Source organism: Pseudoduganella sp. HUAS MS19, assembly GCF_053615455.1.
On record NZ_CM132133.1, the window covers coordinates 4,766,386 to 4,878,866 of the forward strand.

Sequence of the window (112,481 nt, forward strand, 5' to 3'; positions counted from 1 at the left end):
CGTTCAGCACGCGGGTGACCGACGAGCACAGGGTGGTCAGCAGGTCTTCGGTGCCGTACACCACCCGTTCTTCTTTTGTAATCATTCTTCAGATGCTCCGGATTAAATCTAATGGATAACTTGAAGAATAACTGATTCCACCCCAAAAGCAAAAATGGTTATATGCAGCATTTCAACATATGGTCTCATTCTTGCAATGAAGTTGCCGCCGCAGCGCGCGGCGGCACGCTTGCTTACCGGGCCAGGTTGGTGCGCGCGCCCGCAGTCGCGATAGCCTTGGCTTTCACATCCACCCCGGCAATCGGCGTATAGGCATAGCCGGTCGGGCCGTAGGACTGGGTGCTGCCCCAGTTGGTCGCGTTCACCGCTCCGCTAGGCGTATCCCAGGTGATGCCGCTGCCCACATGGTTATTGCGCAGCTCCCAGTAACCGATACGGCTGCTGTCGCGCGAGGTGACCGGGTTCTTTACATTCTCGAAGTAATTCGCTTCGATCAGCGAAACGCCATCCATGCGCACATTGATGCCGGATGTTTTCACGTCATTGAAGTAATTGTTGAAGATGTGCGTCATGCCGAAGCGTTGCAGCGGCAGGCGCGCCTTGACATGCTCGAAGCGGTTGTTGTGGTAGGTGGTACGGGCATTCGCATTGGCGGTGTCGCTGTCGCTATATCCGTTCAGCGCCACCTTCTGGTAGTTGTAGACGTGGTTGTACGAAACCGTGATGTGGTGCGCGCCCTTCTTCATGTCGATCCCACCATCGAATGACGCATCGCCGGCGCCAGGGCAGGAAGTCAGCGAAGCGAAGATAGTATTGTGGTCGATCCAGATATTGCTTGGCTGGCCCGACGACATGCCCTCGATCGAAATCGAATCGGCCGCTTCCCCGCCCTGCAGCAGGCCGATCATCATGTTCTGCACGATCACGTTGTGCGCATTGCCGGCAATATGGATGCCGAAATTGGCGCTCGAATCGCTGGCGCCGATAAGGGTGATGTTGCTCTTGTTCTTGATCTCGAGCGTCTGCGCCGGCTTTTGCCACTGCGCGCACACGTTGGTAATGGTGTTGTAATCGAACTTGCCGGTGTACCTCAGAACCAGGCCGGAGTTATCGGTGTAGGCATTGATCTTCGCCTGGGCCTCGGCCAGCGTGGCCACATTGACCGGCGTCTTACTCCCGCCACCAGTAGTGGCCGCGCCATACCCGACCGGCGCGGCCACCGCAGACGCCGCTGCCGCGACTGCGGCCGCCAGGAACACCACCTTGAGCTGTTTAACTTTCATGCGCTTGCCTCCTGTGCTTTCTGGTTTAAGGAGAGCACAGGATGCATTTATTCCAACAGCGCGTCAATTGGCCGGACCAAAATACAACATTCGGACTTACCAAATAATTTTGGACTGACCAATCAATACTTCGCCTTGCAGGTCCGGAACTGGTTGTCCACAAAGTAGGAGTTGGTGAGGGTCTTCCGGGACTTGTTGACCACAAGGTTGATGAATTCATCGCCGCATCGCGGCGCCAGCGGCACAAACTTCTTCTCCTTCGGGGAGTAGACATAGACAAGCGAAATCTCGTACGTCCCCATGCCATCGTCGGTGTGGGAAATGGAGAAGTCCTTATAACCGTCGAAGTTGTAATCCTCGACCTTGACGCGCAATTTCTTCTCCGTTTCAACCGCAATCGTTTCAGCCACCTGCACTCCCGGGCCTTCAATATTGAGCTCGACCTCCTGGACCTTTACCGTCAATACGGCCTGCACTCCCTTGGTGGGCGCGAACTCAGTCCGGCCGGGATCGGCCGCTTGGGCACAAGCATTTGCCGCCCCGCTGGCCGCGGCGATTGCCAACATAGTGGCGATAAACTTCATCATTCCCTGCATATCAAGTCCTTGAAAAATTCACTGTGATAGCCGACTTCGGTGCCGGCAGGGTAATCTGACGCGTTACGTCGACCGATACATCTTCAGTCAGGTAGCGCATCAGGTAAGCAGAATAGGCCTGACGCTCGTAATAGCCATTGCCGCCGCCGTTGACCAGGCGATTGACCTGCCCGACGACCGCAGTTGTAAACGCCGCATCGCACGCGCGGTTGATATTGGTGTGCCCTCCGAAATGCTTACTGACCCAGTAATAGCCCCCGGAGTCGCAGGCCGAATGCGGATCTTCCCCGATGAAGTCCGGATCAAAGCGCGGGCTCCACGTGATCTGGGTTCCGCCATCGTTTGGATTGGCGAGGTAATGCCGGGAAGTCGCGGTAATTCGTGGCGAGGCGGGCGTAAGGCGCTCGACATAAGCACCCGTATGGTTCGGCAACGCGCGGAACTCTCCATACTCCTTGTAATTGCCGGCCCAGGTAAGCTGCATGATCCCGCGCCCATAGAAGGCCGTGTAGTACTGGGTCGCCGGATTGGCAGTCGAAGTCTGACCGTAATACCACTCGTGCATCAGGCGGCACATATTGCCCCCGCTCCGCCATTGCGCGGTCTCCAGCGTGACCTGCGCGAGGAAAATTGCCAGGCGCTTACGACTGAAGCCAATATAGCGGCGAACGCAAACGTTCAACGGAATCCGGTGCGTAGCCAGGCGGTTCGTCGCAGCCTGCCGCGTCAGGGTATAAGTCGCTCCCGCAGTCGTGATCGCGGTACGCGGATTGCCACTGCCCGTGTAGAACATGTGCTTCGGCAAGGTCAACGCCATCTCGGCCTCACTAAGCCAGCTGCACTGGCGCATGTGCGCGATGAATTCCTGCGGGTGGAAATGCCAGTGCGCACCACGCAACGGCACCGGCAAGTCGGCTGCGGGAACAGTCAGCGCGCTGACATGCTGCTGGAATGTGGCCCAGTCTTCGGCGGAAAGACCGACGTCCGGATCGGTTTGCAGCCATCCCCAGCGCGCGGCGATGGTGTCGCGATTCCACTCGCTTGGAAATTTGCAGACGGTACGTGACAGTGCTTTTCGTACGGCCGGCAACGACATCTGGCGGATCAGTTCATCGCGCGTCAAGCGTCCATCGGCATTCGCCGCGTCCTCGATGCGCGCTACCAGCAGCGAGGAATTGCTTTGGCTGTTATCGTCAACGTCATCATCGATGAACTTCCAGCCGCGCCAATGGGGGAAATCGGCATCGCTAAACTTGAAGACGTTCTCCGCATTGAGATTTACCCAGCCACTGCCGCCGGGATAATTGACCTGGCGCCAGTGCGGCGTAGTCGCCGGTGTCAGCGCATCGGGACCGATTGTCCGGCCAAATCGCAGCAGGTCGTACACCGCACTGATCGTCGGCCGCGCCCCCGTTGCAGGAAAAGCCTCCCTGATGGCTGTGGCGCGTATCAGCAATTCATATTCGGCATCGGCTACCCTGATCTCGGCAGCTCCAACAGTCGCGCCATTCGGCTGGTATGTCGTAAAGGTGGCGTCGCCGGGATGATTGCCATCGCCTTCGCCAAAGCGGATACCAACGATCAGGGGATCCGTCGACGTGTGTGCCGCAGCTGCAGTTGGCGTAGTTAGATTGGCCGCTGGCTCGTTCTGAAAGAATCCCGTCCCCGCCGGAAGGTAGTAATAGATCTCGCCGTAGACCGCATCGCGCCGTCCATTCGCCGTGACTGCCAGGTCGCCGGTGATTCGCCCGGCAAGCTTGCGCAAGGCGTCATCGTCGCACAGGATTTCCACATGTACGTGATCGGCCGCGCCATACACCCTGCCCGCCGCGCCAATTTCGTCCTTGCGCGAAATACGCCTTTGCGCTGGCGTCGCAGTTCCATCGGCCACGCGCCCACAGGCTGCACTGAGTGAAGAAAGATGGGCGATGAGCGAGTAAAACGTCACGTCCGTCGCATTGGCCCCCTCGCCTATGTCGGTGGTGTGGCGGATGATGACCATGCCGTTGTCGGTCCACGCCGGCGCTTCTCCATAGGGATTGTAATTCTGCGCATGGGCAGCGTCCGTGCTGGCTGCAGCCGGCCGGCGCGCGAACACAATCTCGCCGTCGGCAATGGCGCGCACTGGCAGCACTGGCGTCGCAGTCGGCACATGCACATGTGTTCCACCGTGCCATCCGAGGTTCAGGCTGACCGGGAAACTGCCTTCCGGGACCGACGTCCCGGGACAATTTGTTGCCGCCACGGGCAACGCGCTCTCAACATATGTGCGATCCGCGACTCCTGCAGCGCGGGCGGGTAAGAATGGAGGACTGATCAGCATCGTGCGCGGCAATCTCTATTGCGAGAATGAATGGTTATTCTTCTCGCAACTTTACCGCAAACAACTATTCGCGCGCACACTATTGAACCCGAGCCTCAAGAGAGCCACTCCCGTTCAACTTTTAATAATCAAGTTTTCCATCTAATAAATCAGTTGCCATTTGGAAATCCTTCAAGTTAGACTCCGGCCTCCTTAAGTCCTAAACCTTTGTAAGCATGAAAAAGTTTGTATTCGCAATCACCACCCTCCTCGCAACCATGGGCGCGGCCCAGGCCCAAACTCAAACCACCGAGCCTCCGTTGCGCTTCCTGGTAGGTACCGGGGTGAGCCACGGCGGTGACACCCTCGTCACCGCCGAATATGAAAGCGGCTGGTCGCGCGACGTCAAGGCCGGCGGCCTGGTCTATTTCACCTTCGGTGCAAACTACCGCCTGGATGAAGAGTTCTCGATTCAGGGCACCCTCAACTATCACGTTGACGACGCCAGCGCCAGAAACGGCAAACTCAAGTTCGAGCGTTTCCCGGTTGAAGTGCTGGGCTACTACCACATGAACGAAAACTGGCGCCTCGGTGGCGGCCTGCGTTACATCAAGAGCGCCAAGCTGAGCAGCGACGGCGATGCTCCAGACGTAGGCGGCAAGTCCGACAGCACCCTGAGCGGCGTGGTGGAAGTCGAATACTTCTTCATCCCGCGAGTCGGCATGAAAATGCGCTATGTAAAGGAAAAATTCAAGGCCCCGGGCAAGCGCGATGTGAAAGCCGACCACTTCGGCATCTCCGGCAATTTCTACTTCTGATAACCAGAAGCTGGGCTTTCCTCCGGAAGAAAACGCCGGCCCTGGTGGCCGGCGTTTTCATTTCCGCCCGCCTGCGCGCATGGCCCGGCCCGGAAACAAAGAATTCCCAGCCGAACCAATGCGGGCCTTTCTTTGGGATTAAAAGCTCTGCGGACCTGGCAACCGGTTATCGCGTATTAAGGCAGGATGCAACTGGACGCTGTACCGGTATCGAGACATTGTCCCCTTCGCTAATGTCGACGATTTTGGTCGCACATGAATTTCCATGGAGTTCGAGTTTTGCTGCATATGTGCGACCATTTTGAGGAACGAATTGAACCATGCTAGAACAGCTGCTCAAACAAACTGTCGTACCGCACCCGCCAGCTCCGCCGACGGCCCAGTGCTGAGCTACGTAGACAGCTTTGTCCGACGGCACTGTAGCCTGCGCTTCACGACCGCTCATCCAGGACATCGTGCCCACTTTCCCGGAGTGCTCGCCAGGCTGACACTTATCATTATCGAACCAATAAGCGCCAATTCCTTCAATTCCCTGAGCTGGCCCGAATTTTAGCAATGCGTGCGGAATATTGTCGGGAATAGGCTTGGCTGACGTTGCACAACCAGTTACCAACGCCAATGCAAACATGGGCAACCACAATTTCATCTTCTCTATCCTCAGAATGTTTCGAAAATTTCTAAAATCACAAAACTCGAGTATAAGTGCTCGCGCCCCCCCCTGGACAGGCCTCGGCATTAACGAAGAATGAGGTGCGGGGATGAGATTGCTAGTTTGGTGCATCAATTTGCAACATTCTGGTCGTTTGCTCGCCGAATTGGCCCACTCAAATTGACCCGTCTTCCATTGCCTAGTGAACGCTGCATGAGCCGCCATATCCCAAGGACGGATACGTCCGGATGGCTTGATACCCCAGGACGAGTGCTTTTCTGAGTAATTTAAACCTCGGCAACTTAGCGGTGCAGTGTGGCACTTAGCTCGGTCACGTAGTCACGCTTGACGATGCAAACGTCACGAAGACTGAGTAACGGTGATTATTTTGGTGGCGTAGCTGGGCTTGGATAACGAAACCCAGCCCTCATCTACCAACGTGGTCACTCCCTGATTGGGCATCTGGGCTGCTAGGGAGGACAGGCCCAAGCGACGGATCAAGGGATAATGGCGGTGCAAGGCGCGAGTGTTTGGCAAAATGCGAACGGAATTTTGCCGCGAGGGTCCCTTATTGCAATGCAATGTTCGGGCCTACCGGAGTTGCTCCAAACCCGGAAAAGTATGAACAATGTAAAAAGGAAGCAATTGATGAGGCTTTCGCCTGCAATGAAAAATGCTTCAAAGATCATCCGTGTAACTGACACTAGATTGGAAATACCATGACTGAAAATCGCAATGGAAAGGTCAGCCTACAATTGGATTTTGACTTTGAGGCTGAGAGCGTTCTTGTATCCCACCTCGAAGGCGAAAACCCGGTCGAAAGTCGGAAGAATCCGCTGCTAACTCTTGGCTTTGCTGAACTAAAGGGCGATTCGGCAGACCCGAAGTTGTTCGAGAAGATCATCTTTGGGACTTGCATTCACTTGCTTCACCCTGAAAATCACCAAGGAATCACCGCCTCTGAGTGGGACGATTTTTTGGCAGGGCTCCGCGAAGAGGCTGAACTCGGGGATGCCGAAGCAGCGCTCCGATATGCCACTGCGCTAGCGCAATACGCTTTAATTTCGAGGGACGAACATTTGCTCGATGAGGCCGAAATTTTTTATGCGACTGCCGCAAAAAAGAATTCGTCCCGCGCCAAAGCGTATCTGTCAGGTCCTTGGCAATTCACTAAAGATTTTTACCGCGAAAAAATTAGAACAGAGGGTATCTAAGGACTCGCTCCGGCACGGGTTCGATTTTTGAATTAGGCACTCACAAGCTGGCGCGCCGCTTTCATTGTACGGTCGCAGGAGTGAACAAATTTAACCTCGGGTAATGCATCCTTGGCTCGCTCAAGGCTTCAAACCACAACGGCATTGCTGTAGCCCTGCTGCCGCAACGTGGCCCTGGACATGCCATCCTCCATCCAGCCCCCTCAACGACGCCCTCCACGGCCCACTAAGCGCAAATAAACGGCCCCTGAAAAGCAAAAACCCAACCGGGTTAGGGCTGGGTTCTTGGCATACTACGGAATTCTGGCTCCCCGACCTGGACTCGAACCAGGGACCTGCGGATTAACAGTCCGTCGCTCTACCGACTGAGCTATCAGGGATCATTCTCTGACCGCGTTGCGATCAGAGAGCAGCATATTAAAGTACCTTGGCGATGGCGTCAACCACCACATCAATATTCTTCGAATTCAGCGCTGCGACGCAGATACGGCCGGTGTCCACAGCGTAGATCGACTGTTCGCGCAGCTTGCCAACCTGCTCCTTGGTCAGGCCGGAGTACGAGAACATGCCGACCTGCTCACGCACGAAGTCGAAGTCGTGGCCGGGAGCCTTGACCTTCAGCTTCTGCACGAAGGCTTCGCGCATTTCCTTGATGCGCACGCGCATACCGGCCAGTTCGTCTTCCCACATCTGGCGCAGTTCAGGGGTCGCCAGGGCGGTTGCCACGACCTTGCCGCCGTGGACCGGTGGATTGGAATAGTTGGTGCGCACCACGCGCTTCAGTTGCGACAACAGGCGTGCCGCCTCTTCGGCGGAGGAAGCCACCACGCTCAGGGCGCCCACGCGCTCGCCGTACAGCGAGAAGGACTTGGAGAAGGAGTTCGACACCAGCAGCGCCACACCGGTAGCGGCGAAGCGGCGCACCACGGCGCCGTCTTCCGCGATGCCGGCACCGAAGCCCTGGTATGCCATGTCCAGGAACGGCACCAGGCCGCCTGCGACGACAGCGGCAATCACCTCATCCCACTGGGACTGGGTCAGGTCGGCGCCGGTCGGATTGTGGCAGCAAGCGTGCAGCACGACGATGGAACCGCGCGGCATGGCCTTCAGCGCAGCCAGCATGGCGGCGAAATTCACGCCATGGGTGGTCTCGTCGTAGTAGGCGTAGTTGTTGACCTTGAAACCGGCGCTCTCGAACAGGGCGCGGTGGTTTTCCCAGCTTGGGTTGCTGATGTAAACCTCGGATTCCGGCGAGAAGCGCTTCAGGAAGTCGGCGCCGATTTTCAGCGCGCCGGTGCCGCCCAGTGCCTGGACGGTCACTGCACGTTTCTCTTGAATTACGGCGCTGTCGGCACCAAATACCAGCTCTTGTACAGCCTTGTCGTAAGCTGCCAGGCCTTCAATCGGCAGGTAGGTGCGCGGGGCGTGCTGTTCGATCAGGATTGCTTCCGCTTTTTCTACGCACTTCAGCAGCGGCACTTTGCCATTGTCGTCATAATAGACGCCTACGCCCAGGTTGATTTTCGCTGGGTTAGTGTCTGCATTGAAGGCTTCGGTGATGCCGAGGATCGGGTCGCGCGGGGCCATCTCGATGGCGCTGAAAACGGAAGAGTTCGTCATGGTCAGATTGGTAACGTTTTGGGGCGGGCAGATGCAAGAACAAGCCGGCACCCGAACAAAATCCGGTCGGGGCCGCCGACAATCGCATATTCTATCAAAGGTCTGCATTAATGTCTGATTCCCAAAATACGGGTGCCCCGGCACCGGAAGTGATCACTTTCCCGGATTCGCTTTACCGGCTGCACCAGCCCTTCCCTCCCGCCGGCGACCAGCCGACTGCCATTGATGGCTTGTGTGAAGGGATTGAAGACGGTTTGTCGTTCCAGACCCTGCTCGGTGTGACGGGGTCCGGCAAGACCTACACCATGGCCAATGTGATCGCGCGCATGGGCCGTCCGGCCATCGTTTTCGCACCGAACAAGACTCTGGCGGCGCAGCTGTATTCCGAATTCCGTGAGTTCTTCCCGGAGAACGCGGTCGAGTACTTTGTGTCGTACTACGATTACTATCAACCGGAAGCCTACGTGCCACAGCGCGACCTGTTCATTGAAAAGGACTCGTCGATCAATGAGCACATCGAACAGATGCGCCTGTCCTGTACCAAGTCGCTGATGGAGCGGCGCGACGTGGTGATCGTGGCTACCGTGTCGGCCATTTATGGTATCGGTAATCCGAACGAATACCATCAGATGATCCTGACGCTGCGTGCCAAAGACCGTGTGTCGCAGCGCGATATCATCGCGCGCCTGATCCAGATGCAGTACACGCGCAATGAAATGGACTTCGGCCGCGGCACCTTCCGCGTGCGCGGCGACACCATCGACATCTTCCCCGCCGAACACGCCGACCTGGCAGTGCGCCTTGAGATGTTCGATGACGAACTGGAGACGATCCAGCTCTTCGACCCGCTGACCGGCAAGGTCAAACAGAAGATCCCGCGTTTCACCGTCTATCCTGGTTCGCACTACGTGACGCCGCGCGCCACCGTGCTGCGCGCGATCGAGACCATCAAGGAGGAACTGCGAGAGCGCCTGGAGTTCTTCCGCCGCGAGAACAAGCTGATTGAAGAGCAGCGCCTGGAACAGCGTACGCGCTTTGACCTTGAGATGATGTCGGAAGTGGGATTCACCAAGGGCATCGAGAACTATTCGCGCCATCTGTCCGGCGCCAAACCGGGCGACCCGCCGCCCACACTGGTTGACTACCTGCCGCGCGACGCGCTGATGTTCCTGGACGAGTCGCACGTGCTGATCGGCCAGCTTTCGGCCATGTACAACGGCGACCGCTCGCGCAAGACAAACCTGGTGGATTACGGCTTCCGCCTCCCTTCGGCACTGGATAACCGCCCGCTGAAGTTTGAGGAATTCGAGTCGAAGATGCGGCAGACGGTTTTCGTCTCCGCTACCCCCGCCGAATACGAGAAAAAGAACGCCGGCGCCGTGGTCGAACAGGTGGTGCGCCCAACCGGCCTGGTCGACCCGCAAGTCATTGTGCGCCCTGCCCGCACCCAGGTCGATGACCTGCTGGGCGAGATCAATGACCGCATCGAAAAGAATGAACGCGTGCTGGTCACTACGCTGACCAAGCGCATGGCGGAACAGCTCACCGAATACCTGGGCGACCATGGCATCAAAGTGCGCTACCTGCATAGCGATGTCGATACCGTGGAACGCGTGGAAATCCTGCGCGACCTGAGGATCGGCACGTTTGATGTGCTGGTGGGGATTAACCTGCTGCGCGAGGGCCTGGACTTGCCGGAGGTGTCACTGGTGGCGATCCTGGATGCGGACAAGGAAGGCTTCCTGCGTTCGGAGCGTTCGCTGATCCAGACCATTGGCCGTGCGGCACGTAACCTGAACGGGGTGGCGCTGCTTTACGCTGACAATATCACCGATTCGATGAAGCGGGCGATCGATGAAACCGAGCGTCGCCGGGCCAAGCAGATCGCCTATAACGAGAAGATGGGCATTGTGCCGCGTGGTGTGAAGAAGATCATCAAGGATATGATCGATGGCGTCTACAGCGCCGCGGCGCGCGAACAGCTTGAGGTGGCCGAAGAGGCGGCGAAGTATGAGGCGATGAGCGAGAAGCAGATCAGCAAGGAGATCAAGCGGCTCGAGAAGCTTATGCTCGAGCATGCGAAGAACCTGGAGTTCGAAAAGGCGGCGCAGGTGCGGGATCAGTTGCACCATCTCAAAGAGCAGCTGTTTGGGGCGCCGGGGGCTGATGCGCTTTAAAACCGGTAAACCAGGGGCTGACCCGCTGGGTCAGACCCTGTCTGCGCAGCGGCCTGGGGTTTCGCTTCTGCGCCGTTGACCTTCATCGAAAATCAAAGGCTTTGAACCCAAGCCCGCGGCTGCGAAACCGTTGGGGGTCTGACCCTGCGGGTCAGACACCGGTTTGCCGGTTTCAGGAAGGCTGCTTAACGATACGCAAATATGGCTTCGGCGCCTTCCACCCGCCCGGGAACAGATTCTTCGCATCATCATCGCTGACCGAGCCAGCGATAATCACATCCTCACCATCCTTCCAGTTTACCGGCGTGGCCACCTTGTGCTTGGCAGTCAGCTGCATCGAATCCAGCACGCGCAGGATCTCGTCGAAGTTACGCCCGGTCGTCATCGGATAAGTCAGCATCAGCTTGATCTTCTTGTCCGGGCCAACGATGAACACCGAACGCACGGTGGCATTGGTGGCAGCGGTGCGGCCGTCCGAAGTGCCAGGCTCTTCTGCCGGCAGCATGTTGTACAGCTTTGCCACTTGCAGGTCCGTATCGCCAATCATCGGATAATTCACCTTGGCGCCCTGGGTTTCTTCAATGTCGCTAGCCCACTTGCTGTGGTTTTCGACCGGGTCGATCGACAAGCCGATGATCTTGGTATTCCGCTTGGTGAACTCCGGCTCGATCTTGGCCATGTAGCCCAGTTCAGTGGTGCAGACCGGCGTGAAATCTTTTGGATGCGAGAACAGGACGGCCCACTGGTCGCCAATCCACTCATGGAAATCGATTGGGCCTTTGGTAGTCTGGGCTTTGAAGTTTGGTGCGGTATCGTTGATGCGCAGGGACATGACAGCTCCTTTAATGATTGGCATGGCGGGATCATTATCCTGCCATGCCGTCATTATCGAAGCAACATGTTTTAGTCCAGGAGTTTTCCTATCGCGGAGATGCCATCTCCGATCAGATCGATGACATCTATTCCCGCCGATACGCCTTCGGCGATACTCGAAACCTGGCTACCGCCCGCCTGCGAGCTTGGCGGGGCTGGCTGCGCAAGGCGCCTGCGGGCCTCTTCCATTCGGGCGTGCTCCGCGTTACGTTGCGCAATCTGCTCAGGTGAAAGCCTTGCCTCGGCCGGCAAGTCAACGCCGCAGTACAGACAGCGCGCAACGCTGCGATTCAGCACGCCGCGGTTGCAACCGACGCAGCGGAATTGCGGCTCGACGTCGTTCATGCCGCCCGGTCCTGCGCAAGTACAGAACCCACCAGGTCACCTTGCGACACCAGCGACGAGCGGCCCTGGGCATCCAGTGCAAACAGGCCGCGGCCATTGCTGTAGACGATGGTGCCGTTCGGTGTGATATCGAACGAACTCACATTGCTGGCCACCACGGACTCGCCTCCGCTCCGCATGCGGCGCATCAACTGCCACGACGAGGGCACCAGCGAAGGAACGCCGCCAATGCTGGCTTCCCGGCGCAACGCACGTTCGGCATCGATGCGCTTGCCCTGCAGGACGATATCCTTCATGTCGGCCTGCATCGGCATGCCGCTCGCACCCGTCAGCGGCTTGCGCGAGTACATCAGCGAGAAGAAATTCAGGTAATGGAATACTGCGCGCAACAATCGGAATGGGAAGAACAGCGTGTCGAGCGCCACATTCCCGGCGTTGTACTGCGGCGGTTCATAAGGGCGGCGAATGAAGAACAGCGCACCATCCGGCGCCACGCGCGGCGACAGGAAATCGTAGCGCGGATCTTCCAGCACAGGAGTAATGCGGCCGGTCGCAGTATTCAATTCCTGCAGCGTCACATGTCCCGTCGCAGCCCAGCCACCATGCTGGTCACGCCCAATGGCTGCCGACTGGTAGATCACCGTGGACTCATCGCCCGGCACCGGCGTAGGCGCGGAATCGATCGTGTCGCCGCCAGTCAGTTCACGCAGGCCATCGCCATTGCTGCGCATGGTCGCGATATGGCTGACGCCACCGAGCGCTCGCAAGGTGCAAACGATGGTCTCGCCGGAAGGCGACAGGCACAGGTCATCTAACTGCAATTGCTGGCGGTGCAGCAATCGTTCTTCATGCCCGCTGGCGATATCGTAGGAAAACAGCCCGCCCATGCCGTGATCGGCCTGGAAGTACAGCAGCTTGCCAGCGCCGGTGAAGAGCGCCGACGAGATCAGGAATGGATCGCTGTGCCGGTCGAAATCCCGGTAGTTGCCCTGCGCAGCGACACCAAAGGCAGTGTCCTTTTTCCACGCATTCTTTTCGCGGCTGCGCTCCGCGCGGTCCATCGCCTGCTGCGCATAAGGACTGGCGATCTCCTGCACTGCGCCGTAACCGCCCTGCACGAACAGCTTGCCGTTGGAGACCCAGCCGATTTGCACCGGCGGCGCATCGCCGTCCATGGCTTGCGCTGGCGCCGGGCCTTGCGTACCGGCCGGTTGTACGTACTGGTTGGTCGACTTGTAGAACAGCATAACCAACAGCACAACGATTCCCAATATGATCAGGACGTGCATGCATCACCTTCATTGTGGAGCCGCAGGGGCGGCAAACTCGGATGATTATATTGCCATTGCCTGCCAGAAAAAGTCACGAAAATTCACAATGAGGCATCCCGCATCAAGGCCGCTCGCCGACTCAAACAAGACCGGATAGCGCCGACGCCCTTGCGTAAGAAGCCCGGCTACAGCACTTTGGCAGCCGATACTGCATGCTTGCAAGGCAAGCCCGTACCGGCAATGGCCGCCACCAATGCCTTGCGCTCTTCGGGCAGCAGCTCGGTCTGGCCGCTGATGCGTCCATCGCGAACGACGAAGCGTTTTCCGCCGCGCAGATGGTCGTCGGCATAGCTTACGTGGAAGTCGATTCCCGGGCAGCGGCTGGACCAAGCCTTGAGCACCGCCGTGGGGCATTTGTTGGCAATGAACGAGGCGGCGACACTGCCATCGCAAGTCTGCACCAGGCCGCCTTCGGCGTTACCCTCGGTCCCCCAGTGCTTCCGTTGCCACGGCTCTCGCGTGGCGAACCCATATGCGGCCAGGTTGCCCGCCGCCCGGTCGGCCAGCGATTTATACTCCGGCCAGCATTCCATCGTGCGGAAAGCCTCGAGCAAGTCCTCCCTGCTTTGCAGCGGAAAGTGCAGCCCCAGGCCGTTTGCCGCCTGCTTGAACATCCACTGCCGGGCCACTTTCTGCCAATCACCGTGGAGCGCCTCGTACCCGGTTTCAACCAGATTATTCCATTCCAGGTCAAGGCCTGGCGGCATCGCAATGGCGGAATTGAAATCTACTGGCAGGCCCGGCGTGCCGAACAGCCCCTGATCGGCAGCCGCCTCGATCCTGAAATAGTTGAAGTTGCCCGACATTAGAGCGTCTTGACGAAATCGCGGATGCCGGCCAGCAGCATTTCGATCGCCATCGCGGCCAGGATCAGCCCCATCAAACGCTCGAAGGCGGTCATTACCTGCGAGCCAAGCGCTTTTTGCAAGCGTTCAGCGCCAAGGAATACCACCAGCCAGACCACCACGACGGCTGCCAGCGCTGCCACGTGCACGAGCACTTCGCCGGTGCTCTCGCGCGAAAACAGCAGCACGGTTGCCAGCGCCGAAGGCCCGGCCAGGGCAGGAATCGCCAGCGGCACAATAAACGGTTCGCCGCCCTCCTGCTTGCCCAGCACCCCGTCCGGATGCGGGAACACCATGCGGATCGCGATCAGCATCAGGATCACGCTGCCGGCAATGCGCAGCGAAGCTTCCGACAGGCTCAGGGCCTTGAGGAAGTGGCTGCCGAAGAACATGAACACCAGCAGCACGACGAAGGCGATCAGGCACTCGCGCACCACGATTTTCGGGCGGCGCTTGGGCGGCACCGTTGCCAGCGCCGATGCAAAAATAGGAACGTTGCCGAACGGGTCGGTCACCAGCATCAGCAGGATGAAGGTCTGGAAGAAGTCTTGGGTCATGAGCGGGAGTTTACACCACTGGCTTGCGGCGGCGAAGTGGCCGCCGAAGCGCCCTTGCCCAGCTTGCGGTCGCACGCCTCGACACTGGCCACGTCCGGCCACAGCTCGGGCAAGATGCGCTCGCCCAGCTCCTGGCGTAGCCTGAGGTAGGTCTGGCGATCGTTGGCGCGGCAGGCAAACGAGGCAAACTTGTTCCGCCCGCGCAGGTCTTGCGGTTGCCGCTGCAACAGGTCCTCAAAGCCGCTTTTCACCATACGCCATTCCGGCAGACCGCGCTGCTCGCGGAACTGGATCGCATGGCTGCCGTTGCCGTCTTCGCGCCAGTACAGCCGGGCATACATGGCGCCGCCTTCCACCGCCTTGCTGAAGAACACGGCGCGCCGCGCAAACTGGTCGAACTGCACCGCGCTGCCGCCCGCGCGCGGGCTGTAAGCCCGCGACATGGCGAAATGGATCTGCAGGTCGTGCGGGAACACCTGCACTGCGTCGAGGTAGGCGGTGGCAGCGCTGCGGCGCGATCCGGCGCCTTCGAGCTGCAGGCTGATAGTCAGGCTATGCCACAAGGGGCAGGCATTGGCCTGCCCCTTCACATGCTGCAGGCGCGCGATGCCGCGGCCCAGTTGCTCCTGGTAGAACTGCATCGCTTCTTTCGGCAAATGGCCGACGGCGCCAAGGCGCAGTTGCGCAGCGTAGGCGCGCCAGTAGATCGCTTCCACCAGCGCCTGCGCCAGGGCATCGGGTGCTTGCTGGCGCCATTGCTCCAGCGCGATGCGGTCGGCTTCCCAGGTTTGCGTGGTGCGGAAATGGCTGTCGAACTGCGCTTCGAAACCGGCCGGATCGGCAGTGCACGACTCGCGCAGGCTGCGCTCGATGGCGTCGAATTTGCGCTCGGCCCAGTGCTTCTGCAGCACGGCCGGCCTGGCGGCCGGGGCGCCGCCCGGCTCCGGAGGAGATACTGCCAGCATCAATGAGAATAACATCGAAGGAAACATCGACAATCCCGGCCATGGCAAAATGATGCCAGGAATTGTATAGTCATTTCCAATAGGAAATATCTCGAATTTCCACGCCTTGCAAATTTTTTCTCACTTTGTGGCGGATTCAGTACACTCGCTTCTTTTCCGTTCAACTTGAAAGAAGATGATGATGCGACTGATTTCCTCCTGCCTTATCGGCGCCAGCCTTACCCTGGCACTGGCGGCCTGCGACCGCAGCAAGGCGCCGGCGCCCACGCAGGCTGCGGCTGCGGCCACTCCCCTGCAAAAGATCGATACCGTTGTCGGCACCGGCAAAGAGGCGGTCGCCGGCGCTAACGTCGTGGTCAACTACACTGGCTGGATCTACGAACCGAACGCGCCGCAGCAGCACGGTGCACAGTTCGACTCTTCCATCGGACGCAGCCCGTTCAGTTTCCCGCTTGGCGCCGGACAGGTGATCCCGGGCTGGGACCAGGGCGTGCAGGGCATGAAGGTGGGCGGCAAGCGCACCCTGATCGTGCCTGCCAGCCTGGGCTATGGCAGCAATGGCATCGGTCCGATCCCGCCTAACTCCACCCTGATCTTCGACGTCGAACTGCTGGAAGTACGTTGAAAAAAAAAAGCGGAAGGACTTTCGCCCTTCCGCCTCTTTCCTGAAGCCGGCGCCAATTACGCGCCAGTCTCGCCTTTCTTGATCCAGGCCGCCAGCTGGTGCGGACGCAGGCCGTCGTAGTCTTCGAACGGCTGGTGGATCCATGGGTTATGCGGCAGTTCTTCCATCTGGTAATCCGGCTTGAATGCGGAGCAGCCCTTGGTCCAGATCACGGCCGATTTCACCTCGGTCACGCCCTCGAAGTTGTCCTTCAGGTGCTTCATCACCTTGGTCAGGGTCACGCCGGAATCTGCCAGGTCGTCAACCAGCAGGATCTTGCCCGACAGCGGGCCCTTGGTCATGGTCATGTACTTGGCGATATCCAGGTCGCCGCGCACGGTGCCGGCTTCTTCGCGGTAGGAGCTGGTCGACAGGATCGCCAGCGGCACGTCGAAGATGCGCGAGAACACGTCGCCCGGACGCACGCCGCCGCGCGCCAGGCACAGCACCATGTCGAACTTCCAGCCCGATTCATGGACCTTCAGCGCCAGGCGCTCGATCAGGCGGTGGTACTCGTCCCAGCTAACCCACAGGTGCTTTTGGTCGGATACAGGAGTGGTCATGCTCTTATTCTTTCTTACTTAGGCAAATGGATGGCGCAGGACGATGGTCTCTTCGCGGTCAGGGCCGGTGGAAACCATGTCGATCGGCACGCCGACCAGTTCTTCGATGCGCTTGATATAGGCACGTGCGGTGGCCGGCAGCGCGTCCATCGACTTGGCGCCGACGGTGCTTTCGGTCCAGCCCGGCATTTCTTCGTAAATAGGCTGGCACAGGGCCGCGTCTTCGGCGCCGACCGGGAAGATGTCGACCTGCTTGCCGTTGATGGTGTAGCCGGTGCAGATCTTCAGGGTTTCCAGGCCGTCCAGCACGTCCAGCTTGGTCAGGCACATGCCCGACACGCCGTTGATCTGCACCGAGCGGCGCAGCAGCGCTGCGTCGAACCAGCCGCAACGGCGGGCGCGGCCGGTCACGGTGCCGAACTCGTGGCCCACGGAGGACAGGTGGTGGCCAACGCCGGCATCGGTCGGCAGTTCGGATGGGAACGGGCCGGAACCAACGCGGGTGGTGTAGGCCTTGGTGATGCCCAGGATGTAGTGCAGCATGCCAGGACCGACGCCGGCACCGGCAGCAGCGTTACCTGCCACGCAGTTCGACGAGGTGACGAACGGGTAGGTGCCGTGATCGACGTCCAGCAGCGAACCTTGCGCACCTTCGAACAGCAGCGAGCCGCCGGCCTTGTGGGTCGCGTACAGCGCGGACGATACGTCGGTCACCATCGGGCGCAGGCGCGGCACGTAGGCCAGCGCGTCGTCCAGGGTCTTCTGGTAGTCGATCTTCGGCGCTTTGAGGTAGTTTTCCAGGACGTAGTTGTGATAGTCCAGGTTCTCTTTCAGCTTTTCTGCAAAGCGTTCTGCGTTGAGCAGGTCGGCCACGCGGATGGCGCGGCGCGCGACTTTGTCTTCGTATGCAGGGCCGATGCCTTTGCCGGTGGTGCCGATCTTGGCGGCGCCGCGGGCGGCTTCACGGGCTGCATCCAGCGCGGTGTGGTAAGGCAGGATGACCGGGCAAGCCTCGGAGATCTTCAGGCGGGAAGCCACTTCCACGCCGGCAGCTTCCAGCTTGTCGATTTCGCGCAGCACGTCAGGCACGGACAGCACCACGCCGTTGCCGATGTAGCAGGCCACGCCTGGGCGCATGATGCCCGAAGGGATGAGCTGCAGGGCGGTCTTGACGCCGCCGATCACGAGGGTGTGGCCCGCGTTGTGGCCGCCTTGGAAGCGCACCACGCCCTGGGCGTGTTCAGTCAACCAGTCGACGATCTTGCCTTTGCCTTCATCGCCCCACTGGGTGCCGATAACAACAACGTTCTTTGCAGTTTTGTTTGACATCACAATTAACCTAAGTTTTTGAGAATCCAGTTACTACCACTTTCGTCGAGCACCAGCGCGCGATCGCACTCGAACTCGTCCTGTTCATCGTTGTGACCCGGCAGGGACTGGATCACAACTTCGCCGGCCTTGCGCAGCTCGGCGATTTTTTCCTTCAGTTCCGGTGCATTGCCCCAGGGCGCGCGGATCGAGTGCTTGCGCTCCGCGGTGGGCAGCAGGCGCGCCAGCTCGCGCAGGTCCAGTGAAAAGCCGGTTGCCGGGCGCGCGCGGCCGAATGCCTCGCCCACGTGGTCGTAGCGTCCGCCGCGTGCGACCGCGTTCGGCAGGCCCGGCACGTACAGCGCGAACATGGCGCCGCTCTCGTACTGGTAGCCGCGCAGGTCGGCCAGGTCGATCGCCACTTCAGCGCGGCCGATGGCCGATGCCGCCAGCGCCGCCAGTTCGGCCAGCGCATGGGTGATGCCAGGCAGTGCGGGCAGCACTTCACGGGCACGCTTCAGCACTTCGACGTCGCCGTACAGGTTCGGCAACGCCAGCAGGGCGGCGCGCGTCGTTTCGTTGTAGCGGGCAGTCTGCTGCTGCAGGCCAGGCACGTCCTTGCCGCGCAAGAGGGCCACGATGGCGTCGTAATCCCTGGTCGCGGCCGGATCCTGTGCCAGGATCGCGCGCAGCACGCCGACGTGGGTCAGGTCCAGGCGAAGGTCGGTAAAGCCGGCCAGGGTCAGGGAGCCAAGCGCCAGTTCCTGGATTTCAGCATCCGCCTCCAGGCCGGCATGGCCGTAAATCTCGGCGCCGATCTGGTACGGCTCGCGGGTTGAATGCAGGCCGGACGGGCGGGTGTGCAGGACCGAGCCGGCATAGCACAGGCGCGTCACCGTGGCGCGGTTCAGCAGGTGGGCGTCGATGCGCGCCACCTGCGTCGTCATGTCGGCGCGCAGGCCCAGCATGCGGCCGGAGATCTGGTCCACCAGTTTGAAAGTGCGCAAGTCCGTGTCGGTGCCGGCGCCGGTCAACAGCGACTCGACGTACTCCAGCATCGGCGGCATCACAAGCTCGTAACCGTACAGCCGGAAGTTATCCAGCATCATGCGGCGCAGCTCCTCGATCTTGCGTGCTTCGGAAGGCAAGACGTCGGCAATATATTCAGGCAAAAGCCAATTCGGCATGGTTGGTGCTATTGAATTAAAAACAATGCAGGCGCAACGACGCCATCCACAAAAGCGGATGACCAAACCGCGTATTTTACGCGAAATTGTTGCGGTGCAGGTAAAAAATGGGGACGGACCCCAATTAATGGAGAAGTACCCCATTAATTGGGGTCCGTCCCCATTTTTTCGTCCCCCTTTTTCTTGCCGCCGGCGCTTACTTGCCCGCGCCTGCGCTCTTGAAGTATTTGAAGAAGTCGGACTGCGGATCGACCAGCATCACGTCAGCCTTGGTCTTGAAGGAAGCGCGGTAGGCCTCCAGCGAGCGGTAGAACTTGTAGAACTCCGGATTGCGGCCAAATGCCTCGGCATAGATCTGGGACGCCTTGGCATCGCCTTCGCCCTTGATCTTCTCCGCTTCGCGGTAAGCCTCGGCCAGAATCACGGTACGCTGCTTGTCCGCGTCGGCACGCACCTGTTCCGATTCGGCGGCGCCGGTGGAGCGGGCTTCATTGGCCACCCGGGCGCGTTCTGCCTTCATGCGCTCGTACACGGAATTGTTGATCTGCTCGACGTAATCCACACGTTTCAGGCGTACGTCGACGATCTCCACGCCGATCTGCTTGGCCTCGTCCACCACCTTGCTGCGGATCGACTCCATCACCTTGCCGCGCTGGCCGGAGATCACTTCGCGCACGGTGCGCTTGGTGATCTCGTCGTTCAGGGCCGCTTTCACGATCTGCTGCATGCGGTCGCCCGCCCTGCCCTCATCGCCGCCAAAGGAGACGAAGTACAGGCGCGGATCGGTCACCCGCCATTTGACGAAGGCATCCACCAGGATGTTCATCTTTTCGGCGGTGATGAAGCGGTCAGCCTCTTTCGGGTCCAGGGTCTGGATGCGCTTGTCCAGGTACACCACGTTCTGGAATGGCGGCGGCAGCTTGAAGTGCAGGCCAGGTTCGGCAATCACCTGCTTCACTTCACCCAGTGCGAACACGATGGCGTACTTGCGCTGGTCCACCACGAACACCGTGGACGACAGCAGCATCAGGGCGATGAAGCCCGTAATCAGGATAGTTGCAAAGCGATTCATTAACGGCCCTCCCGGTCACGGGACGATTCACGCGAACGGCTGTCACGGCGGTTCGGGTCGGGTGTCGGTTCCGGCGGCAGCAGCACAGCGGCCGGCGGCGGTGGCGTGACGCTGGCGGCGCGGCCTTCGGTGGCTGCCACCTGGGCGATCAGCTTGTCCAGCGGCAGGTACAGCAGGTTGCTGCCGGCCTTGGAGTCGACCATCACCTTGCTGGTGTTGGAGAAGATCTGCTGCATGGTGTCCAGGTACATGCGGTCGCGCGTCACGGCCGGCGCCTTCTGGTACTCGGTCAGCACGGACTTGAAGCGGTCCGCGTTACCGGTGGCGTTCTGCACCGTCATGGCGCGGTACGCCTCGGCTTCCTGGATCAGGCGGAATGCCGCGCCGCGCGCTTTCGGCACGATGTCGTTGGCATAAGCCTGGCCTTCGTTCTTCTGGCGCTCGCGGTCCTGCCCCGCTTTCACGGCGTCGTCAAAGGCCGCCTGCACCTGCTCCGGCGGCTGCACGCCCTGCATCGTCACGTTGGTCACTTGCGCGCCCGAGTTGTAACGGTCCAGGATGGACTGCATCAGTTGCTGGGTATCGGTGGCGACTTTCTCGCGGCCTTCATACAGCACGAAGTCCATCTTGCTGCGGCCGACGATTTCGCGGATGGCCGTCTCGGCCACCTGGCGCACGGTGTCTTCCGCATCGCGGTTGGCATACAGCCACTTCACCGGGTCGCTCAGCTTGTACTGCACGGCAAACTGGATGTCGATGATGTTCTCGTCTTCGGTCAGCATCAGCGCCTCGGCAGCAACCTTGACCCTCGCATTGCCCTTATAGCCCACCTCCACGGTGCGCACCTGGGACACATTGACGATTTCATTGCCCTGGAACGGATACGGCCAGCGCCAGTTGAAACCGGCCGGCGTGGTGTGGCTGAATTTGCCGAACGTGGTGACGACGCCGGTCTGGCCTTCCTGCACGATGAATGCGCCGGATGCGAGCCACACCAGGGCCGCCACCGAAGCGACTGCGCCAACGGTGAAGCCGGCGCCCTTCATGTCGCCGCCGCCGTTGCCGCCGCCGCCCGAATTGGTGCCGCGGTTTTTGCCGCCGCCAAACAGGCCGTTCAGGCGCTGGTTGAAATCACGCCAGAGTTGATCGAGGTCCGGTGGTCCATCGCCGGGCTTTTTGCCTTCCTGGGCAATATAGCTGCCGAGTCTTTTCTTGAGAGAGGAAAAAGGCATATTTTTCTTTTAGTGAGATCCTACTTGGGTAAAGGTGAGAATACTGTCAGGCGCCACCTCTTCTTTGGGGTTGGCGAGCGCCTCCTGCTCATCCCGTGCTGCCTCACAGATTGCATCGCGCAGCAGGTTCAGGCCTTCGCCCGTACGTGCGCTGATGAATACGCGGGAAATCTTATCATACTCATTACGTTCTACCGCCGGCTCCAGGCCTGCCGCATCGATCTTGTTCCACACCAGGATCTGCGGAATATGGTCGGCGCCGATTTCGCGCAGTACCAGGTTGACCTGCTCGATCTGCTCCATGCGCACCGGCGACGAACCATCGACCACATGCAGCAGCAGGTCGGCATGGATGGTCTCTTCCAGCGTGGCGCGGAAGGCCGCCACCAGCTGGTGCGGCAGTTCGCGCACGAAGCCGACAGTGTCGGACACCACCACATTGCCGATTTCCTCGCCCATGTAGACGCGGCGCGAAGTGGTATCGAGCGTGGCAAACAACTGGTCCGCCACATAGACACCGGCCTTGGTCATGGTGTTGAACAGGGTCGATTTGCCGGCATTGGTATAGCCAACCAGGGACACCGAGAAAGTATGGTTGCGGCCACGGGCGCGGCGCTGGGTCTCGTGCTGCTTGCGCAGCTTGGCCAGGCGGGCCCGCAGCATCTTCACCCTTTCGCCGATCAGGCGGCGGTCGGTCTCGAGCTGGGTTTCGCCGGGGCCGCGCAGGCCGATACCGCCCTTCTGGCGTTCCAGGTGGGTCCAGCCGCGCACCAGGCGCGTGGCCAGGTGCTGCAACTGGGCCAGCTCGACCTGCAGCTTGCCCTCGTGGCTTTGCGCGCGCTGCGCAAAGATGTCGAGGATCAGGCTGGTGCGGTCAAGCACCCTGACGTTCAGGCGTTTTTCCAGATTGCGCTGCTGGGCTGGGGACAGCGCATGATTGAAGATCACGATCTCGAGCTTGTGGTCCTGCACTGCATGACCGATTTCGTCGGCCTTGCCGCTGCCGACGAAATACGCGGCATCCGGCGAAGACCGTTTGCCGGTAATGGTGGTGACCGGCTCTGCGCCCGCGGAGCGGGCCAGCAGCATCAACTCCTCGATACTGGCAGCAAAGTCGCCCTGACCGAAATCTACCCCGACTAAAGCTGCACGCATACGAAGTGTCTTACTCCGCTGCCTCGGAGGAGTTATCCATGTTCAGGTTGACGGCGCGGGCAGGCACCACGGTGGAAATGGCGTGCTTGTAAACCATCTGGGTCACGGTGTTACGCAGCAGGACCACGTATTGGTCGAAAGACTCGATATGGCCCTGCAGCTTGATGCCGTTGACCAGGTAGATCGAGACTGGAACGTGCTCTTTGCGCAGCGCGTTCAGGAATGGGTCTTGTAACAATTGCCCTTTATTGCTCATAACAGCTCCGTTTTATGTTGTTGTGTACGAATTGGAGACGCTGCGCCTGTTTTTCAAGTGCTGGGGATGCTGCTCCAAAGACACTGTACCTTGTTTTTTTAAATCTTGCAGCGGGATAAACCTTAAGGTCGACTGAAAATGGGGACGTACCCCATTTATTTACCTTCGCGTTTATCAAAAGGATTCTTGCCATTACGCAACTCGATGCGCAGCGGCGTGCCGACCAGCTTGAAGCTATCACGGAAATGCTTCTCCAGATAGCGCTTGTACGGCTCGGACACCGCATCCAGCGAATTGCCGTGAATGACGATGATCGGCGGATTCTGGCCGCCCTGGTGCGCATAGCGCATCTTCGGACGCACGCCCGCCTTGCGCTTCGGTTCCTGCTTCTCGATCGCTTCCTGCAAGGCGCGGGTCAGCTTCGGCGTCGGCAGGTCGGCCGTGGCGGCCGCATAAGCGCCGTTCACGGACTTCATCAGCGGGCCGATGCCGGTACCGCGCAGGGCCGAGATGAAGTGGGTATTGGCAAAGGACAGGAAGTCCAGCTTGCGGTCCATGTCCATCTTCACCTGGTCGCGGTCGTCCGACTGCAGGCCGTCCCACTTGTTGACCGCCACCACCAGGGCGCGGCCCGATTCCAGGATAAAGCCCGCGATATGGGCGTCCTGCTCGGAGATGTCCTGCTGCGCATCGAGCATCAGGATCACCACATTGGCTTCCGAGATCGACTGCAGCGTCTTCACCACCGAGAACTTCTCGATCGCCTCGAACACCTTGCCGCGGCGGCGGATACCTGCCGTGTCGATCAGGGTGTACTGCCTGCCATCGCGCTCGAACGGAATTTCGATCGAATCGCGGGTGGTGCCCGGCATGTCGAAAGCGATCACGCGCTCTTCGCCCACCAGGGTGTTGATCAGGGTCGACTTGCCCACGTTCGGACGGCCCACCAGGGCAATCTTCACGCCGCGCTCCTGCGGCAGCAGTTCTTCCTCGTCGGCCGGACGCGAAGCGAAGGCCTTGTCCAGCGCCTCGGCCACCAGGTCGTGCACGCCGTCGCCATGAGCGCCGGAAATCGCATACGGATCGCCCAGGCCCAGCTCATAGAAGTCCGACACGGCAGCGGTGTAACGCATGCCTTCGGCCTTGTTCACAACAAGCAGCACCGGACGGCCGGATTTGCGCAGGAAATCGGTAATCGTCTTGTCGTGCGGGGTCATGCCCTGGCGGCCATCGACCAGGAACACCACCACGTCGGCCTCCGCCACAGCCTGCTTGGTCTGCAGGGCCATCTGGAACATGATGCCTTCCTTGGCGACCGGCTCGAAACCGCCGGTATCGATGACCAGGAATGGGCGATTGCCCACGCGGCCCTCGCCATAGTGACGATCGCGCGTCAGGCCAGGAAGATCCGCCACCAGCGCATCGCGCGAGCGGGTCAGTCGATTGAATAAGGTCGATTTCCCGACGTTCGGGCGACCAACAAGTGCAATTACCGGCTTCATATTATTTTTATTCGACCGCGATAGCGGCCACAGTCCCATTCTGGGTTTGGAAAATCACATTCGGACCGGCCAACAGCGGCGCCGCCTTGATGGCGCTGCCGTCGGTACTGATCCGGCCTAATACCGTGCCATCTTCCCGCGACAGGAAGTGCACATAACCTTCGAGGTCGCCCACGGCCACGAAACGGCCATAGGAAACCGGAGCCGACAAGCGGCGGTAAGCCAGCTTCTCGTTCTTCCACGCCGACGCCCCGCCTTCGCGGGCAAAGGCTTGTACGGCGCCCTTCTCGTCCGACACGAACACGAAGCGCTGGTCGACGCCCACGCCCACGTCCGACGATGCCGGCTTGGTCCAGCGGGCCACGCCGGTGTTCAGGTCCAGGCAGCCCACCTTGCCCTGGTAGCTCACAGCGCACAGGTCCTGTTCGTATACGCTTGGCGTGCCGCTGATGTCGGACACGCGTTCCAGTTCGGTGGCGCCGCGCGGTTCGGACAGCGGTACCTCGAAGCGCGGCACGCCGTTCGACAGTGCCAGCGCCAGGATGCGGCCCGCAGGCTGCGCCGCGTACACGTTGCTGTTGGCGATCACCAGGCCCGGCATATTGCGCAGGGTCAGCGGCGGCGTCACGCGCTGGATGAACCAGCGTTTCTTGCCGTCGGCCGCGTCATAGGCGGTCACCTTGTTGTCCACGGTGCGCACGATCACGACGTCGTTGCCCACTGCCGGCGCCGACAGGATCTCGCTCGATGCCTGAACCTTCCACAGCGCCTTGCCGCTGCCGTCGAAGGCCATCAGTTGGCCCTTGACCGCGCCCACGGCCACCAGCTTGCCGTCCGGGCTGACGCCCACGCCGGCCGTCAGGTCGGCGCCGGTCTTGCTGCGCCACTGCACCTTGCCGCTGGCAGCATCCAGGCGTTCGATCACGCCGTCGGAATCGGCCACGAACACGCTGTTAACTGCCAGCGCAGGCGTAAAGACGTTGGCGCCGGCCTTGCTGGTGCTGTGCTTCCAGACGATGCGCGCCGGCACGCCGGATTTGATTTCTTCCAGCTTGGCAGGGGCGAACTTGTCTTCCTTCTTGAAAGGATTCAGGCTGCCGCAACCGCTGGCCAGTGCCAGTACGCCCAGTGCAATTACAGTACGGGTCGCGAGCATGGCTTAAGCCTTCACTTCCGGCACGGTGCCGCCGATGGATTCGAGCTTGAGCTGGATCAGCTGGCGGCCAGGATGGTTCTTGTCGGCTGCTTCCAATGCGGCCTTGTAGGCGGTACGGGCTTCTTCCAGCTTGTTTTGCGCGGCCAGGATATCGCCCTTGCGGTCTTCCACGGAGGACTTGAACTGCGGCAGCGCAGCCACGGCCAGCGCTTTCAGCGCGGCGTCGTAGGCTTTCTCGTCCAGCAGCACGCCGGCCAGGCGGATCGACGCGAGGTTCTTATGCTCGTCATTGCCGTGCGCAACCACCCACTCCAGCTGGGCCTTGGCGGACTTCAGGTCATTGGCCTCGAAGAAGGACTTGGCAGCGCTCAGGGCGGCCAGCGATGCGTAAGCCGTGCGGCCGAATTTGCTTTCGATATCGCCAGCCACGCGCGCCACCTTGGCATTGTCCTTGGCGTTGACGGCGGTCTGCAGCTCATCGAACAGCACGGAGGCTTGCGCTGCCTGGTTGCGCTGGTAGTAGTTCCAGCCGTTCCAGCCCGAATAGGCGGCCAGGGCGGCGATCACCACCCAGGTGGTCAGGTTGCCGTACTTTGCCCACCACGCTTTGAGGGTAGCAAGCTGTTCTTGTTCTTCGAGATCGTATGCCATGTTTCAGTCTGCCTGTTTCTTTATTGATTAATGGTGGTGGTGATGGTCGTGGTCACAATCGTCTCCGCATGTGATCTGGTCCACGACGTAATCGACAACGCCTTCAAACGCGACGGTCTGTTGCTGGCCCTCGCCTTCTGCAGCGCGCATTGCCTTGACGACGGCAGTGTTGTTGGCCACTTCGTCTTCGCCGATGATGACTGCGAAGGTTGCGCCGGAGCCATCGGCTTTTTTCATCTGCGACTTGAAGCTGCCCGCGCCGCTGACGCCGCCGCAATGCAGGATCACGTCCAGGCCGGCGTCGCGCAGGCGTTCGCCGATGATGAAGGCCTGCATGCGCGCCGCCTCGCCCTGGTGCACCAGGTAGACGTCGCACTGGCGTGGCGCCGCGGTATCGCCGGCGCCCTTCATCAGTTCGATCAGGCGCTCGATGCCCATGGCAAAACCGACCGCCGGGGTTGGCTTGCCGCCGAACATTTCGATCAGCGGGTCATAGCGGCCGCCCGCGCACACGGTGCCCTGCGCGCCCAGTTCGTCGGTCACCCATTCGAACACGGTGCGGTTGTAGTAGTCGATGCCGCGCACCAGGCGGGTATTGACGGTGTACTGGATCGCGTTGGCGTCCAGGATCTTCTTCACGCCTTCGAAGTGGGCCAGCGATTCTTCGCCCAGGTAGTCCAGCAGCTTCGGTGCGCTGTTGACGATGCCCTGCAGGTCAGGGTTCTTGGTATCCAGGATGCGCAGCGGGTTGGTGTGCAGGCGGCGCTTGGCGTCGGCATCGAGGTGCTCTTCGTGCTGCTCCAGGTAGGCGATCAGGTCGACGCGGTGGCGTGCACGCTCCTCGGCGTCGCCGATGGAGTTGATTTCGAGGCGGATGTTTTCCAGGCCCAGGTCATCCCACAGGCGGCGGCACATCACGATCATTTCAGCGTCCACGTCCGGGCCCGCGAAGCCCACGGCTTCCGCGCCGAACTGGTGGAACTGGCGGTAGCGGCCGCGCTGCGGGCGCTCGTGGCGGAACATCGGGCCCTTGTACCACAGGCGTTTCGGGCCCTCGTACACCAGGTTGTGTTCCAGCACGGCGCGCACCACGCCTGCGGTGCCTTCCGGGCGCAGGGTCAGCTTGTCGCCGTTCATGGAGTCTTCAAAGGAATACATTTCCTTCTCGACGATGTCGGTCACGGCGCCGATGGCGCGCGAGAACAGGCGCGTTTCTTCCACGATCGGGGTGCGGATCTGCTGGAAGCCGTAGCTCTGCACTACGGACTGCGCGGTGTTCTCGAAGATTTCCCACAAGTGGGCGTCAGCCGGCAGGAGATCGTTCATCCCCTTGATGGCTGTGATTTTGTCTGCTTTGTTGGACATGTTCTTTAAGCTGCTTTGCTATAGTTTTTCTGTACGTAGTCGAGCACGATCGCCTGGAATTCCGCGACGATGTTATCGCCGCGCAGGGTCGCGACTTTCTGGCCGTCGACGAAGACCGGCGCGGCCGGCGATTCGCCGGTGCCCGGCAGGCTGATGCCGATGTTCGCATGCTTCGATTCGCCCGGGCCGTTGACGATGCAGCCCATGACGGCCACGTTCATCGCCTCCACGCCGGGGAAGGTCTTTTTCCATTCCGGCATCTGCTCGCGCAGGTAGCTCTGGATATCGTCCGCCAGTTCTTGGAACACGGTGGACGTGGTGCGGCCGCAGCCCGGGCAGGCAATCACCATCGGGGTGAATTTGCGCAGGCCCATGGTCTGCAGGATCTCCTGGCCCACCACCACTTCTTTCGTGCGGTCGCCGCCCGGTTCCGGGGTCAGCGAAATGCGGATGGTGTCGCCAATGCCTTCCTGCAGCAGCACCGACAGCGCCGCGGTCGACGCCACGATGCCCTTGCTGCCCATGCCCGCTTCGGTCAGGCCCAGGTGCAGCGGATAGTCGCAGCGCTTGGCCAGTTCGCGGTACACCGCGATCAGGTCCTGCACGCCGGACACCTTGCACGACAGGATGATCTTGTCGCGCGCCAGGCCCAGCTCTTCGGCGCGCACCGCGTTTTCAATCGCGGAGGTGATCAGCGCCTCATACATCACGGCTTGCGCGCTCCATGGATTTTCGCGGGCTGCATTTTCATCCATGATGCGCGCCAGCAGCGCCTGGTCCAGCGAGCCCCAGTTGACGCCGATGCGCACCGGTTTGCCGTATCTGGCGGCCACTTCGATCATCTGCGCGAACTGCGTATCGCGCTTGGCGCCCTTGCCCACATTGCCCGGGTTGATGCGGTACTTCGACAGCGCGGCGGCGCAATCCGGATACTCGGTCAGCAGGGTGTGCCCGTTGTAGTGGAAGTCGCCCACCAGCGGCACGTCGATGCCCATCTTGTCCAGCTGGTCGCGGATGTAAGGCACGGCGGCCGCCGCTTCGGGACGGTCCACCGTCAGGCGCACCAGTTCGGAACCGGCACGCGCCAAGTCCTTGATCTGGATCGCCGTCGCCACCGCGTCGGCGGTGTCGGTATTGGTCATCGACTGCACCACCACCGGCGCGTCGCCACCGACCCAGATCTTGCGCTCGCCGTGCTGCACCAGCACGCGGCGGCTGGCGCGGCGCGCCAGTGGTCCGGAAGGGATCGGGTTGTTCGAAGAAGACATGCTTGGCTACTCTTATTACTTGATGTTCACTAGGGCGTACGACTTGCCCGGACCTTGCGTCAGCTCCAGCTTGCCGCCTGCCAGGTTGGCGCTGACGGCGCTTGGCTTGCCGACGATCAGAACGTCATCCGCACGCACATTAAAGGTTTCTGTGCTGCCTGCCCTCACCATGCGGCGGATCAGGTTCGGCTGGCCGGCCCGGCGGATTTCGATCCACGAATCTTCCTTCACTGCTAGTACCAGCTTGCCGCCGACGGCGCCTACCGCAGGAGCTGTACCGGCAAGCGTTGCCGGTACAGCCGGCGCGGTTGCGAGCGGCGCGGTGCCCTGTGGCGGGGTTGCCGCCGGAGCGCTCGCCGGCGGCTTGACTGGAATCAGGCCTGGCGAAGCAGGAGCGGTCGTCACCGGCGCGGCGGCAGGAGCTGCGCCTGGCGCGGCAATGCCGCCGCTCGTCGTCGTCATGCCCGGTGCGGCTGCCGGAACAGTGCCCGGCACGGCAGCTGGCGCCACGCCCGGCGCCTGCGCCGGCACGCCGACACCTGCCACGGCATCCGGCGCAGTAGTGCTGCCCGGTTGCGGCGGGACGGAAATCAGCGGCACGCTCTGCGTCTGCATGGGCGCCTCCGCCGGCTGCACGCCCGGCTGCGTTACCACCACCGGCACGGGCTGTTCGGCCGGGGTGGCCGGCGCGTCGATTCCGCCACGGGTCGCCAGCGTCAGCGGCGACAGGATCCCCATCTGCCAAGCGGCAGCCAGGCCAATCAATGCCAGCACGCCCACGCCGGCCACAATGGCGCCCAGCGGCTTGCCGCTATTGCGTTCATTGAGCGAAGGGAAACGCGATTCCTGGAACGACGCCTGCACCCTGGTCGGGCGCACGGTCGCATCGGCATGGCCGACGGCACCCTCCACTTCCACCATTGCCACCAGCGGCGCCGGATCGAGGCGCACCGCCTTGGCGTAGGCGCGGATAAAACCACGCGTCACCGCGCGGTTCGGCAATGCATCGTAATCGCCCTGTTCGATCGCCATCACCTGGCGCGGCGCCAGTTTCAACTGGTCGGCCACCTGCTCCACCGACAGGCCCATGGCCTCGCGTGCCGCTGCCAGTGCTGCGCCGGGCGTGGAAGCATGCTGCTGGCTGTTCGGCTTGTCCTGCTCAGAATCCATTGGTTCCCCGTTCTCACTCATCAAACGCCCCACGTTGATACGCAGCATACTCCGGCGACTGGGGGTGATGACGCCGCAACTGGGTCGCGAAGCCCTGTTCCAGTGCCTGGTCGCCCATTTTGCGCTGCACCCTGATCGCCAGCCACAGCACGTCGGGCGACAAGGTGTCCAGCTTCGCAACCTTGTTCAGTTGCGTGATAAAGAAGCTGGCGCGCGGATAGTCGCGCCGCGCATAGTACACCTTGGCCAGCCCGATATTCATTTCCGGCACATCCGGCGCAAGCTTCAGGGCCTGCAGCAGGTATTTTTCCGCCAGGTCGATATCCGTGATCTTCAGCGCGCAATTGCCCGCATTGTTCATGGCACTTGCCGGCGAGCGGTAATTGCGGCTGGCCAGCGCGGTATCGAAGTGCTTGAACGATTCCTTGATGCGCTCGTTCTGGCACAGGAAGGACCCGTAATTATTGTTCAGGTCGGGATCGTTTGGCGCCATTTTCAGCGCCTGCAGGAAGTTGTCGTTCGCCAGTTCCTTTTCGCCCATCCGCATATAAATGATGGCGCGCAGGCTGTAGCCATTGGCGCTCTGCGGATCGGCGGCAATCGCCTTCTTCACTTCATCGAGCGCAATCGGGTAGTTACCCTGCTCGAAATAGCCGATCGCGAGCTGCATGCGGATCTCCGCGCGTTTTTGCGCGGCAGTCTGGTCGGAAACGGTCTTCAGGTCTTCTCTGCCGCTGGGGCCTGGCCCCGAAGTCGCGCAGCCCGCCAATACCCCGGCCAGCGCGACCGCGGCCAGGCACTTGAAGCGGCGCTGGGCGAAATCGGTCATCAGGAACGAATCTCCACAATCTTGCCGAAATCGGCGCCGTACTTCTTCTGGTATTCGGTCATCTTCTCCATCCGTTCAGCCACGCGGGTGCGATCTTTCACTTCGCCCGCCAACTGCCCGCAAGCTGCGTCGATATCATCGCCGCGCGTCTTGCGGATGGTGGTTACGATGCCCGCATTCATCAGAATTTCAGCGAAGGCCTTGATGCGCGGATTCTTGGAGCGCAGCAGGCCCGATTCCGGGAAGGGGTTGAAAGGAATCAGGTTGAACTTGCAATTGACACCGAACTGCGGATGGTTCACCAGCGCGATCAGCTCGCGCGCATGTTCATCCGTGTCGTTGTAGTTATCGAGCATGCAGTACTCGAATGTGATGAAGTCACGCGGTGCGAACTCCAGGTAGCGCTTGCACGCCGCCAGCAGTTCCTGCAGCGGGTACTTCTTGTTCAGCGGAACCAGCTCGTCGCGCAGCTTGTCGTTGGAGGCATGCAGCGATACCGCCAGCGCCACCGGCACGTCCTGCGACAGCTTGTCGATCATCGGCACCACGCCCGAGGTGGACAGGGTCACGCGGCGGCGCGACAGGCCGTAAGCGTTATCGTCCAGCATCAGCTTGAGCGCGGTGGCGGTCGGCCCGTAGTTCAGCAGCGGCTCGCCCATGCCCATCATCACCACATTGGTGATCTGGCGCTCGCCTTTCGGGCCCGGCTCGATGCCTTTGGTCTGGCGCAGCGCGAATTCGGCCATCCACAGCTGGCCGATGATTTCGCCCACGGTCAGGTTGCGGTTGAAGCCCTGCTTGCCGGTCGAACAGAAGCGGCAGTTCACGGCGCAGCCGGCCTGGGTCGAGATGCACAGCGTGCCGCGGTTTTCCTCCGGGATGAACACGGTTTCCACGGCATTGCCATTGCCCACGTCCACCAGCCATTTGCGGGTGCCGTCGGCGGAAGTATGGTCGCTGATGACGGCCGGCGCCACGATGTGGGCGCGCGTCTTCAGCTTCTCGCGCAAGGACTTGGCGAGATCGGTCATGCTGTCAAAATCGGATGCACCAAACTGGTGGATCCAGCGCTGCAACTGCTTGGCACGGAAAGGCTTCTCCCCCAGCTCGGCGCAGTAGGCGACTAGTTGCTCAGGATCGAAATCCAGCAGGTTGGTGAGGGACGTTTCCATGCTTTTTACTCAATTTCCAAAAACGGCTTTGCCCCGGACCGAAGACCCGGGGCAAGGCGCAATACTACTTTACTACATTACAACCGCTAAAAATTAACGGGAGTAGACGTTCAGGGCTGGGAAGAAGTAGGCGATTTCCACGGCAGCGGTTTCAGCGGCGTCGGAGCCGTGCACAGCGTTGGCGTCGATGGAGTCAGCGAAATCAGCACGGATGGTGCCTTTTTCTGCCTTCTTCGGATCGGTAGCGCCCATCAGGTCGCGGTTTTTCAGGATTGCGCCTTCGCCTTCCAGCACCTGGATCATCACAGGACCGGAAACCATGAAGTCAACCAGGTCCTTGAAGAAAGGACGCTCGCGGTGCACAGCGTAGAAGCCTTCGGCTTCAGCGCGCGACAGCTGGGTCATGCGGGCAGCGATCACTTTCAGGCCTGCGCCTTCGAAACGGCTGTAGATCTGGCCGATCACGTTCTTGGCTACTGCGTCAGGTTTGATGATCGACAGGGTGCGTTCGATTGCCATTATGAAAAACTCCAATAAAAAGAAAGGTTTAAAACAAGAAATTAGATTCTCGATCAACCCTAGATTTTAACATAGTTCATTCCCTATGCCTAAGGAAACACTCCTAAGGCGCTTATAAGGGCTTCCCCTAAGCGTTTTTAAGCATTTCCTAAGGCAGAAAGCCCCCATCCCGGCGGCGACATGCTATGCTTTTTAGTAAAGGAGGCATTTAAATATGCAAAACGTACATCATTTCGGTAGCACTGTCGCCACCGACAACGCGCTGATCCGCAACCGGGTGCTGCGCAATACTTATTGGCTGCTGGCACTGTCGATGATCCCGACCGTGCTGGGCGCCGTCGTCGGCGTGACTTTCGGCATCCCGTTCCCGCGTGGTTTCATGGGCGCCATCCTGTTCATGGCAATCGCCTTTGGCTTCTTCTGGGCCATTGAGAAGAACAAGCATTCCGGCGTGGGCGTCGCCCTGCTGCTGGGCTTCACCTTCTTCATGGGCCTGATGATGACCCCGCTGCTCACCCGCACGCTGGGCTTCTCGAATGGCGGCACGCTGATCATGACCGCGTTCGGCGGCACGGCATCCATCTTCGCCGCGCTGGCCAGCTATGCCACCGTGACCAAGCGTGACTTCTCGATGATGGGCAAATGGCTGTTTGCCGGCGTGATCGTGCTGCTGCTGGCTTCGATCGCCAACATCTTCCTGGGGATGAGCGCGCTGTCGATCGTGATCTCGGTACTGGTGATTGCCGTGTTCTCGGCCTACATCCTGTTCGACGTGCAGCGCATCGTCAACGGCGGCGAAACCAATTACGTTTCCGCCACCCTGGCCCTGTACCTGGACGTGTACAACATCTTCACCAGCCTGCTGAGCCTGCTGGGCCTGGGCGGCGACCGCGAATAAACGCTGCGCCAACCAATCAAAAAAAGCCGGCTCGCGCCGGCTTTTTTTTGTCCACCATGGGGTCAGGAACGAAAGTGGACATTACCGTAAAGAAATGTCCACTTTCGTTCCTGACCCCAAGGTGGACATTTATTCGAGGTCGAAGACCGCCATCGATTCGACGTGGGAGGTGTGCGGGAACATGTTCATCACGCCGGCCTGCGACATGCGGTAGCCGGCACGGTGCACCAGCACGCCCGCATCGCGCGCCAGCGTCGACGGCGAGCAGGAAACGTAGACGAGGCGCTTTGGCAGCATCTCCGGATGACTTTCCTTCAGCTCGGCCAGCGCCAGCGACAGCGCCATGGCGCCGTCGCGCGGCGGGTCGATCAGCATGCGGTCGAACTTGCCGAGGGCGATCAGGTCGTCCTTGGTGATTTCGAACAGGTTGCGGCATTGGAACGTGGTGTGGCCGTCGACCCCGTTCACCTTGGCGTTGGACAGCGCGCGCTCGGTCAGCGCGGTCGAGCCTTCAATGCCCACCACTTCCCGCGCCTGGGTTGCCAGCGGCAGGGTGAAGTTGCCGAGGCCGCAGAACAGGTCGGCTACGCGCTCTTCCTTTTGCACCTCGAGCAGGCGCAGCGCTTTGTGCACCAGCACGCGGTTGATGTGGTGATTCACCTGGGTGAAGTCGGTCGGCTTGAACGGCATCTTGATGCCGAACTCCGGCAGCGTGTAATACAGCTCTTTGCCTGCCGGGTAAAAAGGATATGCCGTGTCCGGACCCTTGGGCTGCAGCCACCATTGGATCTTGTACTGGTCGGCGAAGGCCTTGAGCTTGTCTTCGTCACCCTCGCCCAGCGGCACCATATTGCGCATCACCAGCACGGTGTTGTCTTCGCCGACGGCCAGCTCGATCTGCGGTACCTTGTCGAAAATGGTCAAGGAGTGGATCAGGGCGCGCAGCGGCATCATCATGTCCGAGACGTGCTTCGGCAGGATCTGGCAGCTCTGGATATCGGCCACGAACACCGATTTCTTTTCGTGGAAGCCGACCAGCACCGTACCCTTCTTCGCCACGTAACGCGAGGACAGGCGTGCGCGGTAGCGGTAGCCCCAGGTCGGGCCATACATCGGGCGCATCATGGTGTCCGATTTGACCTTGGACAGGTGCCACAGGTTGTCTTCCAGGACACGCTGCTTGATTGCCACCTGGGCCGACGCCTCCAGGTGCTGCATCGAACAGCCGCCGCAAATGTCGAAGTGTTCGCACTTCGGCTCGACGCGCATCGACGATTCTTTGTGCAGCGCCGTCATGCGGCCCTGCTCCCAGTTCTTCTTCTTGCGCAGCAGCTCGAAGCTGACTTTTTCACCCGGCAGCGCGCCTTCGATGAAGACCACCTTGCCCGGCGAGCCGTCCTCGTTCTCGATGTGGCCAACGCCACGGGCATCCATGTCCAGGGATTTGATTTCGACGATGTTGTCTTGCATAGCGATTAAGGTTGCAGCCGGCGCGTTGCGCGCCCAAAGCCCGCTATGATAGCAAAAACCGCTAACCCGGTGTCAGAACCGCGGGGCCTGACAGCCGAAACGCTGCCGCCGCCGGCAGAACGTTTTTAAAGCAGCGAATCGCGCACCACGCCGCGTGCCGCCATCGCGCGTTTCAGCTTGACCAGCGCCTCCTGCTGGATCTGCCGTACCCGCTCGCGGGTCACGCCCATTTCCTCGGCCAGGGTTTCCAGCGTGGCCGGATCGTCGTTATCCAGCCCGAATCGCCGCATGATGACAATACGCTGCTTGTCCGGCAGCTTGGTCAGCCAGTCCCGCACCAGCACCGTCATCTCATGGTGCTCGGCCCGCGCGTCGGGCGAATCCTCGGAATCGCCCGGCAGCATGTCCATCAGCGAAGACTGCGGGTCGTTATCCAGCGGCGCGTCGAGCGAGGTGGCATGCTCGGACAAGGCCAGGATATCCTGCACCTCCTCCACCGGCCGCCCCACCAGGTCGGCGATATCCTCCGCCGTGGCATCCTTGCCGTTGTGGTGCTGCGCCTCGAGATGGTATTTCCCCCGCAGGATCTGGTTCAGCTCACGCACCATGTGTACCGGCAGGCGCACCGTGCGCGCCTGGTTCATGATGGCACGTTCGATGCTCTGGCGGATCCACCAGGTGGCATAAGTGGAGAAACGGAAGCCGCGCTCCGGCTCGAACTTGTCGATGGCGCGCATCAGGCCGATATTACCCTCCTCGATCATGTCGAGCAGGACCACGCCGCGGTTGATGTAGTGTTTGGCGATCGATACCACCAGCCGCAGGTTATGCTCGATCATGGTCTGGCGGGCGGAGAAATCGCCTTGCTTGGCCAGTGTCGCGAAATGCACTTCCTGCTGCGCCGTCAGCAGGGGACGGGTACCGATCTGGTTCAGGTAGTGCTGGGTGGTATCGGTGGAAAGCTCCGCCGCCAGCACTTTTTTCAGCTCGTCGACAGTCTCGAGGACAGCACTGCTGCCCTCGACCGCGACTTCCCCGTCCGACTCCATGGAATCGATCGCGACTTCATCGATCGGCTCGTCCGGGAATTCCTCCGGAATCGAGTCGTCTTCCAGTTGGTCATTCGGCGAGCGTGTCATGGGTGCTTATCTAGCGGTTAGGCAGGAATTTCGATGGATCCACCGGCTTGCCCTGCTGCCTTATCTCAAAGTGCAGCTTGACCGTGTCGGTATCGGAGTCCCCCATTTCAGCAATTGCCTGGCCCCGGCGCACTTCCTGCCCTTCCTTCACCAGGATCGAGCGGTTGTGGGCGTAGGCCGACAACAGGCTGTTACTGTGCTTCACAATGACGAGATTACCATATCCGCGGATGCCGCTACCGGCATACATCACTTTTCCTCGTTCGGCAGCCAACACTTGTTGTCCGGCGCGTCCGGCGATGTCGATGCCCTTGTTCTTGCCCTCGTCGAAATGGGCCACCACGCGGCCATCGGAAGGCCAGGTCCACGACAGGTCGCGGTCTTCCGCGCTCACTACCGCTGCCGGCGGCACGGCCGGCGCCGGGGCCGGGGCGGCGCTGGCCACGACGGCCGGTTTCTCGGCGCGCTCGTCGGTTTTCTGCAGATCGGCCACGGCACTGTCGGAATACGGACGTTTTTCCCCCTTCGGCGCCGACTTGCGCGGCGGCGGCGGGGTTTTCTCGATCTGCGGCGGGGTCGGCACGGCCGCCACCTGCACGCCTTCCGGCGGCGTCAGGCGCAACACCTGGTCGACCTTGATGTCGTCCGGATTGGTCAGGTTGTTCCAGGCCGCCAGGTCGCGGTAATTCAGGCCGCGGTCGAAGGCGATGCGGATCAGGGTATCGCCCTTGTGGACGGTGTAGTAGCCTTCCTTGTCCTTGGGCTCCTCTGGAGCCGGCTTCGTTGGCGTGACAGGAAGCGGAATCGAGCGGTCCTCGACCGGGGCCGGCTGCTTTACGGTTTCACATGCGGTGAGCAAGACCAGCGAGGCGGCCATCAGGAAAAGGGAATATTTCTTCGTCATTCTATTGATCTGTGTGTTAAACGGTGCCAGGGCGCAGCGGCACAAAATGGCAGTCTTCCAGCGTCTGGCGCACCCATTCATTCTTGCTGACACGGGTCACCAGTTCGAGATGCTGGGTGCGAGCCCCGACCGGGGCGACCAGGCGGCCGCCGATATTCAGTTGATCCAGCAAGGCCTGGGGCACTTCCAGGCCCGCGGCGGCAAGGATGATGCCATCGAAAGGCGTCGCCTGCGGCAAGCCTAGCATACCATCTCCGTAGTGCAAACGCAGGTTCGGCACCCGCATCGGGCGCAAATTGGCCTTGGCCAGTTCGTGCAGGGGCTTGATGCGCTCGATCGAATACACTTCTTTCGCCACGCAGGCCAGCACCGCCGCCTGGTAGCCGCAGCCGGTGCCGATTTCCAGGACGCGCTGCAAATCCTGCCCGGCCCGCATCACCTCGATCATGCGCGCCACGATATATGGCTGGGAAATGGTCTGGTGGTGGCCGATCGGCAGCGAAGCGTCGATATAAGCTTGCGGCGCCAAGCCTTCGTCCATGAATAGATGGCGCGGCACGGTGTCGAGCGCCCCCAGCACCACCGGGTCGCTGACGCCCTGCTTCGCCACGCGCTGCACCATGGCTCGGCGCACCCCGTCCGACACCAGCGCATGCTGGCGCGGCGTACCGACCGGGCCTGGCTGCACCTGGGCGCGCTCCTGCGCATAGGAATGGGCCCGCGATGGCGAAGCCACCGATTGCGGCGGGCGCCAGCCGCCGGGGCTGGCGGCGGCCGTGCGGGCGGCGTTCTGGGTCGCGGTTTGTGGCGTGGCCACGGTGTTGAAGACCGGCTTTTTCGCCGGGCTCTTGTCGGTAACGGATGACAGGGGCAGCGGGAAAGTGCGGGTCTTGTCGCTCATGCGATGGCCTTTGCCAGGGTATCGAGTTGATGGCGATGAGTCAGGTCGATCTGCAAGGGCGTCAACGACACGCGGCCATTGGCCACGGCATGGAAGTCGGTGCCCTCCCCGGCATCCTTGCAGGCGCCGGGCGGGCCAATCCAGTAGATTTCGCGGCCACGCGGATCAAGCGCCTTGACCACGGGTTCGGCCTGGTGGCGGCGGCCCAGGCGGGTCGGCGTCAGTGGCCCCAGCTGCTCATACGGCAGGTTCGGGATATTCACGTTCAGCAGGTAAGGCCGCTCCAGCAGCTCCAGGTAGCGCTGCACCAGGTCGCGCGCGACGCGGGCGGCGGCATCGACGTTGGCCCAGCCATAGGAACCCTGCGAGAAGGCCATCGCCGGCACGCCGAACAGGTAGCCCTCGGTGGCGGCCGCCACGGTGCCCGAATACAGCGTGTCGTCGCCCATATTCGGGCCGTTGTTAATGCCCGACACCACCAGGTCCGGCACATGGTCCAGCAGGCCGGTCAGCGCCACGTGCACGCAATCGGTGGGCGTGCCATTGACAAAATAGAAACCATTGGCCGCCTGGTGCACCGACAGGGGGCGGTCCAGCGTCAGGGAATTGGAGGCGCCGGAGCGGTTGCTGTCGGGCGCCACAACCACGATATCGGCAATTGGCTGCAGGGCTTCCGCCAGCGCATTGATGCCAGGCGCCAGGTAGCCGTCGTCGTTACTGATAAGGATTCTCATACAGGGAATTTTACCTGAAGCAACGACTGGCGCAGCGCGCCGGCAACGACAAATTTACATGGCGACGGGCAGCGGCCAGTATCCGGCGCGCTCCTGCGCCAGCGGCCAGGCATGGTGGTGGTTGAGGGCGGCCGGACCCGCGGCAGGCAGGCGTTGCCAGGGACAGAGCCCGGCGCCGAACCATTGCATAAATGCCTCATAAGCTTGCTGCAGGGCTAGCGCCGGCAGCGGCTCGCCGCTGGCCAGGCAGGCGCAGTGCGGCAGTTGCACCGCATTGAAGTAGTCTTCCAGCGACAGCCAGGGCAAGCCATACGCCTGGCCCAGCATGTCCTCGAACAGCGGCTGATAGCCGCCCACCCCATCCTCGCCGCGCCGCCACAGGGCGCACTGCGCCGCGTCCGAGGTTTCGATGCGCGACGGCAGCGGGTAGACCAGCAACTGGCGCTGCTCGTCCTCATGGCAGTTGCGGTAGCCGGTGGCGCGCGCCACCAGGTCCTGCAGGCCGTCCAGGTTCTGCCGGCTCGGCGCAAACACCAGCACCAGCCGTGTCGGCAGCAGCGTGGTGCAGATGGCCGCGCAGTCGGCGCGCCCGCTGCGCGCATCGACCAGCACATGGCCGAAATGGCGCGCCAGGCGCGCGGCAAAGGTGCGGAACAGCGCAGGGCAAGCATCGAACATGGCTTGCCAGTCCAGCATCGCCGCGCGTTCCGCATGGCTGCCATCGCACCGCCCAGCGCGCAGCAGCCAGAGTGGCCGGTCATCGCATGCCCTCACCAGGTACTGCTCCCAGCGGACGGCGTCCACAACCGCTTCGGCCAGCGCCTGGTCGCTGGCGTAGCGGCCGGCGCGTTCGCGCAGCTGTTCGCGGCATTCCTCGAACAGGTCCAAGACGCCAGGGGCTTCCGCTGCGCCCGGAAAGTAGTAATGCAGGCCCGGGGCCTCCAGGTCCCAGTCGATCAGCAGCACCGGCGCCGTGCGGCGGCATGCCAGCATGTGCCCAAGGTTGGCCAGCGCCATGGTGCGGCCAGCGCCGCCTCTGTAGGAATAGAAAGTGGTGACTTGGCCGGCTGCTGGCAGTTCCGGCAGGTGCAGGCGTAGGTGTTCCATGGCGCTCTTTCAGTGTTTTTTCTAGCGAGGGAAGTGCGGCGGCGCCGGCGGCCGCCATTCCGGCGGTACCGGTGGCAGCACGAACTGCCTGCAATCGTGGTCGGGCGGGATGCTCGCCTTCAGGCAGTGGTAGTGCATCGTGATTCGGTCCACGATGCGCCGGATATCGGGCAGGAAATCGGGGTTGGTCTTCAGGTCCCCGGTTGCCAGCGTGTAGCGTGAAAAGTCGACATACATGCCAGGCTCGCTGATCTGGCGCGGCAGGTTCAGCGGATGGCGGGTCATGATGACGGGGATGATCAGGTGGCTGGGCAGCTCATACCAGCCGCTGCGCTCGGCCTCGATCATTTGCATGGCGGCGAATTCGCGCCGGGTATACGGGTGGGCCTCGTACTTGGGCGTATAGATCACGATCATCGTGGCGCTCTGGCACATGGCCAGGGCCAGGCGGCGGTCGATATCGTCGCCGCCGCCCAGTTGCTCGCTATCGACAAAGAGTTCGGTCTCGTTGTCGAAATGGGGCTCAAGATAGCACTTCAGGGCATCGACCAGGTCGTCCTTGAAGTGGCTCATATATGCGTGCTGGCCATGCGCGTAACTGAAAAAACAGCCGTACCGGATACTCATGGCAATCGCCTCCCCTGCCAGCCCAATGTAATCGCCTCCCGCGCGTTAAACTTTGTGCCGGCGCAAAGTGTTCCGGGGCATAATCGCACGATCGTTCGCTAACAATCATGGAGACCGTATGAAAGCTATCGTTTGCAAGGAGTGGGGTTTGCCCGACACGCTGGCGCTGGAAGAAGTGCCCGACCCGCTGCCCGGCCCCGGCCAGGTGGTGCTGCAGGTGAAGGCGGCGGCCGTCAACTTCCCCGATGTGCTGATCATCCAGGGCAAGTACCAGTACAAGCCAGCCCTGCCCTTCACGCCGGGCAATGAAGTGTCGGGCGTCGTGCTGTCGGTGGGCGAAGGCGTGCAGGGCTTCAAGCCGGGCGACCAGGCGATTGCCTTCTCCGCGCATGGGGGCTTTGCCGAACAACTGCTGGTGCCCGCCGCTTCGCTGATGCCGATGCCGCCGGGGATGGATTTCGACACCGCCGCCGCGATTACCCTCACTTATGGCACCTCGCACCACGCCGTGGCGGATCGCGCGCAGCTGAAGGCCGGCGAAACCATGCTGGTGCTGGGCGCGGCCGGCGGCGTTGGCCTGGCCGCCATCGAAATCGGGAAGGCGCTTGGCGCACGCGTGATTGCAGCGGCCTCCAGCGAAGAAAAGCTGGCGGTCTGCAAGGAGCATGGGGCCGACGTCCTGATCAACTACAGCAGCGCCGACCTGCGCGAGGCAATCAAGGCGGCCACCGACGGCAAGGGCCCGGATGTGATTTACGACCCGGTCGGCGGTGAATACGCCGAGCCGGCCTTCCGCTCGATCGGCTGGCGCGGACGCTACCTGGTGGTCGGTTTTGCCAACGGCGAGATCCCGCAGCTGCCGCTTAACCTCATGCTGCTCAAAGGCGCTTCGCTGATGGGCGTGTTCTGGGGCGAATTCGTCAAGCGCGAACCCAAGGCCAACCTGGCCGGCATGATGCAGTTGCTGGGCTGGCTGGCCGAAGGCAAGATTCGCCCGCACATCTCCGCCCGTTATGCGCTGGCCGACACGCCGCGCGCACTGGAAGCGATGGCTGCGCGCAAGGTGACCGGCAAAGTGATCATCAAGCCTTGAGCCATTGCGCAAAACGCGCGGCCAGGTAGAAAACCACGCCGTTCGCGGCAACCATCGCCACCAGGTGCAGGCCCAGCGCGGCCAGCACCTGCAGCAGCGGCCCGCCGGCGCCGCAGATCGTCATCAACGCCGGCACCAGCACGAAGCCGGCGCCGTGGGCGGCCGAGACGATGAAGCTCCACAGCACCATCCCAGCCTGCCCCGCCAGGGCGTGTCCTTTACTGAAGCTGCAGGCCAACGCAAGCAGCACGCCAGCGCCCCACTGCAGCGCCGGCCGGTCCAGCGGCAGCCGCAAGGCCACCGCTGCCGCCACCACGGCCATCGACACGATATGGCCGCAGGCGATCGCCGTCACGGCCCGCCAGGGCCGCAAGCTGGACATGGCATCCCCGCATCACGCCTGGGAACAGCCGCAGCAGGCAGGGGCCGCCTGCGCGTAGCGATCGTGGTGCCGGACCCACGCCATGGTGTACGGCAAGTCGTCTTCATGCCGGCCCAGCGGCGTGAGGTCGAGGAAGCGGTATGTGTGCATCATCACTTCCACGCCGCGGCCATAGGTCGAATAGGTATGGTAGACCACGCCCGCATCATCCTTGTAGAACACACTGACGCCGGGCGCATCTTCGTGCGGGAAAGCCTGGCCGGTATAGTTGTAATAGACCTCGCCCCCGGCCACTTCCTCCGGCGCGAAGCTGACATGGAAGTCGTAATTGAAATCGCTTTCGCCGGACGACACCCATTTGAACTGCCAGCCCATCTCCTTGCGCATGCGCTCAATACTTGCCGGCGGTGCGCGCGAAACAGCCACCACGCTCACGCCGCGCTGCGCCAGGTGCGCCAAAGCGCCGTCCGTATGGTCTGCCATATAGGAACAATGCGCGCAGCCGCGTTCCTGGCCCGGGGCGAACATGAAGTGCTGCACCACGAGCTGGCTGCGCCCTTCGAACAGGTCGGACAGCGAGCGCTTGCCCTGCTGTGTGTCGAACACATACTGTTTGTCCACGCGCACCCAGGGCAGCGCGCGGCGGGCGCTGGCCAGCTGATCTTGCTGGCGCATCAGTTCCTTCTCGCGCACCAGCAATTCCTTGCGCTGCGCCACCCATTGCTCTTGATTGACGATGGTATGCATGCTCACTCTCCCCGCGGACGGCGCACTGCTCGCACCTTGCCGCTGTTTTCGCCGCCCGCATAGAACAGGCCGGCGCCATCGGATTCCAGGCCGCTGACGAACACGCCCGGCGGCATCTCCAGCAGCTCCAGCACTGCGCCGCTCTGTGGATCGACGTGGCGGATGTCGCTTTGGTCGCCTTCCCAGGTGCCATGCCACAGCTCACCGTCCACCCAGGTCACGCCGGTGACGAAACGGTTCGATTCGACGGTGCGCAGCACGGCGCCGGTCTCCGGATTGACCTGGTGGATCTTGCGTTCCCGGTACTGCCCCACCCACAGGCTGCCTTCCGCCCACGCCAGGCCGGAATCGCCGCCTTTGCCGGGGGCGGGAATCGACGCCACGACCGTGCCGCTGGCCGGATCGATCTTGTTGATCCGCTCCGCCGCGATCTGGTACAGGAACTTGCCGTCGAACGCCGTACCGGCATCGGCAGCAACGTCCAGCGAGCGCGCCTGCCTGCCGTTCTCGGGATCAAAACCGATCAGGCGGGCGCCGGTGGCAGCCCACACCAGATGGCCGTCGTAAGTAACGCCGCCGACTTTGGCAACGCCGTCGAACGGTCCGTATTCGCGCACGATCTCAGCCTTGCGCACCTTGCTTGCATTGCGGGTCATTGCTTAGCTCCTTATGAGTCGCGCCATTGCTTGGCGCCGCAAGTGAACTTTATTCCAACGGCAGTGCGGCAGGGAGTAACAAGATTGTCGTGAATCCGGCCAAGGGCGGCGCCAGCCAGCGGCGCGTGCGGGCATTGCCGATCGAGCGCACGCGCCCGGCGGTTTCCAGCTCAGCAAGCGCGCGCTGGATGGTGCGCTGGCTGGCATCGAGCGCCTGCGCCAGGGCGGAAGTCGACCAGGCGGCGCCGTCGGACAACAGCGCCAGCAGCGAAGCCTGTGCGCCATCGATGGGAGGTTCCAGCACAGCCAGCGCACCGCCATCCCGCGTGCGCATCGCAAAGCCGGACGGGCTGGCTTCAATGACGGCCAGGCCCTTGAGCAGCGCACGCAGGCGGCCGATCTCGACCCGCAGCCGCGCGCGATGGGTTTCGTCGGGACGGCGGGTATTGAAGGCCCGTTCAATCAGCAGCTCGCGCCCGGCGTCGCCGGGCCAGGCTTCGGCCAGTGTACGGGCCAGTGCGAAAAGCACGGGCCTGCGCGCCAGGGGGCGCCACATGGCGCCCCGGCCCAGGCCGCGGCGGCAGGCATCGAGCACCAGCGTGTCCGATGCGAGCAGCGCCGCTACTGCGTCAAGCGACATGGATTCAGGCGCCATCCCGCCAGGCATGTGCCGCCGCGCGGCGGGGCGCTGCAGCGCGGCGCGCGCCTCCATCACCTCGGCCAGCAGCTCCGGTACGCCCGAGCGCGTGGCCGCGGCATGCGCGTGCGCGAGCGCCGACCGCGCCGGCGCCGGACGCAAGGAACGCATCGCCAGTTCGGCTGCCGCCAGCTGCGCCACTGCCGCCAAGGCCGGCGTCAAGGCTCGGATATCGAGGCGGGACAGTTCGGCCGCGGCAGCCTCCAGCCGGCCCAGCAGAAGGAGTTTGCGGGCAGCGATCAGGCGCGCCTGCAACGCATTGCCGTAATCGCCATGGGCTTCCAGCACCGCCAGCGCCGCCGCCAGCACGCGCGGGGCGCCTGAGAAATCGCGCATGGCCAGCGCCACTTCGGCTTCTGCGACCACGCAGCGCGCACGCGCCAATTGCTCATGCGAGCCAAAGCCGCGCGCCGCCCGGCGCAGCAGTGCGCGCGCCTTGGGGAAGTCGCCCAGCCGCGCCATGGCAATGCCGCGCAGCGCCAGCGCCGGCGGGTCCTCGCGCAGGGCGACATGTTTCAGGGCGCCCAGCACATCGCCGCTGGCCAGGGAGCGCGCCGACGCCGTGATCAGCGAGTCCATCGGGATTCAGGCGCCCCGGAGCACGCGGGATGCGGCTGCGCGCAACAGCACGCGCGAATAAAGCTGGTGAAAGCCAAGCAGTGCGCGCAAGGCGGCGCCCTGCCGCGCGCGCACGACTGCCGAGCCAAAGTACAGCCGCGTGCCCTGCCCGGCCGGCGCCGCCATCAGCCACGAGCGCGTGCTGCCGGCGAAATCGCACATCAGCAATTGACCGGGCGCCCGTCCTTCCACCGACCAGGCGGCGAACTGCTGGCGCTGGCCCCTTGCCAGCTCGCGCGCTTGCGCATCGCGCGACGGTCGCGCAACCAACAGCGCCAGCAACAGGCGCTCCAGCTTGAATACGGCGGTAGTGTAGAAGGCTTCGACAAAGGCGGCATGCGCCACCTGGACCGGCACGTCAACGGCGAAGCAATCGGTATAGGCGCCCTGCTCTCGGTAACGCTGCAGCAAAGCGTCTTCCGGCAGCTCGGCGTTCACAGGTAGCTCCAGGTGTCGGCGCCATCGAACCGGCGCACTTCCAGCGTCGCCACTGTTGCGGGTGCGAAGTTGGCCATGTTGACGCCCATGCGGCCATCGTCATTGGGCCGGAGCGACTTCCAGTGGGTGACGCAGCCGCAGGTCCGGCAGCGCACCGTACGCAGCGACTTGTCGCCCCAGACGTAATCCTCGGTATGCGCCGGATCGCCCCCGATGCGCACGGCATCTTCTGGGTAGAACGCCCACAGCGCCCGCGTACGGCGGCATATCGAACAGTTGCAGTCGATCAGGTAGGTCGGCGCGGCGGGCACCTCGATTGTGATATTGCCGCAGTGGCAGGAACCATTGAGGATAGTCATCCGACAAGCATAACAGCCCGCTCGTCGGTTTGCAGACGCTCGGGTTGCGCATTGCGCTGCGGTTTCGCTTTGCTGTCCGCCTTGCCATAGCGTGCCCTGGCGGGCGGCTCATGCGCTCATCACCTGGCTAGGCAGCAGGTCCGACATGTTTTCCGCCACGGAGCGCGCGTTGAAACAGCGGAAGCGGAACTCGCCGCCATCCTCCAGCTCCACCACCACGATGCCGGTCAGGATGCCGAATTCGCGCCGTACCGAACGTACTTCGCGCAAGGGGATATGCACCGGCTGCAAGTCATCATGCACCGCCTTGTTCATGATGTTCGGTATCCAGTCCAGCGCGTCGGCCGATACGGTGACGATACCGCCGACCCACAATCCGCCGATGATGGCGCCGACTGCTTCCACATTGCGCCCCGCTGCCGCGCCGATGCGGCGATTGACCACGGCGTCCGTGATAAAGGCATTGCACAACTTCTTGATGAAAATCGTCATTGGAACCTCATGCCGTTTTTGTCGATTAACAGGTTGTCCGGATCGTTTTTCAGTACCAGTTGCAGGTTTTCACGCGCAGCGTTGCGCAGGTTTTCATACACGGCCGGCGGCTGCGGCTGCTGCTGGTGCGATTTAAAAGCCAGCGCCATGAAGGCGCCGATCATGGCGCTTTGCTCGAAGACGTCGCGCACCCGGTCCGCCTCGTTGCGGTCATTGATGTTTTGCAGCTTGTTCTGTGCGCGAATTTGCCTGGCGACGGCATTGAAGTCTGCGTCCGAAACCTCGGTATCCTTCAACACCATGTAATTCCCGACCAGGAAAGCCGCCAGTCCGCCCGCCATGTCGCGCGGAGTCCATCCCATCTTCCTTTCAACCTGGAGATATACGTCCATGCTTTGCAAATAGATCTTCTCCATCTCCGCGCGCTTTTCGACCGGGAAGTGCTGGGCAAGCCTGTGCGCGTTGGCCTGCACGGCGGGTTTGGATCTCGGCAGGATTGGCGGGGCCTTCTTCGCAACAGCCGACGAAGGTACCGGAATGCGCAAGTCCGGCTGCGGCCAGACCACAACGTTATCGTAGCTCATGCCAAAACCGCAGCACTGGCCGTACGCAGCAGGCGTCAGCGCAATCGCCAGCGCGCCCAAGATCAACTTGCACTTCATCGTGTCACCTCGAGATTGCACCAAACGTTGTCGGAGAATATACAATTTTTTACAATGCGCCAATTGAATCGAGGTGCGTGAAAGTCACTCTGTACGGAAGGAAGGTCATATGGGGATTCGCGCGCTGGCTTCGTCCGCCCTGGCTCTCGCCCTGCACGGCACCGCCCCGGCAGGCGAAGTATTGCTGGATGTTCCGACCCGGCCTGGCGCCACGGTGCGCGTGCTGGAGATGACTGGCGAGCACACCGCCAGCCATGTCGTCCTTTACCTTGCCGGCGGCTCGGGCCAGCGCGGATTGCAGGGCGTCTGGCCAGGCAGCCTGCCGACCGATCCCGATACATTGTTCGGTGCGCAGCGCCAGATGGCGAACCAGGTAGGGGCCATGGCGGCGCTGGACACCGCCAGCGACCATGAGGTGCTGGACCTGGGCAGCCGCCAGGGCACTGCGCACCGGCAGGATGTCGCAGCCATCGTCGACTTCATGCGCAAGCGCCACCCGCAGGCACGCATGGTCCTGATGGGCAGCAGCGACGGCGCCTTCTCCGCCGCCTCAGTCGCGAACCGCTTGCCCGCTGTGGATGCCGTGGTGCTGGTCAATGGCAGCCCCGATGCCTGGGCCGAGGTTCCGCACTTGAAGCGTCCCGTGCTTGGCGTGCACCATCGGCGCGACGCCTGCCTGCCCTTTCGCGACAGCTATCGGAAGGCGCGCTTCTTCCCGCTGATTGCTGTCGACAGCACAGCGTTCCCGCAGGTTTACGCCGGCACACGCCGCGACTGCAGACGCGAAAGCGCACACGGCCTGCAGGGGCAACGCGCGCAGGTCTACCGGGCAATCGGCAACTGGCTACTGACTGGCGAAGCACCGCCGGAACTGCACTAGCGCTGTGCCGCGCCGCGTGTGCCGGGCAAGCGCCCACGGGCTGGCCATTGCACCGTCGGCGGCAATGCGTGCGAGCGCATTGCGCAGCTTCATGCGGCGCGGCGTTCGACCAGCAGGCGCACAGGACCGGGCAGACATTGGCGCAGGATGGCGCCGATCGCCGCCTCGCGGCGCTGCCAGAATACGCCGGCGGCGATGATGGCAATGCCGATCGCGGTCAGGGCGACCGGGAACAGCAGGCTGTCGCGGAAAACGGTGTACGACAAGTGGCCGAGGTAACCGGCAATGCCCAAGCCGCCGAAAACTGCGAACACGCGGCGCGACAAGGCAGCGCCGATGGCGACCATCAGGACGTTGATCAGGCAATAGACCAGCTTACCGAACTCGCTGCCGGAATCCATCGAGGACAAGGCGCCCCAGAACGTCAACACGCCCCAGATGTACAGCCAGAACGCATAGTCCTTGCTGCTGCGGTTGCGCAGGTCGATCCACAGCGCCACCAGCGTCATGGCGCTGCCGAACACAGCCGAGATCACCTTGCCTTCATGGGAAAACAGGCTGTAATGGCCCAGCAGCATTTCCGTCACGTCCATGCTCATGTACCACAAGGTCACTGCCAGCGGCATCACGGTGAACGGCATGCGGTAGCGCCACAGCACGACGGCGCCGGCCGCCAGCGTGGCCAGCTCCATGAGAATCCAGCGCCAGTCGATGTAGTAATGGTAGTTGCGGTACGAGCTGCCGGCACCGCCGTCCGCCCAAAAGCCGAGCATATGCTGCAGGCCGTAGACCGCCAACGGCACCAGCACCACGGCAAAGGCGGCAAGCACGCCAGCTGGCAGCAGCATCCCGCGCATGCGCAGCCATTCGACCGCGCCGAGGGCCGCCACCATATAGCAGACGGAAATGAAAAACAGGCCGCTGCCGCCGAACGATTCCCAGCCCAGCGTCATGAACAGCGACATGGCGCCGATGGCGATCAGGCCGCCCAAGTAATACAGGATGTGCGCCGGCTTGAAGCCGGGCGTATGCTGCTCGCGCTCGACCAGGAACTGCCACAAACGCCCTGCCTGGCCTTCATCCAGCAGGCCCTGCCCTGCGGCTTCGTCCAACATTGCGCGTGTCAGCTTCATTGCATCTCCTGGTGAGTTAATGGCCTTTGAAGAATTCTATGACATCGGCCGCTTCGCGCGTACGCTTGAACGGCGGCAGGCTTTGCCAGATGCGGCGGCCGTAAGGCTTGGAAATGACGCGCGGGTCGCACAGCATCAGCACGCCGCGGTCGCCCTCGTCGCGAATCAGGCGGCCGGCGCCCTGCTTCAGGTTGATGATCGCTTCGGGCAGGGTGTGGCCCATGAAGCCGTTCAGGCCCTGGCGCTCCATGACTTCGATGCGTGCAGCCAGCACCGGATCGTCGGGCGGTGCGAACGGCAGCTTGTCGATGATCACCAGCGACAGCGCTTCGCCGCGCACATCCACGCCTTCCCAGAAGCTCTGCGAGCCGATCAGAACGCCGTTGCCGGCCTTGCGGAACTGGTCGAGCAGTTCGGTGCGGCCACGGTCGCCCTGCACGAACAGCGGGAATTTCAGGCCGCGTTTGTCGAATTCGTCGCGCAGGCGGTCGGCGGCGCGCTTGACGGCGCGCAAGGTGGTGCACAGCAGGAAGGTGCGGCCGCCGGCCGCTTCGATGACCGGCAGCGCGGCATCCAGCACGGCGTCGGTATAGCCCATTGAATTCGGGTCCGGCAAGCCTTGCGGCACGTACAGGATGCCCTGCTCTTCATAGTTGAACGGACTTGGCCAGTTGCGCGCGACTTCGTTTTCCAGCCCCAGTTGCTGGGCAAAGTGGGTGAAGTCGTTCTTCACCGCCAGCGTAGCGGAGGTGAAGATCCAGCTGCGCGGCACGCCTTCGCGCTGGCCGTTGAAGATCGGTGCGATCGACAACGGCGTCTTGTGAAGCTGCAGCGAACTCTGGAAAGCCTCGACCCAGAATACGGCTTCTTCACCGGCAGCGACCTTGGCTTTCGGGTCGAATTTCCACGCTTCGAGGCGGGCCGAGAGCTCATTGCCGCGCACGCGGCATTGTTCGATGGTCTCGGCGCGTTCCGCGTTCTTTTCCAGCACCGCCACCATGTCGACCAGTTCGTCCTTCAGCGTCTGCAGCGCCGGGAAGAAGTCGCTCGATGGCGCGATCTGCGGCAGCGACATGCGCACGATGTCCTGCGAGAAGGTCAGGCGCAGGTCGCGCGCCGCCTTTTCCACCGGCGTGACGACCTTGGCCCATTCGGCGCCGTCGCGCGCATGGGCCAGGCCCTCGGCCAGCACGTCGCGGCACAGTTCCAGGATCTGCGAGGTGGAGACGCTGTCGCCAAAGAACAAGGTGGCGGTATCGGGCAGCTGGTGTGCCTCGTCGAAGATCACGGTATTGGCCGACGGCAGCAGTTCGGCCACGCCGGTATCCTTCAACGCCACGTCGGCGAAAAACAGGTGGTGGTTGACCACCACCACGTCGGCCTGCTGCGCTTCCCGGCGCGCCTTCATCACGAAGCAGTCCTGGTAGTACTGGCACTCCTGCCCCATGCAGTTCTCACGGGTGGAGGTCACCAGGTTCCACACCAGGGCGTTTTCCGGAACGCGCGCCAGTTCGGCCTTGTCGCCGGTGCTGGTCATTTTCAGGAAGCGCGAGATCTCGCGCAGGTAACCCACGTCTTCGCGCGAGGTCATGCGGCCGTTCTGCAGCGTGCGTTCCAGGTGGTAGTGGCACAGGTAGTTGGAACGGCCCTTCAGCAGCGCCACCGACACAGGCGCCTGCAGCGCGGAGCGGATGGTGGGGATATCGCGCAGGAACAGCTGGTCCTGCAGGTTCTTGGTGCCGGTGGAGACGATGGTCTTGCCGCCCCACAGCAGCGCGGGCACCAGGTAGGCGAAGGTCTTGCCGGTGCCGGTGCCGGCTTCGGCGATCAGGGTTTGCTGCTTGGCGATGGCATCGGCAATCGCCTTGGCCATTTCGGTTTGCGATTTGCGTGGACGAAAACCGCCCACCGCCGGGCCCAGGGGGCCGCCGGGTCCAAACAGGCGCTCAATATCGGCGTCGTGCGCCCCCGGAGGAAAAACCGGATCGTTCGGCGCGCCGGGAGCGGCGGTCGGCTGTTGTTGATCTGTCAAGTTCGTCGAGAAGTGTGTGGCCCTGCTCAGGCCGGTACGTCGGGCACCAATTGCATTTTCAGCAGGGTGATATAGTCTTTCAATTGCAACTTACGCTTCTTGAGGCGGCGCAACTGAAGTTGATCGTGGTGACCATCCAGGGTCAACATTTCAATGACTGCATCCAGGTCGCGGTGTTCGACATCGAGTTCCACGATGCGGCGCTGGATTTCTTCTTTGTTGATCATAAATGGAAAGTCTGCACGATTTCGATTAACGTTTGCTTACAGTTTCGCATGGACAACAGGCTATACTTGCATCGAAACTGCATACTGTGCATAGTTTAACTCAGGTAGTCATTGGAAAGAAGCTGTCAAGTCCCTATGAGCACGTACAAGATCGAGGCCGGAACCGCGCAACATATCGGTAGCCGGCCCCAACAAAATGACCGTGTCGCGCTGTTTACGGCGCAGAAGGCACCCGGCTATGTGCTGGCCGTGCTGGCCGATGGCATCAGCGGCGGCGCCACAGGCGCTGAACAGGTGCTGCATACGGCCAAGACATTGTTTGATGAATACCGGGCGTCGGAGAGCGTCCACCTGCCGCGGCTGGAAGAATTGCTGCGCGAGATCGCCCATGACGTACACCAGATCCTGGTGATGGACCCGCGCACCGGCGCCAGCGAACCGCAATCGAGCATGGTGCTGATGGTGCTGACGCCGGAGCGCCAGGCCGTCTGGGCCATCGTCGGCGACTCACGTTTGTATCGTTTCGACAACAAGGAATGCCTGGCACGCAGCAGCGATGCCGAATATGTCGCCCACCTGATGAAGCAGGAAAACCTGCCGGAAGAAGCGGCGCGCAAGCACCGCCAGGCCAAGCTGTTAAGCAACGCACTGGGGAATAAGCACCGCGAGCCCTTCGTCACGTTCGGCGTGCAGGAAGACCTGAAGGCGGGCAACGCCTTCCTGCTTTGCTCGGATGGCCTGTGGTCATACTTTGCGGATGTGGAACTGGCGAGTGCAATCGCCAAGAAGTCGCCGCGCGAGGCGGCCGAACTGCTGATCAACAAGGCGCGCGAACGCGCGCAGGGCAAGGGCGACAACTGCTCGATGGCGATCATCAAGCTGGTCGCCCCGCCGAAGGAGCCGGTCAACTACACCGTGCAGAAGCTGCGTAAAGCCGTTTAAGGCTTTTTCGCGGCTTCGGCCCTGGCTGCTGCTTCAGCTTTCGCAGCCTTTGCTTTCTGCTCTTCCGCCGCGCGGCGCTTCTTCTCTTCCTTTTCGGCCACCTTGGCCTTGACTTCCGCCTGCCGCTTTTCCGATTCGGCCTTCTTGCGCTCGAACTCCGCAGCCCTGGCGGCGCGTTTCGGCGCGGCGGCCGCTTCCTGCGCGGCGCGGGCGCGCTCGCGGGCATCATGCTCCGCCTGGCGCTGCTGCACCGAGACGGCAGCCGGTTTGGGCGCCGGCTTCGATGCAGGATCGGGCCTTGGCGGCTTCGGATGGGCGGCGTTATAGGCCGCTTCGGCCGCATCTTTCCGGGCGCGGTCCTCCAGTTCGCGGTCGCGTATCTCCACCGCATTGCGGCGTTTGAAGGAATTTGCCTCGACCTCCACCGAGCGCAGTTCCGCCAGGCGCAGACGGCGCTGCTCCTTGGCCTCGTCGATGCAGGCATTGACGAAGAACTTCTCGTAGCAAAGCGCTTCACTGGCGCTGAACCCCGCCTCCACTGCTTCGCGGTCCTTCGCCACCTGCGCCAGGCGCGCGTCTGCCTGCTCGACCGAGTGGGTCTCCGGGATGCGCGGCGCTCCCGTCGTTGCCGGACGGCCGATGTCCTGTGCCAGCACGGCGCTTGGCAGCATCATGGCCAGCCAGATCCAGTTCTTCAAATCTTTCTCCTTGTCAGGACAGCTTTTCGGCGGCGCCGCGCTGTTCCTTTTCCATATATTCGCGCGATTGCATCTCGACGATGCGCGACACGGTGCGGTGGAATTCGTTGGACAGCACACCGGAGGTATACAGCTCCTCCGGCTCCACCTCGGCCGACATGATCAGCTTGACCTTCTGGTCGTAGAACACGTCGATCAGCCAGGTGAAGCGGCGCGCTTCGGACGATTGTCCGGCCGACATCATCGGAATACCGGACAATATCACGGTATGGAAGCGGCTGGCGATTTCCAGGTAGTCGTTCTGCGAGCGCGGGCCGCCGCACAGCGTGGCGAAATCGAACCAGATGATGGTACCGGCGCGGCGCAGGGCCTTCAGCTCGCGGCCTTCGACATGGATGCGCGGGTCTTCATCGGCCGTTTCGGCGATGCGGGCGAAGGCTTCGCGCAGCTGGTGGTCGGTGTTGGCATTGAGCGGCGTATAGTAGGCATCCACCTGCTCCAGTGCACGGCCGCGGTAGTCGACGCCGGCGTCCACGTTCAGCACATCCATCTTTTCCTTCAGCAGGGCGATGGTGGGCAGGATGCGGTCGCGGTGCAGGCCGTCCGGATACAGGGTGGACGGCTCGTAGTTCGAGGTCATGATGAAGGACACGCCGTTGTCGTACAGGGCCTTCATCAGGTTGTACAGGATCATGGCGTCCGCCACGTCCGATACGTGGAATTCATCGAAGCAGATCAGGCGGTATTTCTTGGCGATCCGTTTCGCCACTTCATCCAGCGGGTCTTCCACGCCGCGCAGTTCGTCAAGCTGCATGTGCACGTCGCGCATGAATTCGTGGAAGTGCAGGCGCGTCTTGCGCACCAGCGGGATCACCGAATAGAACGAATCCATCAGGAAGGACTTGCCGCGCCCTACCCCGCCCCACATGTACACGCCGCGCGGTGGCGTCGGGCGGTTGATCAGGCGTTTGAAGGAATTCGAACGCTGGGCCTTGTAGGCGACCCATTCGTCGTAGCACTGCTGCAGGCGGTCGACGGCGCGCTGTTGGGCGGCGTCGGCTTTGAAATCGCGCTGCGTGAGCGCGTGCTGGTAAAACTCTTGGACGTTCATTGTTTTTTGAACCGGTAAACCAGTGTCAGACCCACAGGGTCTGACACTTATGACGCGGCTGTCGCCACACTTGCAGTGAGGGACGGGAGCTGGACCTAGGGCCAGTTCCCGCCGCTTTACCGGTTTTAGAAGTTCAGCGTACGCTTATCAACAGCCAGCGCCGCTTCCTTGGTCGCTTCGGACAGCGATGGGTGTGCGTGGCAGATGCGCGCGATGTCTTCGGCCGAAGCCTTGAACTCCATCGCCACAACCGCTTCGGAGATCAGCTCGGAAGCCATCGGGCCGACAATGTGCACGCCCAGGATTTCGTCGGTGGTCGCATCGGCCAGGAACTTCACCATGCCGTTGGTATCGCCCAGCGCGCGCGCACGGCCGTTTGCCAGGAATGGGAAGGTGCCGGCCTTGTACGCCACGCCTTCAGCCTTGAGCTGCTGCTCGGTCTTGCCCACGGAAGCGATTTCCGGATGGGTGTAGATGACCGATGGCAGGGTGTTGAAGTTGGTGTGGCCATGCTGGCCGGCGATGCGCTCGGCCACGGCAACCGCTTCTTCTTCCGCTTTGTGCGCCAGCATCGGGCCGCGCACCACGTCGCCGATTGCCCAGACGTTTGGCAGGTTGGTCTTGCAGTCCTCGTCCACGGTAATCATGCCGCGCTCGTCGACAGCCAGGCCCACTTTGTCGGCGCCCAGGCCGATGGTGTTGGCGGTGCGGCCGATCGACACGATCAGCTTGTCGAAGGTTGCCTTCTGCGCTTCGCCCTTGGCGTCGGTGTATTCAACGGTGACGCTGTTCTTGCCGGCTTCGACCTTGGTGATCTTGCAGGACAGGTTGATCGACAGGCCCTGCTTGGTCAGCAGCTTCTGCGCTTCCTTGGCGATCTGCTCGTCGACTGCGCCCAGGAAGGTCGGCAGGCCTTCCAGCACGGTCACTTCAGAGCCCAGGCGGCGCCACACGGAGCCCAGTTCCAGGCCGATCACGCCGGCACCGATCACGCCCAGCTTGGCCGGTACGGTTTCGATGTTCAGGGCGCCGGTGTTCGACAGGATCAGCTTTTCGTCGAACGGGGCGCCTGGCAGTGCGCGTGGATTGGAGCCGGTAGCAACGATGATCTGCTTGCCGGTGATGGTTTCGGTGGTAGGACCGGAGATGGCGATCGGGTAGCCTTCAGCGCCAGCGGCGCCGGCGAACGCGCCGCGGCCGTGGAAGAAGGTGACCTTGTTCTTCTTGAACAGGAACAGGATGCCGTCGTTGTTTTGCTTAACAACGGTGTTCTTACGCTTCAGCATCTGGGCCACGTCGAAGGACAGGCCTTCCACGTTGATGCCGTGCTCTTTGAAACCGTGCGATGCGTGTTCGAAATGTTCGGACGATTGCAGCAGCGCTTTCGACGGGATGCAGCCTACGTTGGTGCAGGTGCCGCCCGGGGCTGGCTTGCCTGCTTCGTTGCTCCATTCGTCGATACAGGCTACGGAGAAGCCCAGTTGCGCTGCGCGGATCGCGGCGATGTAACCGCCGGGACCGGCGCCGATAACTACTACGTCAAATTGTTTGTTGCTCATGTATTTTTCCCAATCATTGGTCGTCCGCGGGGACGAAAATCCACATAAGGATGTAAATCAGCACGCCGAAGCCGACACACGTCGCGACCAGAACGAAGATCAGGCGCCAGATCCAGGATTCGATGCCGGACTGTTTGGCAATGCCGCCGCACACGCCGCCCAGCCAGCGGTCGGTGGTGGAGCGGCGCAGCCTGCCCACTTCGGTGGCGAAATCGCCACTTGCCTGCGAACCTTGGTTCAGCAGCTTCTCCTTGGCACGGGCGAATTCTTCATCGCTCAGGGCACCGGCCTGGTGCAGTTCGTGCAGGCGCTTCAGTTCTTCGGAGACGCTCATGTGACTCCCTTCGAATTTTTAAACCGGTAAACCGGTGTCTGACCCGCAGGGTCAGCCACCTTCTTTACGCGGCAGTCGCGGGCCCAGTGTCTGACCCTGCGGGTCAGACACTGCTTTACCGGTTTTTACAGGTCCAGCAGCAGGCGTGCCGGATCTTCCAGCGCTTCCTTCATTGCCACCAGGCCCAGGACAGCTTCGCGGCCGTCGATGATACGGTGGTCGTAGGACATCGCCAGGTAGTTCATTGGGCGAATCACGATCTGGCCGTCAACGACAACAGCGCGCTCCTTGGTGGCGTGCACGCCCAGGATTGCGGATTGTGGCGGGTTGATGATCGGGGTCGACAGCATGGAGCCGAAGGTACCGCCGTTCGAGATGGAGAAGGTACCGCCGGTCAGGTCTTCCAGGGTCAGCTTGCCTTCCTTTGCTTTCGCGCCGAATTCGCCGATCTTCTTCTCGATCTCGGCGATGCTCATCTGGTCTGCGTTGCGCAGGATAGGCACCACCAGGCCGCGTGGGGAACCAACGGCGATACCGATGTCGAAGTAGCCGTGGTAGACGATGTCGTTGCCGTCGACCGAAGCGTTCAGGATCGGGTACTTCTTCAGTGCGTGCACAGCGGCCTTCACGAAGAAGGACATGAAGCCCAGCTTCACGCCGTGTTCTTTCTCGAACTTGTCCTTGTACTTGTTACGCAGGTCCATGACCGGCTTCATGTCGACTTCATTGAAGGTGGTCAGGATGGCGTTGGTGGACTGGGACTCGACCAGGCGCTCGGCGATACGTGCGCGCAGGCGGCTCATTGGCACGCGCTCTTCCGGACGGTCGCCCAGGTTTGCCGGAGCGGCCGGGGCAGCAACCTTCTGCAGTTGTGCCTTGGGAGCGGCTGGCGCCAGCGGCGCCGGAGCGGCTGGTTTCGGTGCGGCGGCGGCAGCCAGGGCGTCGCCCTTGGTCACGCGGCCGTCTTTGCCGGAACCTGCAACGTCGGAGGCGGCGATGCCGGCTTCGGACAGGATCTTGGCAGCGGCTGGCATTGCAACGCCGGATTTGTCGGCGGCAGCAGCAGGAGCGGCGGCAGCCGGTGCAGCGGCGGCGGCAGGAGCCGATGGGGTCGCCCCGGCAGCAGCTTCGGTATCGATGATGGCGATCACTTCGCCGGCAACCACGGTGGCGCCGTCGTTCTTGATCACTTGCACAACCACGCCGGCGGCTGGTGCCGGCAGTTCCAGGACAACTTTATCGGTCTCGATGTCGATCATGTTTTCGTCGCGGGCCACTGCCTCGCCGACTTTCTTGTGCCAGGACAGCAGGGTCGCTTCAGCGACGGATTCCGACAGTTGAGGAACTTTGACTTCGATTTGTGCCATTTGTTTTTTACTCCGAATTTTGTGTATTTTTCGCGCCGCCCGCATCGCGCGGGCGGCTCACCCGCTAATGCGTGAATTACTTGGTCAGGATGAAGCCCTTCAGCTTCGAGAACGCGGTTTCCAGCAGGTCTTTCTGCTGCGCGTAGTGCTTGTCGTAGTAACCCACGGCAGGCGAAGCGGAAGCTGGACGGCCGGCGTATGCCAGCTTCTGGCCAGATTCCATAGCCTCGAAGATGTTGTGCTGGATCTGGAACCACGGACCCTGGTTCTGCGGCTCGTCCTGCGCCCACACCACTTCGGCCAGGTTCGGGAACTTCTTCAGTTCAGCAGCGAACGCCTTGTGCGGGAACGGATACAGCTGCTCGATACGCACGATGGCGGTATCGGTCACGCCGCGGGTCTTGCGGGTGTTGACGATGTCGTAGTACACCTTGCCGGAGCAGGCGATCACGCGCTTGACCTTCTTGGCGTCGATGGACTCGTCCACTTCGCCGATCACGGTCTGGAAGGCGCCCTTGGCCAGCTGTTCCAGCGGGGAACCTGCATCCTTGTTACGCAGCAGCGACTTAGGCGTCAGGATCACCAACGGCTTACGGAACTGACGCACCATCTGGCGGCGCAGCACGTGGAAGATCTGCGATGCGGTGGTCGGCTGCACAACTTGCATATTGTTGTCAGCGCACAGCTGCAGGAAACGCTCTGGGCGGCACGACGAGTGCTCTGGGCCCTGGCCTTCGTAACCGTGCGGCAGCATCATGACCAGGCCGGAAGCGCGGCCCCACTTCACTTCGCCGGAGCTGATGAACTGGTCGATCACGACCTGGGCGCCGTTGACGAAGTCGCCGAACTGGGCTTCCCAGATGGTCAGGGTGTTAGGCTCGGCGGTCGAGTAGCCGTATTCGAAGCCCAGCACTGCCTCTTCGGACAGCACGGAGTCGATCACGGTGAACGGCGCCTGGCCTTCCGCGATGTTCTGCAGCGGGATGTAGGTGCCAGCGTCCCAACGTTCGCGGTTCTGGTCGTGCAGCACTGCGTGGCGGTGGGTGAAGGTGCCGCGGCCGGCGTCCTGGCCGGTCAGGCGCACTGCGTAGCCGGAGGAAACCAGGGAGGCGAAGGCGAGGTGTTCGCCCATGCCCCAGTCCAGGTTCATCTCGCCCTTGCCCATGGCAGCGCGGTCAGCCAGCACTTTCTCGACCAGCGAGTGCACCTTGAAGCTTTCCGGCACGGTGGTGATGGCGGTAGCCAGGCGTTTCAGCTCGGTCATCGGCACCGCGGTATCGGCCGCGTCGGTCCACTTGCGGTTCAGGAACGGCAGCCAGTCAACGGCGTACTTGTTCTTGAAGTTGGAGATCACTGGATCGATGGTGTGCTTGCCCTGGTCCATCGCAGCGCGGTACTCGGCCACCATGGCGTCGCCGCCGTCGGCCGGGATCACGCCCTGGGTAATCAGCTTGTCCGCGTACAGCTTGCGGGTGCCTGGGTGCTTGGCGATCTTCTTGTACATCAGCGGCTGGGTCAGCGCCGGGGTGTCCTGCTCGTTGTGGCCCAGTTTGCGGTAGCAGATGATGTCGACAACGATGTCTTTCTTGAACTGCAGGCGGTAATCCAGGGCGATCTGGGAAGCCAGAACCACGGCTTCAGGATCGTCGGCGTTCACGTGCAGCACAGGCGCTTCGATCATCTTCACGACGTCGGAGCAGTAAATGGTGGAGCGTGCATCGCGCGGATCGGAAGTGGTGAAGCCGATCTGGTTGTTGATCACGATATGCACGGTACCGCCGGTGCCGTAGCCACGGGTCTGCGCCAGGTTCAGGGTTTCCATCACGACACCCTGGCCGGCGAATGCGGCGTCGCCGTGCACCAGGATCGGCAGCACTTGCGCGCCCTGCGCGTCGCCGCGGCGGTCCATACGGGCCTTCACGGAACCTTCAACCACCGGGTTGACGATTTCCAGGTGCGACGGGTTGAACGCCAGCGACAGGTGGACCGGGCCGCCTGCGGTGGAGATGTCGGACGAGAAGCCCTGGTGGTATTTCACGTCGCCAGCCGGCAGGTCGTCGGCGTGCTTGCCTTCGAATTCTTCGAACAGGTCCTTAGGCGCCTTGCCCAGGGTGTTCACCAGCACGTTCAGGCGGCCACGGTGAGCCATGCCGATCACGATTTCCTGCACGCCTTTTTCGCCGGCGCGCTGGATGATTTCATCGATCGAAGCGATGAAGGTCTCGCCGCCTTCCAGCGAGAAGCGCTTCTGGCCGACGTACTTGGTGTGGAGGTAGCGTTCCAGGCCTTCAGCGGCGGTCAGGCGCTCCAGGATGTGCTTTTTCTTTTCGGCGGTGAAGTTAGGGGTCGAACGGATCGACTCCAGGCGCTCCTGCAGCCAGCGCTTTTCGGCCGGGTCGGAGATGTACATGTATTCCGCGCCGACGGAGCGGGTGTAGGTGTCTTTCAGCAGGTTGGTCAGGTCGCGCAGGGTCGCGGTTTCCGGGCCAAAGTAGGTGTTGCTGATGTTGAAAACGGTGTCCTGGTCGGCGTCGGTAAAGCCGTAGAAGGAAGGCTCGAGTTCAGGGATGTTCGGACGTTCCTGGCGCTGCAGCGGATCCAGGTTGGCCCAGCGAGAGCCCAGGTAACGGTAGGCTGCGATCAGCTGGGTGGCGGCCACGCGCTTGCGGCCCATTTCGGCGTCGGACGAAGCGACGATGGTGCGGATCGGACCTGCTTTCGCGCGTTCGGCGAAGGAGGCGATGACGGACGAGTGAACGACGTCTGGTTTGGCGCTGCCGTCAACTGCCGGCACGTTCTGCATGGCGTCGAAGTACTGGCGCCAGTTGTCTGGCACGGAGCCAGGATTTTCGAGGTACGCCTCGTACAGTTCTTCTACGTACGGCGCGTTCCCACCGAACAGGTAGGAATTGGACGTCTGTTGTTGCATCATTTCTTTGCTCACCTTTCTTCGCGCTTCGCGAGGAATTAGCGGGTTGTTCAAACCTTCCGCGACACGGCCTGACCGGTTAGCGGATTGCACATCAAGTTGTGGGGGAAGGGCTCTGTTGTTTCCAGATTTTCCAAAAACGGTCGCTTAGGATAGCACGGGTTCTTGAACTGCAACAACTAAAACCATTGGTGGCGGACTGTCCCGCCGCCCCTCTGACGGCGCACGGATTCGGGCAGCAACGCACCGTCACCCATGGCTTGCATTCATACAATTATCAATCTGAACATTTTTTTCTTTCTTGTAACAATTGGTGAATATTTCCAAACAATTCATCGCTATACTTTTTGTGGCATTACATTTTTTTCAACAAACCAAAGGAAGTTCATGCGCAAATTGTTCGCTACGTTGCTGCTTTTGCTTGCCACCGGTTCAGCATCGGCACAATCCCTCGGTCAGTCACTGAGCACAAGTAATTGTTCTCCTGACGGCACTTGCGGCATTCTGAGGCCAGGCCAATACCTCGAGAACGGCATCTACCTGCTCCTCATGCAATCGGATGGCAATCTGGTCTTGTACGAAAACTTCAGCACTACCCGCAAGCCAGTCTGGGCCTCGAATACGGATGGCAAGGGCGGCACTTACGCCGTGATCCAGCACGATGGCAATCTGGTCATCTACCGCCCCAACGGCTCCGGTGTGGCGCCAGTTTGGGCGACCAACACTGGCGGCAAGCCTTACCAGTACGCCTCTGTAAATCTGGACAACAAGGGCGCCATCACCCTTTTGTACGGACTAGGCCCGACCTACGACAAAACCACGATCTACGCCGGCCCCGGCCCGAATGGTGGCGAAACGGGTGGCACCTGCTCCCAGCCACGCCAATATCCGGTCTGCGCCGGACGTTGGCCAACGGGACTTCAACTGGTCGTGGTCGCCTGCAGCGAATCTGAGGCGCGCCGCCTCGCAGCCATGCAGGGCCTCAACTGGGGCGGCTGCTTGTAAGTGATATCGGCCGGCACCCGACAACACAAATAGTGACGAGAACTCAGAACGGGGCTTTATGATCAAGTACGTTTTTTTAACCGCTGCTATTTTCGTTGGGGGCTGGCTGGCATGGCCATCAGGCGAAACATCGTCGGACGGCCATGCTTCTGTCTTAGCAAAACCGGCTGCACTTGCCACCAGCAATAGTCCGTCGCAAGTGGCGCGCCCATGCACCACCCCATTTTCCGCTGCCTGCCTGGCACAGGCTTCACCACAATCCGGTCAATCCCGTCGAATTGACGCCCGGCGCAAGGAGATGCGCGCCTTAGGCCTTGCAATTCCAGATATGTACGACGAAATGGGGTTGGGACAACTGGAAGAGTTAAGCAGGAAGCACGATGTTTACGCAATGCTTCAACTGGCATTGCGATACCGGCTCGAGGTCGAGCACCTGCGACGCGAACCGGAATACGATATCAAGGAATCACCGAAAGAAGCCGAACAGCGCCACTGGCTGGACGCCGTTACGAACGGCCATGCCCGCTCTGCCATGATTGTGGCCGACCTGGCGTGGAAGGATGGCAAACCCGCCGAGGCAGTCTCATGGAGCCTGCTGGCACAGCGCATGGGCGATCCAGGCGCTGAGAAATGGCTCAAGGAAAAGCAGGCCATGGTAAGCCCGGGTGACCAAACGCTTGCCGAAGATAGGGCCGTCGGACTGTTTCACTACGTTCTGCGGCAACAACATGCGAGATTGACGCCGCAATAGACGGTAGCTTTCCGGTCCCGTTTTCCTAGAACTGCCCCTCATGCGCCGCGAACCAGGCGACCAGGTAATCGAGCAAAGCCCGAAGCGCCGGCGGCATATGCTGGCGCGACGTATAGATGGCATGAATCCCCAGCGCCTGCGGTTGCCAATCCGGCAAAATCTCCCTGAGCTGCCCCGCCGCGACCAGCGGCTGCGCCACGAAACGCGGCTGCATGGCAAGACCCGCGCCCTGCACTGCCGCCGCCAGCAGCGCCATCGACTCATTCGAGGTCAGATTGCCGTTCACCGCCACGGCCACCACGCCACCCGCCATATGCGCCAGCTCCCACTCGCTCTTACCGAAATAGCTATATGCCAGGCAGTTATGCCGCGCCAGTTCCTGCGGCATACCGGGCGTCCCATGCGCCGCCAGATAGGCGGGTGCAGCGCACAGCATCGACTTGCACTCCCCCAGCTTGCGCGCAATCTGGTTCGGCTCCAGCGCATTCGTAATGCGAATTGCCAGGTCAATCCTTTGTTCAACCAGGTTGACTGAGCGGTTATCGACCTGCAAATCCACCGTCACCTTCGGATAGCGGCGCAAGAAACCCGCCAACGCCTCCGCCAGTGCCGTCTGTGCCAGGAACTGCGCGCAAGCCACCCGCAGCAGGCCACGCGGCTCACCTGCTCCCGCATCGCCCGCCGCCGGAATCGCACCGGCCAGCGCCAGCAGTTCACGGCAGCGCGCCAGCGTCACCTCCCCCGCCGCGGTCAGCCCCAGGCGGCGCGTAGTCCGGTGCAGCAGCCGCGCCCCGGCCCACTCCTCCATCTCCGCCAGGTAGCGCGTCACCATTGCACGTGACATATCAAGCGCCTCCGCAGCCCCGGCCAGGCTACCGCGTTCAGCGATGGTGACAAACACGTTGGCGGAAGCAATGCGGTCCATTTGAACTATTTATGCAATAAACCGTTTCAATATACCCTATTTTTCGATCATGTCGATCGGCCTACACTGGCGCCATCCAATCACCAGAAGGAACAAAAACATGATCAAGCACACCCTCGCCGCAGCCGCATTCGCCGCAGCCACCGCCGGCGCCTCTGCCGCCCCGTTGACCCTGGAAGTGTTCAATCCAGGCGAAGCCGCCATCTTCCCGGTTGCCTCGGTGCTGGTAAAAGGCGCGAAAGACGCGGTCCTGGTAGACGCCCAGTTCTCGCGTGCCGAAGCGGAAAAGCTGGCGGCCCGGATCAAGGCCAGCGGCAAGCGCCTGACCACGATATATATCAGCCACGGCGACCCGGACTTCTACTTCGGCCTGGATGTGCTGAAAGCCGCCTTCCCGCAAGCCCGCATCGTAGCGCGCGGCAACACCATCGCCGCCATGGAAAAGAAAGCCCAGGCCAAAGTGGCCTATTGGGGCCCGATCCTCGGCGCCAACGCACCGAAAGGCGTGGTGATGCCCGAGCTGCTGCAAGGCGACATCGAACTGGAAGGCCAGAAATTGCAAGTCAAAGGCCAGGGCGACCGCAGCTATGTATGGATTCCATCGATCAAAGCCGTGGTCGGCGGCGTGGTACTGTTCAAAGGCCTGCACGTATGGGTAGCCGACACCCAGACGCCTGAATCGCGCACCCAATGGCTGGCCGTGCTCGATGAAATCTCCGGATTGAAGCCAAGCACCGTCGTTCCCGGCCACTTCGCCCCGGGCAGCGCCCTGACGCCGGACGCCATCAGCTACACCGCCGACTACCTGCGCCGCTTCGAAGCCGCCACCCCCGCCGCCGCCGACAGCGCAGCCCTGATCGCCGCCATGAAATCCGCCTACCCGCAAGCCGGCCTCGAAAGCGCCCTGCAATTGAGCGCCAAAGTCGCCAAAGGCGAAATGAAATGGTAACGGCCCAGCCCGTGTCACACCTTGGGGTCACACCCTCGGTGTGACACGGCCCCAGCCGTTTCGGCGCATGAGCTCGTGTCACACTTGGGGTGTGACCCCAGGGTGTGACACGAGGTCAGCCGTTCGCCGGTGTAGACTTTTCTGTCTAGATCATTTATTCTAGATCCATCGATGTTCTTCCTGGATCTGCCATGTCCCTGCCGAAACCCACCCCTAGCGAACTGGAAATGCTGCGTCTCTTGTTTGCGCTGGGCCCCGCCACGGCGCGGCAGGTGCATGAAGCTGCCACGGAGACGCGGCCCGAGATGCAATACGCGACCGTCCTGCGCCTGCTGCAAGTCATGCACACCAAGGGTTTGCTGAACCGCGACGAAAGCCAGCGCGCCCACGTCTACTCCCCTGCCGAGCAGCAGGATTCGATCCAGACCTCCCTGCTCAAGGATTTGATCCATAAGGCCTTTGCCGGCTCCGGCAAGGCGCTGGTGATGGCGGCCCTGCGTGGCGGCCATGTTTCTGCCAAGGAGCGCGCTGAAATCCAGAAAATGCTGGACGAGGAAAACTAGGCGCGAGCTATACTGCGCCCGCCCACACTCTTTGCTCCTTCTGCATGTCACTCGAAACGCTTCAACAACTGCGCTCCGGCCGGCTGGCTGGAACAGTACGGCTGCAATTGCGCTGCGGCCTGACTGAGTTCCCGCGCGAGATTTTCCAACTGGCTGACACGCTGGAAATCCTGGACCTTACCGGCAACGCCTTGTGCTCCCTGCCGGAAGACCTGCCCCGCCTGCACCGGCTGCGCATCATCTTCTGCTCCGAGAACCGGTTTGCCGAGCTGCCGGCAATCCTCGGCCAATGCCCTTCGCTGACCATGATCGGTTTCAAGGCGAACCGCATCGCGACCGTGCCCGCTTCCGCCCTGCCCCCGCGCCTGCGCTGGTTGATCCTGACCGATAACTGCATCGAACATCTGCCCGCCGAAATCGGCAATTGCAGCAGCATGCAAAAGCTCATGCTGTCGGGTAATCGCCTAAACGCGCTGCCGCCGCAGCTGGCAAATTGCAGCAACCTGGAACTGCTGCGCATCTCCGCCAACGAGCTTCCCGGGTTGCCGGACTGGCTGACGGCAATGCCGCGTCTCGCCTGGCTCGCATTCGCCGGAAATCCCTTCAGCGCGGCAGCCATCCCGCCCGTCGCCAGCATTTCCTGGAACGAGCTGGAAATCCAGCATAAACTCGGCGAAGGTGCTTCCGGCGTGATTTACCAGGCTACGCACAATGGCCAAACGGTCGCAGTCAAGATCTACAAAGGCGCCATGACCAGCGATGGCTTGCCGGCGCAAGAAATGGCCGCCTGTATTGGCGCCGGCACCCATCCCAACCTGATTCCCGTACTGGGAACGATCCCCGACCATCCCGCCCGCCTTCCGGCACTGGTCATGCCGCTGGTCGATCCAGGCTTGCGCAACCTGGCTGGCCCGCCAAGCTTTGCAAGCTGCACGCGCGATATTTATGAGGACGGCCAGCAGTTCAGCGGTGAAGCGGTGCTGGGCATCGCCCGCGGCATCGCTTCCGCTGCCGCCCACCTGCATGCGCGCGGCATCATGCACGGCGACCTGTATGCGCACAACATCCTCAACTGCGGCAAAGGCAAGGCAGTGCTGGGAGATTTCGGCGGCGCCGTGTGCTTCGAACCGGGCACAGAAACCGCATCCGCGCTGGAGCGGCTGGAAGTCAGGGCCTTCGGCTACCTGCTGGAGGAGTTACTGGAACGATGCGACGAAGAACTGCCGGAGGTGCGGGCGCTGGCAAATGATTGCCTGCACCCTGCACCGAAAACTCGCCCTGCGTTTGCCGAAGCTGTTGCAAGGCTGGCCGGGGCTTAGCTCAACGGCTCTTGTCCGGATAAGCAGGACGCGCCGGCCGGCTTGGCGGCGTCTTCGCCAGTTCAGCCTTGATTACCTCGATCGCCTTCTCAAGCTGCGGGTCGCGGCCAGCGATGACGTCGGCCGGATTCTGGTCCACTTCGATATCGGGCGGCACGCCTTCATTCTCAATGCCCCAGCCACCTTCACGAGTCCAGAACGCCAGGTTCGGGGCCGTGATCGTGCCGCCATCCAGCAGCACCGGGAAGCCGAGAATGCCGACCAGGCCGCCCCAGGTGCGCTTGCCAATCAGCGGCCCGAGCTTATTCTTGCGGAACATCCACGGCAGCAGGTCGCCGCCCGAGCCGGCGGTTTCATCGATCAGCATCGCGCGCGGTCCCTGGATCGAGGCGGACGGCGTCTTCATGTCCGCGCCATAGCGCATGGCCCACCACGCGATCTCCTGCTTCTGTAACAGCTCGATGTAATAGTCGGCCAGGCTGCCGCCGCCATTGAAGCGCTCATCGATGATGATCGCGTCTTTGTAAGACTGAGGGTAGAAGTAGCGCTTGAAGTAAGTATGCCCCAGTCCCGCCGTATTCGGCACATAAACGTATGCTACGCGCCCGCCGGTTGCGGCATTGACCTTGCGGATATTCCCCTCTACCCAATCGCGGTTGCGCAGCGCATCCTCGGACGCCACAGGCACCACCGTAATGTGGCGTGCGCCCTTGCCATCCGCATTCGGCCCCACTGTGATTTCGATCGACCGGTTGGCAGTGTTTTCGAAGGCGCTGTACAGGTTGGTCGGCGGCGCCAGCGGACGGCCATCGACCGCCAGCAGGTACTCGCCCACTTTCACATTCAGGCCTGGCTCGGTCAGCGGCGCGCGCAGCTTGGGATTCCAGTTCAAGCCGCCGTAGACTTTCTTGAAGCGGTAGCGCCCATTGGCGATGTCATAATCGGCGCCCAGCAAGCCGCCAGGCACGGGCTTGGCTTCGATGAAGTTATCGCCGCCGCCGCCGCGGTGATGGCCGACTGCCAGCTCGCTGCATAGCCACTGGATTACGCGGTTCAAGTCGCTGCGCGTGGCGACGTCGGGCAGGAACTGGGCGTACTTGGCGCGCATGGCTTTCCAGTCCACGCCATGCATATGCGGGTCGTAGAAGTAGTCGCGGTTGATCCGCCAGGCTTCGTCATAGATCTGCCTCCATTCCGCGCGCGGATCGGCCTTGGTTTCGATTGCCTCCACGCGCAGCTTGCCCTCAGACGGCGACAGCATCTTGCCGGTGGCGGAACCCATATTCCATTGCTCTTTCAAGCGCCAGGCGATTTTCTTGCCGTCGGAACTTATTTCGAAATCGTCCGCCTCCGCGACAATGGTTTCAGTCTTGCGGTCTTTCAGGTCGAAACGCTGGACCTGGCGTTTGCCGTCCACTTCGCGCAGGAAGAAGATCTGCCCTTCCGCGCCAGCTTCGAGGTCGAAGTACTCGGAGACTGGCGGCGGCATATCGATAATGCGAGTCGAGATGCCCTCCCAGTCGATGCGCATCGGTGCCGGCGGCCTGGCCGTCGCCGCGGCAGCTTTGGCCTTGGCGTCGGCACCACGGCTGCTGCTGGTGTCGGCAAGCACGCGCTCATCGCTCCTATCACCGGATGCGCCGTCCTTGGGCGGCTCCTTCGGCGCGGGCGGCACGGTCGCAGCCCCCTTCTCTTCATCGCTTTCGCGGACCAGCGGCGAGGGCACATCATTGCGCAGCACCATCAGCCAAAGCGAGCGCGTTGGCTGGTTGTCCTGGTTCTGCAGCGAAAACCAGTTGTTGCTGGGACCTGCGTCTGTGGAGGCGAAGAAGTAAAGATACTTGCCGCTGCGGTCGAAGACCGGGTTGGCGACGTCGGACAAGCCATCCGTCACCGCATGCGATTTGTCCTCGTCCAGCGCGTAAATATATGCCGTGCGGGTATAGCTCAGCGAATTAAGCGTGTAGGCGATGAAACGCGAATCTGGCGACCATGCGCCGCGCAGGGACTTGGTGACCCCATACATGGGCTCGGTGGCGACCTTCTTCTGCATGCCCGTCGCCAGGTCGATGTAGTACAGCGTCCAGGAATTGTCGATGAAAGCGATCTTCTTGCTATCCGGCGACCATACGGCGCTCTCGAAGAATCCCGAACCGTTCAGCTTGAACTTGCGCAGCTCGCCTTTCCCGTCCTGCTGCCTGACATGCAAGGAATACTCGCCGCCTTCGTCGGAAAAGTAGGCGACTTGCCGTCCATCCGGCGACCATGCCGGGCCCCGCTCGTGCGCGCCCGGGGTTTGTGTCAGATGGCGGATGTCGCCTTTTTCGGCGGGAAGCGTGACGATGTCGCCGCGGAATTCAAATGCCACCCGCGCGCCCGACGGTGAAATCGACGAATTGCGGATATATTTCGCCCCGCGCACCCAGCGTTCGCGCGACAGGCCCAAGTCGGCACTGACGCCAATTGCGAGCCTCCTGCCGACAGTAGCGCCAGAAGCAAGGTCGAGCATATGCAGGTAACCGGCTTGTTCATACAAAATGCGCCCGCCCGAGAATGCCGCGTTCAACACCGGGAAATCGGAATGCCTTGTCAATTGCCTGATGTCCTTACTGCGCGTATCGTATTCGTAGAGATTAAACTCGCCATTCCGGTCCGAGCGGAAGTAAACCTTATCGCCCGCCCACATCGGATCCACATCATTCACCCGCGTTTCCGGTTGCGGTATTCGTTCGACCGTCCGGGCATCCCGATTAAACAGCCAGATAATCGAATTCAAACCGCCCCGATAACGCTTCCACTGTAAAAAGGCGGACGAGGTCGGGTTATACGCCATACTGCGGCCGTCCGGCGAAAATGTCGCTTTCGCTGCATTCGGAATCTCCAACTGCGTTTCAACACCCGCGCCTACCGGAACCGTAAACAGATTCCGGTAGCGGTTATTCGATGCCGCACGCGGCGAAGTAAATAACACCTGCGCTCCGTCCGGCGTAAATCCTTGCACCAAATCCTGCCCGGGATGCCAAGTTAAGCGCCGCGGAATACCGCCTGCGATTGGTAGGACGAACGCATCTGTATTCCCATCGATATTCGCGCTGTAAGCAATCAACTTGCCATCCGGCGAAAAGAAGGGGTTGGATTTTTCCCCGACATCGGAAGTCAGACGCTTTACATTCTGTCCTTGATGGTCTGCCAGCCAGACATCGCCGGCGTAGATAAACGCAATATGCTCTTTCGAAATTGCTGGCTCCGATACCAGCCTTGTGTCAGAGGTATTCGGCACCGCTAGGGTGACTGCCGGGAATGCCAGTAAGGTGGCCAGGAAAAGATTACGACGGGTGGACAAGCATGCCTCCGTAAAAAGAGAAAGTACGTATTTGAAGAGCAGACCTGCCTCCACGATATCAGAACTTCCGGCGCCATGAAGTAACACCAGGCCGCACACCAACAATTGGCTAGTTTACGCCAATAATTGGCATGGATCGCGCATAGTGGAGAGATTAGGACGCTGCTTTCGTCATCGACGGCCGAGCATTGAACTTCGTTGCGCTGTCCGGGCAACTTTTTAATGCCACTTGCAGAGAAACTGCGTAGTGATCCTTTCCCTTATTTAACCTATCAATCGAAGCAAAAGCTTCAGGTCCCTCCCAATAGTCGAAGCGCGCGCCCGCTGCATCTGTAGAACTCTTTTTGGCCATCTTATGCGCCAGCAAGCGCGATTCAATGGCCCGGCTCAGTTGCTCAGTATCTGCAGCTGACGTTTTCCAGAATCCTACCGCCGCCGCGCATCCGCGCCCTCCTTCAAACCCACGCATATATCCGCGCACAGGAAATCCGAATTCCTTTTGGGCCTCAGGCTCTGGTGCGTACATAAACCACCCATTTGCACCAGCCGCTTTCGGCCGATATTGAATGAACTCCGCCTCGGGCATCTGAATTGAGAGGCCGTCCAGCATCACAACTTGCGCTTCGGCAGACCATGCAGGTGCCGCAACCGCCGCAGCCGCCAGAACAAACGATTTCAACATTCGCTGCTTCCTAAATAGAAATTGGGAACAGCATATTGCCATTCTCGAATTCTCAAGGATAGTGAAGCAATACCCTGACTAGCGATGCGCTACTTGACGTCGCAGAAAATGATACGCGGAATATTTGGGCGGAAAAGTCGGTGCTGCCCATCCTGCTCAGGCCAATGCAACCATTTGTTGCGGAACCTTAGCCGGCCCGGTGTCGATTTGAGTGAAATGTTCAAGCACGGCCAGAAAAACGAAGAGATTCTTGATCTGAAAGGCGTGCGGCCGCCCCCATGGAAGCCGGCGCCCCTTCTTTTTGATAATTACTTGCCCCGCCCTTAATTCGGCATCATCGACTTCTGACCAGGAAAGTTTGCCGAAGCGCCTGCTGAGTCCGTCACGGCTGACCTTAAGCGCACCGAAATCCACTGTACCGCCGCGCTCCATTTTCGCAATCACAAGTGGAACCATCGCTTCCGCCGTCAGCGTCAGAAGATTAATGCCAAGCGCGAAAACCTCCTGGTAGTTGTCAGTGAACTTCAAGGTGGTCTTTGGCGCCAGACTTACCTTTACCCATGTGCGTCGAATTGGAAGTCTGGGCAATTTGGTAGCGCGAACAGTCACGTCCTGCACATCGCGCCAGCGGAAGAACCGGGTTTTGCCCCTGCGCCTATGGGCAATTCCTTTTTCGAAGACAGTCAGGCTTGAGCCTTTGAGCCTATGCCAGCGGGCGGCAATGACGAGTCCGAGCAAAGCGAGTAATCCAGCAGTAATTCTCAAAAATACAGGCAGGCTTGCTTCCTTCACCGCCATCTGAGCGTCAGCGGCGACGAAGACCAGAGCAATGGCCGTGGCAACCAGCAAGACCGCAAGAACAGGATAGAACAGGCCCATCCCCCCGATCGGGTGGATACTGACAATCTTCCCGCACTGGCTCGCTTGATGAAATTTCGCAGACAAGTTGATTCCTTAAATTCGCAGAAGAAAAACAGCGAGCCAAACAGGTAGCTTCATCGAACAGCAATCGCCTGCGCTTGATTGAATGAGGAAGTTCCTTTCGACCGGAGTGGCCCTTGATGAGAGACGTCGAACTCGATAGTATTATTGAAATCTTTCGATTTGACAACAACATGTCTTGGCCCGGAAAAAAAAAGCGAGCCGAAGCTCGCTTTTTTTTGCGGGAAAGACGGCAGAGATTACTTGCGGTCTTTCAGCGGCGGCACGTCGCGCACTGCGGAGCCGATGAACAGCTGGCGTGGGCGGCCAATCTTCTGCTCTGGGTCGGCGATCATTTCGTTCCACTGGGCGATCCAGCCGATGGTACGGGCCATGGCGAAGATACCGGTGAACAGCGACACTGGGATGCCCAGGGCCGACTGCACGATGCCGGAGTAGAAGTCCACGTTCGGGTACAGCTTGCGGGAAACGAAGTACTCGTCGTTCAATGCAATCTGTTCCAGTTCCATGGCCAGCTTGAACAGTGGGTCGTCCTGCAGGCCCAGTTCGTTCAGCACTTCGTGGCAGGTTTCGCGCATCAGCTTCGCACGTGGGTCGAAGTTCTTGTACACGCGGTGACCGAAGCCCATCAGCTTGACGCCGGAATTCTTGTCTTTCACCTTGGCGATGAACTCAGGAATCTTGTCGACGGAGCCGATTTCTTTCAGCATGTTCAGTGCAGCTTCGTTCGCGCCGCCGTGGGCAGGGCCCCACAGGCAAGCGATACCGGCAGCGATACAGGCGAACGGGTTGGCGCCCGAGGAGCCAGCCAGACGTACGGTCGAGGTGGAAGCGTTCTGCTCGTGGTCTGCGTGCAGGATCAGGATACGGTCCAGGGCGCGCACCAGCACGTCGTTCACTTTGTACTCTTCGCATGGGTTGCCGAACATCATGCGCATGAAGTTGGCGGAGTACGACAGGTCGTTGCGTGGGTACACGAACGGCTGGCCGATCGAGTACTTGTATGCCATGGCGACCAGGGTCGGCAGCTTGGCGATCAGGCGGATGGCCGAGATTTCACGCTGCTTGGCATCGTTGATGTCCAGCGAATCGTGGTAGAACGATGCCAGCGCGCCGACGGTGCCAACCAGCACGGACATCGGGTGCGCGTCACGGCGGAAGCCGCGGAAGAAGAATTGCATCTGCTCGTGCACCATGGTGTGCTTGGTCACGGTGTCGACGAACTTCTTCTTGTCCACGGCGTTCGGCAGTTCGCCGTTCAGCAGCAGGTAGCAAGTTTCCATGAAGTCGGCGTTCACGGCCAGTTGCTCGATCGGGTAGCCGCGGTATTGCAGCTCGCCCTTGTCACCGTCGATGTAGGTGATCGAGGAGTTGCACGACGCGGTCGACATGAAGCCTGGGTCGTAGGTGAACTTGCCGGTGGTGCCGTACAGCTTGCGGATGTCGATGACGTCCGGGCCCACGGTGCCCTTGTAGATCGGCATTTCCACCGATGGGCTGCCGTCCGAGAACGACAGTGTAGCTTTGGTATCAGAGATGTTCATGGACTCTTCCTTTGGGAGAGATGCAGCAAATAAAAATTAATTCAGGCTTGGCGCAGGCGAGCCAGTAACGCATGGACATGCGGCAGGTCTATTTCGCCTTCCGGCTCCTTACGGGCCAAGACCAGATCCATCAGTGCATTGTCCGACAAATCGAGGAGCCGCGTGAACGCGTCCACTTCCTCGTCGGTCAATCCTTCCTCGTGCGCATCAAGGAAACGAGTCAGGATAATGTCGTTTTCCAGCAGGCCCCGGCGTGCGCGCCAGCGTAGGCGCGCACGGTTGGTCGGATCGGCCTGATGCGCTCGTTTTTCGAGTTCGGCCATTTTATTAAATGGCGCGACGCACCATCAGTTCCTTGATCTTGCCGATCGCCTTGTTAGGGTTCAGGCCTTTCGGGCACACGTCGACGCAGTTCATGATCGAGTGGCAACGGAACAGACGGTACGGGTCTTCCAGGTTATCCAGGCGTTGGCCGGTGGCTTCGTCGCGCGAGTCGGCGATGAAGCGGTAGGCTTGCAGCAGGCCGGCTGGGCCGACGAACTTGTCCGGGTTCCACCAGAACGAGGGGCAGGAAGTCGAGCAGCAGGCGCACAGGATGCACTCGTACAGGCCGTCCAGTTCTTCGCGTTCCGCAGGCGACTGCAGGCGCTCTTTCTCCGGAGGGATCGAGTCGTTGATCAGGAACGGCTTGATCGAGTGGTACTGCTTGAAGAACTGGGTCATGTCGACGATCAGGTCGCGCACCACCGGCAGGCCTGGCAGCGGACGCAGCACGATAGGCTCGGTCAGCTCGTTCAGGTTGGTGGTGCAGGCCAGGCCGTTCTTGCCGTTGATGTTCATCGCGTCGGAACCGCACACGCCTTCGCGGCAGGAGCGGCGCAGCGACAGCGAGTCATCCACGTCGGACTTGATGCGCTGCAGTGCGTCCAGCAGCATCTTGTCGGTATCTTTCAGCTCGACCGTCAGGTCTTGCATGTACGGCTTGGCGTCCTTGTCCGGATCGTAACGGTAAATCTTGAATTTGAGAGTGCGTGCCATGTTGTGAGGCCCTTGCTTAGAAAGTACGTGGTTTCGGTTTGAAGGTATCAACCGTCAGCGGCTTGGTGACGACAGCCTTGTATTCCAGGCGGTTGCCTTCCGAGAACCACAGCGTGTGCTTCATCCAGTTTTCGTCGTCGCGGTTCGGGTGGTCATCCTGGGCGTGGGCGCCACGGGATTCCTTACGCGCGTTGGCGGAGACGATGGTCGCTTTCGCGGTTTCGATCAGGTTGTCCAGTTCCAGCGCTTCCACGCGGGCGGTGTTGAACACCTTGGACTTGTCCTTGTACGAAACGTGCTTGCGGCGCTCGTCCAGCTTCAGGATCTCTTCCACGCCCTTGGCCAGCATCTCGTCGGTACGGAACACGCCGCAGTACTTCTGCATGGTGGCGCGGATGTCGTTGGCGACGTCTTGCACGCGCTCGCCACCGGTGGAGGTTTCCAGGTGGTTCAGGCGGTTCATTGCGAAGTCGGCGGCGTCCTTCGGCAGCGGCTTGTTTTCCTTCTGCTTCAGGTTCTGCGCCACCACGTGGTTGCCGGCTGCACGGCCGAATACCACCAGGTCCAGCAGGGAGTTGGTGCCCAGGCGGTTAGCGCCGTGCACGGAGACGCAGGCGCATTCGCCGATTGCGTACAGGCCGTTCACGACTTTCTGGCTGCCGTCGCCGGCAGGCACGACTACCTGGCCGTGGATATTGGTCGGGATACCGCCCATCTGGTAGTGGATGGTCGGCACGACAGGGATCGGTTCCTTGGTCGCGTCGACGTTGGCGAACTTGTGGCCGATTTCCAGGATCGATGGCAGGCGCTTCTGGATGGTTTCCGAGCCGATGTGGCGCAGGTCCAGCAGGACGTGATCCTTGTTAGGACCGCAGCCGCGGCCTTCCTTGATTTCCTGGTCCATGGAGCGCGATACGAAGTCGCGCGGCGCCAGGTCTTTCAGGGTCGGAGCGTAACGCTCCATGAAGCGTTCGCCGTTCGAGTTGATCAGGATGCCGCCTTCGCCGCGCACGCCTTCGGTGATCAGCACGCCCGCGCCGGACACGCCGGTCGGGTGGAACTGCCAGAATTCCATGTCCTGCAGCGGCAGGCCGGCACGTGCCGCCATGCCCATGCCGTCACCGGTGTTGATGAAGGCGTTGGTCGATGCTGCGAAGATGCGGCCTGCGCCGCCGGTTGCGAAGATGGTGGTCTTGGCTTCCAGGATCATGCATTCGCCGGTTTCCATTTCGAGGGCGACCACGCCAACGACGTCGCCGTCGGCATCGCGCACCAGGTCCAGGGCCATCCACTCGACGAAGAAGTGGGTGCGGGCGCGCACGTTGCGCTGGTACAGGGTGTGCAGCAGTGCGTGGCCGGTACGGTCGGCCGCGGCACAAGCGCGCTGCACTGGCTTCTCGCCCAGGTTCGCGGTGTGGCCGCCGAACGGACGCTGGTAGATGGTGCCGTCCGGGTTACGGTCGAACGGCATGCCGAAGTGTTCCAGCTCGTAGACGACTTTCGGTGCTTCGCGGCACATGAATTCAATCGCATCCTGGTCGCCGAGGTAGTCGCCACCCTTGACGGTGTCGAACATGTGCCAGTACCAGTTATCTTCCGACATATTGCCCAGCGAGGCGCCGATGCCGCCCTGCGCCGCCACGGTGTGGGAGCGGGTCGGGAACACCTTGGACAGCACGGCCACGTTCAGGCCGGCTTCCGCCAGTTGCAGGGAGGCGCGCATGCCGGAACCGCCGGCGCCAACGATCACCGCGTCAAAGCGGCGGGTAGGGATTGCAGATTTGATAGCTGCCACGATTTACACACTCCACAGAATTTGCAGCGACCAGGCGGCGCAGGCGATCAGCCAGCCAATGGTAGCGATTTGCAGGAACAGGCGCAGGCCGACCGGCTTGATGTAGTCCATCCAGATGTCACGCACGCCAACCCAGGCGTGGTAGAACAGGGCCAGCAGGGTCACAGCGCTGAACAGCTTGAACCACTGCTTGGCGAACAGCTCCGCCCAGCCTTCGTACGACGGGGTCGACGAAGTGAAGATCAGGAAGAACAGGACGGCGGTGTACACCACCATCAGCACGGCGGTCACACGCTGGACCAGCCAATCCTTGACGCCGTAGTGGGCGCCGACAACCAGGCGTTTTGGGCCGATGTTATTGTTAGCCATTTAGAACACTCCAAACAATTTCAGTGCGACCAGCGCGGTCACGATGACGGTGATCACCACCACCACGGTGGCGGACTTGCGCGCGGAATCTTTGTCCAGGCCTACGTGGGTATCCATGATCAGGTGACGTACGCCGGCGCAGAAGTGCTGGATGTAGCCCCAGGCCAGTGCCAGCATGACCAGCTTCGCGATCGGGTGGGAGGCGATGATCATGAAGTTGGCGAAGGTGTACTCGGAGCGCAGCGATTCCTGCAGCAGGTACAGCACGAACGGCAACAGCAGGAACATCAGGGCGCCGCTGATGCGGTGCAGGATGGAGACGATGCCAGCCATCGGCAACCGGTAGTTCATCAGGTCCGTAACGTGGATGTTACGGAATTCTGGCCGCTCTTTTTTTGGGGTTTCCCGCACGGCTTCAGTCATATACAACCTCCCTATGCTTTATTACAAATGATTTGCCAAACTTGGCGAAGCTACGATTTTCGCCGATTTTTGCTCTTACAACCAATATGTATTGTTACATATCACCAAAATATTATTGCAGCGCACCTTAACTGAGATCATTTTGATAATGATGCCGTTCTGTCAAGTACAGGCCGCGGCGCAATTCGACCGGCTTATCGCCGTAGGTGAAGGAAACGCGCTCGGCGCACAGCAGCGGCGTGCCTGCCGCAATTTTCAGCAGTTCGGCATCCCCCTCTTCGGCGCACACCGCCCGCAGCTTTTCTGCCGCGCGGATCATGCGGGTGCCGAATTCGGATTCGAACAGGCCGTACATCGGCCCCTTGTATTCATTCAGGCGTTCCGCCGTCAGGCCTTTGAAGATCAGGCCCGGCAGCCACAGTTCTTCCACGATGGTAGGCACGCTGTCGAAACTTTGCACGCGCTTGATATACACCACGGCATCGCCCGATTTCAGGTCGAGCAGGCGGGCCACCTCGGCCGGCGCGCGCAGGCGCTTGACCTCAATAAACCGGGATTCGGGATAATGCGGCACACCTTCGTCCGGCACCAGGCGCAGGAAGCGGAAATGCGCGCGCGCCTCGTGGTGGGTGGATACGAAAGTGCCCTTGCCCTGCTTGCGCACCACCAGGTTTTCCGCCGCCAGCTCGTCGATCGCCTTGCGCACGGTACCCTGGCTGACCTTGAAGCGGTTGGCCAGTTCGACTTCGCTGGGGATCATTTCGCCCGGTTTCCATTCGCCGGACTGCAGGCTCTGGGTGATCAAGCCTTTGATCTGCTGGTACAAGGGGGAGAAAGTGGGGGACGGAGCGCCGGCCGCGCCTAGGGCGTCAGAAGTGGTCTGGTTGGGCGTGACGGGATTCATAGCCCGCTATTCCACCACATCCGACCCCTCACGTCCAGAAAAATCCTATAACTTATATGTCTTATATAAGACATAAGATAGGATTGACAGCCAGTCGACAGGAGCCTACACTCGCCCGAATTGTCGTATCATTACGAGCTTACACCGTTTTCACGTCCACTTTGGAGATTCACCATGGCTAAAACCCCAATGCGTGTTGCCGTTACCGGCGCCGCCGGCCAGATCGGCTATTCCCTGCTGTTCCGTATCGCCAACGGCGACATGCTGGGCAAAGACCAGCCAGTCATCCTGCAACTGCTGGAAATCCCTGACGAGAAGGCCCAGAAAGCGCTGAAAGGCGTGATGATGGAGATCGACGACTGCGCATTCCCGCTGCTGGCCGGCATGACCGCCCACTCCGACCCGATGACCGCCTTCAAGGACGCCGACGTGGCCCTGCTGGTTGGTGCACGTCCTCGCGGCCCAGGCATGGAACGTAAAGACCTGCTGGAAGCCAACGCCCAGATCTTCACCGTGCAAGGCAAGGCGCTGGACGCGGTCGCTTCGCGCAATGTGAAAGTCCTGGTGGTCGGCAACCCAGCCAACACCAACGCCTACATCGCCATGAAGTCCGCTCCTTCCCTGCCGGCGAAGAACTTCACCGCCATGCTGCGCCTGGACCACAACCGCGCCCTGTCGCAAGTCGCCGCCAAGACCGGCAAGGCCGTCAAGGACATCGAAAAGCTGTGCGTGTGGGGCAACCACTCCCCAACCATGTACGCCGACTACCGCTTCGCCACCATCGACGGCGCGTCGGTCAAGGACATGATCAACGACCAGGAATGGAACGCCAACACCTTCCTGCCAACCGTGGGCAAACGCGGCGCAGCGATCATCGAAGCGCGCGGCCTGTCTTCCGCAGCTTCCGCAGCCAACGCTGCGATCGACCACGTGCACGACTGGGTACTGGGCACCAACGGCAAGTGGACCACCATGGGCATCCCTTCCGACGGTTCCTACGGTATCCCTGAAGGCACCATGTTCGGCTTCCCAGTGACCTGCGAAAACGGCGAATACAAAATCGTCCAGGGCCTGGAAATCGACGAGTTCTCGCAAGAGCGCATCAACATCACGCTGAAGGAACTGACCGAAGAGCGTGAAGGCGTAAAGCACCTGCTGCCATAATCGTCTTTTACAGTGGAACCGGTTAAACCACCGATCCGCCGTACCCGCCGCGCTGCCGAGGGCAGCGCGGCTGCTGTTTCATCTAACGCACCAATGCATCCATCCGAGGTTTTATTCCAGGGCACACGCCAGCCGCTGCTGCTCCCTGCCTGCGACCACTACGCCGGCAGCGAAAAGCTGATGCGCAAATCCATGGCCCTGCAACAAGAGCTTGGTCCCCTGTTCGACATCACCTTCGATTGCGAGGACGGCGCCGCCGCCGGCAACGAAGAATCCCACGCCAAGCTGGTCGCCCTGCTGCTGCTGGACGAAGCCAATGTGTTCAACCGCATCGGCGCCCGCGTGCACGACGTCAACAGCCCGTTCTTCGAGCGCGACGTCGAAATCATCTGCACCGAAGCCGGGCACAAGCTGGCCTACATCGTCATCCCCAAGCCGGAAAGCGTGCAGGAAGTCTCGCATGCCATCGAGCTGGTCAATAAACATGCCGCCAAGTCCGGCCGCACGACGCCAGTGCCGGTGCACGTGCTGATCGAAACCCACGGCGCCCTGCGCGACGTGCACGATATCGCCGCCCTGCCCCAGGTCGAATGCCTGTCCTTCGGCATCATGGATTTCGTCTCGGCCCACTACGGCGCCGTGCCGGGCAGCGCCATGCGCACGCCGGGCCAGTTCACCCACCCGCTGGTGGTGCGTGCCAAGCTGGAGATCGCCGCCGCCTGCCACGCGCACGGCAAAGTGCCGTCGCATAACGTGACCACTGAAATCAAGGACTCCGCCGTGGTGGCCACCGATGCCCAGCGCGCCGCCGCGGAATTCGGCTTCACACGCATGTGGAGCATCCACCCAAGCCAGATCAAACCTGTCATAAAGGCATTTACGCCGCGCGCATCCGAGGTAAACGAGGCCGCCGCCATCCTGCATGAGGCAGAGAAGGTACAGTGGGGCCCGATTAACCAGCATGGTCGCTTGCATGACCGCGCGAGCTATCGCTATTATTGGACGGTTCTGCAGCGAGCCAAGCTCGCAGGCCTGCCGCTGCCGGACTCCGTTGCCGCCCTAGTCGGGGCGGCCGAATCAAAAGGAGCCCAATAATGTCGTTTATGAAACTGATCACCGCCTGCGCAATGGCTTGCGCTGCAGCCACCGCCGCCCCACTCGCCACCGCCGCTGAAAGCGCACCTGCCGCCAAACCGGCAGCCAAGGCCACCACCGCCAAGAAGCCAGCCTCGAAAAAGGCCAAGGCCGCCAAAGCAGCCGGTGCTGCCGGCGCCGTCGGTGCCGCCGCCGCCGTGACCGAGTCGAGCCTGGCTGAACACAAGGCCACCAACTACGCCTGCGAACTGGGCAACAAGATCACCATTTACAGCAACGCAGACGACAGCAACAGCATCGTCATGCGCTGGAAAAACCGCCTGCACCGCCTGACGCGCGAAGCCACCTCCACCGGTGCGCACCGCTTCGAGAACAAGATTGCAGGTCTGATCTGGATCGGCATTCCTGCCAAGGGCATGCTGCTGGATTCCAAGGTGAACCGCCAACTGGCAAACGAATGCAAAACATCTGACCAAGCGCTCGGACTTTAATCAATAAGGAGAGGACATGTCCCGCAACACACTGAATACGCTTAAGGATTTCCCGATCGGGGCAAAGAAGGGTAAGTTCTACTCCCTGCCAGCCCTGGAAAAGGAACTGGGCGCCAAGATTTCCCGCCTGCCGGTATCGATTCGCGTCGTACTGGAATCCGTTCTGCGTAACTGCGACGGTAAGAAAGTGACCGAAGAGCACGTCAAGCAGTTGGCTAACTGGGGCGCTACTGCTGCCCGCACCGACGAAATCCCATTCGTCGTAGCCCGCGTTGTGCTGCAGGACTTCACCGGCGTTCCGCTGCTGGCCGACCTGGCTGCAATGCGTAACGTCGCCTCCAAAATGGGCGTCAACCCCAAGAAAATCGAACCACTGGTCCCGGTTGACCTGGTGGTCGACCACTCGGTCACCATCGACCACTTCCGCGAGCCTAAGGCCCTGGACCTGAACATGAAGCTGGAATTCTCGCGCAACAACGAGCGCTACCAGTTCATGAAGTGGGGCATGCAAGCCTTCGACACCTTCGGCGTGGTGCCACCAGGCTTCGGTATCGTGCACCAGGTGAACCTGGAATACCTGGCGCGCGGCGTGCACAATGCGTCCGGCGTGTATTACCCTGACTCGCTGGTGGGCACCGACTCCCACACCACCATGATCAACGGTATCGGCGTGGTGGGCTGGGGCGTGGGCGGCATCGAGGCGGAAGCCGGCATGCTGGGCCAGCCGGTGTACTTCCTGACCCCGGACGTGATCGGCGTGAACCTGACCGGCGCACTGCGCGAAGGCTGCACCGCTACCGACCTGGTGCTGACCATCACTGAAATGCTGCGTAAAGAGAAAGTCGTGGGCAAGTTCGTCGAATTCTTCGGCGAAGGCACCGAGTCCCTGTCCGTGACCGACCGCGCAACCATCGCCAACATGGCACCGGAATACGGCGCGACCATGGGCTTCTTCCCGGTTGACGACGCCACCATCGAATACTTCGAAGGCACCGGCCGCACCAAGGACGAAATCGCCGCATTCCAGTCCTACTTCAAGGCACAGGGCATGTACGGCGTGCCGAAGAAAGGCGAAATCGACTACACCCGCGAACTGCACCTGGACCTGTCCACCGTTGCACCGTCGCTGGCCGGTCCTAAGCGTCCGCAAGACCGTATCGAAATCGGCAATGTGAAGTCCACCTTCACCGAACTGTTCTCCAAGCCAACCAGCGAGAACGGCTTCAACAAGAAGGCCGACGACCTGACCAACGTCTACACCACCAGCAATGGCGTGCACGTGAAGAACGGCGACGTCCTGATCGCTGCGATCACCTCCTGCACCAACACCTCGAACCCGAGCGTGCTGCTGGCGGCCGGCCTGCTGGCCAAGAAGGCTGTGGAAGCCGGCCTGACCGTCGCTCCGCACATCAAGTCGTCCCTGGCTCCCGGCTCGCGCGTTGTGACCGAGTACCTGACCGCTGCCGGCCTGCTGCCATACCTGGAAAAACTGGGCTTCGGCGTGACCGCATACGGCTGCACCACCTGCATCGGCAATGCCGGCGACCTGACCCCGGAACTGAACGCCACCATCACCGGCAACGACATCGTTGCTGCTGCCGTGCTGTCCGGTAACCGCAACTTTGAAGCGCGTATCCATCCGAACATCCGCTCCAACTTCCTGGCATCGCCACCGCTGGTCGTCGCTTACGCGATCGCCGGCAACGTGACCCGCGACCTGATGACCGAACCGGTCGGCCAGGGCAAGGATGGCAAGGACGTGTACCTGGGCGACATCTGGCCGACCTCGAAAGAGATCAACGCCCTGATGAAGTTCGCGATGAACTCCAAGGTCTTCAAGTCCAACTATGCCGACGTCAAGGGCAACCCAGGCAAGCTGTGGGAAGCCGTGTCCTCGACCGAAGGCCAAGTGTACAACTGGCCTGATTCGACCTACATCGCAGAACCACCGTTCTTCGATGGCTTCGAGATGAAGCCGAAGGCAGCGGAAGCCGGCATCAAGGGCGCGCGCGCGCTGGGCGTATTCGGTGATTCCATCACCACCGACCACATCTCGCCGGCAGGTTCGATCAAGGAAGACGGCCCGGCAGGCAAGTGGCTGAAGGAAAACGGCGTGATGAAGGCCGACTTCAACTCCTACGGCTCGCGCCGCGGCAACCACGAGATCATGATGCGCGGCACCTTCGCCAACGTGCGTATCAAGAACAAGATGATCCCACCGAAGGCCGACGGTTCCGCGGTGGAAGGCGGCATCACCATCCACCAGCCATCGGGCGAACAGCTGTCGATCTACGACGCGGCAATGCGCTACGTTGAAGAAGGCACCCCGACCATGATCTTCGGCGGCGAAGAATACGGCACCGGCTCCTCCCGCGACTGGGCGGCCAAGGGCACCCAGCTGCTGGGCGTGAAGGCTGTGATCTGCCGTTCGTTCGAGCGTATTCACCGTTCCAACCTGGTGGGCATGGGCGTGCTGCCGCTGCAGTTCATCGGCAACGATTCCGTGGAGTCCCTGGGCATCACCGGCAAGGGCGAAACCTACGACCTGAAGGGCCTGGATGGCGAGATCAAGCCTCAGCAGCAGGCTACCCTGGTGATCCACCGCGCCGACGGCTCCTCCAAGGAGGTGCAGGTGCTGCTGCGTATCGATACCCCGATCGAAGTGGATTACTACAAGCACGGCGGCATCCTGCCATTCGTGCTGCGCCAGCTGCTGGCTGCTTAATAAAAAATGGGGACGTACCCCATTTTTTAAGCAACAAACGCCACCTTCGGGTGGCGTTTTTTATTGCTCCAAAAATGGGGTACGTCCCCATTTTTCATTGCGGCGCTCATTTGCCGCGAAGTCTTGCCGAATCCACTACAATAAGGGTACCAAGGTTTCCTTTCTCACTAAGAAAAGCGCTATGCGTCGCCCATCCAAAGATTCAACCCACAAATTATCTGCCGACAGCCAGCGCCTTATTTCCCTCGCCCAAGCCCTGGGCCAGGCCGCCAGCCGCATTGAAGAGCGTAACTGGGAACGGGTGCTGGATGCCCAACTGCACAAACTGCTGCGTACCGGACACCAGGACACTGTCGACTCAGCCCTGAACTCGCTGTTCAGCGTAGACTTGCCTGCCTACGACATCCTGATGGATAGCGTGGAAGCGGTCAGCGAATCCGACACCATCGTGGTAGAAGTCGACGGCGAATCGCGCGAATACGACATCCTGCTGGTAGCCGCGCCGATCCTGGCCTGGACGCGCTTCTCGATCGCCTCCGGCCAGATCCCGGCCGACGTCCTGAACACCCTATCGGCGCACTTCTCGGCCCATTTGCTGGCCGATGGCACGCATATGGCGATGTCGTCCAGCCTGTACTCGATCGACCAGCTGCCGCGTACCCACGCCGAAGCCTATTCGAAGGTGCACAAGCTGGCGCAAGCCGCACTGAAAGGCCAGGCCGTCAAATCCGACGCCAAGCAAGCGGAAACGGCTCCCTTCCTGGCCGATACCCGCTACCTGATGGTGGCCGTCGTGGCCCCGCATAACGGCCCGATGTTCCGCTGGCAGATGCCTGCGCACCATGCCGCGCAAGCCGAGGCACGCCGCGATGCACTGGCCGCCTGGACCACCCAAGCCACGCCGACCGTGGCGCGCCTGCTGCCTGGCTGCGGCATCGAGCTGCTGCTGCCGGAAGCCTATTACACTGGCTGCCGTGAAGCCGACAAGCTGATTCGCCCGGTCTCGATCCGCGCTGCCGTGCATTACCTGACGCATTCGCTGGCTTGCGAGCCATCCGACCTGCGCGCGGTGATCGCCGGCTTCGGCGACGAGTCTGCGCCGGATGGCCAGGTTGACGAGTACCGCGTTGCCTTTACCCGCCGTTCCGACAGCGATGTGATGTACGGTGTGGTGTGGCCGCTGTACGGCCAGGAAGACGAAGAAGGCACGCCGGCCGAAGGCCTGTCCGGCAGCATGGCCGAACTGCTCAAGCCGCGCACCCCGGTCGAGGAAATCGTCGAGCACCTGAATGCTGCCGGCGTATCGCAGGTGAAAAAACTGGGCGAGAAGTACGTCGCCGAGTACTGCGACGATTGCGGCGCTCCCCTGTTCGCCGATCCTGCTGGAGAACTGGTCCACGCGGAAATGCCGGAGGACGCCGCCACCGGCACCGAGCACTTCCATTAAGAGAAAGCCCGCGCTCAACGCGGGCTTTTTTCTTGAGGCAATGCCGGGCGCAACTCACTTCCAAGTGGAAAACGGCTGCTTGATCAGGTTCGAGTTGAGGTAGCGCAGATCATGGGTGACTTCCTCGCCAGCCCAGTCCGGCTTATCAAATGCAGCGTCCTCAGCCGGCAATTCGATTTCGGCGACGACAAGGCCGGCGTTCTCGCCGAGAAACTCGTCCACCTCCCACACGAAGCCGCCGTAAGGAATACGGCGGCGGTATTTTTCGATCAGCGGCCGCTCGCACAGCCGGTCCAGCAATTCAGCGGCGTCGGCGACCGGAATCGGATACTCCCACTCGCCGCGCGCTGCACCCAGATTCTTGCTCTTGATGGTTAGGACCGCGCCCGCGCCCTCGATGCGCACGCGCACGGTGCGCTCGGCATGCGAGGAAAGATAGCCCTGGCGCAGCAGCACCGGCTCGCCTTGCGTGCGCCAGCCTTCGCCCTTCACCAGGAATTTACGTTCGATCTCGATACCCATACGGCTAGTCCCGATTAGAAGTTGGAAAACGCATTGATCAAGGACTCCGCGGCACGCTTGAAACCCAGGCGCACCGGAAGCCGTTTAACCAGCGTCTGATATAAAAAGACGGGAAGCAGCCAAGCAACGAGAAAAAGAATCTCGAGGGCAAAGATGCCCAGGGCAATCGACGGGTCCAGGAACAGCACGGCCAGCAAGGCCACCTGGACCCAGGCCAGGATTTTCAACCACGGCGTGTCGTCTTTCGGCGCAGCCACGATCGCGGCGGCTTACTCGTCCAGCGACAGCAGGATAGGCTGCAGGATTGCCGCGCCCAGTGCCGCGCTGCGGGCACCGTTCCAGCCGACGGCCGGCACCGGCAGGTCCGCATTGTCCTTGAACGGCATTTCCAGCGTCAGCGACAGCACCTTGAAGTGGTGGCCGATGTACTTGGATGCCAGGGTCAGCATGTCTTCCTTGTACTTGGAAGGCGCGTAGCCGTAGGTGTCCTGGAAGTCGGGCGAGGCGTTCTTGTAGCGGTCGATGAAGTTCTTCTGGCGCGCCATCTGTTCCGGCGTGAAGTTCTCCAGCATTTCATTGCCGGCCACGAAGTTGTAAGGCAGTGCCTCGTCACCGTGAATGTCGAAGAACATGTCGACGCCGGTTTCGTGGATCTTCTGCTTCACGCACAGCACTTCAGGCGAGCGCTCCAGCGACGGCGTCATCCACTCGCGGTTCAGGTTGGCGCCGGCAGCGTTGGTACGCAAGTTGCCGCGCACCGAACCGTCAGGATTCATGTTCGGCACGATGTAGAAGCAGCAGCGCTGCAGCAGTTTGCGCGAAATCGGGTTGGCATCGTCCAGCAGGGAATCCACCAGGCCTTCGATGAACCATTCGGCCATCGACTCGCCCGGGTGCTGGCGTGCGATGAACCAGATTTTCTTTTCGGCTTCGGGTTCGCCGATCACGACCAGGTTCATGTCGCGGCCGTCGATGCTGGAACCGATGTCCAGCACGCGCGCGATCGGGTTTTCGGCCACTTCGCCCAGCAGGCGCAGGTGGCGTTCCCACGAATACGGCTCGAAATAGGCGTAGTACACGCTGTCGTTATGCGGCGTGTGCTTGATGGTCATTACCTGGCCGTCGAAGGAAGTCGGGACGCGGAACCAGTTCTCGCCGTCGTAGCTGGCGGCAGCGTTGTAGTCTTCGAAGCCCTTGGCGTAGGTTGCGTCGCCGGCATTCAGGAACTTCATCGTCACCGCTTCGCCACGCGCGCCCTGCAGGCGGAAGTGGAACCACTGGTGGATGTCGGCGGCGTTGTCCTTGCGGAGTTTCAGTTCGATGTTCGCGGCGTTGTCGGCGCGGACTACTTCGATGGCGCCAGAGTCGAAATTCTGGCTGATTTTGATGGTCATTACGGTCCCGTTCAGAAGCTTGGGTTGATCGGAAACGTTATTGTACACACCCAAACCGGTAACCCTGGGTCCGACCCAAGGGTCAGACCCGGATTTGCCGGTTTTCAGTCGACGTTACGCCCACGCGCCTTCAATGCCGCCCGCACGCCTGCGCCGTACGCCGCATCCGCCTGATCGAAATGCCCCAGCTGCCGCTGAATAATCTCATCGCTAACCTGGCTCAGCGGCCCGGCAATATTGTCAAACAGGTTCAGCTTCTCCTGCTCAGGCAAGAGGCGGAACAGATTCCCCGCCTGGCTGTAATCATCCTCCCTGCCGCGCCCATCGTAGCGCCCTGCCCCGCCATTCAGCGCCAGCACCGGTTCGCCATGCCCCATGCCCTGCGGCTTGCTGCCCCCAGCCTCGGTCGGCGCATAATTCTGCTGCGCACCGCCAAACCCCGCCGCCATCGCCCCATCGCGCTGCTGGTGATGGAACGGACAGCGCGGCGCATTAACCGGCAATTGCTGGTGGTTGGTACCGACACGGTACAACTGCGCATCGTGGTAAGCAAACAGGCGCGCCTGCAGCATCTTGTCCGGCGAATAGCCCATGCCCGGCACCACATTCGCCGGAGACAGCGCCGCCTGCTCCACCTCCGCATGATAGTTGACCGGGTTGCGGTTCAATTCCAGTACGCCGACAGGAAGCAGCGGGAAATCGGCATGTGGCCAAACCTTGGTCAGGTCGAACGGATTCCATCCGGTACGCTGCTCCCAGTCCGCCAATTGCTGGTCGGTCGCCACTTGCACCTTCACATCCCACTGCGGGAATTCACCCGAAGCAATGGCGTTGAACAGGTCGCGCTGCGCATGGTCCGGGTCTGCACCGGCCAGGCGGGTCGCTTCGGCCGCGCTAAGGTTCTTGATGCCCTGCCTGGTTTTGAGGTGCCACTTCACATAAACGCGCTCGCCGGCAGCATTAATCAGGCTGAAAGTATGGCTGCCGAAACCGTCCATATGGCGGTAGCCGTCCGGCGTACCGCGATCGCTGAACAGCATGGTGACCTGGTGCAGCGATTCCGGCGTCCTGCTCCAGAAATCGAACATCATGGTTGGCGATTTCAGGTTGGTTTGCGGGTCGCGCTTTTGGGTGTGGATGAAGTCCGGGAACTTGATGCCATCCTTGATGAAGAACATTGGCGTGTTATTGCCGACCAGGTCCCAGTTGCCCTCCTCGGTATAGAAACGCACCGCAAAACCGCGCGGATCGCGCTCGGTATCGGCGCTGCCACGCTCGCCGCCAACGGTGGAGAAACGCACGAAGGTTTCGGTCTGCTTGCCGATGGCGGAGAAGAGACTGGCCTTGGTGTATTTGCTGATGTCATGGGTGACGGTGAAAGTGCCGTAGGCGCCCGAGCCTTTGGCATGGACCACGCGCTCAGGAATGCGCTCGCGGTTGAAATGCTGGAGCTTTTCAATCAGGTGGAAGTCCTGCAGCAGGACGGGACCACGCGGGCCGGCAGTCAGGGAGTTCTGGTTATCGGCGACCGGAATGCCGGATGCGGTGGTGATAGGGGTCTGGCTCATTTACTGGCTCCTTCAGGTGATCGGTGAAATCATTCTAAAGAGACAGCGGCTATTAATAAATTTGATTAATCCTATGAAATCGATAGTCAAAATTGTTCGTGGATGGCAATCCCCTCGAAAGCGTCCGCTTCCGCAGCCCAGGGCCTTGCCCTGAAGGCCCGTTGCGCATCCGCGTAGCCCGCCTGCCAGCGCTGGCCGATGCCCGCGCTCGAGAAGTCGATGTCTTTGGTATGGTCTTCGCAGCTCAGGTGGGGCGCCTTCAGCAGCACCACATGCATCGATGTGCCGCAACCCCACAGCGCCAGCTCGCGCACCTCCGGCATGGCCCGCACGTCGTCCGGCAGCTTCATCGCCAGTTCGCGGATCACGCGCCGCAGGCGATGCAGCTTGCGCTGCTGTTCGATATGGCTGGCACGGCTGGCGTACTGGATTTCCTTGTGCTTCTCCAGCACGTCAAGCACGCTTTGCGGTTCGCTGCCATCGGGATTCCATACCTGGACCGAGAAGATGACCGAGTCGCGGCGCGGTTCATCATCCAGCACCGCCTCGATCGGCGTGTTCGAATAGATGCCGCCATCCCAATAAGGCTCGCTGCCGATGCGCACCGCCGGGAACGCCGGCGGGATAGCGCCGGACGCAATCACATGCGACAGGTCCAGCGCTTCCATGCGGGTGTCGAAGTAGCGCATCACGCCATTGCGGGCATTCACCGCGCCCACTGTCAGCCGGGTGTGGCGTTCGTTCAGGTAGGCCAGGTCCACCAGGCCTTCGAGCGTGTTGCGCAAGGCGTTGGTGCGATAGAACGAAGCGTTTTCCACGCCCAGCGGCGCAGCAGGATTCCACCACGCCAGCGGATTGGGATCGAAAAAGGCGGGAATTCCCTGCGCCAGCGTAAGCGCATTGGCAAACGCCGGCGGCAGGCTGCCAAAAATATCGTGGCGCTCCATCGCCTCCCAGAAGGCGCGCAGGCGCGGCAGGCGCTGTTCCGGCGGATTGCCCGCAATGATGGCCCATTCAGCGCGCCGATCGAGGTGCCGATCACCCAGTCCGGTTCCACGCCTGCTTCGTGCATGGCCTGGTAGACGCCAAGCTGGTAGGCGCCGAGCGCACCACCGCCCTGCAGCACCAGTACCACCTGGCCCGGCATACCCTTCCTCACAGCCGCACCGCGCAGCACAAACGCAAGGCAGGCACACACAGGTCACGCTTTGGCATTTCGCTCTCCAGGGCAGTTCCGGTTTAGGATAGGAGTATGCCACTAAGAGGCCTCTAAGACCGGAGATCAACAATGAAGCTTAACCATATTGATTTGCCCGTAACAGACCTGGAAGCGGCAGCCGACTATTTCCAGCGCGGTTTTGGCTTTGAGCGGGTGCGCGCCCCCACGCAAGGCATGGCGATCCTGCGTGGCGAAGACGGCTTCGCCTTGATCCTGCAGCAGGCGGCGCACGTTGAATACCCGCCCGGCTTCCACATCGGCTTCCTGCAGCCCTCCGACGAAGCCGTACACGCGGCCTACCAGCGGCTGTCCGGGTCCGGCCTGCAGCTGCCGCCCGCCCCGGCGGTGCGTTACGGCTGCCTTGCTTTCTGGTGCCAGGCTCCCGGCGGCGTCCTCATCGAGGTCAGCCACCGCCCCGGCTAGCCCATCCGCCCGGTGCGCAGCGCAAACGCCCATTCCGGCCGGCCGTGGCGTTGCGCCACTTCCGCCGCGGCATCCCAGTCATAGGCGACGGCATATTGTTCGACCGCCCAGCCGCCGGCAGTGCGCTCGACAATCGCGTAGCGCGCGTGCGGCGTGCCGTTTTCGGCCTTATGCGGATAAGGCAAATCGTCGTCGTAGGCCTGCAAGCCGACGCTGCCCGGATTGACGATCAGCCGCCCATCGTCGAGCAACACCGAACGCGGCACGTGGGTATGCCCGCACAGGATCAGCGACGCCTGTGCATCGCCCGCGCGCTCCAGCACTTCGGCATATGTGGCAGCGCGCTGCCCCGCAGGGTCCACAGTCTCCATCCAGTACACCAGGTCCGACCCGGGCGTACCGTGCACCATCAGCACGTCATCCTGCAAGCGCATCGACGCAGGCAGCGACGCGATCCAATCGCGCTGGGCGGGTGCGATGTGCCGGTGCGCCCACAGGTCCGACGCCCCCATGCGCGCGGGATCATGCTCCAGCACCTGGCGTTCATGATTGCCGCGAATGGTCGGCAAGCCCAGCGCCATCAGGCGTCCGGCTGTTTCCGCCGGCAGCAAGGGACCGGACAGGATGTCCCCCAGGTTGACCGTGACATCCGCATTGCGCCGGGCGATGTCGGCCAGGACTGCATCCAGTGCCCACAGGTTTCCATGGATATCCGACATCACTGCAATGCGCATCGTTTCATCTCCTAGGTGGCAAGGGCGGCGATGTCCGCCGCACTAAGGGCACCATTATAGATGCGGAAATCGTCGATTTTCCCGTTGAAGTATGGATCAGCCGAATATTGCGAGCGGCCCAGCCAATTCTGCGTCGTGCTGCGCATGCGGAACGGTGCATGGGTCATCTGGTTGTTGGTGGCGACAGCGCTGCCATTCACGTACAAGGTGCCCGTGCTGCCCGACAGGGTCACCGCCAGGTGCACCCATTGGCCCGATGGCAGCGCGGCCGAGGACAGGGACTGGTCGCCCCAGCCGTTGGTAAGACTGATGGAGAAGCGCAAGCCACCGCCAGCCGCTTGCGGCGTCAGGAACATGTAATGCGTGGTGCCTGAACCGAAGTCGAAAATGCGCGCCCAGTTGCGGCCGCCGTCCCAGAATACCCTGACGGCAATGGTGAAGTCGGCCAGGCCATCCAACAGCTTCGCCGGCAGCGCCACATAGTCATCCACGCCGTCAAGCAGGACGGCATTGCCCTGCTTCCCGGCCGTCCATTGGGCCCCGTTCAAGAGGTTTCCATGGTGGGCATTGCCGCTGCTATCGGAAGCCGTCGTGCCCTGGGTCTCGCTGAACTGCAACACCGTGTGCGGTGCGAGCGCGGTGACCACACGCGCTTCGGTGGAAGCTGCACTGCTTCCGGCCGCTGTCTGCGCCGTAATCGCATAGTAGTAAGTGTTCGGCGCCATGCCGCTATCGGTGTAGGTAAGCAGGCCGCTGATACCGCTGGCAACGGCGGTGTACGGGCCGCCGGCAACCGTCGAGCGCAGAACCGTGTAGCTGCTGGCGCTTGCCGTTCCCCACCAGGACAGCTCGACCTTGCCGCCCACCAGGCGTGCCGTCAGTCCGCTTGGCGCCACGTTCTCCGCCAGCGGGTCGCGGCTGAACGCAAGCGTGCCCAGGCCAAGCTGGTCGCCGTTGCCGCCATCGCCTTCCACCCGCACCCTGGCTGCCATCTGTGCGCAGAACGGCGCCGCCAAGCCGCGCCGGTTCACGTAATGGTTGTAGACCATTTCCCACACCGGCCGGAAATGTGGCAAGCCCGCCGGCGAAATACCGGTACCCGTGCCCTGCCGATTGATGTAAGTATCGAACGGCATCGACGTATAGTAGGGATTGCCGCCGGCATCGTTCAGGTTGGATTTGGCCACATATTCAGCCCCCGCCAGGAAGCGGTTATTGTCGTAGCCATAGAAATCGTCGCCCTGGTTCCACGCCATTTCGCAAAACACCCCGGCCAGGCCGATGCCGAGCGTGCAATGGCCCTGGTCACGTGAACTCTCCTGCCACTGGCCCAGGTAGCCGGGATGGACGAAGGGCACGGCCTGGCTCGATGCGCCATTGCCGCGGCCAGTCAGGTAGTAAGAGACCGCCTCGCTATAAATGTCCTCACGGTCGCACAGCACACCGATAGCCAGGATCGACGCCAGGTTGCACTGGTCCCAGTTGGCCCAATAGTTGGTGATCTCCGAGCCGTTATGCTGCACCAGGAACTGATGATTCAGGGGATAGAACACGTTCAGCATCATGGCCTGGAAGCGCTGCAGGTCGGCGGCAGCCCAGCCCGCGTAGCTGCGCATGATTTCCGCAGCGTTGGCGAACTCAAAGCCGTAAATGCCGGCAGCCAGAAAGCGGTCGGAATTACCGCTGATCGAGGTCAGCGTTGACGACCATGCGTTCAGGAACTCGACGGCCTTGTTGGCGTAGGCCGTATCGCCCGAGATCTTCCAGCGTAGCGCCAACTGATAAGTTCGCGCCACGTCGATATAAAGCTGGGAAAAATTGCTGTCGGTGCCGCCGCGGATCACGGTCTGTAAGGGACGCGGGCTGTTATTCAGGTGCGAGCGGCCTGTACCAAGCAGGGCATTCCATCCATTCACCCAGGGTTGTGCGCCGGCTGCCACCTTTGCCCGCATGCGGGCAAAGTCTTCTTCCGTATGCAGCAGGCCGGGATGTTTGAAGCTGCGTCCGGGAGCCGGCTGCGCTGGTTGCGCGGGTTGCGCTGGCTGCGCAGCTTGCGCGGTGGCGGATGCTGCTGACCCTGTCGCAGCCTGCCCTGCATCACCGCCCCCGCCACCGCAGCCGCTGAGCGCGAGCGGGCCGAGCGTTGCCAGGCTGAGCGAGCCGGCGCAAAAGGTCCTGCGTGGAAGGGAAATGGCTTGGCGTTGCTTGGACATGGTCACCTTTCGAACGATTTGCGGGCAGGTCGCCGCAAGCGCTCGATGGTAACTTACCTCAAGGCAACATTTCTATAAACACATGATGAAATTTTGCGCGGCAAATGGCTGCTCGCGGCACATTTTGGTGATCAGTTGCCAGCCAGCGCATCGGCCACCTTGTCCATCCGGGACGCCTTGGCGATAGCGTTGGCAGGCTTCTTCTGATCCTGCTGGGATTCCCTGGCCTGCGCCGGCGGCGGCACCGGCAAGGTCGAGGCTACGCGCACGGTATCCATGGCGTACATGGATACCCCAATTCCGATAGTTCCGATCAATAACCAGCGTACCCATGAGGACAGCACGATAACCTCCGGCAAACTTTTCTACTAGGAAGTTTAGTGTCGAAATTTGCCGGGATTCTATTCTATTGTCACAGGCGCCGCACTTTTTATTGCTGAGGTTGCTGAGCCATATAGACCAGTTCCCAGATATGGCCGTCCAGGTCTTCGAAGCCGTGCGCATACATGAAGCCGTAGTCTTTCGGTTCGCGCGGTGTCTTGCCGCCCGCCGCAACTGCCTTACGCACCAGTTCATCGACCTCTTCCCTGCTCTCACAGGAGAGACAGACCAGCACCTCGGTCGCTTCTTTGGCATTGGCGATCGGCTTGGCTGTAAAAGTACGGAAGAAGTCCTCAACCAGCAGCATGGCGTAGATGCTGCCGTCATGGATCACCATGCTGGCGGCGTTTTCGTCGGTGAACTGCGGGTTGAAGGTGTAACCCAGGGCGGCGAAGAATGCTTTCGACTTTTCCAGGTTCTTGACGGGCAGGTTGACGAAGATTTGCTTGTTCATGTTGGCCTCTCAAAAGGGATTAAACAGGGTGGTTTGTAATCCTACGACGCGCCAGCTTTCCTCAAATCGACATCAATCGCAAAAAAGTTTCGGGAGCGCACGGGTCGCGCGAATATAGCATCCCGTTTCCGAAAAGAAGTTCTCGGATTGTCACAAATACAAATATTAATAAAAAATACAATTATGTGAAGTTCGCGTGCTAGATTGGTGGGTGCACCCTGAGCGCGCGCTCCGGGTTTTTCCCAATCCACAGAAGACAGGAACAAGTATGAAGAAAGTGATCTTTGCTGCGGTGTCTGCAATACTCATGTCCGGCTGCGCTGATTTGCCCCAGAATGAAGGTGCATATGCCGGCGTCAGGGAACAAACATACGAGACAACCGGCTCGCGCATTCCGCGAAAGGCAAGCAGCATGCCCCGCTCCGACGCCAGCATCGTCGATAAAGAGGAAGTGGATCGCCAGGTCCGCAACCAGGGTACGGTCAGCGGCCTGGGCCAATGATTGCCGCTTGATAAAACCCCGAAAGCTGTACGCCAGCTTTCGGGGTTTTTCATTTCACCTGCCTAGCCGCAGTCTGGGCAAGGCCTGGCCAATGCGAACGCCGCATGATCGGTCATGTTATACATGCTCAGCGTGCTGTATCCATCGGTCGCAGTTGCCCCCACCGTCAACAGCTCGGAGAACGCAGCGTTGGGGCAAGTCCCCAGCAGGGCCGACACAGGAATCGGCTTGGCATACTGGAAGGCTCCTGCTGGAACAAAACCATTGCTCCCGCCATCGCCAACGTGTCCGCTGGTGCTTGCCACACCCAAGGAAGGGCCGTCGCCGCGCACGGTCGAGAATGAATAGGTCGCAAAATTGTTCGGATGGCGCGCCATGAACGAGAGCGTCGCAGTATCGGCGGGGCTGTTGTAGTTGTGGAAGCCGCACACCGGGTCCGGCGAGACAGTGCCGCCGACCGGGTGGACGTCCGCCTGGCAGCGGTTGTTATCGACCCTGACCACCATCCGGAAGCCCAGGGTCTTGCCGTCCGGAGCCAGAATGCGGTTGTAAGCGCTGGCATGGTCGGCGTGTACATCGCCGGTCCCGAATGGAGCCGGGGTGGTCGGCACTTTCAGGTCGATGCCCGCATCGGTCCAGTTCACCAGGTTCCCGGCGCTATCGAACAGTTCCATCCGAATTTCGTAGCGACCTGCCGCCAGGTCGTCCGATGGCGACGGGCTACTCGGCGCGCCCTTCAGCAAATGCGTATGGAAGTAGGCCGTCGCCAGGTCGACACGTTCATCGAGCACATACCATTCCTGGCCCGAAGGCGAAACGGCAGGATGGATACGGAACAGGTTCGGCAAGGGCGCCGGGTCCGGGCCGTCGATTGGCATGGGGCCGACCTGGTAGGAAGCGTAGGTGCTGGTGCCCGACTTATAGTGGCGATATACATCCGAGATCATAGGGGTTGGCACCAGAGAGATTGGCTCGGAAGACGGATCGACCACGGCTGTCGAACCATCTGGACCGCTCAGGCGGCGGTAAGACCAGCGGTAATATGTGATACCGCTGCCAAGCAGTTCGGTGCGGCTGAAATCCACCCTCGGCTCCAGTGTCGCGCCGAACGGTTCCCCATCGTTGGTCAAGCCTTCCACGCCTGCCGATTGCACTTCCTGCACGGCGACGTTGCGGCCAATCGACAGGACAACAACCTGGCGCCCAGGCAAATCGGGCTCCCGGTCGCAGCCTGGCACGCGCGGATCGGTCACGCGGATAATGACCTCGCTGCCGCACTGGTAGTTCCAATAGGTGTGGCAATACTTCGAGGGCCGGTACACCACCTCGTAACCGCTGCCGAAATCGTACTCGACCCAGAAGTACAGGTCTGGATGGTCGCCGCCGCAGCGATAGATCAAGGTTGTTTCGAAATTTCCGAACTCGTCGGTCATGACGACAGCCATTTCGTCGCAACGGAACAGCCACCACCAATGCGGCCAGTAGCAGAACCACGGCACCAGCAGTTTCCAGTTCTCGGCCAGGGCATTGCGCAGCAGATCGACCGACCCGCTGCGCAAGTGGAGGGCGAAATTGGCAGGCAAGTCGACAGGCGCTGGCGGATCGGGCTGCGGCTCAAAGCGCAATGCCGAGCGGCGCAGGCCAGGACCCGGAAGCGGGATCGGCGGCTTCTCCAGCACTTTGATCAGGTCATCGCGCAGCCGGAAGATGTCCGGGTCCGGCAGCTTCAGGATCCAGAGCGGAATACGGTCGACCTCGCAGATATGGACGCGCGCATGGCAGACGGCCCGGTTGTCGGATTTGCGCACCACCTTGCCGTGCACCCAGCAGAAACAAAAGGGCCACCAGTCGATGATGGCGCCCGGCACCTCAATGCGCGTGAAGTCATGCTCACGGCGAAGCACGGGCTCGTAGGCACCCATGCGTTTCAAGCGATCGGCGCTGGGCCTGGCCGCGTCGATACGTTCGCTCACGGGCGCGATCAGCACACGGAAGTGCCCCATGCCTTGGCCTGGCATGGGCAGTTCGAATTTTCCTTCGCGGATTTCGATGCGTTTCGCCTCGTGCCCTCGGCTGTCGTACACGTACGCTGCGAGCGGCAGCTTGAATTCCGGACGTTCGCCGGTCGATACCTGGATGGTGATCGGTTTCGCTGAATCCTGGGATGGCTTGCTCATGGTGTTCCTCGCTCAAGTGTCCTGCAGCATCGCGATGGCGCTGCATGCAGTGAACTTTAGGAAAGCGAGGCGATGGGCGGATTGGTACTGGCACCCAGTTTCCCGGGTGCGCAGCACCTAATTTGTTTTTTTGATCAGCGACACACGTAATCGAGTTTTACGCGTCCGCCCGACAATTGCGTGACACCTTTCGTGCGCAGCCAATGACGTTCCGGCAGTTGTTCGAACAGGGGCTTTCCAGCGCCAAGCACCACGGGGTGGACCACCAGCTCGATCTCGTCCAATAGCCCTGCCTGCAGCAGGCTGGAGACAAGCGAAGCGCCGCCTACGGCGTGAATGGCCTTCCCCGGCGCCTCCTTCAATTCGCGCACCTGGTCGAGATCATTGAGGATGGTAGTGTTGGACCAACCTACCTTGTCGAGGGTCTTTGACAGCACGTAATGGGGCGTGCGCGCGGCTAAACTTGCGTACTCGATTTCCCCTGGGACCGGCAGGCGTCCAGTGTTCTCAAGAACAGCCGCCGGGTTGGCAAGAATTGCTGTCCAGTACCTTTCGTAGGCCGGGTACATGCGGGCGCCAAGCAGGCAGGCATCGATACGCGGCGCCAGGTCAAAACAGTCACCCCAGCTATCAACCCAATCGAGTTCCGCGTCCGTCCCCTCGATGAAGCCATCAAGGGAGACTTGCAAGGCAGCGATGATCTTCCTCATTTTTTCCTCCGTACGGTTTGAGTGCGCCAGGGTGCGCACCTAGTCGCACGACGGTTCAGCGGCGGCAAATTCGACAGGATCAGCGGGGCGTACCGTGCGGCATCAGGAATACTTTTTTGCTAATGTTGCGCGCCTTATCCACGTCTCACCTTGTTTATGGCACAAGCAGCACGGTTGCACGATCCCATTGGGCATAGTCCCACCATGAGCTGGTTGCTGACAGGCTTGCTGGCCGGCGCCGCAATCGCCGTCGCAGCGGTGGCCATCGTCGGCACCGGCGGTTTGGCTGCCGCAGCCATTATCGGAGGAGCGGCAGCAGCCGGCGCCGGTCTCGGCGAAGTCATGAGCACGATGAGCTGGGCGCCCAAGGAAGTCGTCGGCAAGATCATGCGCTCAGGTTCCGCCAACGTCTTCACCAACAAGCGCCCAGCCGCACGCGCCCATCTGGACTATGCCAAATGCGATAAGCACACCGATAACGAAGTCATTGCCACCGGCAGCGGAACGGTATTCATCAACGGCATGCCCGCAGCACGCGCCTCGGACAAGACCAGCTGCAGCGCCGAAATCACCGAAGGTTCAAAGAACGTCAACATTGGCGGCGCGACGGTGCAGACCGACGAAATGCACGCCGAAGACCTGGTGCCGACCTGGGTGCATGCCGGCCTGCTCGTCGTAGGCCTTGGAGCTGCGGTCGTACTCGGCAGCCCCTTGCTTGCCGCCGGCGGCCTGGTTGGCGGCATCGCGGGCGGCTTCGGCGGAGGATGGCTGGGCGGCAAAGTCTTCGGTGAAGGCTCGGACGGTCAAAAATGGTCTATGCTTGCCGGCAGCGTGCTGGGAGGAATTTTCGGTGCCAAAGGTGCCACCTGGGCCGGCAACCGCTTTATTCCGCCAAAAGTGCCGCCAAAGGCGCCTCCAGACACAGAACTTGTTAACCAGGCCGGCGGCACAACCAGCGGCGGCAGGTTCCCAAAGAGCGAAGGCCTCGGAACCCATACCACCATGGCGGAATTGAAGGCGACCGGTCACCTGCCTGGCGAACATGGCGTCATCGTCACGGACCGCACCATACGCTTCGGCGATGTGTACGAGCTTGGCAGGCTGGGAAACCGCAGAGTCGAATTTGCGCTGGTGAGCGAACGCATCAACGGTAAGCTGGTCAAGACGCTTTACAGCGGTGATGAATGGAATAGCCCTGTGCCAAAGAATGGACGATTGATCGGCCACGTACACCCTAACGAGATCAGTACCCAGAAGTGGCCGTCGCCGGCAGACATGAACATGATCAACGGCCGCTACTTCAAGGAGCTCCAGCTCAATCCCGATGCCCGCCCGCAGCCGACCAGGATATTCTGGGGGCCTGGCGATGCGGACAATACGGTGTACTATCCAGGCTTCTACAAAGACCCTGTTCCTAAAGTCGGAAACAAAAGATGAGTGAAGCGGAATTGAAAGAGCGAGTAACGGAATTTCTCTTCGGTCGCGGCCAGACCCTCGATAGCTATTACATCGAAGTGACGCCCTATTCCGAGGCGCTGTGCTACGTGAACGAAGAAGGCCGCGAATTCGACCTGCCGATCAATGACGAGGAGTTGGCGCAAGCGGTCTTGCTACGCCTGCGGGAGATGGGCGTGCGCATCGTCAAATATGGCGCTTAGACCGGGACCACTTATGGCAGAAAACCTGATCGGCATCCTCCAGGACTTGCAGCGGACGCTTCCCCGCCACGACGCCCTCCCGTCAGATGACCTCAGCGAGCTGCAAGACGCGGTTGAAGCTGTGCTGGGGTATGAAAAAACGCGCATTCACGAACACCAGGATGGCAGCACACTGCCGCAAGACCTGCAGCGGCTGTATGACGCGCTGGACTATTTTCAAACCGTCTGGTTCCTGCAGGAAGCGATAGCCTGGGATGGAATGCTTTCGGTGCCGTATAACTTCACCGGCCTGGAGATCGCGCATACCAGGGCGGTGTTGAGCAAGTTCGATCCCGGCTTGAGCGAGATGATCGAAAGCTTGTGCAAACTTGCCGCCCCGCTGCTTTCGGCAGCACCGGACGGCAACTGGTGGACGGCGAATCCCGATGGCGATCCTTACGCCGCGGTCGGCGAGGATGCGCGCGAAAAGATTGAGCAACTCGAAGAAGAATTCGACGATCAGCTTGAGGCGATGTGGCAGAGGGCGATCGCAAAGCTGGGGCAGGCTCAAGATACGGCGTAAGTCTGCCGTCAACTACTGCGGCGGCAGAACTCGCGCACCACGCTAATCCCTGGCGACCCAGCGGCTAAACGGCTCAGCATTCACTCCTTGCGGAACGTACCATTTTTTGCGGGTGGGATCCCATTTCGCCCCCAACTTCTTTGCCTCGTCCTTCTCAGCATAAGGCACATTGAGAACGATGCCCTGTGGCCGCTTCGCATTGCTTGATACAGGAGCCGATACCGCCGCCGTTTGCGTGGAAAGCAAGGGCCAAGTCAACGGCGCCTCACAAGGCACGGCCGTCCCATCCTCACGTACTTCGACCCAACAATCGCCGTCCTGACTGTTAAGCTTAATCACATATGGTGGGTCAAAGGGCACAGACTCGTTCATATCTCTACTGTTGAATGGTTGGCAGCAAATTGTAGCACCTGCACCCTACCCTACCGCGCAGGCAACAAGCTCACCAGTATCACCAAGCCACCTGTACAGGGATCGGCCTGGGCGGGAATGCCTTATATAATCTGTTCATATAGGGCAAAAATTTGTTGAATGGAGTGGTTACCCAATGGCTCTGAAGACTAGCGAGATCGCAGGGTTTTCCAAGAGTATGGTCCGGCCCCGCTTGGGGCCGGATTTTTTCACGCATACGAATCGGGATATGGTGCGTTGCAGGGGACCATTCCTGGAGACGGTATTCTTCGCCAAAAAGCGCTCCGGCTGGTTGCATGTGATCCCGACATTTTTTGTGGTCGGTGCTGACCCGGCTGCGTCGGTGATATTCCAGACCATGTCACTGCCCCTCAACGGCATCGATGAGACGGGCAAGTGGCGCTTTCGCCCGGAAACTTTGCTCGACGAAGCGCTGGCCACGCATATCGTGGCCCAAATCGAGCGAGACTCGCCGCTGACATTCATCGGGCCATTGAAGGACGATGCCATTGATTCGGCATTGCGTACCTTTGTCCGGCAGATTGTCCACCCGGTACCAAGCCTGTCGCTTGCGTTTTTTAATATGTGCCGCGGAGCGCCTTCGGCCAGGAGCGAGCTTGCCGCCACACGCAAGAGGTTTCTGAAGATGAGCCGCTACGGCAGCGGCAAGCCGCCACTGGATTCTGAGCAAGCAATGCTGGCCAGGCTCGATGAACTGGCAGCTCGCCTTGACAGCCCAGACTGTATTGCCATTTGCCGGGACGAGGTGATTGAGCATGCGCGCAATTTAAACATTTCCGTGCCCGAGTGGCCGACCGATTGGCCAGCTAGTGCTGTATACGCGCCGCAGGAAAGCGGTGGCGCATGGTGGACCAAGCTCTTCCGCCAAGGGTAGCCGCTGCAGTGTGAATAGGTCCGGTGCCGGCGCTGCAGGCTGCGAGCGGTGATGGAATAAGGAGATGAAATGCATCTGCCAAGCTTAGGCACATTAAGCGGACACCTGCTGCCGAAAAGGCTTCCGCAGCAGACCTTGGACCGAAAAGTCATGCGTCATCGCCTGGTGGAGATGTAACAACCGATACTGATTGCCGGCGGATCATGGGTCATTGACAATGAACAGGAATTGCAGCAGTGTGGCGCCGGGATGGCGCCACACTGCTGCGCGATGGGCAGCCGGACATGGAAGGGAAGGCCTGCGATCCGCTGTTGCGCGGGACCTGGAACTTCGGTAATTACTTGGCCGGCATGTGGTGGCTGGCTTGGTCGCGTGCGGGCCGGCGCTTTGACTGTAACCGGTTGTGGCTGCCGGCATCCCCTTGCCACCTTCGATGGTTGTGGGAGACAGAGCGTTTGGAGGCTGATGCTCCCTGGCTGCGACACCTTCATGCTTCCCACGTCAGTGAAGGCCAAAAGTTATTTGATGAACTGCGTGAAATGCGCAGACCACAATGCACCATCAAGCGATTGCGCCCAGTAACCGCCATCGCAACAGCCCCCACATTGCACTTGTGTATGGTCAGGTCGCTTCAGTTCGCAATTTAAGGCAAATTTACGGCACGGACATTGAAAAACAAAAAAGGGCCACAGTCCAAAAACTGTAACCCTTTGATTTGTATGGTCGGGGCGAGAAGATTCGAACTTCCGACCCCCTGCACCCCATGCAGGTACGCTACCAGGCTGCGCTACGCCCCGACTCGAGCCACGGATTATAACAGAGCAGTTTGTGGTTTTGTCAAAGTTACCTCAAACTATATAAATGACGATCGAACCATATCTGGCCGCACGGGCGGCCGATCTTATTGCGGAGGCCGATGGCCTGGTCATTGCCGCCGGCGCTGGCATTGGCGTTGACTCGGGCCTGCCGGATTTTCGCGGCAATGAGGGATTCTGGAAGGCTTACCCTGCCCTTGGCCGGGCACGGATGGAGTTCACCAGCGTGGCTTCGCCGCGCACGTTTCAAGACGATCCGGACCTGGCTTGGGGTTTCTACGGCCATCGGTTGAATCTCTATCGAGCGACGGTGCCGTATGAGGGATTCGCGCTGCTGAGGGCGTGGGGCCAGGCGATGGAACATGGCTGCTTTGTATTCACCAGCAATGTGGATGGACAGTTCCAGAAGGCGGGCTTTGATCCACGCGCGATTTATGAGTGCCACGGTTCGATCCATCATCTGCAGTGCCTGGAGCCTTGCTGCAGCAAGATCTGGGCGGCGGATGATTTCATGCCGGATGTGGATGCCGATGCCTGCCGCTTGCGGAATGAGCCGCCTCTTTGCCCGGATTGCGGCGGGTTGGCGCGGCCGAATATCCTCATGTTCGGGGATTGGGGGTGGGTTGAACGGCGTAGCGAAATGCAGGCGGCGCGGCTGGAGGCTTGGTTGGGGACTGTGCGCCGGCCGCTGGTGATTGAGTTGGGGGCGGGGACGGCGATTCCTTCGGTGCGGCATTTCGGGCACCAGGTGGTGCAGCGAGGGGGGCGCATGGTGCGCATTAATCCGCGTGAATTTGCGGGAGCAGCGCGGTGGATGTGGGGATTGCTGCGGGGGCACTTGAGGGGCTGCGGGGGATTGCGGCTGTGCTGGGGATTCGCGGGTAGGTGCCGGGATTTAATGCCAAACCGGTAAACCAGGGTCAGACCCAAGGGTCTGACCCTCCTGTTCTAGCTTCAGTGGCTAAATGAACTTTACCGAGAGGCTGGGGAGGCCTTCGATGCTGGCGGTCAGGGATTGGCCGCGGGTGACTGCGCCGACGCCTTCGGGGGTGCCGGTGAAAATCAGGTCGCCGGGTTCGAGGCGGAACAGCGTGGAGAGGTTGGCGATCGTCTCTGACACCGACCAGATCATGTGGTCGGTGCTGCTGGACTGCTTTACCGTGCCGTCCAACGCCAAGGCAATGGCGGCGCTTTCGGCGCCTGGTACGTCTGCTGCGCGGCGCAATTCGCCCACGGGGGCGGAATAATCGAAGGCTTTGCCGATCTCCCACGGACGGCCCGCGTCTTTCATCTTGCCTTGCAGGTCACGGCGGGTCATGTCCAGGCCGACAGCGTAGCCGAAGATGTGCTTCGGTGCGTCGGCTACGGAAATTTCGCTGCCGCCTGCGCCGATTGCCACCACCAGTTCGCATTCGTAGTGGTAATTGCTGGTCTGCGGCGGGTATGGCAACTCAACCACTACTCCGGGTGCCGCCGGCACCACGGCCGCTGCGTCACCGGGTTTGCAGAAGAAGAACGGCGGCTCGCGGTCCGGGTCGGAGCCCATCTCGCGTGCATGGCCGGCGTAATTGCGGCCGACGCAATAGACGCGGCGCACAGGGAAGCGTTCGCCGCTGCCGTTGATATGCAATGCCGCCACCTGGTGCGGCGGGAAGACGAAACTGGTCATTTCTTTGGGCCTCAAGTGAAAAGGAGTGCCTGCATGGCGATGCGGAAGGACTTGACCAGCTCGGCGACTGGCAGGCCGGGATAGTTAAGCAGCCGCAGTTGCAGGCCCTGGTGCAGGCAGATCACGGCCTGCATACGTCCTTCGACGGTAACGTCATCGGCAGCAAGACCGTGTTTTTCGCGGCCTGCCTTCAGCAGCGCAAGCAAGCTCTCGCACATGCGGCGGTCGGCTTGCTGGCTCAAGGCGGCGATGGCGGGATTGCGCGCACTTTCGGCGGCAATTTCCAGCGGCAGTGCCCAGTGATCGGGGTCGAGGTTTTTGTAGACGCTTTGCTCTACGTCGTCGATGATCGCCTGCAGGGGGTCCGGCTGGCTGCCGATCTTGCTGATAATTTCATGCACACGCGTTTCGTTTTCTTCCACGAAGGCGGCGATGATGGCGTCCTTGCTGTCGAAATAGTTATAAATATGGCCTGCGCTCATGCCGGCCGCCTTGGAAATCTCGGACATGCTCGCGCCGTGGAATCCGCTGCGGCGGAAACAGGTGGCGGCGGCATCCAGTACCTGGCGGCGGCGATTGGCGGCGCGCTCTGGGTCAATGTGGCGTTTTTCAGTCATAAGGCGACACTCTGGACAAGGGAATGAACTTTGTCAAATTACAACGTGCTATGATGGACAGGCAGTTACTTCATTCTTAAAGGAAAAAGTGATATGCCCTCCCGTACCTCTCGCTCGATTGAGATGCGGCCCGCCGAAGCGGGCGACCTCGCGTTCATGCAGCAGCTTTATTCCAGTACGCGCAGCGCAGAAATCCGGATGGGAGCCTGCGACCTCGCTACCGAAACCTTGCTGCAAGGCTTGCAGTTCAAGGCGCAGCAAACCTGGTACGAAACCCAATTCCCCAATGCCGACCTGGCCGTGATCATGGATCGCGAGCGCCCGATCGGGCGCCTGTATGTGGATTACGGGCCCGATGAATTGCGGATCCTCGATATCTGCCTGCTGCCCGAATACCGCAACCACGGGATCGGTCTTGGCTTGCTGCGCAGCCTGCAAGCCCAGGGCGAGCGGCTGCGCTTGCCGGTGCGGATCCACGTTGCACTGGGCAGCCCGGCGCAACGCCTGCTGCTGCGCTGCGGATTCGAAATCCTGGCGGCGGACGGCAACTACAACGTCCTGGAGTGGATGCCGCCGGCCGGCATTGATTAGGCCCAGCCTCCGAGCACCTTGTACAAGGTGACCTGATTGGTCGCCTTGGCGAGGCGCACACTGATCAAGCTTTGCTGCGCAGCATACAGGGCGCGCTGCGACACCAGGGCATTCAGGTAAGACTCCGCCCCTTTCTGGTAGCGCGCTTCGTGGATGCGGTAGCTGCGGCTTGCAGCTTCGGTCAGCGCGGCCTGCGATTCCACGCGTTCGTCCAGCGTGCCGCGCTGCGCCAGTGCATCGGCAACCTCGCGGAAGGCCGACTGGATCGCCTTTTCATAGCGTGCCAGCGCGATGCCGTTGTCCGCCTTGGCGATATCCAGCCTTGCGCGGTTGGCGCCTGCGTCGAACAACGGCAGCGTCAGTTGCGGCAGGAAGGTCCATGCACCGGTACCGGCCTTGAACAGGTTGCCCAGGCTGCTGCTTGCACTGCCTGCAGTCCCGGTCAGCGTGATGCTCGGGAAGAAGGCGGCGCGCGCCACGCCGATATTGGCGTTGGCGGCCTTCAGCGCGTGCTCGGCTTCCAGCACGTCCGGGCGTTGCAGCAGCACGGAGGAAGGTACGCCTTCCGGCAGTTCAGACAGCGTGGTTACCGCGCTGGGCAAAGCCTGCGGCAGCAGGCTTGCCGGCACTTGGGTACCGACCAGCAGGGCCAGCGCGTTTTCGCCGGCCGCTACCTGGGCGGTGTACAGGGCCATGTCGTTGCGCGCGGCTTCGACACTGGTTTGTGCTTCGTACATATCGAGGCCCGAGGTGGCGCCGGACTCGAAGCGGCGCTTGCTCAGCTCATACGTAATCTGCTGGCTCTTCAGCGTGTCCTGCGCCAGCAGCAGGCGCTCCTTGTCGGCCGCCAGGCCAAGCCAGGTGGTGGTCACTTCGGCCACCAGGCTAAGGCGCTGCGCACGCTGCGCTTCTTGCGTGCCGAGATAGGTTTGCAGTCCCGCCTCCGACGAGTTGCGCAGTTTGCCGAACAGGTCCAGTTCATAGGCCGGAATTGCCAGGCCGCCGGTGTACTGGCGGCTGATGTCGCCGCCCGGCGCCCGAGAAGCGCTCTGCCCCACTTGCGCATTCAGCTTGGGCAGCTGGGCGGAACGGTCGATGCCGTACTGCGCCCTCGCCTTTTCGATGTTCAGTGCCGAGACGCGCAGGTCGCGGTTGTTCTTCAGCGCCAGCTCCACGACTTCGCGCAGTTGCTGGTCGCCGATGAAGTCTTGCCAGGCAATTTCGCTGGCCGGCTTGGCATCGGCGGAGGTTTCGGCCGGCTTGTAGGCCTCGCCTTGCGGCCAGGCCGCAGCTACCGGCGAGTCCGGACGCTGGTAAGTCGGCGCCAGGCTGCAGCCGGCCAGCAAGGCTGCCGCTGCAAGGGTAATGAGAGTCTTGTTCATATCAATTTGCCTCCGAAGCGATGACCGGTGCTGCAGGTGCGGCGGCGGCCCTGCGACCTACCCATGCACGCACCACCACGAAGAACACCGGCACGAAGAAGATGCCGAGGAAAGTAGCCGTCAGCATGCCGCCCAGCACGCCCACGCCGATTGCGTTCTGGCTGCCGGAACCTGCGCCGCTTGCCAGCGCCAGCGGCAGCACGCCCAGTCCGAAGGCGATGGACGTCATCAGGATCGGGCGCAGGCGCAGCTTCACTGCCTGCAGCGTGGCTTCACGCAGCTCGATGCCTTTTTCCTGCAGCTCCTTGGCGAATTCCACGATCAGGATCGCGTTCTTCGCCGACAGGCCGACCACGGTCAGCAGACCAACCTGGAAATACACGTCATTCGCCAGGTGGAAGCCCCAGGTAGCGAGCACCGTACCGATCACGCCGAGCGGCACCACCAGCAGCACCGAGAATGGCACCGACCAGCTTTCATACAGTGCGGCCAGGCACAGGAACACGATCAGCACGGAGATGGTGTACAGCACCGTAGTCTGCGAACCGGAGTCGCGCTCTTCCACCGACAGGCCGGTCCATTCGAAGCCGATGCCCGCCGGCAGTTGCGCCACCAGCTTTTCCATTTCGGCCATCGCGACGCCGGAGCTGACGCCCGGCGCGGGCATGCCCTGCACGTTCATCGACGGCACGCCGTTGTAGCGTTCCAGGCGTGGCGAGGCGTAAATCCAGCGGCCGGTGGCAAATGCGGAGAACGGCACCATCTCGCCCTGGGCATTGCGCACGAACCATTTGTTCAGGTCTTCCGGCGCCATACGCGATTCCGGCGCGCCTTGCAGGTAGACGCGCTTGACGCGGCCACGGTCGACGAAGTCGTTGACGTAGGAGGAACCCCAGCCTACGCTCAACACGCGGTTTACGTCCGCCACGGACAGTCCCAATGCGGTGGCCTTCTGCTGGTCGATATCCAGCTTGAACTGCGGCGTATCTTCCTGGCCGTTAGGACGCACCGCCATCAGCAGCGGATTCTTGGCAGCCATGCCGAGCAACTGGTTACGTGCTGCCATCAGCGCGTCGTGGCCAACGCCCCCCTGGTCCTGCAGTTGCAGGTCGAAACCGCTGGCGTTACCGAGTTCCATCACGGCTGGCGGAGCAAAGGCGAACACCATCGCTTCGCGGATCTGCGAGAAGGCGCCCATGGCACGGCCGGCAATTACTTTCACCTTCTGGTCGGGGCTCTTGCGCTCGGACCAGTCTTTCAGGCGCACGAAGGCGATACCGGCGTTCTGGCCATTGCCTGCAAAGCTAAAGCCAGCCACCGTGAACACGGAAGCCACGGAAGTCTTTTCGTCTTCCAGGAAGTGGTGTTCCAGCTTTTCCAGCACTTTCAGCGTACGTTGCTGGGTGGCGCCGGTTGGCAACTGCACCATGGAGAACAGCACGCCCTGGTCTTCTTCCGGCAGGAAGGAAGTGGGCAGGCGCATGAAGGCCACGGCAAGCACTGCCAGCAACGCGGCATAGACCACAAGCGAGCGGCCGCTGCGCGCGATCATCTTGCCGACCCAGCCCTGGTACTTCGTGCTGCTGCGGTCGAAGCTGCGATTGAACCAGGCGAAGAAGCCCTTCTCCGAAACGTGGGAACCAGGCTTCAGGAAAGTCGCGCACAACGCCGGTGTGAATACCATTGCCACCAGCACCGACAGCACCATGGCGGACACGATGGTCACCGAGAACTGGCGGTAAATTACCCCGGTGGAACCGCCGAAGAACGCCATTGGCACGAACACCGCCGACAGCACCAGCGCAATACCCACCAGTGCGCCGGAAATCTGGCCCATGGACTTGATGGTCGCCTCTTTCGGCGACAAGCCCTCTTCCGTCATCACCCGCTCAACGTTCTCCACCACCACGATGGCGTCGTCCACCAGCAGTCCGATCGCCAGCACCATGGCAAACATGGTCAGCGTGTTGATCGAGTAGCCGAGCGAGAACAGCACGCCGAAAGTACCCAGCAGAACAACCGGCACTGCAAATGTCGGGATCAGGGTCGCGCGGAAGTTCTGCAGGAAGACGTACATCACGATGAACACCAGGATCACCGCTTCCACCAGGGTCTTGACCACTTCTTCAATGGACAGCTTGACGAAAGGCGTAGTGTCGAAAGCCACGGCGGCCTTCATCCCTTGCGGAAACTGCTTGCCCATCACTTCGATCTTCTTCTTCACCGCGTCGGCGGTGTCCAGCGCATTGGCGCCGGTGGCCAGCTTGACCGCCACACCCACCGCCGGCGCGCCGTTGTAGCGCGCTACGGTGTTGTAGTTCTCGTTACCCAGCTCGATGCGCGCCACATCGCGCAGGTGCACGGTGGCGCCGCTGGAGGTGGTCTTCAGCAGGATGGCGCCGAATTGCTCCGGCGTTTGCAGGCGGCTTTGCGCCGTCACCGTGGCATTCAGCTGCTGGTCCGGCATGGCAGGCGCGCCGCCCAGTTCACCGGCCGAGACTTCGGCATTCTGTGCCTGGATGGCGGCAGTCACGTCGGCTGGAGTGAGCTGGAAACCTTGCAGCTTCTGAGGGTCGAGCCAGATGCGCATGGCGTACTGGGAACCGAACAGCGTCACCTCGCCCACGCCCTGCACGCGGCTCAGCGGGTCGATCACGTTGGCAGCCACATAGTCGCCCAGGTCGGATTGCTTCATCTTGCCGTCTTCGGAGACGAAGCCCAGCACCAGCAGGAAGTTGCGGGTTGCCTTCGATACCACCAGGCCTTGCTGGGTCACGGCGCTCGGCAGCAGCGGCGTGGCAAGCTGCAGCTTGTTCTGCACCTGCACCTGGGCGATGTCAGGGTTGGTGCCGCTGTTGAAGGTCAGCGTGATATTGATGCCGCCGGTCGAATCGCTGGTCGACGACATATAGCGCAAGCCGTCGATACCCTTCATCTTCTGTTCGATGATCTGGGTCACGGCATCTTCCACCGTCTTGGCCGATGCCCCCGGATAGGAACCGGTGATCGAGATCGATGGCGGCGCAATGCTTGGGTACTGCGAAATTGGCAGCCCCTTGATCGCCATTACACCCGCCAGCATCACGACGATGGCGAGTACCCAGGCGAAAATGGGGCGGTTGATAAAGAAGCGGGACATGATGGAAACCTCCGCTTAGCGCGCTGCGACGGCAGGCTTTGCCGCAGCTGCAGCCGCGGTGGTGGCGGTGCCGGTGATGTTCTTCGCCACCACGGCCGGAGCCCCGGGCTTCACTTTCTGCAAGCCTTCAACAATGACGCGGTCGCCAGCGGCCAGGCCGGACTTCACCAGCCATTTGTCGCCGATGGTGCCGCCGGTCTGCAGTACGCGTTGCTCAACCTTGCCGTCCTTGTTCAGCACCAGGGCCGTGGCCTCGCCTTTCGGGTTGCGGGTCACGCCCATTTGCGGCACCGCGATGGCTTGCTCGCTGACGCCCGTTTCCAGCACGGCGCGTACGAACATCCCTGGCAGCAGGTCATGCTTCGGGTTGGGGAACAGCGCGCGCAGGGTCACGTTGCCGGTGCCCGGATCAACGCTCACGTCTGAGAATTGCAGCTTACCCGGCAGCGCATATTTGCTGCCATCGGCCAGCAGCAACGTCACAGCTGCCTGACCGTTGGCCTTCTTGAGCGAGCCGCTATCCATCTCGCGTTTCAGGCGCAGCAACTCTTCGCTGGACTGGGTGACGTCGACGTAGATCGGGTCAAGCTGCTGCACGGTGGTCAGCGCGGTGGCCTGGCCGGCGGTCACCAGCGCGCCCGGCGTCACATTGGAACGGCTGATACGGCCGGAGATCGGCGAAGCGACCCTGGTGTAATCGACATTGATGCGGGCCGAATTGACGGCGGCCTGCGCCGCTTCCACTTCGGCCTTGGCCTGCTCGTGGGCGGCCACTGCATCGTCGTATTCCTGGCGGCTCACACCTTCGATCGCCACCAGCTCTTTATAGCGGACGACTTTCGGCGTGGCCGCGGCCAGGTTGGCCTTGGCCTTGGCAAGGTTGGCCTTGGCGGAGTTAAACGCCGCCACGTAGGTCGCGGCATCGATCTGGTAAAGCTGGACGCCGGCTTTGACGTCCGCTCCCTCGGTAAACAGGCGCTTCTGGATCAGGCCACCGACCTGCGGGCGCACTTCGGCAACCTGGTAAGCCGCGGTGCGGCCCGGGAGTTCGGCGCTCATCGCCAGCGCTTGCGGCGCCACGGTGAACACGGCCACCTCCGGCGCCTGCTGCGCGCCGCCTTGGGCTGGGCCAGCCTGTTTGCCGCCGCAACCGGCGACCATTGCAGCCACCGCAGCAGCAGCACCCAGCAGCATGAAATTCTTTTGCATGTTTTTCATCTTTTTTCCCGAAAGACTTAGAATGAACGATCATTCTAACACAAATCAAGATTCTGACTCGCTGGTCAGTAATTCTACGTAGCTGGAAGGATTAAACTGCGGCCCATGAAACAACGTCCTCAAACCAAGCTTGTACCGGAGTTGGCGGCCTGCGTGACGTGGCAGGACGTCTGCAATTTCCTGGATCGGTCGCGCGGCGCTCCCGACGCCACTTGGGTATGCGCCGCGCAGTACGCGATGGCTCTGGCTGCGCGAAGCGCTGTCGGTACCTCGAACTATTTGGAAGACGCGCTGCAGGTTTTAAATAGCATCGCACAAGCAAAAGCCGTCATTGATATCGTGGCCCGCCATTCGAACCGCGTGAGCGCCGAGACCCTGATCATCCTGCGGGCAGCGCAGGACTTCCTGGAAGTGAACACCATTGCATGTACCGAATGGCCGCGCCCTCAGGAAGTTTCCGATGAAGTCGAGCGCGTCGCAAGGCTGCGTGCCCCATAAAGTCTGTGAGGCAGGCGGTTACCGCCAGAAGCGACAACGCGGCCACGCTTTGGCGAGTGAACGTGGACTTGATCTGAATGCTGTTGTTACTGATGTGATTACCAAAGGTCTCGACTGGCAGTGACATCTGTTCAGCTCGCGGCCTGGTCAGCGAGGCGCAATCCTTCTTCGCGCCAGTTCGCGGTCAAGTGCATTGGCAAAATTCTGCCGGTCGCCCTGACTGAACGCGGCTGGCCCGCCGGTCTCGACGCCGGCTCCGCGCAGTTCTTCCATGAAGGCCCGCATCGTCAACTGTTGCGCGATGGTGTCCTGGGTGTACCACTCGCCGCGTGGATTGAGCGGTAGGCCGCCCTTCTCCAACACCTGTGCGGCCAGGGGGATATCGGCAGTAACGACAATATCGCCGGCGCTTACACGTTCAACGATTTCGGCATCGGCTGCATCCGCGCCAGCAGGAACCTGAAGCGCGCGGATGAAGCGCGAACCAGGCACGCGGATCAACTGGTTGGCCACCAGTGTGACATTGATTTGCCTGCGGTCTGCGACGCGGAACAGGATGTCCTTGATAACAGCGGGACAAGCGTCCGCATCTACCCAGATGTGCATAATTTGCATCGAATACTATAGAAAGATTCGAGCATTGTAATCAAGTTGGCCAAACTATATTCTCAAAAAGCCGCCGCAGCTTGGTCGCGCGGACCGAATTCACCATCGCCACGTAAGATATCCTTCCGCCCAGGTGGGCCCGGAAGTTGGGATGACTCTCCCGGTTCTGGGAATCCGGGCCGTGACGCACACAATTGGTCAGGATCGCCTTGAGTTGGTCGTATTCGTCACGTGCAATGTTCGGATGCGAGTTCACGACGATGCCGGTCACCCTCTGCCGTGTTCCCTCCCGCATCAGCCGCGTCTTGCGCGTGTTGACGCGGAAGCCCTCTTCCCGCGCGATTGCGGCAACCTGGATATGGAAGCGCTCAGCCGACCGCGCGAATTCGTCACCGCCCGAAAAGGCCAGGTCGTCGGCGTAGCGGCTATACGACGCACCAAGCGACCGCGCCAGCGAATCGAGCCGGATGTCGAGCCGGTAGGCGCAAAGATTGGCCAGTGCGGGCGAACAAGGGGAACCCTGCGGCAGGTGCGGCGATTTCAAGGCCTGGCGCTCGGACCAGGCCAGCGAACCGCCGGACTGCTTATCGCCGAACAAGCCGTGCGGTGCGCGATTGACGCAAATACGGGCAAGCGTTCCAGCGACACTTTCCGGATAACCCAGCTTCTCAAACAGCGCTTGAATGCGCGAATGCTGGATGCTCGGGAAAAAGTCCTTCAGATCCATGCGGACAACGACATGCCGGCCAGCGTGCTGCGCAGCGTGCGTGATGCAGGAATGCCCGCGCCGGAAGCCATGTGCCGAAGGATGCGGCGGCACCAGGTCCAGAATCTGGCGCAGAACTTTTTGTTGTATGCGCCGCAATCGCTCCTTCGGGATCTCGATCAGGCGCCAGCCGCCACTGCGCTTGGGCACCCAGCGATAGTGATAGTGCTGGAGGCGCGACCGCTCGTCGCGTGCGATGCGCCACTGGTCGGCGAACCAGCGCACTGCGCCGACAGGCTCGTTCAGCCAAATGGCCAGGTCGCCCACCGACGACAGCTCCGGCAGCGCAAGTGCAGCCAGCCATGCCGGCTTTGGCGGGCGTATCGGCTGGTCGAGGCAATAGCGCTTTACCTCCGGGAGTTCGATGAAGGGCGGCAGTTCGTCCTCGCCGTCCTCGTATTCTTCGTCGTCCTCATCAAAATCTACGTACCCGCGACCAAGAAGCTCCAGCAGGATGCCGGCCAATTCATGCCGGCTGAAATAATGGAAGTTGTCGCCAGTCCGAATGACGAGCGCCATGCAGACTCGCGGCGCCCATCGAAGCTCGGCATCGAAAACACGGTTACACGCCGCGACCAGGTTTTCCGGGCTGCCATCCGTCGCCAGCATCGTGTCGGCCAGCGCCAGCACGGTAAGTTTTTCGGTATTCATTGAATGAAAAGGGGCGGAGAGCCGTCAACGAGTCTCGTGATGCGTGAGCGGACTATGCGTGGGCACGCAATGCGGCTCATGCGGTGAAATGCAGAACATTACACATCCCGCGGGGTAACCCCGCAGAGGCTGTCCGTGCGCGAGGCAAAGACAGGCCGGCTTGACGGATCCGCCCCGCCGACACATTAGGTTAATTTTGCCTGAAGGTCAACACCAAGGCGGTTACTGCGTCACCGGAATTGCGTCAAGCTGGACGCTTTGCAGGAAGACCTGCGAATACGCCTCAAAGCCGGAATCGATGCCCAGGATGATCCATACCGCGCCATTCGCATCGGTGGTCACTCTCTGCGCCTTATCGCTCTTCACGGTCTTGCTGGCATAGGACACAGCGGTGCCGCAAGCCTGGCCGTTGGCGATATCGCCGATCACTTGCACGTCCTTGCCGCCTCCGGCCTGGTTGCCGCGATCGATATTCATGCGGATCTCATTATTGACTGTCACTGCTTTGGGTTCCGTGGCGGTGGCGCCGGCATGGACCCACACAGCTTCGCCTGGCGCGCCGCCAACTCCCATGCAGCCGCTTTGCGCATTGCTGGCAAACTTGAGCGAAAAGTTGATGTTGTAAGTGGTGTTCTTTTCCAGTCCGACGAACTGCTTCTTGACGAACAGGAACAGGTCGTCGCTGCGATTGGTACCGCCAAGAAGATAGCCCTTGCCGGTCAGCGGCGCAGGCAGCGTGCGCTGTTCGAAGACGACGTTGGTCGGTGCAGTTTCCGGCGTATAGTCGGAGGAGCTGCCGGTCCAGCCAGTGATGCCATCCCTGTCGAAGTCTACCGCCGCCGAGACTTGCCGGGGACCTTTGTCAGTCTCGTTACCACCACCGCAAGCAGCCAGCACGGACAGCATGGCGACGGAGATGCCGGTTTTCAGGATTGTTTTCATTGACTGCCCTTCTCACAAAAGTTTTGGAAAACCAATTGTAAAAAGGACCAAAGGCGCCGGAACGGCGCCTTTGTATGTAGAGGTATGTAGCCCGCTTAGACCATTGACTACATTTTTTTACTTCAGGTCGCCGCGCAGTTCTGCTACCTGGCGGTACAGCAATTCCGGGCTTACATCGGTTGGTTCAACCGGCTGGCCAACGGCCAGCGAGAGTTGCGAACGGAAGCCTTTGCGGAAGGCACGCTCCAGCAAGCCATCCTTGCTGCGGCTAAGCAGGTGGCCCCAGAGTCCGCGCAGTGCCATCGGGATCACCGGCACCTTGGTGCGCTCGATGATCTTGCTGATGCCGCCCTTGAACTCATTCATCTCGCCGGTGCTGGTCAGCTTACCCTCGGGGAAAATGCAAACCAGCTCGCCTTCATGCAGAGCCTGTGCGATGTCCACAAAGGCTTTTTCCATCAGCCACGGATCTTCCTTTGCCGGCGCAATCGGGATCGCCTTTGCGGTGCG

111 protein-coding genes, 2 tRNA genes and 1 pseudogene (2 of these 114 only partly in view) are annotated in these 112,481 nt (G+C 61.3%); 27 read left to right on the forward strand and 87 right to left on the reverse strand.

Translation table 11 applies throughout. The annotated features are described in order from the left end of the window. The 4 genes from ACWBU6_RS21815 to ACWBU6_RS21830 all read right to left on the reverse strand — a co-directional run. Positions 1-85: the 5' portion of a DUF3334 family protein gene (locus ACWBU6_RS21815; RefSeq protein ID WP_452645453.1), read on the reverse strand. The gene continues 608 nt to the left of window position 1, outside the view; 85 of the gene's 693 nt are visible here — the first part of the coding sequence; it begins with the start codon at positions 83-85; its stop codon lies off the left edge, out of view. Positions 86-233: 148 nt separating this feature from the next. After that, positions 234-1,283, reverse strand: a complete 1,050-nt coding sequence (locus ACWBU6_RS21820) for a pectate lyase family protein (RefSeq protein WP_452645454.1) — start codon at positions 1,281-1,283, stop codon at positions 234-236. Between the two features lie 122 nt (positions 1,284-1,405). Then, positions 1,406-1,870: an XAC2610-related protein gene (locus ACWBU6_RS21825; protein ID WP_452645455.1), complete on the reverse strand. Its 465-nt coding sequence runs from the start codon at positions 1,868-1,870 to the stop codon at positions 1,406-1,408. A gap of 10 nt (positions 1,871-1,880) precedes the next feature. After that, on the reverse strand, positions 1,881-4,004 hold the full coding sequence (locus tag ACWBU6_RS21830) for a hypothetical protein (RefSeq protein WP_452645456.1): 2,124 nt from the start codon (positions 4,002-4,004) through the stop codon (positions 1,881-1,883). A 413-nt stretch (positions 4,005-4,417) separates the two neighbouring features. On the opposite strand from ACWBU6_RS21830, the gene ACWBU6_RS21835 reads away from it, so the two are divergent. Beyond that, positions 4,418-4,999: an outer membrane beta-barrel protein gene (locus tag ACWBU6_RS21835; RefSeq protein WP_452645457.1), complete on the forward strand. Its 582-nt coding sequence runs from the start codon at positions 4,418-4,420 to the stop codon at positions 4,997-4,999. A gap of 166 nt (positions 5,000-5,165) precedes the next feature. Here ACWBU6_RS21835 and ACWBU6_RS21840 read toward each other — a convergent pair whose 3' ends face one another. Beyond that, positions 5,166-5,645, reverse strand: coding sequence for a hypothetical protein (locus ACWBU6_RS21840; protein WP_452645458.1), 480 nt, complete (start codon positions 5,643-5,645; stop codon positions 5,166-5,168). Positions 5,646-6,367: 722 nt separating this feature from the next. Here ACWBU6_RS21840 and ACWBU6_RS21845 point away from each other — a divergent pair. After that, complete coding sequence (locus ACWBU6_RS21845; protein ID WP_452645459.1) at positions 6,368-6,862, forward strand: hypothetical protein; 495 nt, start codon at positions 6,368-6,370, stop codon at positions 6,860-6,862. Between the two features lie 304 nt (positions 6,863-7,166). Here ACWBU6_RS21845 and ACWBU6_RS21850 read toward each other — a convergent pair. Both ACWBU6_RS21850 and ACWBU6_RS21855 read right to left on the reverse strand, forming a co-directional pair. Beyond that, a tRNA-Asn gene (locus ACWBU6_RS21850) sits at positions 7,167-7,242 on the reverse strand. Positions 7,243-7,279: 37 nt separating this feature from the next. Beyond that, positions 7,280-8,482: an amino acid aminotransferase gene (locus ACWBU6_RS21855; RefSeq protein ID WP_452645460.1), complete on the reverse strand. Its 1,203-nt coding sequence runs from the start codon at positions 8,480-8,482 to the stop codon at positions 7,280-7,282. A 110-nt stretch (positions 8,483-8,592) separates the two neighbouring features. Here ACWBU6_RS21855 and uvrB point away from each other — a divergent pair, with 110 nt between their 5' ends. Then, positions 8,593-10,659, forward strand: coding sequence for an excinuclease ABC subunit UvrB (gene uvrB / locus ACWBU6_RS21860; protein WP_452645461.1), 2,067 nt, complete (start codon positions 8,593-8,595; stop codon positions 10,657-10,659). A 172-nt stretch (positions 10,660-10,831) separates the two neighbouring features. Here the strand turns inward: uvrB and ACWBU6_RS21865 are convergent, their stop codons facing one another. From ACWBU6_RS21865 to ACWBU6_RS21890, 6 genes are all read right to left on the reverse strand, one after another. Next, positions 10,832-11,491 (reverse strand): peroxiredoxin, encoded by a 660-nt coding sequence (locus ACWBU6_RS21865; protein ID WP_057259507.1) that lies wholly within the window; start codon positions 11,489-11,491, stop codon positions 10,832-10,834. Between the two features lie 71 nt (positions 11,492-11,562). Continuing rightward, positions 11,563-11,877 (reverse strand): hypothetical protein, encoded by a 315-nt coding sequence (locus tag ACWBU6_RS21870; protein ID WP_452645462.1) that lies wholly within the window; start codon positions 11,875-11,877, stop codon positions 11,563-11,565. Beyond that, complete coding sequence (locus tag ACWBU6_RS21875; protein WP_452645463.1) at positions 11,874-13,166, reverse strand: hypothetical protein; 1,293 nt, start codon at positions 13,164-13,166, stop codon at positions 11,874-11,876. The genes ACWBU6_RS21870 and ACWBU6_RS21875 overlap by 4 nt, the downstream gene beginning before the upstream one ends. 167 nt (positions 13,167-13,333) lie before the next feature. Beyond that, positions 13,334-14,014 (reverse strand): hypothetical protein, encoded by a 681-nt coding sequence (locus tag ACWBU6_RS21880; RefSeq protein ID WP_452645464.1) that lies wholly within the window; start codon positions 14,012-14,014, stop codon positions 13,334-13,336. Beyond that, complete coding sequence (locus ACWBU6_RS21885) at positions 14,014-14,610, reverse strand: MarC family protein (protein WP_452645465.1); 597 nt, start codon at positions 14,608-14,610, stop codon at positions 14,014-14,016. Before ACWBU6_RS21885 ends, ACWBU6_RS21880 begins: the two co-directional genes overlap by 1 nt. Beyond that, on the reverse strand, positions 14,607-15,590 hold the full coding sequence (locus ACWBU6_RS21890) for a hypothetical protein (RefSeq protein ID WP_452645466.1): 984 nt from the start codon (positions 15,588-15,590) through the stop codon (positions 14,607-14,609). Before ACWBU6_RS21890 ends, ACWBU6_RS21885 begins: the two co-directional genes overlap by 4 nt. Positions 15,591-15,753: 163 nt before the next feature. Here ACWBU6_RS21890 and ACWBU6_RS21895 point away from each other — a divergent pair, with 163 nt between their 5' ends. Next, positions 15,754-16,200, forward strand: a complete 447-nt coding sequence (locus ACWBU6_RS21895) for an FKBP-type peptidyl-prolyl cis-trans isomerase (RefSeq protein ID WP_452649602.1) — start codon at positions 15,754-15,756, stop codon at positions 16,198-16,200. 56 nt (positions 16,201-16,256) lie between these two features. Here ACWBU6_RS21895 and ACWBU6_RS21900 read toward each other — a convergent pair whose 3' ends face one another. The 16 genes from ACWBU6_RS21900 to ndk form a co-directional block, all read right to left on the reverse strand. Next, positions 16,257-16,802, reverse strand: a complete 546-nt coding sequence (locus ACWBU6_RS21900; RefSeq protein WP_028104425.1) for a phosphoribosyltransferase — start codon at positions 16,800-16,802, stop codon at positions 16,257-16,259. 18 nt (positions 16,803-16,820) lie between these two features. Then, positions 16,821-18,131, reverse strand: a complete 1,311-nt coding sequence (locus ACWBU6_RS21905; protein ID WP_452645467.1) for an adenylosuccinate synthase — start codon at positions 18,129-18,131, stop codon at positions 16,821-16,823. Between the two features lie 5 nt (positions 18,132-18,136). Continuing rightward, positions 18,137-19,297 carry an ATP phosphoribosyltransferase regulatory subunit gene (locus ACWBU6_RS21910; protein WP_452645468.1) on the reverse strand — a complete coding sequence of 387 codons (1,161 nt, stop codon included), beginning with the start codon at positions 19,295-19,297 and terminating at the stop codon, positions 18,137-18,139. A gap of 196 nt (positions 19,298-19,493) precedes the next feature. Continuing rightward, positions 19,494-20,369, reverse strand: coding sequence for a protease modulator HflC (gene hflC, locus ACWBU6_RS21915; RefSeq protein ID WP_452645469.1), 876 nt, complete (start codon positions 20,367-20,369; stop codon positions 19,494-19,496). After that, entirely contained in the window at positions 20,369-21,601 is a 1,233-nt protein-coding gene (hflK, locus tag ACWBU6_RS21920; protein WP_452645470.1) for an FtsH protease activity modulator HflK, read from the reverse strand. The genes hflC and hflK overlap by 1 nt, the downstream gene beginning before the upstream one ends. Before the next feature lie 9 nt (positions 21,602-21,610). Further along, the gene (hflX, locus tag ACWBU6_RS21925) at positions 21,611-22,756 is read right to left on the reverse strand and encodes a GTPase HflX (protein ID WP_452645471.1); all 1,146 of its coding nucleotides are present in this window, start codon (positions 22,754-22,756) and stop codon (positions 21,611-21,613) included. A 10-nt stretch (positions 22,757-22,766) separates the two neighbouring features. Continuing rightward, entirely contained in the window at positions 22,767-23,012 is a 246-nt protein-coding gene (gene hfq / locus ACWBU6_RS21930; RefSeq protein WP_055931606.1) for an RNA chaperone Hfq, read from the reverse strand. A 155-nt stretch (positions 23,013-23,167) separates the two neighbouring features. Further along, on the reverse strand, positions 23,168-24,514 hold the full coding sequence (gene der, locus ACWBU6_RS21935) for a ribosome biogenesis GTPase Der (protein WP_452645472.1): 1,347 nt from the start codon (positions 24,512-24,514) through the stop codon (positions 23,168-23,170). 7 nt (positions 24,515-24,521) lie between these two features. Next, positions 24,522-25,670 (reverse strand): outer membrane protein assembly factor BamB, encoded by a 1,149-nt coding sequence (gene bamB / locus ACWBU6_RS21940; RefSeq protein ID WP_452645473.1) that lies wholly within the window; start codon positions 25,668-25,670, stop codon positions 24,522-24,524. Between the two features lie 3 nt (positions 25,671-25,673). Beyond that, positions 25,674-26,321: a YfgM family protein gene (locus ACWBU6_RS21945; protein WP_452645474.1), complete on the reverse strand. Its 648-nt coding sequence runs from the start codon at positions 26,319-26,321 to the stop codon at positions 25,674-25,676. A gap of 27 nt (positions 26,322-26,348) precedes the next feature. Beyond that, positions 26,349-27,686 carry a histidine--tRNA ligase gene (gene hisS, locus ACWBU6_RS21950; protein WP_452645475.1) on the reverse strand — a complete coding sequence of 446 codons (1,338 nt, stop codon included), beginning with the start codon at positions 27,684-27,686 and terminating at the stop codon, positions 26,349-26,351. Positions 27,687-27,691: 5 nt separating this feature from the next. Continuing rightward, positions 27,692-28,954 carry a flavodoxin-dependent (E)-4-hydroxy-3-methylbut-2-enyl-diphosphate synthase gene (gene ispG, locus ACWBU6_RS21955; RefSeq protein WP_452645476.1) on the reverse strand — a complete coding sequence of 421 codons (1,263 nt, stop codon included), beginning with the start codon at positions 28,952-28,954 and terminating at the stop codon, positions 27,692-27,694. Between the two features lie 15 nt (positions 28,955-28,969). After that, positions 28,970-30,124 carry a RodZ domain-containing protein gene (locus ACWBU6_RS21960; RefSeq protein ID WP_452645477.1) on the reverse strand — a complete coding sequence of 385 codons (1,155 nt, stop codon included), beginning with the start codon at positions 30,122-30,124 and terminating at the stop codon, positions 28,970-28,972. A 13-nt stretch (positions 30,125-30,137) separates the two neighbouring features. Continuing rightward, the gene (gene pilW / locus ACWBU6_RS21965) at positions 30,138-30,953 is read right to left on the reverse strand and encodes a type IV pilus biogenesis/stability protein PilW (protein WP_452645478.1); all 816 of its coding nucleotides are present in this window, start codon (positions 30,951-30,953) and stop codon (positions 30,138-30,140) included. Next, on the reverse strand, positions 30,953-32,125 hold the full coding sequence (gene rlmN, locus ACWBU6_RS21970) for a 23S rRNA (adenine(2503)-C(2))-methyltransferase RlmN (RefSeq protein WP_452645479.1): 1,173 nt from the start codon (positions 32,123-32,125) through the stop codon (positions 30,953-30,955). Before rlmN ends, pilW begins: the two co-directional genes overlap by 1 nt. 93 nt (positions 32,126-32,218) lie before the next feature. Next, the gene (gene ndk / locus ACWBU6_RS21975; RefSeq protein WP_155441729.1) at positions 32,219-32,644 is read right to left on the reverse strand and encodes a nucleoside-diphosphate kinase; all 426 of its coding nucleotides are present in this window, start codon (positions 32,642-32,644) and stop codon (positions 32,219-32,221) included. A gap of 214 nt (positions 32,645-32,858) precedes the next feature. On the opposite strand from ndk, the gene ACWBU6_RS21980 reads away from it, so the two are divergent. Beyond that, positions 32,859-33,542: a Bax inhibitor-1/YccA family protein gene (locus ACWBU6_RS21980; protein ID WP_452645480.1), complete on the forward strand. Its 684-nt coding sequence runs from the start codon at positions 32,859-32,861 to the stop codon at positions 33,540-33,542. A gap of 129 nt (positions 33,543-33,671) precedes the next feature. Here ACWBU6_RS21980 and rlmD read toward each other — a convergent pair whose 3' ends face one another. The 7 genes from rlmD to ACWBU6_RS22015 all read right to left on the reverse strand — a co-directional run bounded on the left by rlmD (position 33,672) and on the right by ACWBU6_RS22015 (position 40,424). Next, complete coding sequence (rlmD, locus tag ACWBU6_RS21985; RefSeq protein ID WP_452645481.1) at positions 33,672-35,012, reverse strand: 23S rRNA (uracil(1939)-C(5))-methyltransferase RlmD; 1,341 nt, start codon at positions 35,010-35,012, stop codon at positions 33,672-33,674. A 125-nt stretch (positions 35,013-35,137) separates the two neighbouring features. After that, positions 35,138-36,151: an RNA polymerase sigma factor RpoS gene (rpoS, locus tag ACWBU6_RS21990; protein WP_452645482.1), complete on the reverse strand. Its 1,014-nt coding sequence runs from the start codon at positions 36,149-36,151 to the stop codon at positions 35,138-35,140. 10 nt (positions 36,152-36,161) lie between these two features. After that, complete coding sequence (locus ACWBU6_RS21995) at positions 36,162-37,055, reverse strand: peptidoglycan DD-metalloendopeptidase family protein (protein ID WP_452645483.1); 894 nt, start codon at positions 37,053-37,055, stop codon at positions 36,162-36,164. 16 nt (positions 37,056-37,071) lie between these two features. Then, on the reverse strand, positions 37,072-37,956 hold the full coding sequence (locus tag ACWBU6_RS22000) for a protein-L-isoaspartate(D-aspartate) O-methyltransferase (RefSeq protein ID WP_452645484.1): 885 nt from the start codon (positions 37,954-37,956) through the stop codon (positions 37,072-37,074). After that, complete coding sequence (gene surE, locus ACWBU6_RS22005; protein ID WP_452645485.1) at positions 37,953-38,690, reverse strand: 5'/3'-nucleotidase SurE; 738 nt, start codon at positions 38,688-38,690, stop codon at positions 37,953-37,955. Before surE ends, ACWBU6_RS22000 begins: the two co-directional genes overlap by 4 nt. 54 nt (positions 38,691-38,744) lie before the next feature. Then, a complete protein-coding gene (locus ACWBU6_RS22010; protein ID WP_452645486.1) occupies positions 38,745-39,797 on the reverse strand; it encodes a KGGVGR-motif variant AAA ATPase in 1,053 nt (350 codons plus the stop codon). Positions 39,798-39,818: 21 nt separating this feature from the next. Then, the gene (locus tag ACWBU6_RS22015) at positions 39,819-40,424 is read right to left on the reverse strand and encodes a toll/interleukin-1 receptor domain-containing protein (RefSeq protein WP_452645487.1); all 606 of its coding nucleotides are present in this window, start codon (positions 40,422-40,424) and stop codon (positions 39,819-39,821) included. A 118-nt stretch (positions 40,425-40,542) separates the two neighbouring features. Between ACWBU6_RS22015 and ACWBU6_RS22020 the strand changes: the two genes are divergently transcribed. Continuing rightward, positions 40,543-41,517 (forward strand): NADPH:quinone oxidoreductase family protein, encoded by a 975-nt coding sequence (locus ACWBU6_RS22020; RefSeq protein WP_452645488.1) that lies wholly within the window; start codon positions 40,543-40,545, stop codon positions 41,515-41,517. Here ACWBU6_RS22020 and ACWBU6_RS22025 read toward each other — a convergent pair. The 8 genes from ACWBU6_RS22025 to ACWBU6_RS22060 form a co-directional block, all read right to left on the reverse strand. Then, positions 41,507-41,899 carry a hypothetical protein gene (locus tag ACWBU6_RS22025; RefSeq protein WP_452645489.1) on the reverse strand — a complete coding sequence of 131 codons (393 nt, stop codon included), beginning with the start codon at positions 41,897-41,899 and terminating at the stop codon, positions 41,507-41,509. The two genes, ACWBU6_RS22020 and ACWBU6_RS22025, sit on opposite strands and share 11 nt — an antisense overlap. A gap of 12 nt (positions 41,900-41,911) precedes the next feature. After that, positions 41,912-42,646, reverse strand: coding sequence for a DUF899 domain-containing protein (locus ACWBU6_RS22030; protein ID WP_452645490.1), 735 nt, complete (start codon positions 42,644-42,646; stop codon positions 41,912-41,914). 2 nt (positions 42,647-42,648) lie between these two features. Beyond that, the gene (locus ACWBU6_RS22035) at positions 42,649-43,302 is read right to left on the reverse strand and encodes a glutaminyl-peptide cyclotransferase (RefSeq protein ID WP_452645491.1); all 654 of its coding nucleotides are present in this window, start codon (positions 43,300-43,302) and stop codon (positions 42,649-42,651) included. Positions 43,303-43,351: 49 nt separating this feature from the next. Next, the gene (locus ACWBU6_RS22040) at positions 43,352-44,578 is read right to left on the reverse strand and encodes a helix-turn-helix domain-containing protein (RefSeq protein WP_452645492.1); all 1,227 of its coding nucleotides are present in this window, start codon (positions 44,576-44,578) and stop codon (positions 43,352-43,354) included. A 6-nt stretch (positions 44,579-44,584) separates the two neighbouring features. Then, a complete protein-coding gene (locus tag ACWBU6_RS22045) occupies positions 44,585-45,055 on the reverse strand; it encodes a hypothetical protein (protein ID WP_452645493.1) in 471 nt (156 codons plus the stop codon). Further along, positions 45,052-45,414, reverse strand: a complete 363-nt coding sequence (locus tag ACWBU6_RS22050; RefSeq protein WP_452645494.1) for a GFA family protein — start codon at positions 45,412-45,414, stop codon at positions 45,052-45,054. Before ACWBU6_RS22050 ends, ACWBU6_RS22045 begins: the two co-directional genes overlap by 4 nt. Positions 45,415-45,522: 108 nt before the next feature. Then, entirely contained in the window at positions 45,523-45,906 is a 384-nt protein-coding gene (locus ACWBU6_RS22055; RefSeq protein WP_452645495.1) for a hypothetical protein, read from the reverse strand. Next, complete coding sequence (locus ACWBU6_RS22060; RefSeq protein ID WP_452645496.1) at positions 45,903-46,568, reverse strand: DUF6683 family protein; 666 nt, start codon at positions 46,566-46,568, stop codon at positions 45,903-45,905. The genes ACWBU6_RS22055 and ACWBU6_RS22060 overlap by 4 nt, the downstream gene beginning before the upstream one ends. A gap of 109 nt (positions 46,569-46,677) precedes the next feature. Between ACWBU6_RS22060 and ACWBU6_RS22065 the strand changes: the two genes are divergently transcribed. Further along, on the forward strand, positions 46,678-47,448 hold the full coding sequence (locus ACWBU6_RS22065; protein WP_452645497.1) for a hypothetical protein: 771 nt from the start codon (positions 46,678-46,680) through the stop codon (positions 47,446-47,448). Between the two features lie 89 nt (positions 47,449-47,537). Here the strand turns inward: ACWBU6_RS22065 and ACWBU6_RS22070 are convergent, their stop codons facing one another. Genes ACWBU6_RS22070 through ACWBU6_RS22080 form a run of 3 tightly spaced genes read right to left on the reverse strand, consistent with a single transcriptional unit; the run spans position 47,538 to position 50,840 of the window. Continuing rightward, positions 47,538-48,581, reverse strand: coding sequence for a DUF2157 domain-containing protein (locus ACWBU6_RS22070; protein WP_452645498.1), 1,044 nt, complete (start codon positions 48,579-48,581; stop codon positions 47,538-47,540). Positions 48,582-48,597: 16 nt separating this feature from the next. Then, a complete protein-coding gene (locus ACWBU6_RS22075) occupies positions 48,598-50,613 on the reverse strand; it encodes an ATP-dependent DNA helicase (protein ID WP_452645499.1) in 2,016 nt (671 codons plus the stop codon). 26 nt (positions 50,614-50,639) lie between these two features. Further along, positions 50,640-50,840: a YdcH family protein gene (locus ACWBU6_RS22080; protein ID WP_055931517.1), complete on the reverse strand. Its 201-nt coding sequence runs from the start codon at positions 50,838-50,840 to the stop codon at positions 50,640-50,642. A gap of 135 nt (positions 50,841-50,975) precedes the next feature. Here ACWBU6_RS22080 and ACWBU6_RS22085 point away from each other — a divergent pair, with 135 nt between their 5' ends. Beyond that, a complete protein-coding gene (locus ACWBU6_RS22085) occupies positions 50,976-51,782 on the forward strand; it encodes a PP2C family protein-serine/threonine phosphatase (protein WP_452645500.1) in 807 nt (268 codons plus the stop codon). On the opposite strand, the gene ACWBU6_RS22090 is transcribed toward ACWBU6_RS22085, so the two are convergent. The 6 genes from ACWBU6_RS22090 to ACWBU6_RS22115 form a co-directional block, all read right to left on the reverse strand. Beyond that, the gene (locus tag ACWBU6_RS22090; RefSeq protein WP_452645501.1) at positions 51,779-52,480 is read right to left on the reverse strand and encodes a hypothetical protein; all 702 of its coding nucleotides are present in this window, start codon (positions 52,478-52,480) and stop codon (positions 51,779-51,781) included. The genes ACWBU6_RS22085 and ACWBU6_RS22090 overlap by 4 nt on opposite strands. A 13-nt stretch (positions 52,481-52,493) precedes the next feature. After that, positions 52,494-53,591, reverse strand: a complete 1,098-nt coding sequence (zapE, locus tag ACWBU6_RS22095; protein ID WP_452645502.1) for a cell division protein ZapE — start codon at positions 53,589-53,591, stop codon at positions 52,494-52,496. A 125-nt stretch (positions 53,592-53,716) separates the two neighbouring features. After that, the gene (lpdA, locus tag ACWBU6_RS22100) at positions 53,717-55,150 is read right to left on the reverse strand and encodes a dihydrolipoyl dehydrogenase (protein WP_452645503.1); all 1,434 of its coding nucleotides are present in this window, start codon (positions 55,148-55,150) and stop codon (positions 53,717-53,719) included. Positions 55,151-55,163: 13 nt separating this feature from the next. Further along, positions 55,164-55,484, reverse strand: a complete 321-nt coding sequence (locus tag ACWBU6_RS22105) for a PspC domain-containing protein (RefSeq protein ID WP_452645504.1) — start codon at positions 55,482-55,484, stop codon at positions 55,164-55,166. 125 nt (positions 55,485-55,609) lie between these two features. Then, positions 55,610-56,851 (reverse strand): 2-oxoglutarate dehydrogenase complex dihydrolipoyllysine-residue succinyltransferase, encoded by a 1,242-nt coding sequence (gene odhB / locus ACWBU6_RS22110; protein ID WP_452645505.1) that lies wholly within the window; start codon positions 56,849-56,851, stop codon positions 55,610-55,612. 76 nt (positions 56,852-56,927) lie between these two features. Further along, positions 56,928-59,783, reverse strand: coding sequence for a 2-oxoglutarate dehydrogenase E1 component (locus ACWBU6_RS22115; RefSeq protein WP_452645506.1), 2,856 nt, complete (start codon positions 59,781-59,783; stop codon positions 56,928-56,930). Positions 59,784-60,035: 252 nt separating this feature from the next. On the opposite strand from ACWBU6_RS22115, the gene ACWBU6_RS22120 reads away from it, so the two are divergent. After that, entirely contained in the window at positions 60,036-60,785 is a 750-nt protein-coding gene (locus ACWBU6_RS22120; RefSeq protein WP_452645507.1) for a hypothetical protein, read from the forward strand. 58 nt (positions 60,786-60,843) lie between these two features. After that, positions 60,844-61,536, forward strand: coding sequence for a hypothetical protein (locus ACWBU6_RS22125; RefSeq protein ID WP_452645508.1), 693 nt, complete (start codon positions 60,844-60,846; stop codon positions 61,534-61,536). A 25-nt stretch (positions 61,537-61,561) separates the two neighbouring features. On the opposite strand, the gene ACWBU6_RS22130 is transcribed toward ACWBU6_RS22125, so the two are convergent. Continuing rightward, on the reverse strand, positions 61,562-62,461 hold the full coding sequence (locus tag ACWBU6_RS22130; RefSeq protein ID WP_452645509.1) for a LysR family transcriptional regulator: 900 nt from the start codon (positions 62,459-62,461) through the stop codon (positions 61,562-61,564). A 100-nt stretch (positions 62,462-62,561) separates the two neighbouring features. On the opposite strand from ACWBU6_RS22130, the gene ACWBU6_RS22135 reads away from it, so the two are divergent. The 3 genes from ACWBU6_RS22135 (at position 62,562) to ACWBU6_RS22145 (ending at position 65,292) form a co-directional block, all read left to right on the forward strand. After that, positions 62,562-63,410 carry an MBL fold metallo-hydrolase gene (locus tag ACWBU6_RS22135; RefSeq protein ID WP_452645510.1) on the forward strand — a complete coding sequence of 283 codons (849 nt, stop codon included), beginning with the start codon at positions 62,562-62,564 and terminating at the stop codon, positions 63,408-63,410. Between the two features lie 191 nt (positions 63,411-63,601). Beyond that, positions 63,602-63,973, forward strand: a complete 372-nt coding sequence (locus tag ACWBU6_RS22140; protein ID WP_452645511.1) for a BlaI/MecI/CopY family transcriptional regulator — start codon at positions 63,602-63,604, stop codon at positions 63,971-63,973. Positions 63,974-64,017: 44 nt separating this feature from the next. After that, a complete protein-coding gene (locus tag ACWBU6_RS22145) occupies positions 64,018-65,292 on the forward strand; it encodes a leucine-rich repeat-containing protein kinase family protein (RefSeq protein WP_452645512.1) in 1,275 nt (424 codons plus the stop codon). Between the two features lies 1 nt (position 65,293). Here the strand turns inward: ACWBU6_RS22145 and ACWBU6_RS22150 are convergent, their stop codons facing one another. From ACWBU6_RS22150 to ACWBU6_RS22195, 10 genes are all read right to left on the reverse strand, one after another. Next, positions 65,294-67,885, reverse strand: coding sequence for a S41 family peptidase (locus tag ACWBU6_RS22150; protein WP_452645513.1), 2,592 nt, complete (start codon positions 67,883-67,885; stop codon positions 65,294-65,296). Between the two features lie 904 nt (positions 67,886-68,789). Beyond that, positions 68,790-69,317: a hypothetical protein gene (locus tag ACWBU6_RS22155; protein WP_452645514.1), complete on the reverse strand. Its 528-nt coding sequence runs from the start codon at positions 69,315-69,317 to the stop codon at positions 68,790-68,792. Positions 69,318-69,473: 156 nt separating this feature from the next. Continuing rightward, on the reverse strand, positions 69,474-70,262 hold the full coding sequence (locus ACWBU6_RS22160; protein WP_452645515.1) for a DUF6585 family protein: 789 nt from the start codon (positions 70,260-70,262) through the stop codon (positions 69,474-69,476). Positions 70,263-70,498: 236 nt separating this feature from the next. After that, the gene (gltA, locus tag ACWBU6_RS22165; RefSeq protein ID WP_452645516.1) at positions 70,499-71,803 is read right to left on the reverse strand and encodes a citrate synthase; all 1,305 of its coding nucleotides are present in this window, start codon (positions 71,801-71,803) and stop codon (positions 70,499-70,501) included. A 41-nt stretch (positions 71,804-71,844) separates the two neighbouring features. Continuing rightward, positions 71,845-72,126, reverse strand: a complete 282-nt coding sequence (locus tag ACWBU6_RS22170) for an FAD assembly factor SdhE (RefSeq protein WP_452645517.1) — start codon at positions 72,124-72,126, stop codon at positions 71,845-71,847. A 4-nt stretch (positions 72,127-72,130) separates the two neighbouring features. Next, entirely contained in the window at positions 72,131-72,841 is a 711-nt protein-coding gene (locus tag ACWBU6_RS22175) for a succinate dehydrogenase iron-sulfur subunit (protein ID WP_130311082.1), read from the reverse strand. Positions 72,842-72,857: 16 nt separating this feature from the next. Beyond that, positions 72,858-74,636, reverse strand: a complete 1,779-nt coding sequence (gene sdhA / locus ACWBU6_RS22180; RefSeq protein WP_452645518.1) for a succinate dehydrogenase flavoprotein subunit — start codon at positions 74,634-74,636, stop codon at positions 72,858-72,860. A gap of 3 nt (positions 74,637-74,639) precedes the next feature. Then, positions 74,640-75,005 (reverse strand): succinate dehydrogenase, hydrophobic membrane anchor protein, encoded by a 366-nt coding sequence (gene sdhD, locus ACWBU6_RS22185; RefSeq protein ID WP_452645519.1) that lies wholly within the window; start codon positions 75,003-75,005, stop codon positions 74,640-74,642. Further along, a complete protein-coding gene (gene sdhC / locus ACWBU6_RS22190) occupies positions 75,006-75,428 on the reverse strand; it encodes a succinate dehydrogenase, cytochrome b556 subunit (RefSeq protein WP_452645520.1) in 423 nt (140 codons plus the stop codon). 127 nt (positions 75,429-75,555) lie between these two features. Next, complete coding sequence (locus ACWBU6_RS22195; RefSeq protein ID WP_452645521.1) at positions 75,556-76,332, reverse strand: GntR family transcriptional regulator; 777 nt, start codon at positions 76,330-76,332, stop codon at positions 75,556-75,558. 174 nt (positions 76,333-76,506) lie between these two features. On the opposite strand from ACWBU6_RS22195, the gene ACWBU6_RS22200 reads away from it, so the two are divergent. From ACWBU6_RS22200 to ACWBU6_RS22220, 5 genes are all read left to right on the forward strand, one after another. Continuing rightward, positions 76,507-77,496 (forward strand): malate dehydrogenase, encoded by a 990-nt coding sequence (locus ACWBU6_RS22200; RefSeq protein WP_452645522.1) that lies wholly within the window; start codon positions 76,507-76,509, stop codon positions 77,494-77,496. Positions 77,497-77,589: 93 nt separating this feature from the next. After that, entirely contained in the window at positions 77,590-78,591 is a 1,002-nt protein-coding gene (locus ACWBU6_RS22205) for an HpcH/HpaI aldolase/citrate lyase family protein (RefSeq protein ID WP_452645523.1), read from the forward strand. Next, complete coding sequence (locus tag ACWBU6_RS22210) at positions 78,591-79,082, forward strand: hypothetical protein (RefSeq protein ID WP_452645524.1); 492 nt, start codon at positions 78,591-78,593, stop codon at positions 79,080-79,082. Before ACWBU6_RS22205 ends, ACWBU6_RS22210 begins: the two co-directional genes overlap by 1 nt. Before the next feature lie 16 nt (positions 79,083-79,098). Then, complete coding sequence (gene acnA, locus ACWBU6_RS22215; protein WP_452645525.1) at positions 79,099-81,807, forward strand: aconitate hydratase AcnA; 2,709 nt, start codon at positions 79,099-79,101, stop codon at positions 81,805-81,807. 181 nt (positions 81,808-81,988) lie between these two features. Next, a complete protein-coding gene (locus ACWBU6_RS22220) occupies positions 81,989-83,254 on the forward strand; it encodes a DUF2863 family protein (RefSeq protein ID WP_452645526.1) in 1,266 nt (421 codons plus the stop codon). A 54-nt stretch (positions 83,255-83,308) separates the two neighbouring features. On the opposite strand, the gene ACWBU6_RS22225 is transcribed toward ACWBU6_RS22220, so the two are convergent. The 6 genes and pseudogenes from ACWBU6_RS22225 to ACWBU6_RS22250 form a co-directional block, all read right to left on the reverse strand. Next, positions 83,309-83,776, reverse strand: coding sequence for a CYTH domain-containing protein (locus ACWBU6_RS22225; RefSeq protein WP_452645527.1), 468 nt, complete (start codon positions 83,774-83,776; stop codon positions 83,309-83,311). A 14-nt stretch (positions 83,777-83,790) separates the two neighbouring features. Then, positions 83,791-84,033, reverse strand: coding sequence for a hypothetical protein (locus ACWBU6_RS22230; RefSeq protein ID WP_452645528.1), 243 nt, complete (start codon positions 84,031-84,033; stop codon positions 83,791-83,793). A 12-nt stretch (positions 84,034-84,045) separates the two neighbouring features. Further along, positions 84,046-85,170 (reverse strand): M14 family metallopeptidase, encoded by a 1,125-nt coding sequence (locus ACWBU6_RS22235; protein WP_452645529.1) that lies wholly within the window; start codon positions 85,168-85,170, stop codon positions 84,046-84,048. 104 nt (positions 85,171-85,274) lie between these two features. Beyond that, a complete protein-coding gene (locus ACWBU6_RS22240) occupies positions 85,275-86,738 on the reverse strand; it encodes a catalase (protein WP_452645530.1) in 1,464 nt (487 codons plus the stop codon). An 86-nt stretch (positions 86,739-86,824) separates the two neighbouring features. Next, positions 86,825-87,343 carry a DUF3734 domain-containing protein gene (locus ACWBU6_RS22245; RefSeq protein WP_452649603.1) on the reverse strand — a complete coding sequence of 173 codons (519 nt, stop codon included), beginning with the start codon at positions 87,341-87,343 and terminating at the stop codon, positions 86,825-86,827. Next, positions 87,338-87,885: pseudogene (locus tag ACWBU6_RS22250) on the reverse strand (patatin-like phospholipase family protein); the annotation flags it as partial. The gene ACWBU6_RS22245 and the pseudogene ACWBU6_RS22250, both read right to left, overlap by 6 nt. A 141-nt stretch (positions 87,886-88,026) precedes the next feature. Between ACWBU6_RS22250 and ACWBU6_RS22255 the strand changes: the two are divergent. After that, positions 88,027-88,380: a VOC family protein gene (locus ACWBU6_RS22255; RefSeq protein WP_452645531.1), complete on the forward strand. Its 354-nt coding sequence runs from the start codon at positions 88,027-88,029 to the stop codon at positions 88,378-88,380. Here ACWBU6_RS22255 and ACWBU6_RS22260 read toward each other — a convergent pair. The 4 genes from ACWBU6_RS22260 to ACWBU6_RS22275 all read right to left on the reverse strand — a co-directional run bounded on the left by ACWBU6_RS22260 (position 88,377) and on the right by ACWBU6_RS22275 (position 92,162). Then, positions 88,377-89,114 carry a metallophosphoesterase family protein gene (locus ACWBU6_RS22260; protein ID WP_452645532.1) on the reverse strand — a complete coding sequence of 246 codons (738 nt, stop codon included), beginning with the start codon at positions 89,112-89,114 and terminating at the stop codon, positions 88,377-88,379. The two genes, ACWBU6_RS22255 and ACWBU6_RS22260, sit on opposite strands and share 4 nt — an antisense overlap. An 11-nt stretch (positions 89,115-89,125) precedes the next feature. Then, positions 89,126-91,327, reverse strand: coding sequence for a LamG-like jellyroll fold domain-containing protein (locus tag ACWBU6_RS22265; RefSeq protein ID WP_452645533.1), 2,202 nt, complete (start codon positions 91,325-91,327; stop codon positions 89,126-89,128). Positions 91,328-91,458: 131 nt separating this feature from the next. Continuing rightward, a complete protein-coding gene (locus ACWBU6_RS22270; RefSeq protein ID WP_452645534.1) occupies positions 91,459-91,614 on the reverse strand; it encodes a hypothetical protein in 156 nt (51 codons plus the stop codon). Between the two features lie 143 nt (positions 91,615-91,757). Next, positions 91,758-92,162, reverse strand: a complete 405-nt coding sequence (locus tag ACWBU6_RS22275; protein ID WP_452645535.1) for a VOC family protein — start codon at positions 92,160-92,162, stop codon at positions 91,758-91,760. A 268-nt stretch (positions 92,163-92,430) separates the two neighbouring features. On the opposite strand from ACWBU6_RS22275, the gene ACWBU6_RS22280 reads away from it, so the two are divergent. Continuing rightward, on the forward strand, positions 92,431-92,664 hold the full coding sequence (locus tag ACWBU6_RS22280; RefSeq protein WP_452645536.1) for a membrane lipoprotein lipid attachment site-containing protein: 234 nt from the start codon (positions 92,431-92,433) through the stop codon (positions 92,662-92,664). A gap of 62 nt (positions 92,665-92,726) precedes the next feature. Here ACWBU6_RS22280 and ACWBU6_RS22285 read toward each other — a convergent pair whose 3' ends face one another. After that, on the reverse strand, positions 92,727-94,841 hold the full coding sequence (locus ACWBU6_RS22285) for a hypothetical protein (protein ID WP_452645537.1): 2,115 nt from the start codon (positions 94,839-94,841) through the stop codon (positions 92,727-92,729). A gap of 134 nt (positions 94,842-94,975) precedes the next feature. Next, positions 94,976-95,551 carry a dihydrofolate reductase family protein gene (locus ACWBU6_RS22290; protein WP_452645538.1) on the reverse strand — a complete coding sequence of 192 codons (576 nt, stop codon included), beginning with the start codon at positions 95,549-95,551 and terminating at the stop codon, positions 94,976-94,978. 204 nt (positions 95,552-95,755) lie between these two features. Between ACWBU6_RS22290 and ACWBU6_RS22295 the strand changes: the two genes are divergently transcribed. The 3 genes from ACWBU6_RS22295 to ACWBU6_RS22305 are packed head-to-tail and all read left to right on the forward strand — an operon-like array spanning position 95,756 to position 97,771. Continuing rightward, positions 95,756-96,988: a PAAR domain-containing protein gene (locus ACWBU6_RS22295; protein WP_452645539.1), complete on the forward strand. Its 1,233-nt coding sequence runs from the start codon at positions 95,756-95,758 to the stop codon at positions 96,986-96,988. Beyond that, positions 96,985-97,209, forward strand: coding sequence for a hypothetical protein (locus ACWBU6_RS22300; protein ID WP_452645540.1), 225 nt, complete (start codon positions 96,985-96,987; stop codon positions 97,207-97,209). Before ACWBU6_RS22295 ends, ACWBU6_RS22300 begins: the two co-directional genes overlap by 4 nt. A 13-nt stretch (positions 97,210-97,222) precedes the next feature. Further along, the gene (locus ACWBU6_RS22305; protein WP_452645541.1) at positions 97,223-97,771 is read left to right on the forward strand and encodes a hypothetical protein; all 549 of its coding nucleotides are present in this window, start codon (positions 97,223-97,225) and stop codon (positions 97,769-97,771) included. 42 nt (positions 97,772-97,813) lie between these two features. Here ACWBU6_RS22305 and ACWBU6_RS22310 read toward each other — a convergent pair whose 3' ends face one another. Beyond that, complete coding sequence (locus tag ACWBU6_RS22310; protein ID WP_452645542.1) at positions 97,814-98,143, reverse strand: DUF5710 domain-containing protein; 330 nt, start codon at positions 98,141-98,143, stop codon at positions 97,814-97,816. Between the two features lie 175 nt (positions 98,144-98,318). Here ACWBU6_RS22310 and ACWBU6_RS22315 point away from each other — a divergent pair, with 175 nt between their 5' ends. Further along, positions 98,319-99,077, forward strand: a complete 759-nt coding sequence (locus ACWBU6_RS22315; protein WP_452645543.1) for a hypothetical protein — start codon at positions 98,319-98,321, stop codon at positions 99,075-99,077. 720 nt (positions 99,078-99,797) lie between these two features. Here ACWBU6_RS22315 and ACWBU6_RS22320 read toward each other — a convergent pair. Further along, positions 99,798-99,874 (reverse strand) — tRNA-Pro (locus ACWBU6_RS22320). A 64-nt stretch (positions 99,875-99,938) separates the two neighbouring features. On the opposite strand from ACWBU6_RS22320, the gene ACWBU6_RS22325 reads away from it, so the two are divergent. Further along, positions 99,939-100,805, forward strand: coding sequence for an SIR2 family NAD-dependent protein deacylase (locus ACWBU6_RS22325; protein WP_452645544.1), 867 nt, complete (start codon positions 99,939-99,941; stop codon positions 100,803-100,805). Between the two features lie 48 nt (positions 100,806-100,853). On the opposite strand, the gene ACWBU6_RS22330 is transcribed toward ACWBU6_RS22325, so the two are convergent. Together ACWBU6_RS22330 and ACWBU6_RS22335 are read right to left on the reverse strand one after the other, a co-directional pair. Continuing rightward, positions 100,854-101,561 carry a fumarylacetoacetate hydrolase family protein gene (locus tag ACWBU6_RS22330; RefSeq protein ID WP_452645545.1) on the reverse strand — a complete coding sequence of 236 codons (708 nt, stop codon included), beginning with the start codon at positions 101,559-101,561 and terminating at the stop codon, positions 100,854-100,856. 11 nt (positions 101,562-101,572) lie between these two features. Further along, positions 101,573-102,178: a TetR/AcrR family transcriptional regulator gene (locus ACWBU6_RS22335; RefSeq protein ID WP_452645546.1), complete on the reverse strand. Its 606-nt coding sequence runs from the start codon at positions 102,176-102,178 to the stop codon at positions 101,573-101,575. 93 nt (positions 102,179-102,271) lie between these two features. On the opposite strand from ACWBU6_RS22335, the gene ACWBU6_RS22340 reads away from it, so the two are divergent. Beyond that, on the forward strand, positions 102,272-102,769 hold the full coding sequence (locus ACWBU6_RS22340) for a GNAT family N-acetyltransferase (protein ID WP_452645547.1): 498 nt from the start codon (positions 102,272-102,274) through the stop codon (positions 102,767-102,769). Here ACWBU6_RS22340 and ACWBU6_RS22345 read toward each other — a convergent pair. The 3 genes from ACWBU6_RS22345 to ACWBU6_RS22355 are packed head-to-tail and all read right to left on the reverse strand — an operon-like array spanning position 102,766 to position 108,499. Next, positions 102,766-104,151: an efflux transporter outer membrane subunit gene (locus ACWBU6_RS22345; protein ID WP_452645548.1), complete on the reverse strand. Its 1,386-nt coding sequence runs from the start codon at positions 104,149-104,151 to the stop codon at positions 102,766-102,768. The two genes, ACWBU6_RS22340 and ACWBU6_RS22345, sit on opposite strands and share 4 nt — an antisense overlap. Position 104,152: 1 nt before the next feature. Further along, positions 104,153-107,290, reverse strand: a complete 3,138-nt coding sequence (locus ACWBU6_RS22350) for an efflux RND transporter permease subunit (protein ID WP_452645549.1) — start codon at positions 107,288-107,290, stop codon at positions 104,153-104,155. A gap of 15 nt (positions 107,291-107,305) precedes the next feature. Beyond that, positions 107,306-108,499 carry an efflux RND transporter periplasmic adaptor subunit gene (locus ACWBU6_RS22355; RefSeq protein WP_452649604.1) on the reverse strand — a complete coding sequence of 398 codons (1,194 nt, stop codon included), beginning with the start codon at positions 108,497-108,499 and terminating at the stop codon, positions 107,306-107,308. A 114-nt stretch (positions 108,500-108,613) separates the two neighbouring features. Between ACWBU6_RS22355 and ACWBU6_RS22360 the strand changes: the two genes are divergently transcribed. Then, positions 108,614-109,006 (forward strand): hypothetical protein, encoded by a 393-nt coding sequence (locus ACWBU6_RS22360; RefSeq protein ID WP_452645550.1) that lies wholly within the window; start codon positions 108,614-108,616, stop codon positions 109,004-109,006. Positions 109,007-109,153: 147 nt separating this feature from the next. Here the strand turns inward: ACWBU6_RS22360 and ACWBU6_RS22365 are convergent, their stop codons facing one another. From ACWBU6_RS22365 to ACWBU6_RS22380, 4 genes are all read right to left on the reverse strand, one after another. Then, a complete protein-coding gene (locus ACWBU6_RS22365) occupies positions 109,154-109,612 on the reverse strand; it encodes a YaiI/YqxD family protein (protein WP_452645551.1) in 459 nt (152 codons plus the stop codon). A gap of 40 nt (positions 109,613-109,652) precedes the next feature. Beyond that, a complete protein-coding gene (locus tag ACWBU6_RS22370) occupies positions 109,653-111,029 on the reverse strand; it encodes a reverse transcriptase family protein (RefSeq protein WP_452645552.1) in 1,377 nt (458 codons plus the stop codon). 222 nt (positions 111,030-111,251) lie between these two features. Next, positions 111,252-111,971: a hypothetical protein gene (locus ACWBU6_RS22375; protein WP_452645553.1), complete on the reverse strand. Its 720-nt coding sequence runs from the start codon at positions 111,969-111,971 to the stop codon at positions 111,252-111,254. Positions 111,972-112,088: 117 nt separating this feature from the next. After that, positions 112,089-112,481: the 3' portion of an MFS transporter gene (locus tag ACWBU6_RS22380; protein WP_452645554.1), read on the reverse strand. It continues 1,494 nt past the right edge of the window; the window shows 393 of its 1,887 coding nt (coding positions 1,495-1,887); its start codon lies beyond the right edge, outside the window; the stop codon is at positions 112,089-112,091.

Coding starts and splice junctions, on each gene's coding strand:
- ACWBU6_RS21820 (WP_452645454.1), bottom strand. CDS start 1,283: ATGAAAGTTAAACAGCTCAAGGTGGTGTTCCTGGCGGCCGCAGTCGCG.
- ACWBU6_RS21825 (WP_452645455.1), bottom strand. CDS start 1,870: ATGATGAAGTTTATCGCCACTATGTTGGCAATCGCCGCGGCCAGCGGG.
- ACWBU6_RS21835 (WP_452645457.1), top strand. CDS start 4,418: ATGAAAAAGTTTGTATTCGCAATCACCACCCTCCTCGCAACCATGGGC.
- ACWBU6_RS21840 (WP_452645458.1), bottom strand. CDS start 5,645: ATGAAATTGTGGTTGCCCATGTTTGCATTGGCGTTGGTAACTGGTTGT.
- ACWBU6_RS21845 (WP_452645459.1), top strand. CDS start 6,368: ATGACTGAAAATCGCAATGGAAAGGTCAGCCTACAATTGGATTTTGAC.
- ACWBU6_RS21855 (WP_452645460.1), bottom strand. CDS start 8,482: ATGACGAACTCTTCCGTTTTCAGCGCCATCGAGATGGCCCCGCGCGAC.
- uvrB (WP_452645461.1), top strand. CDS start 8,593: ATGTCTGATTCCCAAAATACGGGTGCCCCGGCACCGGAAGTGATCACT.
- ACWBU6_RS21865 (WP_057259507.1), bottom strand. CDS start 11,491: ATGTCCCTGCGCATCAACGATACCGCACCAAACTTCAAAGCCCAGACT.
- ACWBU6_RS21870 (WP_452645462.1), bottom strand. CDS start 11,877: ATGAACGACGTCGAGCCGCAATTCCGCTGCGTCGGTTGCAACCGCGGC.
- ACWBU6_RS21875 (WP_452645463.1), bottom strand. CDS start 13,166: ATGCACGTCCTGATCATATTGGGAATCGTTGTGCTGTTGGTTATGCTG.
- ACWBU6_RS21880 (WP_452645464.1), bottom strand. CDS start 14,014: ATGTCGGGCAACTTCAACTATTTCAGGATCGAGGCGGCTGCCGATCAG.
- ACWBU6_RS21885 (WP_452645465.1), bottom strand. CDS start 14,610: ATGACCCAAGACTTCTTCCAGACCTTCATCCTGCTGATGCTGGTGACC.
- ACWBU6_RS21890 (WP_452645466.1), bottom strand. CDS start 15,590: ATGTTATTCTCATTGATGCTGGCAGTATCTCCTCCGGAGCCGGGCGGC.
- ACWBU6_RS21895 (WP_452649602.1), top strand. CDS start 15,754: ATGATGCGACTGATTTCCTCCTGCCTTATCGGCGCCAGCCTTACCCTG.
- ACWBU6_RS21900 (WP_028104425.1), bottom strand. CDS start 16,802: ATGACCACTCCTGTATCCGACCAAAAGCACCTGTGGGTTAGCTGGGAC.
- ACWBU6_RS21905 (WP_452645467.1), bottom strand. CDS start 18,131: ATGTCAAACAAAACTGCAAAGAACGTTGTTGTTATCGGCACCCAGTGG.
- ACWBU6_RS21910 (WP_452645468.1), bottom strand. CDS start 19,297: ATGCCGAATTGGCTTTTGCCTGAATATATTGCCGACGTCTTGCCTTCC.
- hflC (WP_452645469.1), bottom strand. CDS start 20,369: ATGAATCGCTTTGCAACTATCCTGATTACGGGCTTCATCGCCCTGATG.
- hflK (WP_452645470.1), bottom strand. CDS start 21,601: ATGCCTTTTTCCTCTCTCAAGAAAAGACTCGGCAGCTATATTGCCCAG.
- hflX (WP_452645471.1), bottom strand. CDS start 22,756: ATGCGTGCAGCTTTAGTCGGGGTAGATTTCGGTCAGGGCGACTTTGCT.
- hfq (WP_055931606.1), bottom strand. CDS start 23,012: ATGAGCAATAAAGGGCAATTGTTACAAGACCCATTCCTGAACGCGCTG.
- der (WP_452645472.1), bottom strand. CDS start 24,514: ATGAAGCCGGTAATTGCACTTGTTGGTCGCCCGAACGTCGGGAAATCG.
- bamB (WP_452645473.1), bottom strand. CDS start 25,670: ATGCTCGCGACCCGTACTGTAATTGCACTGGGCGTACTGGCACTGGCC.
- ACWBU6_RS21945 (WP_452645474.1), bottom strand. CDS start 26,321: ATGGCATACGATCTCGAAGAACAAGAACAGCTTGCTACCCTCAAAGCG.
- hisS (WP_452645475.1), bottom strand. CDS start 27,686: ATGTCCAACAAAGCAGACAAAATCACAGCCATCAAGGGGATGAACGAT.
- ispG (WP_452645476.1), bottom strand. CDS start 28,954: ATGTCTTCTTCGAACAACCCGATCCCTTCCGGACCACTGGCGCGCCGC.
- ACWBU6_RS21960 (WP_452645477.1), bottom strand. CDS start 30,124: ATGGATTCTGAGCAGGACAAGCCGAACAGCCAGCAGCATGCTTCCACG.
- pilW (WP_452645478.1), bottom strand. CDS start 30,953: ATGACCGATTTCGCCCAGCGCCGCTTCAAGTGCCTGGCCGCGGTCGCG.
- rlmN (WP_452645479.1), bottom strand. CDS start 32,125: ATGGAAACGTCCCTCACCAACCTGCTGGATTTCGATCCTGAGCAACTA.
- ndk (WP_155441729.1), bottom strand. CDS start 32,644: ATGGCAATCGAACGCACCCTGTCGATCATCAAACCTGACGCAGTAGCC.
- ACWBU6_RS21980 (WP_452645480.1), top strand. CDS start 32,859: ATGCAAAACGTACATCATTTCGGTAGCACTGTCGCCACCGACAACGCG.
- rlmD (WP_452645481.1), bottom strand. CDS start 35,012: ATGCAAGACAACATCGTCGAAATCAAATCCCTGGACATGGATGCCCGT.
- rpoS (WP_452645482.1), bottom strand. CDS start 36,151: ATGACACGCTCGCCGAATGACCAACTGGAAGACGACTCGATTCCGGAG.
- ACWBU6_RS21995 (WP_452645483.1), bottom strand. CDS start 37,055: ATGACGAAGAAATATTCCCTTTTCCTGATGGCCGCCTCGCTGGTCTTG.
- ACWBU6_RS22000 (WP_452645484.1), bottom strand. CDS start 37,956: ATGAGCGACAAGACCCGCACTTTCCCGCTGCCCCTGTCATCCGTTACC.
- surE (WP_452645485.1), bottom strand. CDS start 38,690: ATGAGAATCCTTATCAGTAACGACGACGGCTACCTGGCGCCTGGCATC.
- ACWBU6_RS22010 (WP_452645486.1), bottom strand. CDS start 39,797: ATGGAACACCTACGCCTGCACCTGCCGGAACTGCCAGCAGCCGGCCAA.
- ACWBU6_RS22015 (WP_452645487.1), bottom strand. CDS start 40,424: ATGAGTATCCGGTACGGCTGTTTTTTCAGTTACGCGCATGGCCAGCAC.
- ACWBU6_RS22020 (WP_452645488.1), top strand. CDS start 40,543: ATGAAAGCTATCGTTTGCAAGGAGTGGGGTTTGCCCGACACGCTGGCG.
- ACWBU6_RS22025 (WP_452645489.1), bottom strand. CDS start 41,899: ATGTCCAGCTTGCGGCCCTGGCGGGCCGTGACGGCGATCGCCTGCGGC.
- ACWBU6_RS22030 (WP_452645490.1), bottom strand. CDS start 42,646: ATGCATACCATCGTCAATCAAGAGCAATGGGTGGCGCAGCGCAAGGAA.
- ACWBU6_RS22035 (WP_452645491.1), bottom strand. CDS start 43,302: ATGACCCGCAATGCAAGCAAGGTGCGCAAGGCTGAGATCGTGCGCGAA.
- ACWBU6_RS22040 (WP_452645492.1), bottom strand. CDS start 44,578: ATGGACTCGCTGATCACGGCGTCGGCGCGCTCCCTGGCCAGCGGCGAT.
- ACWBU6_RS22050 (WP_452645494.1), bottom strand. CDS start 45,414: ATGACTATCCTCAATGGTTCCTGCCACTGCGGCAATATCACAATCGAG.
- ACWBU6_RS22055 (WP_452645495.1), bottom strand. CDS start 45,906: ATGACGATTTTCATCAAGAAGTTGTGCAATGCCTTTATCACGGACGCC.
- ACWBU6_RS22060 (WP_452645496.1), bottom strand. CDS start 46,568: ATGAAGTGCAAGTTGATCTTGGGCGCGCTGGCGATTGCGCTGACGCCT.
- ACWBU6_RS22065 (WP_452645497.1), top strand. CDS start 46,678: ATGGGGATTCGCGCGCTGGCTTCGTCCGCCCTGGCTCTCGCCCTGCAC.
- ACWBU6_RS22070 (WP_452645498.1), bottom strand. CDS start 48,581: ATGAAGCTGACACGCGCAATGTTGGACGAAGCCGCAGGGCAGGGCCTG.
- ACWBU6_RS22080 (WP_055931517.1), bottom strand. CDS start 50,840: ATGATCAACAAAGAAGAAATCCAGCGCCGCATCGTGGAACTCGATGTC.
- ACWBU6_RS22085 (WP_452645500.1), top strand. CDS start 50,976: ATGAGCACGTACAAGATCGAGGCCGGAACCGCGCAACATATCGGTAGC.
- zapE (WP_452645502.1), bottom strand. CDS start 53,591: ATGAACGTCCAAGAGTTTTACCAGCACGCGCTCACGCAGCGCGATTTC.
- lpdA (WP_452645503.1), bottom strand. CDS start 55,150: ATGAGCAACAAACAATTTGACGTAGTAGTTATCGGCGCCGGTCCCGGC.
- ACWBU6_RS22105 (WP_452645504.1), bottom strand. CDS start 55,484: ATGAGCGTCTCCGAAGAACTGAAGCGCCTGCACGAACTGCACCAGGCC.
- odhB (WP_452645505.1), bottom strand. CDS start 56,851: ATGGCACAAATCGAAGTCAAAGTTCCTCAACTGTCGGAATCCGTCGCT.
- ACWBU6_RS22115 (WP_452645506.1), bottom strand. CDS start 59,783: ATGATGCAACAACAGACGTCCAATTCCTACCTGTTCGGTGGGAACGCG.
- ACWBU6_RS22120 (WP_452645507.1), top strand. CDS start 60,036: ATGGCTTGCATTCATACAATTATCAATCTGAACATTTTTTTCTTTCTT.
- ACWBU6_RS22125 (WP_452645508.1), top strand. CDS start 60,844: ATGATCAAGTACGTTTTTTTAACCGCTGCTATTTTCGTTGGGGGCTGG.
- ACWBU6_RS22130 (WP_452645509.1), bottom strand. CDS start 62,461: ATGGACCGCATTGCTTCCGCCAACGTGTTTGTCACCATCGCTGAACGC.
- ACWBU6_RS22135 (WP_452645510.1), top strand. CDS start 62,562: ATGATCAAGCACACCCTCGCCGCAGCCGCATTCGCCGCAGCCACCGCC.
- ACWBU6_RS22140 (WP_452645511.1), top strand. CDS start 63,602: ATGTCCCTGCCGAAACCCACCCCTAGCGAACTGGAAATGCTGCGTCTC.
- ACWBU6_RS22145 (WP_452645512.1), top strand. CDS start 64,018: ATGTCACTCGAAACGCTTCAACAACTGCGCTCCGGCCGGCTGGCTGGA.
- ACWBU6_RS22155 (WP_452645514.1), bottom strand. CDS start 69,317: ATGTTGAAATCGTTTGTTCTGGCGGCTGCGGCGGTTGCGGCACCTGCA.
- gltA (WP_452645516.1), bottom strand. CDS start 71,803: ATGAACATCTCTGATACCAAAGCTACACTGTCGTTCTCGGACGGCAGC.
- ACWBU6_RS22170 (WP_452645517.1), bottom strand. CDS start 72,126: ATGGCCGAACTCGAAAAACGAGCGCATCAGGCCGATCCGACCAACCGT.
- ACWBU6_RS22175 (WP_130311082.1), bottom strand. CDS start 72,841: ATGGCACGCACTCTCAAATTCAAGATTTACCGTTACGATCCGGACAAG.
- sdhD (WP_452645519.1), bottom strand. CDS start 75,005: ATGGCTAACAATAACATCGGCCCAAAACGCCTGGTTGTCGGCGCCCAC.
- sdhC (WP_452645520.1), bottom strand. CDS start 75,428: ATGACTGAAGCCGTGCGGGAAACCCCAAAAAAAGAGCGGCCAGAATTC.
- ACWBU6_RS22195 (WP_452645521.1), bottom strand. CDS start 76,332: ATGAATCCCGTCACGCCCAACCAGACCACTTCTGACGCCCTAGGCGCG.
- ACWBU6_RS22200 (WP_452645522.1), top strand. CDS start 76,507: ATGGCTAAAACCCCAATGCGTGTTGCCGTTACCGGCGCCGCCGGCCAG.
- ACWBU6_RS22205 (WP_452645523.1), top strand. CDS start 77,590: ATGCATCCATCCGAGGTTTTATTCCAGGGCACACGCCAGCCGCTGCTG.
- ACWBU6_RS22210 (WP_452645524.1), top strand. CDS start 78,591: ATGTCGTTTATGAAACTGATCACCGCCTGCGCAATGGCTTGCGCTGCA.
- acnA (WP_452645525.1), top strand. CDS start 79,099: ATGTCCCGCAACACACTGAATACGCTTAAGGATTTCCCGATCGGGGCA.
- ACWBU6_RS22220 (WP_452645526.1), top strand. CDS start 81,989: ATGCGTCGCCCATCCAAAGATTCAACCCACAAATTATCTGCCGACAGC.
- ACWBU6_RS22225 (WP_452645527.1), bottom strand. CDS start 83,776: ATGGGTATCGAGATCGAACGTAAATTCCTGGTGAAGGGCGAAGGCTGG.
- ACWBU6_RS22235 (WP_452645529.1), bottom strand. CDS start 85,170: ATGACCATCAAAATCAGCCAGAATTTCGACTCTGGCGCCATCGAAGTA.
- ACWBU6_RS22240 (WP_452645530.1), bottom strand. CDS start 86,738: ATGAGCCAGACCCCTATCACCACCGCATCCGGCATTCCGGTCGCCGAT.
- ACWBU6_RS22255 (WP_452645531.1), top strand. CDS start 88,027: ATGAAGCTTAACCATATTGATTTGCCCGTAACAGACCTGGAAGCGGCA.
- ACWBU6_RS22260 (WP_452645532.1), bottom strand. CDS start 89,114: ATGCGCATTGCAGTGATGTCGGATATCCATGGAAACCTGTGGGCACTG.
- ACWBU6_RS22265 (WP_452645533.1), bottom strand. CDS start 91,327: ATGTCCAAGCAACGCCAAGCCATTTCCCTTCCACGCAGGACCTTTTGC.
- ACWBU6_RS22270 (WP_452645534.1), bottom strand. CDS start 91,614: ATGTACGCCATGGATACCGTGCGCGTAGCCTCGACCTTGCCGGTGCCG.
- ACWBU6_RS22275 (WP_452645535.1), bottom strand. CDS start 92,162: ATGAACAAGCAAATCTTCGTCAACCTGCCCGTCAAGAACCTGGAAAAG.
- ACWBU6_RS22280 (WP_452645536.1), top strand. CDS start 92,431: ATGAAGAAAGTGATCTTTGCTGCGGTGTCTGCAATACTCATGTCCGGC.
- ACWBU6_RS22285 (WP_452645537.1), bottom strand. CDS start 94,841: ATGAGCAAGCCATCCCAGGATTCAGCGAAACCGATCACCATCCAGGTA.
- ACWBU6_RS22290 (WP_452645538.1), bottom strand. CDS start 95,551: ATGAGGAAGATCATCGCTGCCTTGCAAGTCTCCCTTGATGGCTTCATC.
- ACWBU6_RS22295 (WP_452645539.1), top strand. CDS start 95,756: ATGAGCTGGTTGCTGACAGGCTTGCTGGCCGGCGCCGCAATCGCCGTC.
- ACWBU6_RS22300 (WP_452645540.1), top strand. CDS start 96,985: ATGAGTGAAGCGGAATTGAAAGAGCGAGTAACGGAATTTCTCTTCGGT.
- ACWBU6_RS22305 (WP_452645541.1), top strand. CDS start 97,223: ATGGCAGAAAACCTGATCGGCATCCTCCAGGACTTGCAGCGGACGCTT.
- ACWBU6_RS22310 (WP_452645542.1), bottom strand. CDS start 98,143: ATGAACGAGTCTGTGCCCTTTGACCCACCATATGTGATTAAGCTTAAC.
- ACWBU6_RS22315 (WP_452645543.1), top strand. CDS start 98,319: ATGGCTCTGAAGACTAGCGAGATCGCAGGGTTTTCCAAGAGTATGGTC.
- ACWBU6_RS22325 (WP_452645544.1), top strand. CDS start 99,939: ATGACGATCGAACCATATCTGGCCGCACGGGCGGCCGATCTTATTGCG.
- ACWBU6_RS22330 (WP_452645545.1), bottom strand. CDS start 101,561: ATGACCAGTTTCGTCTTCCCGCCGCACCAGGTGGCGGCATTGCATATC.
- ACWBU6_RS22335 (WP_452645546.1), bottom strand. CDS start 102,178: ATGACTGAAAAACGCCACATTGACCCAGAGCGCGCCGCCAATCGCCGC.
- ACWBU6_RS22340 (WP_452645547.1), top strand. CDS start 102,272: ATGCCCTCCCGTACCTCTCGCTCGATTGAGATGCGGCCCGCCGAAGCG.
- ACWBU6_RS22345 (WP_452645548.1), bottom strand. CDS start 104,151: ATGAACAAGACTCTCATTACCCTTGCAGCGGCAGCCTTGCTGGCCGGC.
- ACWBU6_RS22350 (WP_452645549.1), bottom strand. CDS start 107,290: ATGTCCCGCTTCTTTATCAACCGCCCCATTTTCGCCTGGGTACTCGCC.
- ACWBU6_RS22355 (WP_452649604.1), bottom strand. CDS start 108,499: ATGCAAAAGAATTTCATGCTGCTGGGTGCTGCTGCTGCGGTGGCTGCA.
- ACWBU6_RS22360 (WP_452645550.1), top strand. CDS start 108,614: ATGAAACAACGTCCTCAAACCAAGCTTGTACCGGAGTTGGCGGCCTGC.
- ACWBU6_RS22365 (WP_452645551.1), bottom strand. CDS start 109,612: ATGCACATCTGGGTAGATGCGGACGCTTGTCCCGCTGTTATCAAGGAC.
- ACWBU6_RS22370 (WP_452645552.1), bottom strand. CDS start 111,029: ATGAATACCGAAAAACTTACCGTGCTGGCGCTGGCCGACACGATGCTG.
- ACWBU6_RS22375 (WP_452645553.1), bottom strand. CDS start 111,971: ATGAAAACAATCCTGAAAACCGGCATCTCCGTCGCCATGCTGTCCGTG.